Annotated in this window: 103 protein-coding genes, 1 rRNA gene and 1 riboswitch (1 of these 105 cut by a window edge); of the genes, 38 read left to right on the top strand and 66 right to left on the bottom strand. The window is 46.1% G+C overall.

Translation table 11 applies throughout. The annotated features are described in order from the left end of the window. The 3 genes from AC1RR2_RS07840 to mltA all read right to left on the bottom strand — a co-directional run. Positions 1-543: ribosomal RNA gene (locus AC1RR2_RS07840) — 16S ribosomal RNA — on the bottom strand; the annotation flags it as partial. Between the two features lie 627 nt (positions 544-1,170). Beyond that, positions 1,171-1,947, bottom strand: a complete 777-nt coding sequence (locus AC1RR2_RS07835; RefSeq protein WP_186892657.1) for an enoyl-CoA hydratase — start codon at positions 1,945-1,947, stop codon at positions 1,171-1,173. Positions 1,948-1,974: 27 nt separating this feature from the next. After that, positions 1,975-3,201: a murein transglycosylase A gene (gene mltA, locus AC1RR2_RS07830; protein WP_493221703.1), complete on the bottom strand. Its 1,227-nt coding sequence runs from the start codon at positions 3,199-3,201 to the stop codon at positions 1,975-1,977. Positions 3,202-3,213: 12 nt separating this feature from the next. On the opposite strand from mltA, the gene AC1RR2_RS07825 reads away from it, so the two are divergent. Then, a complete protein-coding gene (locus tag AC1RR2_RS07825) occupies positions 3,214-3,345 on the top strand; it encodes a hypothetical protein (RefSeq protein ID WP_493221702.1) in 132 nt (43 codons plus the stop codon). Positions 3,346-3,368: 23 nt separating this feature from the next. Here AC1RR2_RS07825 and apaG read toward each other — a convergent pair whose 3' ends face one another. After that, positions 3,369-3,743 (bottom strand): Co2+/Mg2+ efflux protein ApaG, encoded by a 375-nt coding sequence (gene apaG, locus AC1RR2_RS07820; RefSeq protein WP_493221701.1) that lies wholly within the window; start codon positions 3,741-3,743, stop codon positions 3,369-3,371. Between the two features lie 209 nt (positions 3,744-3,952). Between apaG and rpe the strand changes: the two genes are divergently transcribed. The 8 genes from rpe to trpC all read left to right on the top strand — a co-directional run bounded on the left by rpe (position 3,953) and on the right by trpC (position 13,361). Then, complete coding sequence (gene rpe / locus AC1RR2_RS07815; protein WP_493221700.1) at positions 3,953-4,621, top strand: ribulose-phosphate 3-epimerase; 669 nt, start codon at positions 3,953-3,955, stop codon at positions 4,619-4,621. A 523-nt stretch (positions 4,622-5,144) separates the two neighbouring features. Beyond that, positions 5,145-7,913, top strand: a complete 2,769-nt coding sequence (locus tag AC1RR2_RS07810) for a bifunctional diguanylate cyclase/phosphodiesterase (RefSeq protein ID WP_493221699.1) — start codon at positions 5,145-5,147, stop codon at positions 7,911-7,913. 70 nt (positions 7,914-7,983) lie between these two features. Continuing rightward, complete coding sequence (locus AC1RR2_RS07805) at positions 7,984-8,691, top strand: phosphoglycolate phosphatase (protein WP_493221698.1); 708 nt, start codon at positions 7,984-7,986, stop codon at positions 8,689-8,691. Positions 8,692-9,008: 317 nt separating this feature from the next. Continuing rightward, entirely contained in the window at positions 9,009-10,505 is a 1,497-nt protein-coding gene (trpE, locus tag AC1RR2_RS07800) for an anthranilate synthase component I (protein ID WP_493221697.1), read from the top strand. A gap of 2 nt (positions 10,506-10,507) precedes the next feature. Then, on the top strand, positions 10,508-10,915 hold the full coding sequence (locus tag AC1RR2_RS07795; protein ID WP_493221696.1) for a GxxExxY protein: 408 nt from the start codon (positions 10,508-10,510) through the stop codon (positions 10,913-10,915). A 43-nt stretch (positions 10,916-10,958) separates the two neighbouring features. Next, positions 10,959-11,525, top strand: a complete 567-nt coding sequence (locus AC1RR2_RS07790; RefSeq protein WP_493221695.1) for an anthranilate synthase component II — start codon at positions 10,959-10,961, stop codon at positions 11,523-11,525. A gap of 1 nt (position 11,526) precedes the next feature. After that, positions 11,527-12,558, top strand: coding sequence for an anthranilate phosphoribosyltransferase (gene trpD, locus AC1RR2_RS07785; protein ID WP_493221694.1), 1,032 nt, complete (start codon positions 11,527-11,529; stop codon positions 12,556-12,558). A 2-nt stretch (positions 12,559-12,560) separates the two neighbouring features. After that, the gene (gene trpC / locus AC1RR2_RS07780; protein WP_493221693.1) at positions 12,561-13,361 is read left to right on the top strand and encodes an indole-3-glycerol phosphate synthase TrpC; all 801 of its coding nucleotides are present in this window, start codon (positions 12,561-12,563) and stop codon (positions 13,359-13,361) included. Between the two features lie 506 nt (positions 13,362-13,867). Here trpC and AC1RR2_RS07775 read toward each other — a convergent pair. The 7 genes from AC1RR2_RS07775 to AC1RR2_RS07745 form a co-directional block, all read right to left on the bottom strand. Further along, the gene (locus AC1RR2_RS07775; RefSeq protein WP_493221692.1) at positions 13,868-15,211 is read right to left on the bottom strand and encodes a hypothetical protein; all 1,344 of its coding nucleotides are present in this window, start codon (positions 15,209-15,211) and stop codon (positions 13,868-13,870) included. A 98-nt stretch (positions 15,212-15,309) separates the two neighbouring features. Further along, positions 15,310-16,140 carry a methylenetetrahydrofolate reductase [NAD(P)H] gene (gene metF, locus AC1RR2_RS07770; protein ID WP_493221691.1) on the bottom strand — a complete coding sequence of 277 codons (831 nt, stop codon included), beginning with the start codon at positions 16,138-16,140 and terminating at the stop codon, positions 15,310-15,312. Further along, positions 16,127-16,480: a phage holin family protein gene (locus AC1RR2_RS07765; protein ID WP_493221690.1), complete on the bottom strand. Its 354-nt coding sequence runs from the start codon at positions 16,478-16,480 to the stop codon at positions 16,127-16,129. The genes metF and AC1RR2_RS07765 overlap by 14 nt, the downstream gene beginning before the upstream one ends. 217 nt (positions 16,481-16,697) lie before the next feature. Next, positions 16,698-18,104 carry an adenosylhomocysteinase gene (ahcY, locus tag AC1RR2_RS07760; RefSeq protein WP_493221689.1) on the bottom strand — a complete coding sequence of 469 codons (1,407 nt, stop codon included), beginning with the start codon at positions 18,102-18,104 and terminating at the stop codon, positions 16,698-16,700. Between the two features lie 39 nt (positions 18,105-18,143). Beyond that, a riboswitch (S-adenosyl-L-homocysteine riboswitch) is annotated at positions 18,144-18,276 on the bottom strand. An 87-nt stretch (positions 18,277-18,363) separates the two neighbouring features. Continuing rightward, the gene (locus tag AC1RR2_RS07755) at positions 18,364-18,906 is read right to left on the bottom strand and encodes an adenine phosphoribosyltransferase (RefSeq protein WP_493221688.1); all 543 of its coding nucleotides are present in this window, start codon (positions 18,904-18,906) and stop codon (positions 18,364-18,366) included. Positions 18,907-18,974: 68 nt separating this feature from the next. Then, positions 18,975-20,957 (bottom strand): cation:proton antiporter, encoded by a 1,983-nt coding sequence (locus AC1RR2_RS07750; RefSeq protein ID WP_493221687.1) that lies wholly within the window; start codon positions 20,955-20,957, stop codon positions 18,975-18,977. Positions 20,958-21,134: 177 nt separating this feature from the next. Next, a complete protein-coding gene (locus AC1RR2_RS07745; RefSeq protein WP_493221686.1) occupies positions 21,135-21,956 on the bottom strand; it encodes a BPSS1780 family membrane protein in 822 nt (273 codons plus the stop codon). Between the two features lie 271 nt (positions 21,957-22,227). Between AC1RR2_RS07745 and AC1RR2_RS07740 the strand changes: the two genes are divergently transcribed. The 8 genes from AC1RR2_RS07740 (at position 22,228) to AC1RR2_RS07705 (ending at position 29,099) form a co-directional block, all read left to right on the top strand. Beyond that, entirely contained in the window at positions 22,228-23,274 is a 1,047-nt protein-coding gene (locus AC1RR2_RS07740; protein ID WP_493221685.1) for a KpsF/GutQ family sugar-phosphate isomerase, read from the top strand. Further along, a complete protein-coding gene (locus tag AC1RR2_RS07735; protein ID WP_493221684.1) occupies positions 23,274-23,828 on the top strand; it encodes a KdsC family phosphatase in 555 nt (184 codons plus the stop codon). Before AC1RR2_RS07740 ends, AC1RR2_RS07735 begins: the two co-directional genes overlap by 1 nt. Next, a complete protein-coding gene (gene lptC / locus AC1RR2_RS07730) occupies positions 23,818-24,456 on the top strand; it encodes an LPS export ABC transporter periplasmic protein LptC (protein ID WP_493221683.1) in 639 nt (212 codons plus the stop codon). Before AC1RR2_RS07735 ends, lptC begins: the two co-directional genes overlap by 11 nt. A gap of 63 nt (positions 24,457-24,519) precedes the next feature. Continuing rightward, the gene (lptA, locus tag AC1RR2_RS07725) at positions 24,520-25,107 is read left to right on the top strand and encodes a lipopolysaccharide transport periplasmic protein LptA (protein ID WP_493221682.1); all 588 of its coding nucleotides are present in this window, start codon (positions 24,520-24,522) and stop codon (positions 25,105-25,107) included. Beyond that, the gene (lptB, locus tag AC1RR2_RS07720; RefSeq protein WP_493221681.1) at positions 25,104-25,850 is read left to right on the top strand and encodes an LPS export ABC transporter ATP-binding protein; all 747 of its coding nucleotides are present in this window, start codon (positions 25,104-25,106) and stop codon (positions 25,848-25,850) included. The genes lptA and lptB overlap by 4 nt, the downstream gene beginning before the upstream one ends. A 15-nt stretch (positions 25,851-25,865) precedes the next feature. Next, positions 25,866-27,353: an RNA polymerase factor sigma-54 gene (locus tag AC1RR2_RS07715; RefSeq protein ID WP_493221680.1), complete on the top strand. Its 1,488-nt coding sequence runs from the start codon at positions 25,866-25,868 to the stop codon at positions 27,351-27,353. 128 nt (positions 27,354-27,481) lie between these two features. Continuing rightward, positions 27,482-27,835: a ribosome hibernation-promoting factor, HPF/YfiA family gene (gene hpf, locus AC1RR2_RS07710; RefSeq protein WP_422998535.1), complete on the top strand. Its 354-nt coding sequence runs from the start codon at positions 27,482-27,484 to the stop codon at positions 27,833-27,835. A gap of 172 nt (positions 27,836-28,007) precedes the next feature. After that, a complete protein-coding gene (locus tag AC1RR2_RS07705; RefSeq protein WP_493221679.1) occupies positions 28,008-29,099 on the top strand; it encodes an enoyl-CoA hydratase/isomerase family protein in 1,092 nt (363 codons plus the stop codon). A 76-nt stretch (positions 29,100-29,175) separates the two neighbouring features. Here the strand turns inward: AC1RR2_RS07705 and AC1RR2_RS07700 are convergent, their stop codons facing one another. From AC1RR2_RS07700 to AC1RR2_RS07660, 9 genes are all read right to left on the bottom strand, one after another. After that, positions 29,176-29,868, bottom strand: coding sequence for a DUF4197 domain-containing protein (locus AC1RR2_RS07700; RefSeq protein ID WP_493221678.1), 693 nt, complete (start codon positions 29,866-29,868; stop codon positions 29,176-29,178). An 80-nt stretch (positions 29,869-29,948) separates the two neighbouring features. Then, a complete protein-coding gene (locus AC1RR2_RS07695; protein ID WP_493221677.1) occupies positions 29,949-31,100 on the bottom strand; it encodes a deoxyguanosinetriphosphate triphosphohydrolase in 1,152 nt (383 codons plus the stop codon). 27 nt (positions 31,101-31,127) lie between these two features. Then, entirely contained in the window at positions 31,128-32,825 is a 1,698-nt protein-coding gene (aroKB, locus tag AC1RR2_RS07690) for a bifunctional shikimate kinase/3-dehydroquinate synthase AroKB (protein ID WP_493221676.1), read from the bottom strand. Positions 32,826-32,871: 46 nt separating this feature from the next. Beyond that, positions 32,872-36,519 (bottom strand): beta strand repeat-containing protein, encoded by a 3,648-nt coding sequence (locus AC1RR2_RS07685; RefSeq protein WP_493221675.1) that lies wholly within the window; start codon positions 36,517-36,519, stop codon positions 32,872-32,874. Between the two features lie 74 nt (positions 36,520-36,593). Further along, positions 36,594-38,711 carry a type IV pilus secretin PilQ gene (locus AC1RR2_RS07680; RefSeq protein ID WP_493221674.1) on the bottom strand — a complete coding sequence of 706 codons (2,118 nt, stop codon included), beginning with the start codon at positions 38,709-38,711 and terminating at the stop codon, positions 36,594-36,596. Between the two features lie 32 nt (positions 38,712-38,743). After that, positions 38,744-39,277, bottom strand: a complete 534-nt coding sequence (locus tag AC1RR2_RS07675) for a pilus assembly protein PilP (protein ID WP_493221673.1) — start codon at positions 39,275-39,277, stop codon at positions 38,744-38,746. Further along, on the bottom strand, positions 39,274-39,945 hold the full coding sequence (locus AC1RR2_RS07670) for a type IV pilus inner membrane component PilO (RefSeq protein ID WP_493221672.1): 672 nt from the start codon (positions 39,943-39,945) through the stop codon (positions 39,274-39,276). Before AC1RR2_RS07670 ends, AC1RR2_RS07675 begins: the two co-directional genes overlap by 4 nt. Positions 39,946-39,956: 11 nt before the next feature. Then, positions 39,957-40,583: a PilN domain-containing protein gene (locus AC1RR2_RS07665; protein ID WP_493221671.1), complete on the bottom strand. Its 627-nt coding sequence runs from the start codon at positions 40,581-40,583 to the stop codon at positions 39,957-39,959. Beyond that, complete coding sequence (locus AC1RR2_RS07660) at positions 40,580-41,662, bottom strand: pilus assembly protein PilM (protein WP_493221670.1); 1,083 nt, start codon at positions 41,660-41,662, stop codon at positions 40,580-40,582. Before AC1RR2_RS07660 ends, AC1RR2_RS07665 begins: the two co-directional genes overlap by 4 nt. Positions 41,663-41,976: 314 nt before the next feature. Here AC1RR2_RS07660 and AC1RR2_RS07655 point away from each other — a divergent pair, with 314 nt between their 5' ends. After that, positions 41,977-44,289, top strand: coding sequence for a penicillin-binding protein 1A (locus AC1RR2_RS07655; protein WP_493221669.1), 2,313 nt, complete (start codon positions 41,977-41,979; stop codon positions 44,287-44,289). A gap of 92 nt (positions 44,290-44,381) precedes the next feature. On the opposite strand, the gene cyaY is transcribed toward AC1RR2_RS07655, so the two are convergent. Beyond that, positions 44,382-44,696 (bottom strand): iron donor protein CyaY, encoded by a 315-nt coding sequence (cyaY, locus tag AC1RR2_RS07650; protein WP_493221668.1) that lies wholly within the window; start codon positions 44,694-44,696, stop codon positions 44,382-44,384. Here cyaY and lptM point away from each other — a divergent pair. After that, positions 44,645-44,959: an LPS translocon maturation chaperone LptM gene (gene lptM / locus AC1RR2_RS07645; RefSeq protein WP_493221667.1), complete on the top strand. Its 315-nt coding sequence runs from the start codon at positions 44,645-44,647 to the stop codon at positions 44,957-44,959. The genes cyaY and lptM overlap by 52 nt on opposite strands. Before the next feature lie 5 nt (positions 44,960-44,964). On the opposite strand, the gene msrQ is transcribed toward lptM, so the two are convergent. The 5 genes from msrQ to AC1RR2_RS07620 form a co-directional block, all read right to left on the bottom strand. Next, on the bottom strand, positions 44,965-45,579 hold the full coding sequence (msrQ, locus tag AC1RR2_RS07640; RefSeq protein WP_493221666.1) for a protein-methionine-sulfoxide reductase heme-binding subunit MsrQ: 615 nt from the start codon (positions 45,577-45,579) through the stop codon (positions 44,965-44,967). 8 nt (positions 45,580-45,587) lie between these two features. Beyond that, positions 45,588-46,565 carry a protein-methionine-sulfoxide reductase catalytic subunit MsrP gene (gene msrP / locus AC1RR2_RS07635; RefSeq protein WP_493221665.1) on the bottom strand — a complete coding sequence of 326 codons (978 nt, stop codon included), beginning with the start codon at positions 46,563-46,565 and terminating at the stop codon, positions 45,588-45,590. Between the two features lie 190 nt (positions 46,566-46,755). Continuing rightward, complete coding sequence (ccsB, locus tag AC1RR2_RS07630) at positions 46,756-47,892, bottom strand: c-type cytochrome biogenesis protein CcsB (protein WP_493221664.1); 1,137 nt, start codon at positions 47,890-47,892, stop codon at positions 46,756-46,758. Between the two features lie 34 nt (positions 47,893-47,926). Further along, complete coding sequence (locus AC1RR2_RS07625) at positions 47,927-50,098, bottom strand: cytochrome c biogenesis protein ResB (protein WP_493221663.1); 2,172 nt, start codon at positions 50,096-50,098, stop codon at positions 47,927-47,929. Positions 50,099-50,203: 105 nt separating this feature from the next. Further along, complete coding sequence (locus AC1RR2_RS07620; protein ID WP_493221662.1) at positions 50,204-50,881, bottom strand: c-type cytochrome; 678 nt, start codon at positions 50,879-50,881, stop codon at positions 50,204-50,206. Between the two features lie 264 nt (positions 50,882-51,145). Here AC1RR2_RS07620 and yihA point away from each other — a divergent pair, with 264 nt between their 5' ends. The 4 genes from yihA to sbcB all read left to right on the top strand — a co-directional run bounded on the left by yihA (position 51,146) and on the right by sbcB (position 55,686). Beyond that, positions 51,146-51,847 carry a ribosome biogenesis GTP-binding protein YihA/YsxC gene (yihA, locus tag AC1RR2_RS07615; protein ID WP_493221661.1) on the top strand — a complete coding sequence of 234 codons (702 nt, stop codon included), beginning with the start codon at positions 51,146-51,148 and terminating at the stop codon, positions 51,845-51,847. Between the two features lie 164 nt (positions 51,848-52,011). Next, a complete protein-coding gene (gene hemB, locus AC1RR2_RS07610; protein WP_493221660.1) occupies positions 52,012-53,016 on the top strand; it encodes a porphobilinogen synthase in 1,005 nt (334 codons plus the stop codon). A 35-nt stretch (positions 53,017-53,051) separates the two neighbouring features. Then, positions 53,052-54,200, top strand: coding sequence for a magnesium transporter CorA family protein (locus AC1RR2_RS07605; protein WP_493221659.1), 1,149 nt, complete (start codon positions 53,052-53,054; stop codon positions 54,198-54,200). A gap of 46 nt (positions 54,201-54,246) precedes the next feature. Next, positions 54,247-55,686 (top strand): exodeoxyribonuclease I, encoded by a 1,440-nt coding sequence (gene sbcB / locus AC1RR2_RS07600; protein WP_493221658.1) that lies wholly within the window; start codon positions 54,247-54,249, stop codon positions 55,684-55,686. 77 nt (positions 55,687-55,763) lie between these two features. Here sbcB and dsbD read toward each other — a convergent pair whose 3' ends face one another. The 34 genes from dsbD to rpsL form a co-directional block, all read right to left on the bottom strand. Then, positions 55,764-57,485, bottom strand: coding sequence for a protein-disulfide reductase DsbD (dsbD, locus tag AC1RR2_RS07595; protein ID WP_493221708.1), 1,722 nt, complete (start codon positions 57,483-57,485; stop codon positions 55,764-55,766). A 296-nt stretch (positions 57,486-57,781) separates the two neighbouring features. After that, positions 57,782-58,180 (bottom strand): 50S ribosomal protein L17, encoded by a 399-nt coding sequence (gene rplQ / locus AC1RR2_RS07590; RefSeq protein ID WP_186892604.1) that lies wholly within the window; start codon positions 58,178-58,180, stop codon positions 57,782-57,784. Positions 58,181-58,310: 130 nt separating this feature from the next. Further along, on the bottom strand, positions 58,311-59,288 hold the full coding sequence (locus AC1RR2_RS07585; RefSeq protein WP_186892603.1) for a DNA-directed RNA polymerase subunit alpha: 978 nt from the start codon (positions 59,286-59,288) through the stop codon (positions 58,311-58,313). A 103-nt stretch (positions 59,289-59,391) separates the two neighbouring features. Continuing rightward, on the bottom strand, positions 59,392-60,015 hold the full coding sequence (gene rpsD, locus AC1RR2_RS07580; protein ID WP_493221657.1) for a 30S ribosomal protein S4: 624 nt from the start codon (positions 60,013-60,015) through the stop codon (positions 59,392-59,394). Positions 60,016-60,233: 218 nt separating this feature from the next. Beyond that, entirely contained in the window at positions 60,234-60,638 is a 405-nt protein-coding gene (gene rpsK / locus AC1RR2_RS07575; RefSeq protein WP_186892601.1) for a 30S ribosomal protein S11, read from the bottom strand. Positions 60,639-60,676: 38 nt separating this feature from the next. Further along, positions 60,677-61,042: a 30S ribosomal protein S13 gene (gene rpsM / locus AC1RR2_RS07570; protein ID WP_186892600.1), complete on the bottom strand. Its 366-nt coding sequence runs from the start codon at positions 61,040-61,042 to the stop codon at positions 60,677-60,679. A gap of 27 nt (positions 61,043-61,069) precedes the next feature. Then, on the bottom strand, positions 61,070-61,183 hold the full coding sequence (rpmJ, locus tag AC1RR2_RS07565) for a 50S ribosomal protein L36 (RefSeq protein ID WP_014004415.1): 114 nt from the start codon (positions 61,181-61,183) through the stop codon (positions 61,070-61,072). A gap of 32 nt (positions 61,184-61,215) precedes the next feature. Then, entirely contained in the window at positions 61,216-61,434 is a 219-nt protein-coding gene (infA, locus tag AC1RR2_RS07560; protein WP_005663428.1) for a translation initiation factor IF-1, read from the bottom strand. A gap of 25 nt (positions 61,435-61,459) precedes the next feature. Next, the gene (gene secY, locus AC1RR2_RS07555) at positions 61,460-62,797 is read right to left on the bottom strand and encodes a preprotein translocase subunit SecY (protein ID WP_493221656.1); all 1,338 of its coding nucleotides are present in this window, start codon (positions 62,795-62,797) and stop codon (positions 61,460-61,462) included. 23 nt (positions 62,798-62,820) lie between these two features. After that, a complete protein-coding gene (gene rplO, locus AC1RR2_RS07550) occupies positions 62,821-63,309 on the bottom strand; it encodes a 50S ribosomal protein L15 (protein WP_423055042.1) in 489 nt (162 codons plus the stop codon). Between the two features lie 28 nt (positions 63,310-63,337). Continuing rightward, entirely contained in the window at positions 63,338-63,517 is a 180-nt protein-coding gene (gene rpmD, locus AC1RR2_RS07545; protein ID WP_186892597.1) for a 50S ribosomal protein L30, read from the bottom strand. Between the two features lie 10 nt (positions 63,518-63,527). Next, the gene (gene rpsE, locus AC1RR2_RS07540; protein WP_186892596.1) at positions 63,528-64,046 is read right to left on the bottom strand and encodes a 30S ribosomal protein S5; all 519 of its coding nucleotides are present in this window, start codon (positions 64,044-64,046) and stop codon (positions 63,528-63,530) included. An 11-nt stretch (positions 64,047-64,057) separates the two neighbouring features. Then, a complete protein-coding gene (gene rplR, locus AC1RR2_RS07535; RefSeq protein WP_186892595.1) occupies positions 64,058-64,420 on the bottom strand; it encodes a 50S ribosomal protein L18 in 363 nt (120 codons plus the stop codon). Positions 64,421-64,433: 13 nt separating this feature from the next. Next, positions 64,434-64,967: a 50S ribosomal protein L6 gene (rplF, locus tag AC1RR2_RS07530; RefSeq protein ID WP_186921443.1), complete on the bottom strand. Its 534-nt coding sequence runs from the start codon at positions 64,965-64,967 to the stop codon at positions 64,434-64,436. 10 nt (positions 64,968-64,977) lie between these two features. Continuing rightward, positions 64,978-65,373, bottom strand: coding sequence for a 30S ribosomal protein S8 (rpsH, locus tag AC1RR2_RS07525; RefSeq protein ID WP_186892593.1), 396 nt, complete (start codon positions 65,371-65,373; stop codon positions 64,978-64,980). A gap of 14 nt (positions 65,374-65,387) precedes the next feature. Then, positions 65,388-65,693, bottom strand: coding sequence for a 30S ribosomal protein S14 (gene rpsN / locus AC1RR2_RS07520; protein WP_186892592.1), 306 nt, complete (start codon positions 65,691-65,693; stop codon positions 65,388-65,390). Positions 65,694-65,700: 7 nt separating this feature from the next. Continuing rightward, the gene (rplE, locus tag AC1RR2_RS07515) at positions 65,701-66,240 is read right to left on the bottom strand and encodes a 50S ribosomal protein L5 (RefSeq protein WP_186921439.1); all 540 of its coding nucleotides are present in this window, start codon (positions 66,238-66,240) and stop codon (positions 65,701-65,703) included. Between the two features lie 4 nt (positions 66,241-66,244). Then, on the bottom strand, positions 66,245-66,559 hold the full coding sequence (gene rplX, locus AC1RR2_RS07510) for a 50S ribosomal protein L24 (RefSeq protein WP_186892590.1): 315 nt from the start codon (positions 66,557-66,559) through the stop codon (positions 66,245-66,247). 9 nt (positions 66,560-66,568) lie between these two features. After that, the gene (gene rplN / locus AC1RR2_RS07505) at positions 66,569-66,937 is read right to left on the bottom strand and encodes a 50S ribosomal protein L14 (RefSeq protein ID WP_006464924.1); all 369 of its coding nucleotides are present in this window, start codon (positions 66,935-66,937) and stop codon (positions 66,569-66,571) included. 256 nt (positions 66,938-67,193) lie between these two features. Beyond that, entirely contained in the window at positions 67,194-67,466 is a 273-nt protein-coding gene (gene rpsQ, locus AC1RR2_RS07500; protein WP_186892589.1) for a 30S ribosomal protein S17, read from the bottom strand. Further along, on the bottom strand, positions 67,466-67,657 hold the full coding sequence (gene rpmC / locus AC1RR2_RS07495) for a 50S ribosomal protein L29 (protein WP_186892588.1): 192 nt from the start codon (positions 67,655-67,657) through the stop codon (positions 67,466-67,468). The genes rpsQ and rpmC overlap by 1 nt, the downstream gene beginning before the upstream one ends. 13 nt (positions 67,658-67,670) lie before the next feature. Then, entirely contained in the window at positions 67,671-68,090 is a 420-nt protein-coding gene (rplP, locus tag AC1RR2_RS07490) for a 50S ribosomal protein L16 (RefSeq protein WP_186892587.1), read from the bottom strand. A 2-nt stretch (positions 68,091-68,092) separates the two neighbouring features. Then, complete coding sequence (gene rpsC, locus AC1RR2_RS07485) at positions 68,093-68,932, bottom strand: 30S ribosomal protein S3 (RefSeq protein WP_186921435.1); 840 nt, start codon at positions 68,930-68,932, stop codon at positions 68,093-68,095. Positions 68,933-68,941: 9 nt separating this feature from the next. Further along, complete coding sequence (rplV, locus tag AC1RR2_RS07480) at positions 68,942-69,271, bottom strand: 50S ribosomal protein L22 (protein ID WP_186892585.1); 330 nt, start codon at positions 69,269-69,271, stop codon at positions 68,942-68,944. A 1-nt stretch (position 69,272) separates the two neighbouring features. After that, a complete protein-coding gene (gene rpsS, locus AC1RR2_RS07475; protein ID WP_186892584.1) occupies positions 69,273-69,548 on the bottom strand; it encodes a 30S ribosomal protein S19 in 276 nt (91 codons plus the stop codon). Between the two features lie 10 nt (positions 69,549-69,558). Beyond that, positions 69,559-70,386, bottom strand: a complete 828-nt coding sequence (gene rplB, locus AC1RR2_RS07470) for a 50S ribosomal protein L2 (RefSeq protein WP_186892583.1) — start codon at positions 70,384-70,386, stop codon at positions 69,559-69,561. A 2-nt stretch (positions 70,387-70,388) separates the two neighbouring features. Beyond that, complete coding sequence (gene rplW, locus AC1RR2_RS07465; protein ID WP_186892582.1) at positions 70,389-70,700, bottom strand: 50S ribosomal protein L23; 312 nt, start codon at positions 70,698-70,700, stop codon at positions 70,389-70,391. Then, positions 70,697-71,320, bottom strand: coding sequence for a 50S ribosomal protein L4 (rplD, locus tag AC1RR2_RS07460; RefSeq protein ID WP_186892581.1), 624 nt, complete (start codon positions 71,318-71,320; stop codon positions 70,697-70,699). Before rplD ends, rplW begins: the two co-directional genes overlap by 4 nt. Before the next feature lie 3 nt (positions 71,321-71,323). Continuing rightward, positions 71,324-71,980 (bottom strand): 50S ribosomal protein L3, encoded by a 657-nt coding sequence (gene rplC / locus AC1RR2_RS07455; RefSeq protein WP_186892580.1) that lies wholly within the window; start codon positions 71,978-71,980, stop codon positions 71,324-71,326. A gap of 356 nt (positions 71,981-72,336) precedes the next feature. Further along, complete coding sequence (gene rpsJ / locus AC1RR2_RS07450; RefSeq protein ID WP_186892579.1) at positions 72,337-72,654, bottom strand: 30S ribosomal protein S10; 318 nt, start codon at positions 72,652-72,654, stop codon at positions 72,337-72,339. A 186-nt stretch (positions 72,655-72,840) separates the two neighbouring features. After that, positions 72,841-74,034: an elongation factor Tu gene (gene tuf / locus AC1RR2_RS07445; protein ID WP_493220951.1), complete on the bottom strand. Its 1,194-nt coding sequence runs from the start codon at positions 74,032-74,034 to the stop codon at positions 72,841-72,843. A gap of 193 nt (positions 74,035-74,227) precedes the next feature. Next, entirely contained in the window at positions 74,228-76,333 is a 2,106-nt protein-coding gene (fusA, locus tag AC1RR2_RS07440) for an elongation factor G (RefSeq protein ID WP_493221655.1), read from the bottom strand. A gap of 126 nt (positions 76,334-76,459) precedes the next feature. After that, positions 76,460-76,930 carry a 30S ribosomal protein S7 gene (gene rpsG, locus AC1RR2_RS07435; protein WP_186892660.1) on the bottom strand — a complete coding sequence of 157 codons (471 nt, stop codon included), beginning with the start codon at positions 76,928-76,930 and terminating at the stop codon, positions 76,460-76,462. A 180-nt stretch (positions 76,931-77,110) separates the two neighbouring features. Next, positions 77,111-77,494 (bottom strand): 30S ribosomal protein S12, encoded by a 384-nt coding sequence (gene rpsL, locus AC1RR2_RS07430; RefSeq protein ID WP_186886132.1) that lies wholly within the window; start codon positions 77,492-77,494, stop codon positions 77,111-77,113. Between the two features lie 435 nt (positions 77,495-77,929). Here rpsL and AC1RR2_RS07425 point away from each other — a divergent pair, with 435 nt between their 5' ends. The 7 genes from AC1RR2_RS07425 to nhaA all read left to right on the top strand — a co-directional run bounded on the left by AC1RR2_RS07425 (position 77,930) and on the right by nhaA (position 85,902). Further along, positions 77,930-79,774, top strand: coding sequence for a phosphoethanolamine transferase (locus tag AC1RR2_RS07425; RefSeq protein ID WP_493221654.1), 1,845 nt, complete (start codon positions 77,930-77,932; stop codon positions 79,772-79,774). A 139-nt stretch (positions 79,775-79,913) separates the two neighbouring features. Further along, positions 79,914-81,038 carry an MlaE family ABC transporter permease gene (locus AC1RR2_RS07420; protein WP_493221653.1) on the top strand — a complete coding sequence of 375 codons (1,125 nt, stop codon included), beginning with the start codon at positions 79,914-79,916 and terminating at the stop codon, positions 81,036-81,038. Between the two features lie 11 nt (positions 81,039-81,049). Beyond that, a complete protein-coding gene (locus tag AC1RR2_RS07415) occupies positions 81,050-81,886 on the top strand; it encodes an ABC transporter ATP-binding protein (RefSeq protein WP_493221652.1) in 837 nt (278 codons plus the stop codon). After that, positions 81,876-82,820, top strand: a complete 945-nt coding sequence (locus tag AC1RR2_RS07410) for an MlaD family protein (RefSeq protein WP_493221651.1) — start codon at positions 81,876-81,878, stop codon at positions 82,818-82,820. Before AC1RR2_RS07415 ends, AC1RR2_RS07410 begins: the two co-directional genes overlap by 11 nt. A 51-nt stretch (positions 82,821-82,871) precedes the next feature. Further along, positions 82,872-83,504: an ABC-type transport auxiliary lipoprotein family protein gene (locus AC1RR2_RS07405; protein WP_493221650.1), complete on the top strand. Its 633-nt coding sequence runs from the start codon at positions 82,872-82,874 to the stop codon at positions 83,502-83,504. Between the two features lie 86 nt (positions 83,505-83,590). After that, positions 83,591-84,706, top strand: a complete 1,116-nt coding sequence (locus tag AC1RR2_RS07400; protein WP_493221649.1) for a VanZ family protein — start codon at positions 83,591-83,593, stop codon at positions 84,704-84,706. Positions 84,707-84,726: 20 nt separating this feature from the next. Continuing rightward, a complete protein-coding gene (nhaA, locus tag AC1RR2_RS07395) occupies positions 84,727-85,902 on the top strand; it encodes a Na+/H+ antiporter NhaA (RefSeq protein ID WP_493221648.1) in 1,176 nt (391 codons plus the stop codon). Between the two features lie 5 nt (positions 85,903-85,907). On the opposite strand, the gene AC1RR2_RS07390 is transcribed toward nhaA, so the two are convergent. After that, complete coding sequence (locus AC1RR2_RS07390; RefSeq protein ID WP_493221647.1) at positions 85,908-86,153, bottom strand: hypothetical protein; 246 nt, start codon at positions 86,151-86,153, stop codon at positions 85,908-85,910. Positions 86,154-86,330: 177 nt separating this feature from the next. On the opposite strand from AC1RR2_RS07390, the gene AC1RR2_RS07385 reads away from it, so the two are divergent. The 3 genes from AC1RR2_RS07385 (at position 86,331) to AC1RR2_RS07375 (ending at position 88,599) form a co-directional block, all read left to right on the top strand. Beyond that, complete coding sequence (locus AC1RR2_RS07385) at positions 86,331-86,648, top strand: (2Fe-2S) ferredoxin domain-containing protein (protein ID WP_493221646.1); 318 nt, start codon at positions 86,331-86,333, stop codon at positions 86,646-86,648. A gap of 41 nt (positions 86,649-86,689) precedes the next feature. Next, positions 86,690-87,322, top strand: a complete 633-nt coding sequence (locus AC1RR2_RS07380; RefSeq protein ID WP_493221645.1) for an alpha/beta hydrolase — start codon at positions 86,690-86,692, stop codon at positions 87,320-87,322. A 107-nt stretch (positions 87,323-87,429) separates the two neighbouring features. Next, complete coding sequence (locus AC1RR2_RS07375; RefSeq protein WP_493221644.1) at positions 87,430-88,599, top strand: D-alanyl-D-alanine carboxypeptidase family protein; 1,170 nt, start codon at positions 87,430-87,432, stop codon at positions 88,597-88,599. A gap of 89 nt (positions 88,600-88,688) precedes the next feature. Here the strand turns inward: AC1RR2_RS07375 and AC1RR2_RS07370 are convergent, their stop codons facing one another. From AC1RR2_RS07370 to AC1RR2_RS07355, 4 genes are all read right to left on the bottom strand, one after another. Then, positions 88,689-88,934, bottom strand: coding sequence for a hypothetical protein (locus tag AC1RR2_RS07370; protein WP_493221643.1), 246 nt, complete (start codon positions 88,932-88,934; stop codon positions 88,689-88,691). 67 nt (positions 88,935-89,001) lie between these two features. Further along, complete coding sequence (locus tag AC1RR2_RS07365) at positions 89,002-89,589, bottom strand: GDYXXLXY domain-containing protein (RefSeq protein ID WP_493221642.1); 588 nt, start codon at positions 89,587-89,589, stop codon at positions 89,002-89,004. Position 89,590: 1 nt separating this feature from the next. Then, a complete protein-coding gene (locus AC1RR2_RS07360) occupies positions 89,591-90,697 on the bottom strand; it encodes a DUF4401 domain-containing protein (RefSeq protein ID WP_493221641.1) in 1,107 nt (368 codons plus the stop codon). Beyond that, positions 90,694-91,686: a DUF2157 domain-containing protein gene (locus tag AC1RR2_RS07355; protein ID WP_493221640.1), complete on the bottom strand. Its 993-nt coding sequence runs from the start codon at positions 91,684-91,686 to the stop codon at positions 90,694-90,696. The genes AC1RR2_RS07360 and AC1RR2_RS07355 overlap by 4 nt, the downstream gene beginning before the upstream one ends. A 353-nt stretch (positions 91,687-92,039) precedes the next feature. On the opposite strand from AC1RR2_RS07355, the gene AC1RR2_RS07350 reads away from it, so the two are divergent. The 5 genes from AC1RR2_RS07350 to AC1RR2_RS07330 all read left to right on the top strand — a co-directional run bounded on the left by AC1RR2_RS07350 (position 92,040) and on the right by AC1RR2_RS07330 (position 94,812). Further along, on the top strand, positions 92,040-92,315 hold the full coding sequence (locus AC1RR2_RS07350) for an HP0495 family protein (RefSeq protein ID WP_493221639.1): 276 nt from the start codon (positions 92,040-92,042) through the stop codon (positions 92,313-92,315). A gap of 85 nt (positions 92,316-92,400) precedes the next feature. Next, complete coding sequence (locus AC1RR2_RS07345; protein ID WP_493221638.1) at positions 92,401-92,628, top strand: hypothetical protein; 228 nt, start codon at positions 92,401-92,403, stop codon at positions 92,626-92,628. Then, positions 92,625-93,302, top strand: coding sequence for a lipoyl(octanoyl) transferase LipB (lipB, locus tag AC1RR2_RS07340; protein ID WP_493221637.1), 678 nt, complete (start codon positions 92,625-92,627; stop codon positions 93,300-93,302). Before AC1RR2_RS07345 ends, lipB begins: the two co-directional genes overlap by 4 nt. Positions 93,303-93,333: 31 nt before the next feature. After that, complete coding sequence (gene lipA / locus AC1RR2_RS07335) at positions 93,334-94,320, top strand: lipoyl synthase (RefSeq protein ID WP_493221636.1); 987 nt, start codon at positions 93,334-93,336, stop codon at positions 94,318-94,320. A 174-nt stretch (positions 94,321-94,494) separates the two neighbouring features. Then, positions 94,495-94,812: a hypothetical protein gene (locus AC1RR2_RS07330; RefSeq protein WP_493221635.1), complete on the top strand. Its 318-nt coding sequence runs from the start codon at positions 94,495-94,497 to the stop codon at positions 94,810-94,812. A gap of 327 nt (positions 94,813-95,139) precedes the next feature. On the opposite strand, the gene AC1RR2_RS07325 is transcribed toward AC1RR2_RS07330, so the two are convergent. After that, positions 95,140-96,473, bottom strand: partial view of a PAS domain S-box protein gene (locus AC1RR2_RS07325; protein WP_493221634.1) — the 3' portion only. 1,183 nt of this gene lie beyond the right edge of the window; the window shows 1,334 of its 2,517 coding nt (coding positions 1,184-2,517); its start codon lies beyond the right edge, outside the window; it ends in the stop codon at positions 95,140-95,142.

The following is a 96,473-nucleotide window of genomic DNA, read 5'->3' as shown; positions in this document are numbered from 1 at the left end:
GCTTGCACCCTACGTATTACCGCGGCTGCTGGCACGTAGTTAGCCGGTGCTTATTCTTCAGGTACCGTCATTAGCAAGCCGTATTAAGACTCACCGTTTCTTCCCTGACAAAAGAGCTTTACAACCCGAAGGCCTTCTTCACTCACGCGGCATTGCTGGATCAGGCTTGCGCCCATTGTCCAAAATTCCCCACTGCTGCCTCCCGTAGGAGTCTGGACCGTGTCTCAGTTCCAGTGTGGCTGGTCGTTCTCTCAAACCAGCTACTGATCGTCGCCTTGGTGAGCCTTTACCTCACCAACTAGCTAATCAGATATCGGCCACTCCATGAGCATGAGGTCTTGCGATCCCCCACTTTCAACCTTAGTTCGTATGCGGTATTAGCGTAACTTTCGCTACGTTATCCCCCACTCTAGGGTATGTTCCGATATATTACTCACCCGTTCGCCACTCGCCACCAGACCGAAGTCCGTGCTGCCGTTCGACTTGCATGTGTAAGGCATGCCGCCAGCGTTCAATCTGAGCCAGGATCAAACTCTTCAGTTTAATCTCTGTTACTTGTTTCCATTTCTGGAATCTGTTCTTTCGAACAGGTCGCTCACTCAAAATACTGACAGTTGTTTCAATAATTACTCATCAAAACGTCTTATCTTTACTTTTTGTGAACATTTGATATTTTTTAAGTTTCCTAACTACCGAAGTAGCTAGTCGCTTCATTATCAAGTGCCCACATTTATTGACTGTTAATTGTTAAAGATCTTCTTAATTCTTTTCCACTTAAACTCACCCGGAGGATTTTGTTTTTGCTACGAAGCGTTGTGTTCGTCAGCAGCAGAGAAACGAGATTATGCAGCACTTCTAACTTTCCGTCAACCCCCTGTTTTTACTACCGTTTAAATTTTAGTTTCTTCAACTTCAATTTAAACATCAGGAAATCATCGAACAACTGCTTGCATACCTTCTTATTTCAACCCCGCATTTCTGGGGGAGGCGAACTATAGCAAGCCTTACTTCTTTTTGGCAAGACTTATTTGGATAAACAGGATAAATCATATAAATCCCTCAGCTTTACCCGCCAGCTATAGAGTAAAAAACTTAACCACAAAAGAAAAGCGCCCCACAAGTGGGGCGCTTTTTAGAATATAACTTAATAGTTACAGCGGAGCCAACTAATCACTTATTCTGGAAATTGGCTGGTCGCTTTTCCAAAAATGCGCGCATCCCTTCGCGCTGATCATGCGTACCGAAGCTCGCATGGAATAAACGACGTTCATAATGAACACCTTCTGTTAAGCCAGATTCAAATGAACGGTTCACGGCATCTTTAATCATCATCACAACTGGCAAAGACATGGAAGCAATGGTCGTTGCAGCAGCTAAAGTCTCTTCCATTAATTTATCCAAAGGCACAACACGTGATACTAAGCCCGCACGTTCTGCTTCATTCGCATCCATCAAACGCGCAGTTAAACACAAGTCCATTGCCTTAGATTTGGAAATTGCACGAGGCAAGCGCTGAGTGCCACCGCAACCAGGCAGAGTGGCTAGCTTAATTTCTGGCTGTCCAAATTTTGCATTATCAGCAGCAATAATGAAATCACACATCATCGTCAATTCACAACCGCCGCCGAGAGCGTAACCCGCCACTGCCGCGATTACCGGTTTTCTCACGCGCAAAATATGCTCCCAGTTTTTAGTGACATAATTGCCGTTGTAAGCATCCATATAGTTATAGTCGACCATCGCCGCAATATCAGCACCTGCCGCAAAAGCTTTTTCACTACCAGTAATTACCATGCAGCCAATGTTCTCATCTTGATCGAAGGCGAATAAAGCATGCCCCAACTCATCCATCAATTGATCATTTAAGGCGTTCAAAGCTTTTGGTCGATTTAAAGTGATCACGCCAACTTTGTCTTTAGTCTCTACAAGTATGTTCTGGTATTCCATTTTGTTTACTCCAATAAATAAATGCGTTTAATTATTCTTGACTTCAAAAGCCTTAGGCAGCAATAACCACATTGCTCCGCGCTGCTTCATGCGGCCTGCCAATTCACCTGGTTCACGACCAAAGCCCCAGAAGAAATCGGCACGCACCGCTCCACGAATTGCACCGCCGGTATCTTGTGCCATCATTAATCTTTGCAGTGGATTACTGCTAAGTGGCATTGTAGTCGACAAAAATACCGGAGCGCCCAATGGCAATTGCGTTGGATCAACCGCAATCGATCTTTGAGGCACTAAGGGCACGCCCAAAGCGCCTTTCGGCCCTATGCTGGGGTCCAGCAATTTTTCCTCTTTAAAAAACACAACACTAGGATTGGCATTTAATAATTCTTCCTGACGAGCAGGATTTTTAGCAATCCAAGCTTTAATACCCTGCGCTGAGGCTTGGTCTAAAGTTAACTCTCCCTTATCGACCAGATAACGCCCAATAGATTTATACGGATGTCCGTTTTGGTCTGCATAGGCGACACGCACTGTTTCACCGGTATCATTTAACTGTACGCGACCAGAACCTTGTATCTGCAAGAAAAAAGCATCCACAGGATCATCAACCCAGACCAATTCTTTCCCGGCGAGGAAAGGCAAGATTTCCGCACGTGAAGCATAGGGAACAACTTTATTACCGACCAAACGTCCACGCAAACGCATATTCTTTAAATCGGGATAAACACTACCAAGATCAATCGTCAGCAAATCATTCGGCACCGCGTACAAAGCAGTCTGAAATACGCCCCCCTTGCTACGCGATCCTTTCAACAAAGGCTCATAATAACCAGTAACCATTCCCTCCGTTCCACCATCAAGATGCTTTACTTGATAAGGAGAGAAATTCATTTCAAAGAAGCCACGAATCGAAGTAACATCTTTCGCGTCCACATTCTTGAGCGAACTGCAAACTTCTTTCCATTCCGCCTTATTCTTCAGCGCGGAACAGGAATTAACGAATGCAGGCCAAGCCTCCCGTAAATCATCGTTGCCCCAACCTGGCATATCGGCGTAGGAACTTAATTTGTATGCCTGCGTGTAATTCGTGATCGGTGCCAACTTAGGCGGCACTGTCGGCGGCACTGTCGCCGTCACAGGCGGCGTTACCGGTTTTGGTTCCATAGGAAGTTGCTTCGGAGGCGTCGTACAAGCCGCCAAAGTCAAAATCAGCGATGCTGCTAAAATGCGTTTTTGTTCGAACAAAGAATTCATAAAGGATTAATTATGTGGTTATTGGCTGTCGAAGCTTTAGGTGCCTTTTGCTTATTTGCTTTTATCGTTTGGTGGACGATGTTCTCAGGGAAAAAACCATCGAATAAAAAAACGAAGAAAACTAGCGAAGCAGATAAAAACTAAGGCAAACCCGGGCAGCCTCAGGTTTAATGCAAAGTACGCGGCAAAGACAAAACGAATTCAGGAATTAGCGCATCAAATTTATGACCGTCTTCTGCAACACAGAAATAGGTCCCCTGCATCGTACCGTGCGGTGTTTCTAATGAGCTGCCGCTGGTGTACTCAAATGCCTCACCCGGTTTAAGTAAAGGCTGATGCCCCACTACCCCCAAACCCTGCACTTCATGCACTTTATTATTCGCGTCAGTAATGATCCAATGACGCGAAATCAATTGTGCCGGAATATCACCGGTATTTTTAATCGTGATCGTATAAGCGAATACAAAATGCGACTTATCCGGATTCGATTGTTCCTCTAGATACTGCGTCACGACCGACACTTTAAATTCATACTTAGTCATAAAACCTCGCCCAAATAATTAGCACATGCAAGAAAACAGGCAAATCACTCGCTAATTGTTTACTTATGTGTTTCCAGAAACCGCTCAAAACGAGCATCTTACAAGAGCACAGCAATCTGCGCAGGAGTAAAATAGCGGATTCAAGACATTTCGTCTGTCAAATCTATCATTTTGCATACTTATTTTGCACACTTAGCCGAGATTTCAATATGACAAGTTACCGTATCGCCCCCAGTATTCTCTCCGCGGACTTCGCTCGCCTTGGCGAGGAAGTTCGTAATGTCGTTGCCGCCGGTGCGGACATGATCCATTTTGACGTCATGGACAATCACTATGTGCCAAATTTGACGATAGGCCCTTTGGTCTGCGAAGCGATTCGCCCGCATGTGCAAGTGCCAATTGATGTGCATCTGATGGTAAAGCCTGTCGATCGCATCATTCCTGATTTTGCCAAAGCCGGTGCAAATATCATCAGCTTTCACCCAGAAGGCTCTGAACACATCGATCGCAGCCTGCAATTAATTCGCGATCACGGCTGCAAAGCAGGTCTGGTGTTTAATCCTGCAACGCCTTTGCATGTATTGGAACATGTGATGGATAAGCTCGATCTGATTCTTTTAATGTCGGTCAATCCTGGCTTTGGTGGGCAGTCTTTCATTCCGCACACTTTGAAAAAAATCGCTGCTGTACGCAAAATGATCGACGAATCTGGCCGCGATATTATGTTGCAAGTGGATGGTGGCGTGAAAGCAGACAATATTCGTGAAATCGCTGCGGCGGGTGCGGATACTTTTGTGGCCGGTTCTGCGATTTTTGGTAAGCCTGATTATAAGGCCGTGATTGATGCGATGCGGGCTGAGTTGGCTTTGGTGAGATAAATCGAAACAAAAATCAATCAGACAAGCAAAGGGGCAAATTGCAATCAGAAAAATTAAGCACTCCCGCCAAGCTCATACTCATTTCATAGTCGCTCCCAAGATGTATGACTTCTCTCGGCGCGAAATTTTAAGCCAGACTTACCGAATAATTTGAAAATTACACAAAGAAATACACTAGCAAAAGAAGAGAGTTGAGTGCACAAAAATTATTTTGTAAATGTATTTGACGTTCTCACACGTCAACTTCTTTGACATAGATCGTCTACATCACACGACCTATGTCAAAGAAGCAAAATCTAGTCTTTTTCAGTGCAATCATTCGGATTCAATTTGGCGCATCGCAGTAAACGCCAACATCCCATCTTACTGCCCCTTAGTACAATATGCCGGAGGAGAATGATTCCTTAAAATACATATGCTTACTCGAGGATTTCATCGTCGAATCGCGCCGTCGTCATTAAAAAGCAAGTGCTTGGGGATTTCTTTTTGAGCACAAATCAGGTAAACGCATGGGGTCGTTCCAGTGAAATTTTTGAAACAAACTTACTTAAATCGCACATATCCCATTCGTCTGCGCTTGCTGATGCTCGTCGCCTTGCCCTTATGCGCTCTGATCGTCGCACTCACTTACGATACCTATCAGCAATACAATAATAGTCTCGAGCAATCTTATCGAAGCGCAGCGATCATCCGCGCCATGTCTGGCGCGCAAACTGAAAAATTTCTAGCACAAAGCAAAGCAACGCTCAGCCAATTCGCACAAAGAAGCAAGGTAAAGGCACTCGATGCCACACAGTGCGATCCGGTGTTATCCGAATTTTTACGCTTACAAACAGCGTATCTCAACGTTTTCACGATAGACCTGAACGGGAAAGTTTTATGTAGCGGTTTACCTATAGCTTCTGACCAACTGATCAAAGTAGACCCACAACACTATTTGGATGACGTCAAACACAGCGGTCAATTCACGATAGGCAAACTACAAATTGATCTTATTTCAAAGCGTTGGACGTCGACTCTCGCGCTGCCGATTGTCGACGAGCATGCACAAATGATCGGTATAGTCGGTATGTCGATCGACTTGGTCAACTACCAACCTTTAATTTCCCCAAAAGACTTGCCAGCAAAAACTATTATCGGCATCTTCAATGGCGAGGGAAATATAGTCGCGCGCTCCGAAAATGCGGAACAAAGAGTAGGCAGGAAGGCCAATTCTTATTCCGTGCAACAGATTCTAGAAAAAAAAGAGGGGACCATCAGGGCAAATGACTACCAGAACATAGGCAGAATATTTAGCTTCGCACCGATTGCTAACTCCGACTGGATAATCTTCATAGGCCTACATGAAGAGGAAGTATTTGGACCCTTAAAACGTTTTGCACTGATACGCTTAGCATTCGGAGCATTCATTGTGTTAGTGGTCGTGCTTATTGCCATTCGGCTAGCGAAACGTATTGCGCAACCTGTTGAAAATATTTCCAAGACGATGGCACTTGTCGCGGCGGGCGCAACACAAGAACGAGCAACGATAGAAGGCCCCAAAGAGATCGCGCATATTGCTTTGCGACTTAATCATATGCTCGATGCGAGACAATTAGCCGAAGTCGCTTTGCGCCACAGTGAGGCTCGCTTTCATACGGCATTTGATACTAGCCCTGATGCGATTGCGATTACTAGTTTGGCCGATGGCAGATATGTCGAAGTCAATCCTGCTTTCTCAACGTTAACGGGCTGGAGCGCACAACAAGTAGTAGGAAAAACAGCACTAGAATTAAATGTCTGGCAATTCCCGGCTGAGCGTGAAAAATTCGTGAAGTCGCTATTGCAAGACGGTCAATGCGCCAATTTAGAAGCACAATTTCTCAACATGGATGGTCGTAGCTGGACCGGCTTAGTCTCCGCTCATTTGATGGAGGTAGAAAGAACAACTTGCATCTTATCCATCATCAAAGATATTACCGCGATTAAAGTCGCCGCGGACCAAATTCACAGTCTGTCGTTCTTAGATGGATTAACACACTTACCAAACCGCCGCCTATTGATGGATAGAACCACGCAAGCCATCACTGCTTGCGCGCGCCACCATCATTGTGGTGCGATTATGTACATCGATCTGGATGACTTCAAATCCATCAATGAAACGATTAGCTATGAACAAGGAGATGCATTTTTGATTGAAGTCGCGCAGCGCCTCAAATCCTGTGTGCGGGAAGCGGATACAGTAGCAAGAATCGGAGCGGATGAATTCGTCCTAGTATTGGAGCACCTAAGCACCAATTTGACTGAATCTGCGGCACAAGCTGAATTAATAGGCGACAAAATTCTTGAGACAGTACAAGAAAATTTCATGCTCGCGGGTAGCCCACAAAGTCGTAGCTGCAGCATAGGTGTGACTTTATTTTGTGAGCAGTTTGTCGATGCGCAAGAAGCTTTAAAACGTGCGGAACTTGCCATGCACAGAGCCAAATCGGCAGGGCGCAATACGATGTGTTTCTTTGACCCACAGATGCAAGCCGAAGTGAGTGCGCGAACCAAATTAGAGCGAGACTTAAAAACAGCCATTGCACAACACCAGATACTTCTGCATTACCAACCACAAGTTGCCAACGATGGTAGCATGGTCGGTGTAGAAGCATTAGTCAGATGGCACGAACCAGAGCGCGGCTTGATTTCGCCAGCGGCATTTATTCCTTTCGCGGAAGAATCTGGATTAATCCTGCCGTTAGGTCAGCGCGTGATAGAAATCGCCTGCACACAATTAGCAACATGGGCAAATCAAGCCAAATTTTCGCATTTAAGTATTGCAGTCAATGTCAGCGCTAAACAATTTCATCAAGCCGATTTTGTGTCACAGGTACAGCACGTACTACAACAAAGCAAAGCCAATCCACACAAACTCAAACTGGAAATTACCGAAAGCATGCTGGTTACCGATATAGAACAAGTCATTGCCAAAATGAACGAACTAAAAACGATCGGTGTGGGTTTCTCTATGGATGATTTTGGCACTGGCTATTCCTCTCTTTCCTATCTCAAGCGCTTACCTTTGGATCAGCTCAAGATTGATCAAAGCTTTGTACGTGATATTTTGGTCGATGCCAATGATGCTGCCATTGCCAAAATGGTCATCGCTCTTGCAGAAAGTATGGGCTTAGTGGTAATCGCGGAGGGCGTAGAAACCCAAGCACAGCGTGAGAAACTACAAGCTCTGGGATGCAGTCATTTCCAAGGCTATTTATTCAGCAAACCCTTGCCTATCGATCAGCTCGAAAAAAATTATTTGAAGATCTAAGCTAAAATCTTGACTTATTAAATTTTGCCCGAGCAACCCCGACTTGGAGTTTTCTCCTCAAATCGCTTCAATGAATAAGTTTCAAGATATTCGCGCTGCCATCATCGACCTAGACGGCACCATGCTCGACACCGCACCCGATTTTTTAGTCGCCATCAATCGCATGCGTGCAGAATTTTCATTGCCAGAATTAGACATCGTCACGATCACCAATTTCGTCGGCAAAGGCTCAGAAAATCTCATCCTGCGCGTGCTATCAAACGATTTCGAACCAGATCAAGTTGAACAACATTTTGAAAAAGCAATGGCGAGCTACCAACAGCATTATCTGGCAATCAATGGGGACTACAGCACTTTCTATCCGAATGTCATCGAAGGCTTACAGGAACTCAAGGCGCAGGGATTACGTCTGGCCTGTGTGACGAACAAGCCCATCTCTTTCACCACGCCGCTGCTGGCTAAAAAAGGCTTGAGCGATTTTTTTGAAATCGTGTACGGTGGTGATTCTTTGGCGAGAAAAAAGCCCGATCCTTTACCACTGTTACAAGTTTGCCTCGATTTTCACCTAGCACCAGCGCAAGTGGTTGCGATCGGCGATTCTTCGAATGACGCCAAAGCAGCACGCGCTGCAGGTTGTCCAGTGCTAACCGTACCGTATGGCTACAATCACGGCGAGGCTGTACAAACTATTGAAAGTGATGGTATAGTCGAAACCTTACTGAGCGCTGCACAATTTTTACTCAGTAGAAAAAACCTAATAATTTCATCAAGCTTCTAACAAAATTAGAATGTTCCTCGATAAGAAACGTCCATCAACTACTCCAGGCACTTTTGAGGCCTGGCTATGGCGACGCTGGCAATTTAACTGACCAGCGTGGGCGCTTTCGTCTGTGTGTCTGAGTTTTATCCAAACCCTGATTCGCGCCAACGACGTTTTTTCATCTCTCGTCATCTTTGACAAGATTCTGTAAGTTTTCGCTGTACCGTTTCGACCTTTTGATTTCATATTCTAGAGCTAGCCTCGTCTGCATTGCTGACGTCTGGCACTGATCGAATGTGATCTCGTCGGTCAAACACATTTAACGCACAAACATCATGACTGAACTCGAATTTAAATCCTTGGCCGCACAAGGCTACAATCGTATCCCGATGATCGCAGAAGCCTTTGCAGATCTGGAGACACCACTCACGCTCTACCTGAAACTGGCGCAAGCCACCAATGGCGGCAAAAATAGCTTTTTGCTGGAATCGGTCAAAGGCGGCGAACGCTTCGGTCGTTATTCCTTCATCGGCTTACCAGCTTCAACCGTGGTGCGCTCCACTGGCTTTCACACCGAAGTCATCAGAAACGCACAAGTGATAGAAACGCATGAAGGCAATCCTTTGGATTTCATCGCCGAATATCAGTCGCGTTTCCGCGTTGCATTGCGCCCTGGCTTACCGCGTTTTTGCGGAGGTCTGGCTGGCTACTTCGGTTACGACGCTGTACGTTATGTGGAAAAGCGTTTAGAAAAAACTGCGCCCAAAGATGATCTCGGTTTGCCTGATATCCAGCTCCTGCTGACCGAAGAACTTGCGGTGATTGATAATGTCTCTGGCAAATTGTATTTGATCGTCTATGCCGATCCGACTCATGCTGAAGCTTGGAGTAAAGCGCGTCAACGCTTGAAAGATTTACGTGCAATGTTACGCCGCAGCGTCGACGTGCCTGTCACCTCCGCCTCGGTGCGCACCGAAGCGATCCGTGATTTCGCCAAAGAAGATTATTTGAAAGCCGTGCTGAAAGCCAAGAAATACATCATGGCGGGCGATTTGATGCAAGTACAAATCGGTCAGCGCATCAAGAAACCTTATGTCGATTCACCGCTGTCTTTGTATCGCGCACTGCGCTCGATAAATCCTTCCCCCTACATGTATTTCTACAACTTCGGTGACATGCACATCATCGGTGCCTCACCAGAAATTTTAGTGCGCAACGAACAACTCAGCGATGGTAATAAAAAAGTCACGATACGTCCTTTAGCAGGAACACGTCCACGCGGAGCAACACCAGAGCGCGATGAAGAACTCGCAGTGGAATTATTAGCTGATCCAAAAGAGATCGCTGAACACGTGATGTTGATCGATTTAGCGCGCAACGATATCGGCCGTATCGCCCAAACTGGCAGCGTTAAGCTCACCGAAAAAATGGTAATTGAAAAGTATTCGCACGTTCAACACATCGTCTCCAATGTGGAAGGTTTATTGCAGCCGAATATGTCGAATCTGGATGTACTCAAAGCCACCTTCCCTGCAGGGACTTTATCAGGTGCCCCAAAAGTGCGCGCGATGGAATTGATTGATGAACTCGAACCTGTCAAACGCGGCATCTACGGCGGTGCTTGCGGGTACTTGTCGTTTGGTGGCGAAATGGATTTGGCGATTGCGATCCGCACCGGTGTGCTTAAAGATGGAATGCTCTACGTACAAGCCGCAGCTGGCGTGGTTGCCGATTCTGTGCCTGAAATGGAATGGCAAGAAACTGAGAACAAAGCCCGCGCCATGTTGCGTGCCGCTGAACAAGTACAAGATGGGTTGGATGGGGAGATTTGATTGTGAATTTTAAAACCTCTCAACACAGAGACACAGAGGAACAGAGAAAAGCTTTGAGTGAACAAGTGATAGGTGCAGCAATTGAAGTACACCGAACACTCGGCCCAGGCTTGCTTGAAAGTGCCTATGAAAACTGTCTTTGTCATGAGCTGTTTTTGAGAGGTCTAAAATTCCAACGCCAACTTGCTTTAAATGTCGTATACAAAGGAATCAATATTGAGAACGCGTATCGGTTAGATATTGTGGTTGAAAACAACTTAATCTTGGAACTGAAAGCGATCGAAACACTAACGCCACTTCATCACGCTCAACTATTGACCTATTTACGACTATCCGGAATTCCAACCGGACTACTTATTAATTTTATGGTGCCTGTATTAAAAAATGGCATCAAACGAGTTTCTCTGTGAATCTCCATTTCTCTGTGTCTCTGTGTTGAGAGGTTTAAATAAAATGCTACTAATGATAGACAACTACGATTCCTTCACTTACAACCTCGTGCAATATTTTGCTGAGTTGGATGAGGAAGTTCGCACTTATCGTAATGATGAAATTACGCTGGAAGAGATCGAGGTGATGAAGCCTGATCGCATTTGTATTTCGCCTGGGCCTTGCACCCCTTTGGAAGCGGGCATTTCTGTGCCTGTTCTCAAACGCTTTGCTGGTGAAATTCCTATTCTCGGTGTTTGCCTTGGCCACCAAAGTATCGCTGAAGCCTTTGGCGGCAAAGTCATTCGCGCTAAAGAAGTCATGCATGGTAAGACTTCGCCAATTGCACACACAGGCGTTGGCGTGTTCAGCGATTTGCCTAGCCCTTACACCGTCACACGATATCACTCACTGGCGATTGAGCGTTCTAGTTTGCCCGATTGTTTGGAAGTCACCGCATGGACTGAAGATGGTGAAATCATGGGCGTGCGTCACAAAACTTTTGATTTGCAGGGTGTGCAATTCCACCCTGAATCAATTTTATCGGAACACGGTCATGCATTGTTGAAGAATTTTTTATTGGGGAAATAAGATGACGATCTCACAGCAAGAAGCTTTAACCCGCCTCATCGAACATCGCGAAATTTTCCACGATGAGATGTTGTCGCTGTTCCGCAAAATCATGGGTGGCGAAATGTCACCGATCATGATCGCAGCACTCACCATGGGCCTGCGCGTCAAGAAAGAAAGCATAGGTGAAATCACCGCCGCAGCACAAGTGATGCGCGAGTTTTCGACTAAAGTACCAATGGCGAATACCAAGAATTTGATTGATATCGTTGGCACCGGGGGCGATGGCGCACACACCTTTAATATTTCTACCGCATCGATGTTCGTCACCGCTGCTGCAGGCGCACGCGTTGCAAAGCATGGCGGTCGCAGCGTGTCGTCTTCATCCGGTAGTGCTGACGTACTCGAATCGCTGGGGGTGAATATCAACTTACAACCAGAACAAATCGCGCAATCCATCGCGCAAACTAATATCGGTTTTATGTTCGCGCCAAATCATCACGCGGCGATGAAACATGCTGCGCCTGTACGACGCGAGCTCGGTGTGCGTACGATTTTCAATATTCTGGGTCCGCTGACGAATCCGGCTGGGGCACCGAATATTTTGATGGGTGTGTTTCATCCTGATCTGGTCGGCATTCAAGTACGCGTCTTGCAACGCTTAGGCGCACAACATGCGATCGTCGTCTGGGGTCGCGACAATATGGATGAAGTGTCGCTCGGCGCGCCCACCATGGTCGGCGAATTAGTGAATGGTGAAATCCGCGAATACGATATTCATCCAGAAGATTTTGGTCTGCAAATGGTTTCAAATCGTAGCTTGAAAGTATCGGGCGCAGAGGAATCGAAAGCACGCATTCTCGATGTCTTAAACAATGTACCAGGACCAGCAACCGATATCGTCAGCCTGAATGCAGGCGCGGCTTTGTATGGCGCGGGCATTGCTGATTCGATAGCCGATGGCGTGAAAAAAGCACAAGCCGCTATCGCCTCTGGTGCGGCTTTGCATAAGCTGCATCAACTTATCGAAGTAACGCATCAGTTAGGTAAATAAACATGTCAGACATACTCAATAAAATTCTCGAAGTCAAAACCGAAGAAGTCGCACGCGACAAGAAAGTACAGAGTTACACCAGCTTGCGTGCCGACGTTGAAAGTAACAAAGAAGCACAGCAAAATTTACGCGGATTTGAGGCCAGCCTGCGCAATAAAATTGCGCTAGGCAAAGCGGCAGTTATCGCGGAAATCAAGAAAGCCTCACCGTCGAAAGGCGTGATACGTGAAAATTTTCTGCCCGCGGAGATTGCCGCAAGTTACGCACACCATGGCGCTGCTTGTTTATCTGTATTAACCGACGAAGTGTTTTTCCAAGGCGCGCCTATCTATTTGCAACAGGCACGAGCAGCATGCGCTTTGCCAGTATTACGCAAAGACTTCATGATAGATCCTTATCAAGTGTACCAAGCGAGAAGTTGGGGCGCAGATTGCATTTTGTTGATCGTCGCCGCTCTTGATCACGGCTTAATGGCAGAACTCGAAGCCTGCGCACATGAACTCGGTATGGGCGTATTGGTTGAAGTACACAACGGTGAAGAGTTAGACGCCGCTTTAAAACTGAAAACGGATCTGCTCGGTATCAATAATCGCAATCTGCGCACTTTTGATGTCACACTCGATACGACATTGGGCTTGCTGCCACGTATTCCCGGTGGCAAACTCGTCATCACAGAATCAGGCATTATGAATAAAACAGACGTGCAGCGCATGCGTGATGCGAATGTGCATAGTTTCTTGGTGGGCGAGGCGTTTATGCGCGCGCCGGAGCCGGGCGTAGAGTTAGAGAAACTGTTTTTCTGATTTGCGCTAACAACGCTCAATTTATTTTAGCTGCATTGCCACGCAAAAAACCAAGGCTAGGGTCGTAATGCCGTTCAGATCAGCGAACAAGGTGCTTAGTTATACTTCAAAACCCCTCAACGCCAAGACGCAGAATCGCCGAAGAGCGCAGAGAAAAGCGACTATCTTACTGGTTTTCTCCGCGTGTCTCTGCGCCTCAGCGTCTCGGCGTTGAGGGGTTTTCATTTTTGTCTAAAGCTACAAAGTCAATTCGGATAAAATCTCGCATTTTCTCGCAGAGATGTTCTCATTTTCCCCCTAACTGAACGGCATTACGGCTAGGGTCGTGTTTATTACATGCGCGGTTTCATTTTATATTCGCACAAGCTCAATATAAGTTACGCCAAATATTTTTTCAAATCACTCTAATTATTAGCACCCGATTGGAAGACTCAATGCAAACCCTGGTGCAATAGCTGCATTTCAAATCAAGCGAATCGCGATTGACAAACAAAACACAAGTTAAGCTACCTTTTACTAGCTTGCGCCGCCTTTTGTGCCTCGCGTGATATGCGTACTAATTCAGCACGCGACAATGGATATTGATCAAGCTCAAGCCGATATTGCCTTAATTCACCCTCGCTCAGCATTTTTTTGCCCAGATCAAATCGATTTAGATGTTCACGACAGGCTAGCAGCATGCCCTCTTGGGACTTTAATTGGAGCTCACTTTTCTTCGCCCGATCTCGCCACATAGCGTTTATAGCTAGAATTTCTTCTTGCATGGCTTGGGTCTTGGTTTTATCCCAACCAAGATTTTCGCCCATTTTTCTGGCGATTCCGAAATCAATTATGGATCCATCTTGACGCAGTAATTGCTGCGTTATTTCCTCACACATCTGACGTCGATTGCCGTCGGCGAGGAGGACTCCCTTACATGCATTTACAATTAGTGAATAATGTAGCAATGGTGACTTAGCCCACAACTGCCAAGGCAAGTTTTGCATTCGTGCTTGCGCCAATGAATCTTCTTTTGGGACAAGCTGCTCAGGTAGATAAGAAGAAACATCAATATAGGAGTCGAATCGTTTTGCCTTCGAAAGTTTGTAAAGCGCATTAGCAATCATGCTTTGATTTTCTGCAGCACTAGCTTGACTTAGCTCCTGCAAAACGTGCATCCAAGCAATACCATTTTCTGGATCACGACTTGCCCACTGCGTAGCATTAATCTGGGTACAAAAACCTCCTTGCGCGGCTAACGGCTTGCAAGCGTTATACGCCATCGCATACAATTTTGGATCAGGTGAATACACCGCCATCTTAGCAATTGCATCAATCCTCGATTTCGCAGCGTTTTCTACCACCATCGACAATTGTGCTTCACAGTCTTCATTGCTCTCACAATTTGGATGTGTGTCTAAGAACCGATCGCGCGCCTTACTTTGTTGCATCTCAGCCTGCAACACCAATGCACTCGCTTTTTGCCGGGCATCACCCGTTTGCAAAATCTGCGTAAGCGCTTGTTCAATGGCAGGATCTGCTTGCCGCAAATGTCGTTCCAAGATTGACTCCATGGCTTTCGCGAGTCGAGCTTGATCAGATGTCTTAATGATGTCGCTGCAAATATCTGGTTCATCGTGAGTGCGCGTTTTTTCAGATTCTGAATCACTAGATTTCTGCGCGAGCGACGCGCTTGCGACAGACTTCGAATTCGAATCAGAATTTAACCGTGCAAACCATCCATAGGTATCGTCAACAGCGCTAGTCGAAGCATCGCGATGGCGGATATCGCTGCCCCACCACAAACTCAGTATTAAGAAAAGCATTACGAACAAGAGCCAAAGTTTTTTGTAGCGCCAAGGTGATTTCATACTGAGCGGATTCCGATTTAGCCAAACAAAAAAGCCACGGCAAAGCGATCTTCACCGTGGCATCTAGCTTACACTGTTTTGCTTATTCTATTGACTAACTAGTTCACCAATCTTTTCCAAATCGCCGTCGTCGCAGCAGCCTGATTCAAAGAGTAGAAATGCAAACCCGGTGCACCGCCAGCCAGCAAGCGTTCACACATTTGCGTCACGACATCCAAACCAAAAGCTTTGATCGATGCGCTATCGTCACCGTAGCTTGCCAACTTCAAGCGCACCCAACGAGGGATCTCTGCGCCGCACATTTCTGAGAAGCGCATGAGTTGACTGCTATTCGTAATCGGCATGATGCCTGCGACGATAGGCACATTCACACCTGCCTTTTGCGCATTCTCTACAAATTGAAAATACGCATCGGCATTGTAGAAATACTGCGTAATCGCAGCATTCGCACCAGCTTGTATCTTACGCACGAAGTTCTGCAAATCGTCTTGTGGTGACTTTGCTTGCGGATGCATTTCTGGATAGGCGGCAACTTCGATATGGAACCAGTCGCCTGTTTCGGCGCGAATAAATTCGACGAGTTCATTCGCATAACGGAACTCACCGCCCATACCATAGCCGCTGGGCAGATCGCCACGCAATGCGACTAAGCGATGGATGTCTTGCGCTTGATAGGTTTTGAGAATTTGACGAATCGAATCACGGGTACCGCCAACACAAGACAGATGCGGCGCGGCATCAAAACCTTCTTTACGGATTTCGACAACCGTATCCAAAGTCCCCTGTTGCGTGGTACCACCGGCACCAAAAGTCACCGAAAAATACTTAGGATTAAGCTCTGCCAATTTGGCACGTGTTACCCGTAATTTTTCGGTTCCTTCTTCCGTCTTAGGCGGAAAGAATTCAATACTAAAATTATGTGGTTTCATTGTTTGAGAGAAGTAAGGTGGAGAGTGTCCATGAGATCACGCTATACAACAAGGCTCCAAAAACCGCTGACCAAAATCCGGCAACATGGAAGCCATCAAACATACTGGCGACCGCCCAAAACATTAGTCCATTAATCACAAAAATAAACAAACCCAGACTTAAGACGGTCACAGGTAAAGTGAGGATTAATAAGATGGGACGGATTACGGTATTCACGAAACCCAAAACCACAGCGACTAACAAAGCAGTAGTGAAACTATCGATGGTGATCGAGCTGAGTAAATAAGGTAGCGCTAATAGCGCCAGTGCGTTGATTAACCAGGTAGCGAGTAAGCGCATGGGATCTCCTTTTGTTTTACTCCCTTCTCCCGCAAGCGGGAGAAGGGTTGGGGATGAGGGTGTTGAACGATCAATATCCAGTATTCATTTGCATCTACTACGAGTACAACAAATTTCTAAATCACTTTTCTATCTACTGAACCGCCCTCACCCCAACCCTCTCCCGCATGCGGGAGAGGGGGCTTTGAAACCCAAATTGAATTTGGGCCATCCTTTATTAATAGCGATAATGTTCCGGCTTATACGGGCCTTCTTTTTTCACACCGATATAATTCGCTTGCTCATCCGTCAAAACGCTCAGTTGCGCATTGAGTTTTTTCAATTGCAAACGCGCGACTTTTTCGTCGAGATGTTTCGGCAAGGTGTAAACACCCACTGGATATTGTGCCGTATTGCAGAACAATTCGATTTGCGCAATCGTTTGATTGGCGAAAGAAGAACTCATCACATACGATGGATGACCAGTGCCACAACCGAGGTTGACCAGACGTCCTTCGGCCAACAAGATGATGCGACGGCCACTTGGGAAAATCACGTGATCCACTTGTGGTTTAATATTTTCCCACTTGTATTGTTTGAGAGCCGCAACGTCGATTTCATTATCGAAGTGACCGATGTTACAAACGATCGCTTGATCCTTCATCTTCAACATGTGTTCATGTGAAATCACATGATAGTTACCCGTCGTCGTCACGAAGATATCGCCGTGTTCACAAGCATAGTCCATAGTCACAACGCGATAGCCTTCCATCGCTGCTTGCAATGCGCAGATAGGATCGATTTCTGTCACCCAGACTTGTGCAGACAATGCACGCATCGCTTGCGCGGAACCTTTACCTACATCACCGTAACCAGCGATGACAGCGACTTTACCAGCGATCATGACGTCAGTTGCGCGCTTGATACCATCAACTAAAGATTCGCGGCAGCCATACAAATTATCGAACTTAGATTTGGTGACAGAGTCATTGACATTGATCGCTGGGAAAGCGAGCTTGCCTTCTTTATGCATTTGGTACAAACGATGCACGCCAGTTGTCGTTTCTTCTGTCACACCTTTGATGGCCGCTAAGCGCTTAGAGTACCAAGTCGCGTCAACTGCTAAGTGTTTTTTGATGGAATTAAACAGACAGGTTTCTTCTTCTGAACCTGGGTTGTTCAACACCGAGATATCGGACTCAGCGCGTGTTCCGAGGTGCAGCAACAAAGTTGCATCGCCACCGTCATCCAAAATCATGTTGGAGTAACCACCATCGGTCCAATCGAAAATGCGATGCGTGAATTCCCAATACTCATCCAAGTTTTCGCCTTTAAATGCGAACACTGGTGTGCCGCCAGCAGCAATTGCCGCAGCAGCATGATCTTGTGTTGAATAGATATTGCAGGATGCCCAACGTACTTGCGCGCCGAGTGCATTCAGAGTTTCGATCAGCACCGCAGTCTGAATCGTCATGTGTAACGAACCAGTAATGCGTGCGCCTTTCAAAGGCTGGCTAGCAGCGAATTCTTCACGAATTGCCATCAAGCCGGGCATTTCTGTTTCTGCGATTTGAATTTCTTTACGACCCCAGTCAGCCAAGCTTAAGTCAGCGACGTAGAAATCTTGTGTGGTTTGAGATGTCATGATGGTGGCGTTCTCACGCCCTCCTTTCTAGTGAAAAAAGTAACGTGAGCGCAGTTGCTGTGAGTGTGATTGCTAATATTTCCTAGCTATCCACTCGTCTAATCCAAGCCTGGCAGTTGGTTTCATATCGAGGTATGACATCCGAAAAACTGTCGCAGCGCTCCTTGGAGAGATCGGAGTATAACTCAATTCAAGTTAGCTAGTTAAGCCCCTGAAAAATATTTGCTTAAATTTTATGCAATTCAAAACAAGCGCGAACTCAGTGTCCGGCAAAATCGCATACTTTAAAAACCGGCAAACCGCTCTCCTCTATCAGTCTTGAGCCCCCAAGTTCAGGCAAATCCACAATCACCGCACCTTCAACCACAGTTGCACCCAGGCGCTCTAAGAGCTTTTTACCTGCCATCATCGTGCCCCCCGTTGCGATCAAATCATCTATCAATAACACTCGATCACCGCTTTTACATGCATCAGTATGCAACTCAACGGTGGCACTACCGTACTCTAGTTCGTATTGTTCTGAGACCGTGGTAAAAGGTAATTTACCTTTTTTTCGAATCGGGACAAAACCTAAATTCAATTCATAGGCCACCACCGAACCGAGAATAAAACCACGCGCATCTAAACCAGCAATCAGATCAAGCTTGGCATCTGCATAGCGCGCCAAGAAAATATCAATCAAAACACGAAACACTTTAGGATCTTGCAGCAAAGGCGTGATGTCGCGGAACTGTATTCCCGGCTGCGGCCAATCAGGCACGGTGCGTATGTGTTCTTTAATATAGGTATTCACATTGATCATGGCGACACTCTTTCTAATATTTTTCTATGTTGTTTGCTACTGAATTCACCTTATTCAGTTCGTGCTCTTCACTTCAGCAATCGTTGTTCAGCGCGAGCTACGCCTTCAGCAGTGCCTCGCAAAACCACCACATCCGCCACTTGTAGAAGCAGATCAGCAGTCGGTTCCAAGCGATTCTTACCGCGTCGAATTGTCGTGACGTCGACTTCAAATTCACTCAGATTTAAATCATCGATCGCTTTACCTAAGGCTTTCAATCTTTCAGTGAGCACGACCGTATGCAATCGAATTTGCATATTTTCAGCATCGTCCGCAGCGTCACTTGCGCCACGGAAGAATCCCCGCAGCGATTCGTAACGCGCATACCGAGCTGCCTGCACCGTATGTACCACGCGGCGCAGGGGCACACCGAGTAATACCATGGCGTGTGACGCCAACATCAAACTACCTTCCATAGAATCCGGCACGACTTCGGTCGCTCCAGCGGCGCGTAATTTTTCTAAATCGGTATCATCATGGCTGCGCACCACCACTGGCAAACTAGGATTTAATTCATGCACTAAATGAAGAATCTTTAAGGCCGAAGGGGTATTGGTATAGGTAATCACCAAGGCTGCCGCGCGGTTAATACCGGCCGCCGTCAAACTCTCGCGCCGCGCGGCATCACCGTAGGAAACATTAGCACCAGCGGTTTGCGCTTCACTGATACGATCCGGGTCCAAATCGAGTGCATGATAATCAATTTTTTCTTCGGTCAACAAATGCGCCAGACTCTGTCCACTACGCCCGAATCCAGCAATGATCACATGCTTTTTGATCGTCATCGTTCTGGCGGCAATTTGCGTCAAAGCGAGTGATTGCATCATCCATTCATTCGAGGACAATTTCAAAACTATCCAATCGGATTTAGCCAAAATAAAAGGTGAAATCAACATCGACAACACCATAGACGCCAGGATTAATTGCAGTAATAAGGGATCAATCAAGTTTAATCCGCCAGCCTGATTCAACAAGACAAAACCGAATTCACCTGCCTGAGCCAGTCCTAGACCAGTACGCAAAGCAACACTGCTTGGACATTTAAACAGTCGAGCTAAAGCAAAGATTAAACCGAATTTAAGTAAGACTGGGCCTGTCAACAAAATCAAAATCAGCCAACCATATTCCACAATCAACTCTAGATTCAAAAGCATGCCGACCGTGATGAAAAACAGGCCTAATAAAACATCACGAAAAGATTTAATGTCCTCTTCAACCTGATGTTTATATTCTGTTTCTGAAATCAACATACCTGCGACAAAGGCACCGAGAGCCAGGGATAAACCAGCCTTTTCAGTTAACCAGGCAGCACCTAAAGTAAACAACAACAAGTTCAACATGAATAATTCCTGCGAGCGGCGTCGGACAACAATCGCAAACCACTTGCGCACAACTTTCTGGCCAACGAAGAACAACAGGAACAGCACCAGTACCGCTTTACCTCCCGCCATTGCCAGGCTCATCGATAAATTCTCAGCATTGGATGCCAGTGCTGGCACTAAAATTAATAAGGGAACAACCGCCAAATCCTGGAACAACAAGACACTAATAATTTGACGCCCATGTGGACTCTCCAACTCCAATTTTTCCGTCAACATTTTGGAAACAATCGCGGTGGAAGACATAGATAGGGCACCGCCTATGGCGAAAGCCGCTTCCCAGGTCATATCAAAATACTGTGGCAAAATGATAGCGGCCCCCATACACAAAGCCATCGCCAGAACAATGGTAAATATAACTTGCGCCATGCCCAAACCAAATACAGCGCGGCGCATAGAAATAAGTTTGGCCAGTGAGAACTCAAGGCCGATAGAAAACATCAAAAACACTACGCCAAATTCAGCTAACAAATGTGTCGTCGAACTCTCTTGCGCCCATCCCAAAGCATGCGGTCCAATTACAATACCGACCGCCAGATAGCCTAGCATGGGCGGCAAATTCAACATGCGTAAAGCAACCACGCCGAGTACAGCGCTGCTGAGCAAAAGTAAAGTGGTATCGAGAGCATTCATGTGTTCTATTATTACTGATTATGCTGGCTCGTAGGGATAGAGAATTCAAGTAAATCTGTAAAAAGCCGACCACACCACTTCCGATCGATGGTGGCTCACAAAGAACTGCTAGTCGTGACGAAAAAAAACGCAGAGCAATTTCACTCTGCGTTCTTTCCGTCATAAATCGTGGTGAATTTATTTCAAGAAAATATCACGGTAAGCCGCATACATAGCGCCAATCAAAACCGGACCAAGTACCAACCAGCCCAAGCCTAAAGGAATCGTAGCGATAATCGCAAATACGATATACAAGACAAAAAACACTAAAAATGCGACCCAATTTTTCAAGCTAGCTTTCAAACTCGTCATTAAGGCATCAATAGGGGCGACATTGTGAAACACCACCAAGGCGGGTGCGAACCAGATCGCCATTGCCATAGGAATTGAAATAATGATTGCGACCAAAGCGAAGCCCAAGATGGCAGTAATGCCTAATCCCAACAAACCAGCACCGCCGCTCATCCCAGCACCAGTTAACGCTCCTGTCGCTATCGCGCCGCCAAATAACAAAGCAGCAAAGATACCTGCAACAACCGTAATCAATAAAATCGCGATCATCCAAAACAAGCCCAATAATGCCAAGGGCCCAAACTTGTCTTTAAACCCCGCAAAGAGGAAATCAAACGTTACCGTTCGTCCTTCTTTTTGCGCTTGGCATGCCAACATCAAGCCACCAAAAAATACAGGCATTAACAAATTCGACGCCAGACTTCCAAGCACAGGTACAAATGCCAGTACCATCATTATCAAAAATAACACGACCACCATACCGATCCAGACACCGGCATTGGCCTTAAACTGATCAAAACCATAGCCATACCAAGCGGTCGCGCGTCCCGCATCAATGGAATTGCCATCTTGATTAAATTGAGCACCATCCGAAGTGACTTGGGACGCTATGACTTGCGCCGCTGGATCGGAAGAACTACTGTTAGGATCTACTGAATATGGATTCATAGTATGACTTTCACAAAATAAACTGCTGACTAGACTTAAGAATAAGCTTGAAAAAAACTTCGAACCAAGACAAGGATAAATACGAAAAATCCTATGCGCAAAAGTATCCTTGATTACATTTTAATTTACAAGCTTGGCAATTCTTTCTACCCGTGCAAATTCAAAATCGAACATTTACCCAACACATTGATCTTGAATTTGTTCGATTTGAGAAAATCATTTTAATTCTGGCAGAGTTCTTGCTTGTTCGTATTTGGTTTATACTCTGAGTATGAGCACACTAATTTCTTCCTCCCCGACTCCATTCTCTGGCGCATCTGAGACAACTTCAGAGCAGACTACTAGCCATGCTTTGCAACTAGCGTGCGAGACACTGCAAATCGAAGCAGATGCCATTTTAAATCTCAAGCAACGATTAGCAGGCAGCGACGCGCATAGTTTTTGTGCCGCGCTGTCTATGCTATTACATTGCAATGGCCGGGTTGTCGTGTCCGGAATAGGTAAGTCAGGACATATTGCACGAAAAATTGCAGCGACATTTGCCTCAACCGGAACCCCATCATTCTTTGTCCATCCTGCCGAAGCGGCACATGGCGATCTTGGCATGGTGACAGCGCAGGATGTTTTTATTGCGATATCTTATTCTGGTGAAGCCGGCGAACTGATAGCTATCCTGCCGATATTAAAGCGGCTAGGCGTCAAGCTCATCGCGTTCACAGGCAATCCTGAGTCTACCTTGGCCAAATTGGCGGATATCCACTTAAGTGTGCATGTAGAAAAAGAAGCCTGCCCTTTGAATCTAGCTCCGACCGCCAGTACCACGGTGACCTTAGCTTTAGGCGATGCCTTAGCGGTAGCGGTATTAGACGCACGTGGTTTTAAAGAAGAGGATTTTGCACGCTCACATCCGGGCGGCGCACTAGGTCGACGATTGCTCACGCACGTCAGAGACATCATGCGAACTGGTGCGGCGATTCCACAAGTCACGCCCGATACTAAACTCACCAGCGCCTTGCTCGAAATTACACAAAAAGGTATGGCGATGACGGCGATCGTTGATGGCGACAATCGCATTGTTGGCGTATTCACCGATGGCGATCTGCGCCGAATGATGGAAAAACAAAGTAATTTTTCCGATCTTAGTATCGCTGATGTGATGGCAAAGAATCCACGTACCGTTCGCCCAGAGCAATTAGCGGTTGAAGCAGTCGAAGTGATGGAGACGCATCGTATCAATCAACTACTAGTTGCAGATGCCGAAGGTAAATTGGTAGGCGCTTTGCATATTCACGACTTAACCCGTGCCAAGGTGATTTAATGAGCGAAATCACTTTCGCCGCAGCGAAAATAAAAGCCGCCCAAGTGCGCTTGATGATATTTGACGTTGACGGCATTTTGACCGATGGCAGTTTACATTTTGCACCTCAGGGCGAGATGATAAAGACCTTCAATGTATTAGATGGCCAAGGCATTAAATTGTTACAGCAAGCGGGTATTGCAACCGCGATTATCAGTGCCCGACAATCCGCCATAGTCTCAAAGCGCGCCTCGGATCTGGGTATTAGCCACGTGATGCAAGGCATACATGATAAGAAATCGGCCTTTGTGCAATTGACGCATGATTTAGGGTTTGCGCACGAACATTGCGGCTTCATTGGCGACGATGTAATTGATCTGCCAATTCTATTGCGCGTAGGCTTCGCTGCCAGTGTGCCGAATGGGCATCAGGAAGTGCGAACGCGAGTTGACTATGTGACTCAGGCCAGCGGCGGACGCGGTGCTGCACGCGAAGTCTGTGATTTCATTTTGAAAGCGCAAAACAAGTATGAAGCAGCATTAGCACCATTTTTGGATGTAAAGAATGACGGCTGATCGTATCCGTATATGGCTTGGCGTCGCACTACTTGGGCTATTAATGCTAGGTAGTTTTTGGGCTTATGAAGTCATGCGCAGAAATAGCGAAGAGCGCGCCAACGGCACCAAAGTGCGTAGCGAACCGGATTATTTCGTAGAAGATTTTAATTTTGTCAGACTATCGCAATCGGGAAAGACGAATTATCGCGTCACAGGTGAAAAGTTGACTCACTTTCCGCAAGAAGATGAATTCGAAATTCTGCAACCGCGTATTGTGAGTATCGATGAAGACAAAACACCGATGTTAATTCGCGCGGACCGCGCCATCGTGAAACAGAAAGTCAAAGAATCCGCTAACGCGACACCTGAAGACCAGATTCACATGATGGACAATGTGGTCATAGAAAGAGCAAAAAGCGCGCGCACCGCCGCGATCATCATGGAAACGAGTTCTTTAATTCTTTATCCTGATAGTGAAAAAATGAAAACGGATGCGCGCGTCAAAATGACCACCATAAGAGCAACGATCAGCGCGTATGGTATGGAAGCAAATAACACTGACCAAAAAGTCCATTTCTTAAAGAATGTACATATTGAAATAGAGAATAAGATTGAAAATAAGGTAGTAAGCAAGGTGGGGAAATAACTGTGCTTTTGTATAGTTAGCCCACGCTGAATTACTATGAAATTAATGGTAAAGGATCAAAACATGCATCTTGCAATCAAGTCCACCGCGCGTTTTTTAAGCTTGGCTGGTAGCGCACTTTTACTCACGACTACACTGGTTCAGTCTGCGAATGCAGAAAAAGCGGACAGCCAAAAAAAGACCTTAATTAACGCCGAACATACTGTCTACGACGGCAAGACTGGCACCAAAACACTGGCAGGCAATGTCGAACTGACTCGTGGCACTTTATTAATTAAAGCAGAGAATGCGATAGAGACTGAAACAGCGGATGGTGGCATGGTAATTTTAACTGGCCGACCAGGCAATCAAGTGTTTTTCCGTCAAAAACGTGATGGTGGAACGGATTTATGGATTGAAGGTGCAGCGGATAGAGTTGAATACGATAAGAAAACTGAAGTCGTAAAATTTATTACGAAAGCCAACGTTCGCTATCTGAGTCAACAAAAAATGACGCAAGAGCAAAATGGCGAATTTTTGTCGTATGACAGTATTAACGATGTGTTTACCGCGACTAACTCCGCTTCAGGAAAACGTATACCTGGCGGGGGGCGCGTGACTATTACCTCCGAACCTAAGCAAGCAAAAACCGAAGTTAAAAAAGAAAAATGACTACCAGCACTCTCGTAATCCAAGGCCTGCAAAAACGCTATGGCATGCGCCAGGTAGTTCGTGACGTCTCGCTACAAGTTAAAAGTGGTGAAGTAGTTGGCTTATTGGGGCCGAACGGCGCTGGTAAAACTACCTCCTTCTACATGATCGTTGGCCTGGTGCCGTCCGATGCCGGCAAGATTGATGTCGACGGCACAGATATTTCTCATTTGCCGATTCATCAAAGAGCCCGCTTAGGTCTCTCTTATTTACCACAAGAAGCATCGGTCTTTCGTAAGCTATCGGTGGAAGACAATGTGCGTGCGGTACTCGAGTTGCAACATGACGCCGCCGGTAAGGCGCTGTCAAAAAAAGAAATCGAGCAGCGCTTAAATACGCTGTTAGAGGAATTGCAAATTGACGGCCTGCGTGAAAGCCCGGCACGCGCTTTATCCGGTGGTGAACGACGCCGCGTAGAGATTGCACGTGCACTCGCCACCAATCCACGCTTTGTATTGCTCGACGAACCTTTCGCTGGCGTTGACCCAATTGCAGTGATTGAAATTCAGCGCATCGTGCGTTTTTTAAAAGAACGCGACATCGGCGTGTTGATCACTGATCACAATGTACGTGAAACTTTGGGCATTTGTGATCACGCCTATATCATTAATCAAGGCTCAGTGTTAGCAAGTGGGCGCCCCGATGAAATCATCACCAATGAGACTGTACGACGAGTCTACTTGGGTGAACATTTCCGCATGTAAGCGATTGGTACAAGCATGAAGCAGAGCTTACAGCTACGCACCTCACAACATTTGGCTTTAACGCCACAATTGCAGCAATCAATACGATTGCTGCAATTATCTACCTTGGAATTACACCAAGAATTAGAAGTGTTGTTGACGGAAAATCCTTTATTAGAGCGCGTTGATGACGCGCTCGATAATGCCGTGCGCTTACTGGCTGATGGCTGCATCAATAATGCAACACAGCAAAACGAAAACGAATTCCAAACCGCAGAAAAAACGTCCGACAATAGCAGTAGTGCCGAAGCTGTCACGGAACAGGTCGCCGATGGCGAAGCAGCACCTGCCAACAATGATGACTGGAGCTTCGACGATGCGCCTGGCAGCAGCACTAAATCCAACAACGATGAAGAAGACGGTCGCCCGCAACTAGAAGCCGCGCAAACCACTTTAAGAGAACATTTGCTAGAACAAATGCGTCTAAATATCAGAGAGCCGCGTGACCGCGCACTGATAGAATTAATCATTGATGCCATCGACGAAAATGGTTATTTGTGCGAGAGCCTAGATGAAATCCATGAAAGTCTACCCATAGATCTTTGCGTGGAAATAGAGGAACTACAGTTCGCTTTAAGCATGTTGCAAAGCTTCGAGCCTGAAGGTGTAGGCGCACGCAATACGGCTGAATGTTTAGCACTGCAAATCAAACGTTTCCCCAAGATTCCCTTTGTAACACGCCGCCTCGCACTGCAAATCGTCGAGCAATATTTACCCCTATTTGCCCAGCGCGATTTCACTAAACTACGCAAATTCTTGCAATGCGATGATGAAGATTTACGTGAGGCGCAAGTCGTAATCCGCCAATGCAACCCTAAACCTGGCTTGGCTTTCGCGATTGCAAAATCGGACTACGTAGTACCTGATGTTGTGGTTAAGAAAATTGGCGATGAATGGCAAGTCATGCTCAACCGCGACGTGATGCCACGACTGCGCATTAATCAGATGTACGCTGGTTTAATGAAACAACAACGGGGTGACCCTAGCCTTAATCCGCAACTACAAGAAGCGCGCTGGCTGATCAAAAATATGCGCCAACGATTCGACACTATTTTGCGTGTGGCGCAAGCCATAGTGGAAAGGCAATATAATTTTTTCACGCATGGCGCCGTCGCAATGAGACCCCTTGTTTTGCGCGAAATAGCTGATACACTAGGATTACACGAGAGCACTATTTCACGTGTAACAACTCAGAAATTTATGCTGACTCCGCACGGCATGTTTGAGTTGAAGTATTTTTTCGGTAGTCACGTCGCAACGGAAACCGGTGGAGAAGCATCTTCCACAGCGATACGGGCACTGATCAAACAATTAATAGGAGAAGAAGACCAGAAAAAACCCCTCTCGGATAGCAAGATCGCCGACATATTGGGAGAACAAGGCATGGTCATCGCGCGCCGTACTGTTGCAAAGTACCGCGAGGCTCTGAAAATTCCCCCAGTCAGTCTAAGAAAATCTTTATAAACCAGTTCTTGAAATATTGTTTTCTATCGTTATATATGATTTAGCTCAAAACAAATTTCTGCCAATGAGCGATCGTATTGACTGGCAATATAGAAGCAAATAAAGCAATATCACCATAGGAGCGTAGTATGAATCTCACCATCAGTGGACACCACGTCGAAGTTACTCCTGCAATTCGTGAATATGTACAAAGCAAGCTAGAGCGGGTAAGACGACACTTCGATCAAGTCATTGATATCGCCGTCATCCTGACGGTTGATAAGCTCCGGGAAAAGGACAAACGCCACAAAGCCGACATTAATTTACATCTCAGCGGTAAAGATATTCATGTAGAAAGTTTGGCACACGATTTGTATGCTGCCATCGACACCTTAATTGACAAACTCGATCGCCAGGTCATCAAACACAAGGATAAAATTCAAGACCATCAACATGATGCGATCAAACATATTCCTGATCCTGCTTCTACACAACTAGATTAATTCAGAATACCGACTCATCATTTTGATGATCCTAGGACGCTTTTTAGCGTCCTTTTTTGTGTCTGTAAATTTGAAGAGTTCGAGAATATTCACTTTATAAAGTGCCAGTTTTTCTCATCTATTGCTTTGTCCCGTAAGGTAAAATTCAATATCGCTATTTTTGATAAACAAAATGAACTCACACGTCATCACCGAAATTCGCAATCATGTTGGCATTATTACTTTAGATCGCCCCAAGGCATTAAACTCCCTGTCTTTAGACATGGTGCGTGCGCTTACTGCCACTTTACGCAATTGGCATAACGATCCCGATATTCATGCTGTATTCATTCACAGCAGCAGCGAAAAAGCTTTTTGTGCCGGGGGTGATATTCGTTTTTTCTACGATGTTGGCACCTTAACGCCTATGGGTGACAGTGCGCTATTAGAAGACTTCTTCACAGAAGAATATGCGCTCAATCATCTAATTCATTTCTACCCAAAACCTTACATCGCTTTGATGAATGGCGTAGTCATGGGCGGCGGTATGGGCATCGCCCAATCAGGCGTAGCCAGTCGTTTGCGCATCGTCACCGAACGTACCAAAATGGCGATGCCCGAAGTAAATATTGGCTTATTTCCGGACGTAGGCGGCGGTTACTTTCTAAATCAAACACCGGGAGAAATTGGCACTTATTTAGGCCTTACCGGAGAAATAATTCAAGCAAGCGATGCGATCTATGCCAACTTAGCGGACGTCTATATTCCGACCACACAAATTCCAGCGTTGATGGACTTAATTGCACACAACACGGACGCAGATTTACGCATTGCGATTAGACGATTTGCAGCACAATTTGAACATGACATTGCACCAAGCGATTGTCAGTTGGCACAACATCGAAGGGAAATCGATCGACATTTTGCTGGCAATAATTTACAAGATATCTGTGCCTCACTTGCGAACGAGAAAATGGAATTCGCGACAAAAACACTTAGCACTATGCGCAAACGTTCGCCGCTTTTAATGGCGGTCACCTTAGAGCAATTACGTCGCTGCAAATTAAAGTCCGTCGCCGATTGTTTACGTCTGGAGCGCACGATGGTACGCCATTGTTTCAAGCATGGCGAGGTGTTAGAAGGTGTGCGCGCCTTGGTCGTCGATAAAGACAATATGCCGAAATGGTTACCTGCTACTGTTGCTGAAGTCAATCAAGAAATGATTGATCAATTCTTTGCAGAAGTATGGCCAAGCTATGCCCATCCCTTGGCGCACTTGCCGTAAGACCAAGCTTATTTTTGGCATAAAAAAAGCCGAAGATGCATGAGCATCTTTCGGCTTTTTTCAATTGCGTGACAGACTATTTCAGCAAACCAAATACTTTACCTATGATCTTACTACCGGCTGCCAAAGGATCTTGGCGTATCGCTTTTTCTTCTTCAGCAATCATCGTATAGAGTGCATCAACTGCACGGTTACTGACATAAGATTCTACCGTCGCTTCTTTCTCTGGCACAGCACCCAGTTTTTGTGCTTTGCCCATAACAGCATTGTACTTGGTCGATAATCCAACCTTATCGGTAACACCTTTGACCAAAGGTAGAAATTTGGCGTTTAAAGACGCAGAGGTTTTTTCACGAAAAAAATTCGTAACCGATGTGTCGCCACCGCTCAAGATATTTTTCGCATCGGTAACCGACATACTTTTCACGGCATCCATCAGCAAGGGCTTTGCCATAGGCACTGCTGATTCTGCTGCACGATTCATGGCGACGACTAACTCATCTAATTGCTTACTTTGCCCACTCAATTTCAATAAAGGACGTGCCTTTTCTAGCATCGATGGCAGCGGGATTTTTACTTTGTCGTTCCCTAAAAAGCCGTCCGCAGCACCGAGCTTTTTTAAGGCGGCATTGGCACCTGTTTCTAACGCTGCCTTTAAACCAGCATTCGCATCTTGGTTGCTAAGCTTACTCAAATCTGCAGCCTGTGCGTGTAAGGCTGCGCACGCCACGACGATCACACTGGCACTATGTTTTATCCATGTTTTCATTTTGTGTCCTTACGATTGAGCAACTTGCAATTTAGAATTTTCTCAAAAACTTCTTACTATACTTAGGCAGACGCCAGACCTTAAACTTCTTCTATCAAGAACAAACGCTTATGTTCACGAATCGCAAAACGATCTGTCATGCCCGCAATATAGTCGGCAATGCGCCGTGCTTGCAGCAATTTCGTCTGTTCACTATGCCTACCTGACTGGACCTGATAGTCAGGCGGAACTAAATTCGTCTGTGCCATCATCACTGCAAATAGTTCTCGCACAGTATTCTTGGCTTTATGGCTCATACGATTCACCAAATAATGCCGATATAGATGCTCGTATAAAAACTGTTTCAATGATTTGGCATCTTGGTAGATAGCATCTGAAAACGCCATCATCGCGGGAAGCGCACGCACATCATCAATCGACTTCGGTGCCGCTTCGCGAATGCGTTGCTGCGCGGTCTGAGTCAAGTCGCTAATTAACATATTAATCATGCGCCGTATCGTCTCTGAAATCGCACGCCGACCGCCTATGCCGGGATAAGTATCATCAACTTCACGACGAAAGCGGGCGTAACAATCGACTTCCATCAATTGTGCTTCAGTTAACAAACCAGAGCGCAGGCCATCATCAATATCGTGATTATTGTAGGCAATTTCGTCAGCCAGATTCGTGAGCTGTGCCTCCAGACTCGGTTGCGTCTTATGAATGAAGCGTAGACCCAATTCCCCCAACTCCCTGGCATTATTTAATGAGCAGTGCTTCAGTATGCCTTCGCGCGCTTCGAACGTTAAATTCAAGCCTTCAAAACTGGCATAGCGCTCTTCTAAAGTATCGACGACTCGCAGGCTCTGTAGATTATGTTCAAAGCCACCATAATCCTTCATACAGGCATTCAAAGCATCCTGTCCAGCGTGACCAAAGGGTGTGTGGCCTAAATCATGCGCTAAAGAAATCGCTTCCACCAAATCCTCATTCAAACGTAGATTTCTGGCGATCGAACGTGCGATTTGGGCGACTTCAATACTATGTGTGAGACGAGTACGAAACAGATCACCCTCGTGATTGACGAAAACCTGGGTTTTATATTCTAGACGACGAAATGCCGCACTATGAATAATGCGGTCTCTATCGCGTTGAAATTCGGAGCGAGAACCAGGACTAGGCTCCGCGAAACGCCGTCCCTTAGTTTGCGCAGATTGTGCAGCGTAAGGGGCTAGATGCGTATCGGTGAACATACTGTCCTCGGTTATTTTATGCAGACATCAGGTGGGCAAAATACAGGCGTTAAGTGTCGCCAACAGGGTGGCTTGTGGGACTTGGGTGATGATACTCTGACCCAGTGGTTTAAGCAGAATGAATTTGATTTGACCGCCTTCATTTTTCTTATCTACTTCCATCAGATCTAGCCAGACCTGCTCGCCCAAATCAGGCGCAACAGTGGGTAATCCAGCAGCTTCGACTACTTTACTAATTCGTACTTTGCTCACATAGTCAATATAACCAAGCCGATAGGACAAGTCGGCCGCCATCACCATCCCGCATCCGACTGCCTCACCGTGCAGCCATTTGCCATAACCAAGGCCAGACTCAATCGCATGTCCGAAAGTATGACCAAAGTTCAAGATAGCGCGTAAGCCACCTTCTCTCTCATCCTGGCGCACAACATTGGCTTTGATTTCGCAGGAGCGCAATACCGCATATGCCAATGCTGCCGGATCTTTGGCGCGTAATTTTTCAATGTTGGTTTCTATCCAATCGAAGAATGCGAGATCGATAATCGCACCATGCTTGATCACCTCAGCTAAACCGGCCGACAATTCGCGATCGGGTAAGGTATTTAAACTGGAAATATCTGCAATCACAGCTTGCGGCTGATAGAAGGCGCCTATCATATTTTTACCGAGCGGATGATTAATGCCGGTCTTGCCACCAACCGAAGAATCAACCTGCGCTAGCAAAGTAGTCGGGATCTGAACAAAGGGAATGCCGCGCATATAGGCAGACGCGGCGAAACCAGTCATATCGCCGATTACGCCACCGCCCAAGGCCAATAGAGTCGTTTTGCGATCACACTTTTTCGCCAACAATGCATCAAACACTAACATCAGACTTTCCCAGGTTTTATGCTCTTCTCCGTCCGAAAGTACGATCGCTTCGACTTGTTTGCCGAGCTGGTTTAATTGAATTTGCAAAGATTCAAGGTAAAGCGGTGCGACCACGGTATTGGTCACAATCACGACACGTTGTCCTTTGATTCGTTCTTGCAACAAGCTGGCATTCGCTAGGAGGCTTTGACCAATAGTAATTGGATAGGCACGCTCACCTAATTCGACGTTCAAGGTATGTGCTTGCGCTGATTCAAATTCCATATTTGACTTTGATTTAGCTATAGGATTGATTTGCCTTGCGACCTGTTGCGCTAGGCCATCAGCGGTAACCGATGCGACTGACTCGGCAGGCATTTTTTCGATGATCGTCTGCACCAGGGTTTGCAATTGGGGTTGCCCAGTTTCGATGATGATATGAGCCACCTCACGATACAAAGGATCACGCTGATGCTCAAGCTCTTCCAGTTTTTTGCGGGGATCTGCGGTACGCAATAAAGGCCGTTTTTTATCGTGCCGGGTTCTGTGCAAAATACTGCTGATACCGGCCTTCAAGTAAACCACCGTTCCACGTGTATGGAGAATGGCACGACTTTGTGGATTAAGAATCGCACCGCCGCCAGTGGCCAGCACGATGCCATCTTGTTGGCACAGGTCACGAATCACATCAGCTTCACGCTGACGAAAACTAGCCTCGCCTTCAATCTCAAAAATCACTGAGATAGCGACACCAGTACGTGCCTCTATCTCATGATCAGAATCCACAAATCGCTTATTAAGTTTTTTTGCTAGGGCTCTGCCAACTGTTGTTTTGCCAGAGCCCATCAGACCTACTAAAAAAATATTATTTTTCACTAAAGTTCACTAAATACCTAATTCAGTTCCTGCAATAACTGTTCAATTAATTTCCACAACCGTCGGTTCCGCCAACACCTTTTGAGTTATCACGAATCACCACTGTGCTTGTAGCACTTGATCCCACACTATCTAATGCTGTCACCGTCACAGTGTATGTCGATCCGCGCTGATAGACACTACTGAGGTCTACAGGGTGAATGCAGCGATTACCTTGAGAACCAACACTTACCGTAATTAGCGCACCGGATATAGTTACGTCTGATTTCACCAAGTCACTAGTAAACACTCTATATGGCCCAGTTCCGCCTTTGATTTGTAAGCTAAATGCAGCGGAATTATCCTCGCCAATTTCTAAAGTCGATGGAGAAATTCGCAAAGAAGAACTTGCAGCGTTCGCACTGATAGTCACTTTTTTGACTTGGCCTTGCGCGTCAGTGATAGAGACGATGGTCGATCCAACATTTAACAAAGTTGCCGTAAATGTTCCACCTGAAGCCGCCACTGTTGTCGGTCCGACAGTTGCAATACTTGGGTTGTTATTCGCTACAGTATACGGCGCAGTTCCTCCAGATATCGTGTAACTCAGTACATCTCCAACTGAACCAGTAGAGTCCCCAGGGAGTATGTCAATCGGAACTATCGCGGTCGGAGACACATTAATCGCTATCGAAACTGGTGTTCCAAGAGAGTCACGCACAACTACCGTCGCAGATCCTGTAGTTCCACCGGTGATAGTAAAACTAGAAGCAAAACTTCCCGAAGGGACGATAGCGACCTTTGTATCGCTCGATGTGATCGTATAAGGCCCACTGCCACCTCCAGCCACATAAGTTGCCGTCACGCCAGTTCCTATCGTAATACTTGTAGGTGCCGTAGTGAACAGAGGCACTGCTGTACCGACATTCACGTTGATAGAAACTGTCGCACCTCTCGCATCGCGAATAGAAATAGTAGCTGTACCAACCAAATTACCTGTTACGGTAAAAGTCGTCAAACCAGGAACGATAGAGGCGACTAAAACATTGCTTGAAGTAACGACATAAGGGCCTGTTCCACCACCAATTGAGTAAGTCACCCCAGAACCGCCAGTACCAATCGAAATATTGGCTGGCGCTGTAGTGTATAAAGGAATTGCTGCCGCACCACTCACGTTGACGTTCACTACTACGCTGACGCCTAAGGAGTCACGAACCGTTACTGTCGCAATACCAGGAGCAACCGACGTAATACTAAAATTCGAAGCGAAAGTGCCACTCGGTGTTGCAGTTACCACAGAAGTATCACTCGATGTAACGGTGTAAGGCCCAGTACCACCACCAGCAACATAACTAGCCCCAGCCCCAGTACCCAAAGTAAGGCTTGAAGGTGCAGTGGTATAAAGTGGCGTTGCGATTCCGACTGAGACACTCACAATGACAACAGCGCCTTTCGCATCACGCACCGATATGGTAGCAACCCCAACCGCATTACCTGTTGCATTAAAGCCGGAGGCATTCAAACTTGCACTCACTACACTTGTATTGCTAGATGTCACTGTATATGGAGCCGATCCACCTCCAATGGTATAGTTTGCTCCCGCACCACCAACTCCGATTGCTACGCTTGACGGCGCAGAGGTGAACAATGGAACCGCTGAAGGCCCAGTAACAGTCGCGCTAAGGCTAACCAGCGCCCCAACTGAATCACGTACAGCGACTGTCGCAGATCCAGCTGCTACACCAGTAATAGTAAAGCTAGAGGTAAATGTTGAATTTGGTGTTACTGTCAAAACTGCGTTATCACTTGACGTTACCGTATACGGGGCGGTACCTCCACCTGCTGTAAATGTGGTCACAGTACCCGGTGTGGTTGTGACACTTGAAGGTGCTGTTGTAAACAGCGGCACACCAGCGCCTGTGCCGACAGTAACATTCACATTTAAAGTTGCACCTAAAGAATCACGAATCACCAGGACACCTGAACCTGTCGCCATACCCGTCACGGTGAACGAATTGGCACCAAAAGTGACACTGGCTACTCCTGTGTTGCTCGAGGTTACCGTATAAGGCGCAGTACCGCCGCCCAATGTATAAGGAATAGGTGCCCCGACTCCGATGGTGATATTTGCTGGAGCGGTTGTGTATAAAGGTGATGTGACACCGCCACTGACGGTAACATTAACTGTAATCTGCACGCCTACAGCGTCTTGCACCACCACCGATGCACTGCCAATAGAGATACCTTTAATACTAAAATTTGATCCACTATTCGTCACCTGTACAGCACCTGCATTACTCGAAGTCACAGTATAGGGAGCTGTGCCTCCACCAACCGTATAGTTTGCAGTGATGCCAGTGGCGACTGTGACTGCCGATGGCGCAGTTGAAAACAAGGGAACTACGACACCTGAGCCAACATTAACATTAATCGTAACAGTGGCGCCCAGCGAATCACTTAATATTACCCTTGCGGATCCAACTGCTACACCATTGATGGTTAATGTCGAACCAGATACCGATGCGGTCAATACCGCTGCGTTTGAACTACTTACAGAGTAAGGTGCTCGTCCACCGCCGATGCCAAAATTAGGTGCAGTGCCGGGTGCAACTACTAAATCGCCACCTGCGGTTGTGAATAAGGCCGTTGGCACACCAGTACCGACAGTAACATTAATCGTGAGGCTATTAGCACTAGAGTCAGTCACAACCACTTGTGCTTTGCCGGTTCCTACACCTGTAATTGTCAAATCATTACCGACCATAATTACAGAGGCGACTGAGGTGTTGCTACTTGCGGCGGAATATATGGTGGTGCCGCCGCCAACTTTATAACTACTCGATCCATTCAGTGCGACATTAATGTCAGAGGCAGCGGTTGAAAACAATCTATCGTTGCTACCAACTACCGCTTCAATTTTAACTTCTCGTCCAAATGTATCTTTCACGGTAATAAGTGCTTTACCGCCACTGCGACCGCTAATAATGAATTCGTTTTTGTTTGAAATCCCCACTGTCGCGACACTTTGATCACTACTTGAAATGGAATACACTTGGCTACCGCCACCAATTGAATATACGGCAGAACTCGCACCTATTTTCACCACTACTGAAGCCGGCGCTGTTGTGTACAGTTCGATTCCTGAGCCAACCGTAATTTCGGATTTTTTCAATCCACCAAGCGAATCTGCCATTGATATCGTGGCGGTCCCTGGCGCGATACCTGTGATGAAGAATTGTGAACCATTTTGCGTGACCGTGACAACCGCTGTATTGCTGCTAACTACTGAATAAATTCTACTACCGCCCCCCATAGCATAGGTAGTGGAATTGGAACCAACCGCTACGGTAATCTTTTCTGGCGCATTTGTAAAAAAATCAACCCCTGTACCTAAGGTCACTTGAATAATCACTTTAGCACCTGCAGCGTCATTAACCGTAACGGTTGCCGAGCCTGCTCCTGCGCCAGTAATTGTCAGTATCTTTCCGTTCACGCTAACAGTTGCGGCGCTAGAACTACTAGTAGCAATATACGCTGGGATACCGCCACCTATAGAGTAAGTTTGTACTTCCCCTGGTGCAATCGTGATTTTCTCCGCAGCAGTAGTAAATAAAACAGCACCACTAGTATTGCCGGGCGATCCGCCGCCACCTCCGCAGGCCGACAAAATAGTTAAAATTGTCAGTACAAGAACTGCGCGAATATACTTCATCATGGAACACCTATTAAATATTAATTGATACAAGGGACATTCTTACCTAATTCAGCAAGTAAATATAGCCCTATGGATTACTGATTTGCAAAACTACCGGTTAATTGAACTTTTGGTGTGATGAAAATCAATAGCTCAGTTTTATTATTTGTCTTACCGCTGGACTTAAACAAATTACCAAACAAAGGTATATCACCTAAAAATGGTATTTTGGTCACATCATTGCGCTCCTCTTGAGTATAAATACCGCCAAGGACTACGGTGCCACCGTTCTCCACCAGCACGTTCGTTTTAACTTGTTTAGTATTAATCACAGGACCACCGCGTGTTTCCTCACCACGACTATCCTTGTGCACATCGACACTCAAAATAATTGTTCCATCGGGCGTAATTTGTGGAGTCACGTCTAAGCTCAATGTTGCTTTTCTAAAGAAAATGGCAGTACCACCGCTTAAAGTGGCAATTTGGTAAGGAATTTCTTGACCCTGTTCGATGTGTGCAGGAGTTTGATCTGCAGTCACGACACGTGGACTGGAAATGATCTTTCCATCACCATCGGCTTCCAAGGCAGACAATTCCAAATTGAGGAAACGATTCGCAGCGGCAGAAAACAGACTAACCGCAAAACTACCCGCATCGAGACCGCCAATACCAGCCGCCGGAAGGTTGATGAATTGAGTATTGGGAACAAAACTTTTCTCAGTAATTTTTGCTTGTCCAGTTTGCTCACCAACGCCTAAATAATTACCCGTAATTGCGGCTCTTTGATTACCGGACATCTGAAAACCAACATCGCCACCTTTTAAGCCTCGCATATCAGCGAAGCCTAATTTTGCCCCGAGATTTTTACTGAACTTATTATCTGCTTCGACGATACGGGCTTCGATCACAACCTGCTTCGTTGCGACATCGATCTTTTGTATCAATTTGCGAATTTCTTCTAATTTCGAAGATACATCGGTGACAAACAACTGATTTGTTCTTGGTTCAGGTGACACACTTCCACGCTTCGATACCATGCGATTTGTTGGAGTCTCACCCAAAAACAATTTCACTAGGTTCTCTGCTTTTTGATACTTCAACTGAAAAGCTTCGGTCTTCAATGGTTCGAGTTCAGCAATTTGTGCCTTACGCTCCAGCTCCAGTTTTTCTTTAGTCTGCAATTCTTCTTTCGGCCCGATCAAAATTACATTGCCATTTTTGCGCATATCCAGATCTTTGATCTGCATGACGATTTCTAAGGCTTGATCCCACGGCGTATCGATTAGGCGTAAAGTCAGGTTACCAACTACAGAGTCGGTCGCTATGATATTGACCCCACCTTGCTCCGCAATAATTTGCAACGCGGCTCGCACATCGACATCTTGGAAATTCATACCAAATCGTTCGCCCTTATACCCTTGAGTTCCTTGGGTCAATTTATTCGGGTCTTCTTTAATCGGTTTAACTTCGATGACCAATTGTGTATCACTCTGATATACGCTGTGCTCCCACAAACCTTTAGGTTCGATTGTCATTCGCACATTTTCGCCTTTACGTTCTGTGCTTACTTTTTGTATAGGCGAACCATAGTCAGATACGTCCAAATTGCGTTTCAAAATTTCTGGCAAACTTACATTGAACAGATCGACCACAATCTTCTGTCCTTGCAATTTCGGATCGACAGCAATCTGATTACTAGGCAAATCAATAATAACGCGCCCCTCGCCGGCTACGCCGCGCCGAAAATCGATGTCACGAATACTTTGCTTAATATTAGTTTGCACTGCCTTATCAACGACAGCCAAACCGACAGAATTGACTGGTGTCGCTAATCCACCAGAACCGTCTATCGTTACAATCAATGAATTGCCCTCTACCAAAGTCGCATAATTCAATGACCTGTTTAAATTAAATACCAGCCTTGATCGTCCAGGAACCTCAATTAAATTTAAGTTGCGTACCTCACCCAAACCTATGTCGATAGCCGATTTACCAGTTGCATTAGTTGTATTAGCGAAGTCAAGAGAAATGCGAGCCGGATTTGCGATCGAAAATGCAATCGGATTCTTCTCAATCGGCTTTCTCAAGTTAATTTTGACAATGACATTAGCACCTTGCTGATTCGCTGTAATGGAATCTATCGAATTGTCATTTTGAGCAAAAACAGATTGGCTAGCCAAAACCAAACCCATAAAAAGAAACTTAATGCGCATGGCGCCCCTTGTGCTTTTATTAATTAATGCTATCATTTTTTCGCCTCTTGCAATTCTAAGCTTGCTTTTCGTTCAGTCCATTCACCGGTCGCATCTTGTACAGTCTCAACAATATCAATTTTCGAGTCGGTAATGCTCACTATCTTGCCAAAGTTTTGTCCGATATAACCACCTAAAACTGCGGGAAAAACCGCCTTCCCAACTTGTATCAAAGCCTGGAATGCTTTGCGATTATCGAAAGTTCCCACCATTCTCATAGCTTCTAGTGGGTAACCCTCCAATGCTTCCTTCGGTCTTTCAAAGTCTGGTTTTAAGCCATTGTCATTGGCCGCCTTTATTCGGGCGAAGACAACCATCAATTTACTCGCGTCAAACGGATCGATCAGATTGCCATGTGCATAAGAAACCGGAACAAATAATTTTGGCTCCGCAACTGGCTTTACGCGCACTTGTGTTTCTTTTTTGACCTGATCCATCCAGACTTTTAGATCGCCTACGCCATTATCACCACAGGCGCTTAGACAGATTAGTATCACAAGAGAACATAGCGTTTTTAATAAGCTCATTTCTTCGCTCCTTTCTCTTTTTCTTTCTTTTTCATCTCCTGCTGACTTGCGACTTCATCTGGATCCAAATAGCGGTAAGTCTTTGCAATCCCATCTAGGACTATGCCTGGTTTCTTCGCGTCCTTGCTGACAGAAAAAGTTAGGTTATTTAAAGTAATAATTCGCGGCAATTTTGCTATATCACTAACAAATTGACCTAAGTCGTGGTAATTAGATACCATCTGGATGTCAATGGGTAACTCTGCATAGTAATCTTTAACGACAACGGTACCTGGCTTAAACAAATCAAAACTAAGCCCACGCCCATTAGCGGCGGAGTTAATATCATCCAATAAAGCGCCCATCTCTGCGCTACTAGGTAACTGCTTCTCCATGCGCAATACATACTGATCCACAAGTTTCTTCTGCTCTTTTAAAGCCTCTAAACTGATAGACTGTTGCACTTTCGATTTGTAGGTGTCTTTTAATTTTTGCTCTTCTTGCTGACCACGATCAATCTCTTCAATTTGTGGATCCCAATAGAAGTACCATCCGGCGATCAATACCACTAATAACAAAGCAGCAGCAGCCATCATCCGGGGCACCACTGGCCACAAGCCAGGATGCAAGCCATTGAGATCACGGAACTGTGCCTCAATTGACTCTATCGATTCCTTAAAATTTGCCATATTTATCTCAATTACGGTTTCTTAGTGGCTTGGCCATTAGGCTTGGGCAATGTTGCACCGCTCGCTGCAGCAGCTTCGAGTTCCCGTGGGCGACGAATACCTACATTCATATCAAATTCGATAACGCGCTTGGCATCCCTATCTTTTCCGATAATCGTGGCCTTATTTTGAATAATTTCCGGTTTCGACATCCATTGCGACGCATTCAGTTCATTCATAAAAATTCCAACGACTGCATGCGACTGCGCATATCCCTTGATCGAGATACGCTGACCATCTTGCTTAATCAAAGTTAAATAAAGCCCTTCAGGTGACAGTTTGACCAGCTCATTCATCATGAAAACCGGTTGATTTCTATCGCTTTGCAAATCCTCGACCGCTTCTTGACGTGCTTTCAGTGCATCGATTTCCTGCTTTAAGGTTGCAACTTCTTTAATTTTGTCGTCGAGCTCAAGATTTTCTTTCGTAATGAAAGCATTCCGCTCATTTTGAGCCGACACTTGAGCTTGGAAATAGAGTCCGCCTAAAATCAGGACAGCAGCACCGATCAATGCCGCGACGGCCATCAATGTATAAAATCTATTTTTGAGTTCTTTTCGCTTCTCCTCCCGATGTGGGAGCAAATTAATTTTAATCATGAAGCAAACCTCCGCATTGCCAATCCGCATGCGACCAGATATGAGGGCGCATCGTTACGCAAAGATTTTTCATTGATATTGGATCCTAAGTCCATGCCTTTAAACGGGCTGATTACAGCGGTAGATAATTTGGTCCGTTCGGCAACTATATCCACTAAACCAGGAAGCATAGAGCAGCCACCACCTAGGAAAATTTGATCAATGCGAGTGTAGGGTGTGGAAGTAAAGAAAAACTGTATCGCGCGGGTGACTTCTAATGCCGCATTTTCCAGGAAAGGCTCCAACAATTCCATTTCATAACTATCTGGCAGATCGCCTTGACGCTTCTTAGCTTCTGCTTCGTCGAAAGAAAGTCCATAGTTTCGGACGATATCTTGGGTCAACTGGTTTCCACCGAATTGCTGATCACGTTCGTAAACCACTTCACCGTTTAAAAGTATTGAGATGTAGGTTACCTTGGAACCGATTTGAAAGAGTGCGTAAATTTGATCTTGTCCACCATTCGCTTGTTGCTCGATCAATCGCTCCACTGCAGAACGCGCTGCGTAGGACTCAATATCCATGACCTTAGCTTGCAAGCCTGAAGCTTGAGCAGCTGCAACACGGTCTTCGATTTTTTCTTTGCGTGAAGCTGCCAAGAGAACATCAACATCACCTTCTGAGTTCGCACTTGGACCTATTACACAAAAATCGATGGCTACCTCATCCATGGCGAAAGGAATGTACTGACTGGCTTCTGATTCAACCTGCAACTCTAAAGCCTGCTCATTCATGTTACCAGGAAGCATCATTTTCTTTGTAATAACAGAAGAGGCAGGCATTGCCAATGCAACATTTTTAGTACTCGTCCCAGCGCGTTTAAGCACTTTCAAAATGGCTTCGGATACTTGCTCAAGATTCTCAATGTTTCCATCGACTACTGCACCTTTGGGCAAAGGTTCTGTTGCGCAACGTTCTAATTTGTAAGCCTTCTCGCCGGAACGGGAGAGCTCGACCAGTTTGATGTCAGACGTACTGATATCCAGACCCACCAAGGGCGGATTCTTCTTTCCGAGCAATGATGCGAGATCTAAAGTCAAGGATATCCCCTCAAAGAAATAATATTTTATTTACAATCGTACCAGTAATTTCAAAGATAAATTGCAAATAAAAAACAATTTAATTCATCTCAAAACTCATTTTTTCTTTTAAAAACCGCTATTTAGCAGACACTCATACTAGCTTACGTTAAATCCTAGCAACAAGGGGAGTGTAATGTAAAGCATTTTCAAGATTGAAAGCATGTTTTACGTTGTCAATTCTCCACTCGGGCCCGAAAAAGCCCTAAATGCAATTTTTATAGTTTGCCGCACAACGCTATAATGCGCGTCTGTATTCCAAATCGAAAAGTGCTATGTCATCGACTCCACCTCCAGAGACCGTAAACCTTACAGCAAGCGAAGAGAAGAAACCAAGAAGCCGGGCAATGCGTGTCTTTTTGCAAATCTTACTGATTATTGTCGGCCTGGGATTAACTGGATTACTCGTTCTGGTTTTCGCATTGACCATGGCCTATCCCAATTTGCCTGAAATTGATGCGATCACCAGCTACCGCCCTAAAATGCCACTGCGCGTTTTTTCGGCTGACAACATGTTAATTGCCGAATTTGGAGAAGAACGCCGTAATGTCGTGCACTTCGCAGAGATTCCCGACGTAATGAAAAAGGCGGTGTTGGCGATTGAAGATGATCGTTTTTACGAGCATGGTGGTGTTGACTATATTGGTATCACCCGTGCCGCACTGAATAATGTTACCAGCGGAAATAAACAGGGTGCATCAACGATCACACAACAAGTAGCGCGCAATTTTTTCCTGTCAACTGAACAGACCGTTAAACGCAAAGTGTATGAAATCTTGCTGGCGTGGAAGATAGAACAAAATCTAACCAAGAATCAGATCCTTGAAGTCTATATGAATCAGATTTATTTGGGGCAACGTGCTTATGGCTTTTCGTCTGCGGCTCAAATCTACTTTGGTAAGAGTTTGAAGGACGTTACCGCCGCAGAGGCGGCGATGTTGGCTGGACTGCCGAAAGCGCCATCGGCTTACAATCCCGTTGCCAATCCCAAACGGGCGACCGTCCGTCAGCAATATATTTTGCAAAGAATGAAACAACTTGGCTATATCACCGAAGCGCAGTATGAAGCGGCAAAGGTAGAAAAACTGCATATCAAGACTAATAGCGCCGAGTTTGGGATTCATGCTGAATACATCGCTGAAATGGCGAGACAGTTGGTGTACGAGCAATTCAAAGAAGAGACCTATACGCGCGGGTTGAATGTCTACACCACAATTACTAAAGAAGAACAAGAAACCGCTTACGCTTCCCTGCGCAAAGGCGTTATGGATTACGAACGCCGTCATGGCTATCGTGGCCCGGAAGCCATCGTCGAACTTCCAAGAAATAAAGATGCTGCCGATGAAGTGATAGAAAAAGAGTTGGCAGATCATCCTGACAGCGATGATATTCTGGCGGCAATGGTATTAGATGCAAACCCGACCATGGTACGTGCCGTGTTAGCGAACGGTGAGGAAATACAGATTACAGGCGCAGGCCTGAGTTTCGCGGCTTCCGGCTTGAAACCCAACGCGCCCGCTAATAAGCGCATACAGCGCGGTGCCGTCATTCGAGTCATGTTAGATGCGAAAAATTGGTCCATCATACAAATGCCAGAGGTCCAGTCTGCTTTCGTCGCCGCTGACACGCATGATGGCGCGATTCGCGCCTTGGTGGGCGGCTTTGACTACAACTTAAACAAATTCAATCATGTGACCCAAGCCTGGCGTCAACCCGGCTCTAGCTTTAAACCTTTCATCTACTCATCCTCTTTAGAAAAAGGTTTGTCGCCACTGACCATCATCAACGATGCCCCGATTAGTTTTGACGCGGGACAAACAGGTGGACAGGCATGGGAACCAAAAAACTATGATGGCAAATACGAAGGCCCAATGACCATGCGTAAGGGTCTGACTAAATCAAAAAATATGATTTCTATTCGTATTTTACAAAAAGTAGGTGCGAAGTATGGGCAGGAATACACCAGCCGTTTTGGCTTTCTGCCAGAAAAAAACCCACCTTACCTGACCCTGGCCTTGGGCGCCGGCGCAGTAACTCCGCTTCAAATGGCAGGGGCTTATGCGGTTTTTGCCAATGGTGGCTATAAAATCAATCCTTATCTGATCAGCAAAATTACCGATACGACAGGCAAAGTACTTGCTCAGGCGAAGCCGGATACGGCGGCAGACGAAAATAACCGCGTCATTGATGAACGTAACGCCTTCCTGATGGATAGTATGCTGCGTGATGTGGTGCGCTTCGGTACTGCTACCAAGGCCTTAGTACTAAAACGGCCAGACATTGCAGGCAAAACAGGCACGACAAATGATTCGATTGACGCCTGGTTCGCTGGCTATCAGGCTAAGATTGTTGGCGTTGCCTGGATAGGCTATGACCAGCCACGCAATTTAGGCAACCGGGAAACCGGTGGCGGTCTGGCACTTCCGATATGGATAGGCTACATGCAACGTGCGCTACGTGATATTCCAATTATGGAGCGCCCTGTACCAAACGGTATTATCCAGGCGGAAGGCGACTATTTCTATATGGAGAACCCGCCCGGATCAGCGCTGCGCAATTTGAATTCGGAAGAAGTCATCGTGGAATAGAAACTAAAGCGAACTGGATAACTGAAAGCAAAAAGGCGAGATATTCTCTCGCCTTTTTTATTGTTCAGCCTCGACACTCTGGAGAACTGGAATCACAACTTACTTTGCGCTTCTGCGCTGCTGCGTAGAGTCGCGAATAGTTCAGAACTATCACGGGTGTTGCGCCAAAATACACCGTCATATTTGTAGTGAAAACCACCGGCACGTGCGGCTACCCACATCTCCTGCATAGGCGCCTGACTATTCACAATAATTTTAGAACCATTCTCGACAAACTCGATTTCCAATACATTGCCACTGCGCTTGCAATCAACATCCCAAACATCGCTTTCAAAGGCCTGTTCAAACATGTCTTGTGCTTGTTGCAGACAAGTATCCGCCAGTGATAAAAATTCTGATTCCGTCATGTTACACTCCTGCTTTCATTGATATTCTACTTCTGCCATTTCTTCAAGCAGCATTCTATACGGGTTCTTCAATTTTGAATAAACGCACTCATACAAACATAAAAGTCCTGTTACTGTCAGGACTGATATTTTCTAGTAATCTTCTCTTGAGCGCATGCGGTCAAAAAGGTCCTTTGTATATGCCGGAGAAAAAAACGGCTGCGCCAGTCACCGTCGCTACGCCGGCAAACACAATGAATACAGCCGATAGCTCAAAAAAATAATCGCGCTATTTTTTGAGCGCTGGTTGAAGACGCCAATACAAGCGCATACCAAGTAAGGCGCTTACCAAAACCGCAAAGAGCAAAGGTTGCAGCAACAAATTTTTGCCCGCTTTCATCCAAAAATAGTGCAGCACGCCAAGCGGCACAATCACATAGACCAATCTATGTAGTAATTGCCATTGCTTGCCACCAAGACGCCTAATCATGGCGTTATTGCTAGTGATCGCCAATGGCAGCAGTAACACAAAAGCTATGAATCCCACCGTAATAAATGGACGCTTTATGAGGTCGCGCCACATATCACCAAGATCAAAAAAATGATCAAACCACAGGAAGGTGAGGAAATGTAGGGACGCATAGAAAAAGCTAAACAAACCCAGCATGCGCCGCAGCCGTATCAACCAATGCCATTGCAATAATTTGCGCAATGGCGTCAAAGACAAAGTTATACACAAAAAATACAGAGTCCAGTCACCCGTATTACGCGTAATGAACTCCAATGGATTAGCGCCCAAATCTTCGCGATACACCGCAAAAACAAGGCGAAAAAAAGGTAGTCCGGCCAATATAAAGACGACAATTTTAAGCAGTTGCAACTGACGATTAATTAAAGACTTCATGCCTGACCTTAATAAAATTTTCTCAAATCCATGCCAGCATACAAGCTGGCAACTTCGCTATAGCCATTAAACATCAAGGTCTTGCGCTTACGCGTTAAGAAGCCATCTTCCCCAATACGACGCTCAGATCCTTGCGACCAACGCGGATGATCGACTTCAGGATTCACATTCGAATAAAAGCCATATTCATCGGGGGCAGATACGTTCCAGGAAGTACGTGGCTGGTCTTTGGTTAAGCGAATTTTGACAATAGATTTTGCCGACTTAAACCCATATTTCCAAGGCACGGTCAAACGTACAGGCGCACCATTTTGGTTTGGCAAAACTTCGCCGTACATGCCCAAGGTGAGTAATGTCAGCGGATGCATCGCTTCATCCATGCGCAGTCCTTCGGTATAAGGCCATTGCAAAACGGGGCGATTCACGCCAGGCATCTGACGTTTATCAGCAAGCGAAATGAACTCTACATAACGAGCATTACTGGTAGGCTCCACTTTCTTCAACAAATTCGATAAGGAATAACCTATCCAAGGTATCACCATAGACCAACCTTCGACACATCGCAGCCTATACACACGTTCCTCAAGAGGTGCCAACTTCAACAAACTATCAAGATCGAACGTAATCGCCTTTTTGACTTCTCCCTCTATTGTCACGGTCCATGGACGTGTTTTTAAACTGCCCGCGGTTTCTGCAGGATCCGACTTATCCGTTCCAAATTCATAAAAATTATTATAGGTCGTCGCGTCTTTGTAAGCAGTTTTCTTATCAAGACTGACATAAGCAGGATTGCTTACTGCCACCAATTTAGCCCCCGAACTTTGCGCAAAGGCTTGGCGTTGCGCCATTTCCAATAAGGATGCACTGGCTATCGAACCAAGGGCTATTTGACGGATAAAGTCACGACGCGAATCGAACATTTCACGCGGGGTAATCTCTGAGGCTGCTGGTGGATGATCACCAAATACTTGGAACGGCGTGCGCATATTGACTCCTGGTTAGTGAAACTGGCGAGAACTGAATTGCTCTAGTTTGTCATAAGTCGCGACTGCGCGTTGGAACCTTACAAAATAGAAAAAGTTTCCGCTGCTTCATAATTTCTCGGGACAAAAAAGCGGCATTGATAATCGCTATCAATGCCGCTTTTTCAGAATTCAAAACTAGCTTGGTTTTACTTTACAGCGCACCGTAAGAATGCAAACCAGACAGGAACATATTCACACCTAAGAAAGCAAACGTTGTAACCAGCAAACCAATCACAGCCCACCAGGCGGCGACTTGTCCCCGTAAGCCTTTCATCAGACGCATGTGCAACCAAGCGGCGTAATTGAGCCAGACGATTAGTGCCCAGGTTTCTTTCGGATCCCATGACCAATAACCGCCCCACGCTTCGGCCGCCCACAAAGCACCTAGGATAGTCGCAATCGTGAAAAAGGCGAAACCAACCGCAATCGCTTTGTACATCACATCATCTAATACTTCCAAACTTGGTAACCTGTCGTTCAACATGCCTTTTGCTTTGAACAAATAAGCGATTCCGACCATTGCTGCTAAGGAAAAAGTACCATAGCCTATGAAGTTGGCAGGCACATGAATCTTCATCCACCAACTTTGCAGTGCGGGCACAAGAGGTTGAATGTCTGCCGCATCACGACTGACCGTGTACCACAATAAGAAAGCAACTGCGGCGGAGATCACTAACATGACAAACGCACCTAACTGTCGGGTGCCATAACTGCCTTCATAGTACAGATAAAATAAAGCGGTAATCATGGAAAACAGAATGAATACTTCGTACAAATTAGATACAGGAATATGTCCAACGTCTGCACCAATTAAATACGACTCATACCACCGTACCAACAAGCCCGTAAAACCCATCACTACAGCTGCCCAACATAAAGCTGAGCCAACCGAAGAACCAAAGTCAGAACGCGCAATTAAGCCCCCCCAGTAAAATAGCGTCGATAGGAAAAAGAAAGTACTCATCCACAAAATCGCCGATTGACTAGAGAACAAATACTTTAGAAAGAATCGCTTGTTCGCGGCATCCAAAGATCCACCGTACTGAGAAATAGCAAATAATGACAACAGCGCGAGAACTATCATTAACAGGCGCATTGGCTTCCAATTCCAGCCCAACCATGCAAAAGTCGGCGCGCTAAACAGCAAGATCGCTTTTTCGTAGCCATCCATGTAGCTGCCATAGCGGCTCATCGCATACATAGAGCCCATAGAAAGCAGTACCGCATATAACCAGTCGAAAATCGACAGACGCTTAAAATAACTTTGGTGAGTTAGACTCGTTTCCATTGCAGTTTCCATAATAATAAATTCCTGTCACACTTTAAGCTGGGGTCTCAAACTGAGTTTTGACTGTGGCATCGGGCTTCAACGCAGACACACCCAATTGCACCTTTAACTGTTCAAATTCTTTTTCAAAATCCAATGTTTTACGTTGGGAGCTCAATGCCATCAACACGGTAGCTTGCTGACCATCATGTTTAATCCATAACCACAAACGTCGCTCGCGGATATAGAACATCGAAAACACGCCTATGACTAAAAATAAGCATCCAAGATACACGACATTTTGCCCTGGTGCCCGCGTCACTTGAAACACCGATGCCTTAATCTCTTCGAAGCCAGTCATTTCTAAATAAACTGGCGCGCCATAGAAGAAAGCGTCGGACATGGCCGAGGTCGCCAACTGCAAAAATACGGCTCTTTTTTCATCCAATTCCAAGGTCGGCAAACCATCTTTTTGGCGAGCCAATTGCCACAAATCCCACATACTGCCGTTCAAGATTTTCATAAATACATCGGCGGCTTTGCCTTGCTCTGCACTTGGGATGTTTTCTAAGAATCCGGCAATCGCGGTGTATCCGGCCAACTTAGGCGCGACACCCTCCCCGGCAAAAATACTCAAACCTTTTTTAGCAGATGCTGCCAGTTGCACTTGCATATTTTGTCCACTGCTTGCAGGCAAAGCACGTTTGGCATACACCTCTGCGGCTCGGGCACGCAAGTCAGGATCGGCCAACGCCGCTCGCAATCGCATCCATTCTTCCATACTGTCATTGTCATCTGCCGGGATTCTCAAATAACGGAAAGCCTCATTCGGAGAATCACGGGTGCCCGCTAAAAATACCCAACGTCCTTCCAATTGCACAGGCACCATATAGTTATGGAATTCCCGCGCCTGACCATTCTTGTCACGCAATTTGTATTGCATACTAGGGCCGACATTTTTAAGATCCTTATTATTCGCATTTTTGCCAGCGGATCCAGAATGTTTATCGAGATCAGAACGCAGTTTTTGGGCGAAATTTTCGTTAGGATTGACCGCTCGTAAATCCTGCCCATCACGTACCATGTTCTCAACATTGAATGGACGGAAACCGGTCCACTCTATCGTAAATTCACCACGGTCAGCCGTCTGTTGTGCCGTCAATAAAGTTGCACCGCCTATGGTCGCATCCAAATCAAATGTAGTATTAACACTGCCCTGCATAGGATGTGCTTTGATCTTCAAACGGCTACCACCATCATCGAAACTAGATTGAAATACCGCGATGCCTTTATAGACCAAAGGGTGATTCACTTTGATCGTCGCTGGGAAACTTTTGCCCGTTTCATGATCCTTAATCACTACCTCGCTGGCGAATAATTTCGGCATACCTGTGGAGTAGAAATCGATATTAAATTTTTTCAATTCAATCGTGAATGGCAGGTCTTGTAGAAGTACGCCTTTGGAGCGTGGGATCACCGCCGTATTACCGCTCATACCTTCTGGAATTGCGATATTGCCTCGGAAAGTTGGATTCGACAACGAGAGTTTGTGCTGTTCTGGGATCTGCGAGATGAGTACGCCACTGCCCTCAAAAGGCACTTTGCCACCAAACCAAGTTTGAAAACGAATTGCTAAATCTGAATCTAACAGCCCGCCGATGCAAATCACCACGATGGCAGCGTGAGCGAAAATATAGCCCCATTTGTTGCCCGCACCTTGCTTTGCAGCGATCAATGTGGCCTGATCTTTTTGTACTACTTTGGCTTGATATCCGAGTCGTTTAATCTGCCCAGAAAGTTGCCTGACCACTTCATCAGTTGAATAAGTACTATGCCATTCCGCTTTGTGATGAAAATTGCGTAAGGATTGTTCACGGACATTTTCACGCCAACTGCGCATATCCTTTAGCATTTTTGGCGCGTTGCGGATCAAACACAAACTGGTCGAAAGGACCAAGAAACCCATAATGGTGAGAAACCACCATGCCGAATATAAAGAATACAAACTCAAATGCTGAAATACTTCAAACCAGAACGGACCAAATTGATTCACATAATTGGGTAAAGGCTCATTCTGTTTAAGCACGGTACCAATAATGGAAGAAATCGCAATAATCGTCAGCAAACTAATTGCAAAACGCATAGACGACAACAGCTCTACCGTATTAGCCAACCAGACGCGCTGTGTCTTGATTTCTATTCCAGATGTATTTGATTCAATTTCCATACAATTCCAAAAGCAAAAAGGGGATGGCCTGCGCCACCCCCTCCGTTAATCTTCTTATTGACTATGAATTATCGACTGCGAATTCTTAACTGAAAAAGGCAGAAATTATTTCAAGCCAGCAATGTAATCAGACACCGCTTTAATCTCATCATCCGACATACGTTTTGCCAATGTCACCATTTGTGGACTGTTTTTACGCACACCCGTGCGGAATGCCGTTAACTGCGCAATCGTGTAATCCTGATGTTGACCTGCAATGCGTGGGAATTGTGCAGGGATGCCAGCGCCGTTCGGGCTATGACAGCCAGCACAAGCTGCCACATTTTTCTCGGCGATACCAGCGCGATAGATTGTCTGACCCAAATTCACAATGTCCTTATTTTTTGCTGCACCCGCTTTTGGTTTTTGTGTTGCCAAGAAAGCTGCAACATTTTTCATATCTTCCGCAGTCATCAATTTAGCAAACGTTGTCATGACGGCATTATTACGTGCTGGCGTCGTGAAATCGGTTAATTGCTTTACCAGATAAGCTTCGTGCTGACCGGATAACTTTGGATTCACACTGATCGTTGAATTACCTGCTGCACCATGACAAGAAACGCAAGCAACGATTCCGCGTGCGGCGTCGCCATTGGTGTAAAGTGCATCGCCTTTAGCAGGATCTGCTTTTGCTGGCTTAGCTGCGTGTGCAGTTTCATTCGCGGAGGCAACAGAAACAAGAGAAGATGCCGCTAAAGCAAGAATGCTGAGGGACTTAGAAAATGATAAAAATGCACGATTCATTCAAACACCTTGAGACTAAAAATTGGAAATCGGTTCTTTGGAAGCGCTAGGGGAAGCCAAAAGCATACGGAACCTACAATGTGTCATGAAGCCCACGTAGCTAACCCCTTATTGTACAATAGCTTTAGTGGAAATGTTGAGCTATTCCAAGTCAATTGACGCTAGGAAACCTCACTTTTCAGGGGGAAACATAGCCGTTTTGCCCCGATTTTCGCATTTTTTGCATACTTTTTATGCCCTATTCCTTTTGATTGGCCCCCATCTATGTCTATCCTATGGCAAGCTCGGTTCTTTACTACCGTCAACCATTTACGCAATTTGCCGACTTTACAGGTGCCGGAAGTGGCATTTGCCGGCCGCTCAAATGCAGGTAAGTCCACCGCCATCAATATTTTGTGCAACCAGAAGAAACTCTGTTTCGCCTCCAAAACACCAGGTCGAACTCAGCACATTAATTTTTTCTCTATCGGCGGAGCTCATGTAGGACAACATCGTAAAGATGAAACACGCCAAGATGAAATCCGTGCCTTGTTGGTTGACTTACCTGGCTATGGTTATGCTGAAGTTCCCGGTGCAGCAAAAAATCATTGGAATATTTTGCTCGGCAACTATGTGCAGACACGCGACCAATTGTCAGCCTTGATTCTAATTATGGATTCGCGTCGTCCGTTTACTGATCTAGATAAACAAATGTTAGAGTGGTTCGCACCTACTGGTCGCCCGGTTCACTGCTTACTCACTAAAGCAGATAAATTGAATCGCAATGACGCCACCAATGCTTTACGTTTGGCGCAAAATATTCTTGCTAGCTACACCGATAAAGATGGGGTCCCGTATCCCTACACTGCACAATTATTTTCAGCATTAAACCGCACAGGGATAGAAGAAGCCGATGCAAAAATTCGTGAATTGACCGGGCTAGATCAAGCGCCAGAACTCACCGACGCCACATCTGATTTCGAATAAAAAAAAGACCCCGACACTTTGTGGTATCGGGGCAAAAAAAACGCCAATCGAATGGGAACAAATGGCGCCCCGCTTAGGGAGGACCAGCGGTAAGCGTAATGCCTGCTACTAAGAGTTAAATTCGTAAGAAAAGTTTCATCAACCTCGATAATTTTTTTATTGCCATGTCCAATACACTCACCGCACAATTTCCTCACATCCGCATGCGCCGCATGCGCCGCGATGCTTTCTCTCGCAATCTCATGCGCGAAAATCATGTCACTGCGTCCGACTTAATTTATCCGGTATTTCTGATTGAGGGAGAAAACAAAGTCGAAGTGGTCGCTTCCATGCCGGGTGTGGCACGCTTGTCTTTGGATAAATTACTAGACGTCGCTGATGATTGCGTGCAGCTAGGAATTCCGGTGTTGGCACTTTTCCCTTCTATCGATAATGCGTTAAAGACAGAAGACGGCGTTGAGGCAACCAATCCTGAAGGCTTAATTCCACGTGCCATTCGCGCTTTGAAAGCGCGTTGTCCAGAGCTAGGCATTTTGACCGATATCGCGTTAGATCCTTACACTAGTCACGGTCAAGATGGCTTGATCAATGAAGACGGCTACGTGCTCAATGATGAGACGACCGCAATGTTGGTAAGACAAGCCTTGACGCATGCAGAGGCCGGTGCTGACGTGGTAGCGCCTAGCGACATGATGGACGGACGCATCGGTGCGATTCGCGCGGCATTGGAAAGTAATGGATTTATTCACACGCGCATCATGGCCTATTCAGCTAAATACGCGTCGGCTTTTTATGGCCCTTTCCGTGATGCTGTTGGCTCAGCGGGCAATTTGGGCAAGAGTAATAAAGCGAATTACCAAATGGATCCAGCTAACAGCAATGAAGCCTTGCGCGAAGTTGCTTTAGATTTGGCTGAAGGCGCAGACATGGTGATGGTCAAACCTGGTATGCCCTACCTCGACATCGTGCGCCGCGTCAAAGATGAATTCAAAGTGCCCACCTTCGCTTATCAAGTCAGTGGTGAATATGCGATGATCAAAGCAGCCGCGCAAAATGGCTGGCTCGATCATGACAAGACGATGATGGAAGCGATACTTGCATTCAAACGTGCCGGCGCGGATGGCATATTGACTTACTTCGCGCGCGACATTGCGCGTTTGTTAAAATAAATCAGCGTACAATTGAATGGCTTAGTTTGTAAAACATGGATATTTTTTTCATCAGCGAAACCCAGGTCACACTCAATGCACAAGCTGACGCCCATGACCACGGTCTGATTGGCGATGGTGAAAACGATCAAGTTGATGAAGCATCAGGTTTCCTATGGATCGATTGCACGCACGAGGAAGTTGCTTGTGAAACCGATGCTTGGCGCGATCAGATTGAAAGATTAACCAACATACGTGTCTATGATTTACATCTAAAAGATATCTGCAATCTAAGCCATCCATCCTACTTTGATGCCACGCAAGATTACGAATTAGTCGTCTTTCAAAAATTGGCCTTAAATGGTGAAAATGGCGAGACGAATCCCACCGTCGACATAAACAAAAAGAAAATCCCGGCTGCTTTGCATCGACTGCAAACGCAACCGGTCTCTTTTCTTTTAGTCGGTAATACTTTAATCACGATCCGTGCTGCACAAAGCCGCACCATAGAAGGAATGCGCGCACGCCTGCTCAGCTACAAACCAAAAGACAGCAATAATCTTAGCAGTCGCTTGCCATCATCGCCCGAAGATTTAATGCTGCGCTTACTCAATCTGATGGTCGATCAGTACCTCGATTTGCGCCAACCCTTGACCAATCAATTAGATCGCTGGCAGCACGCTTTATTAGACCCTCGCAAGCCCTTTAATAACTGGGTTGCCCTGCTCGATTCACGCGTTGAATTACGCAAGCTCGAACATCTTTGCGAAGAGCAGTACGACGCCATACAAGAATTGCGCGATCATTTTGTAGATACCTATGATGCCAAAGGTGGCGAGCTAAGTCGCGCGAAAGATTTGCTACTTGTCCGCACCAATGATGTAATGGAACATATCAATCGCGTCTTAAATCACACGCGCAGATTAGAAGCGTCTTTAGAATCTTCGGTGCAAATTCATTTCGCCGCGGTCGCCCACAAAACCAGTGAAACCATGCGACTCTTGACCGTTATTACTGCACTATTCATGCCCCTAACCTTGATCACCGGCATCTTCGGAATGAACTTCGCGAAAATGCCATGGATTAATAACGACACCGGATTTAAGTGGACCATAGGCTTGATGGGACTATCAGTCTTATTGTTCCTGATTGTCTTAGGGGTGCAAAGCTACATCGGCAATCGCAGTCAACGCGCGGATCGCTGATTTTTTCAAGTTCAAGCTTTATTCAATCTCACCTAAATCTACTGGCATGCATACACATAGTTTTCTCTGGCACGATTACGAAACCTTTGGCGCACAAGCCAGACGCGATAGACCAGCCCAATTTGCAGCCATTCGTACTGATGCAGACTTGAATGAAATCGGCGAGCCTATTAATATTTTTTGCAAACCTGCAAATGATTTTTTACCCGATCCGCAATCTTGCCTGATCACGCACATCACACCGCAGCAATGTCTGGAACAGGGCATCCCTGAACATGAATTTGCAGCACAAGTTGAACGCGCATTGGCGACCACGGGCACCATAGGCGTGGGCTATAACACCATCCGTTTTGATGATGAAATTACGCGCTTTATGTTCTGGCGCAATCTGATTGATCCCTATGCGCGTGAGTGGCAAAATCAATGCGGACGTTGGGATATTATGGACATGGTGCGCACCACGTATGCGCTGCGTCCTGAAGGTATTTGCTGGCCTTTAAATGATGAGGGAAAACCCAGCTTTCGTCTAGAGCATTTGACGGCAGCAAATGGCATTTCGCATACCGCGGCGCATGATGCATTATCCGACGTACGCGCCACGGTAGCCTTAGCAAAACTGATCAAAGACAAGCAACCTAAACTCTTTGAGTTTTGTTTTGCCCTACATAAGAAAGATAGGGTTGCGACTGAGATCGGATTGCCCTTGCTCGGAAAACCGTTTCTACACGTCTCCGGTATGTTCAGCACAGAGCGAGGTTGCCTTGCAGTGATGTGGCCTTTAGCGATACACCCGACGAATAAAAATGAAGTGATCGCTTGGGACTTGCAATTTGATCCTAGCGAATTACAGCATTTGGATATCGCCACGATACAGCAACGCATGTTCAGTAAAACGGCGGATTTACCGGAGGGCGTATCACGTTTGCCGGTGAAGAGCATACATCTGAACAAATCGCCTATCGTGATTGGCAATCTAAAAACGCTAAGCAGTGAAATGGCGATGCGCTGGAACATCGATATGCAGCAAGTGATGGCACATGCTGAGACTGCACAAAACATGCAGACGAGTCTCAACTCGAAATTATGGGAGCAAGTCTATGCGCGCCCTGGTTTTGAAGCAGTCGATGTCGATGAAGATTTATATGGCGGCTTCATCAGCGGTGCAGATAGAAAAGTATTGAATGATTTGCGCCAGATGAATCCACAGCAATTGGCAAACGCGCATCCGCATTTTAACGATCAACGCTTAAGCGAATTATTGTTCCGTTACCGCGCGCGCAACTTCCCTGAATCACTCAACGCTGACGAGCTGGCAAATTGGGAAGAACATCGCGTAGCACGACTATTAGATGGCCAAGCGAATGCGCGCACTGTCGATATGTATTTCAATGAGATTGATCAATTATCTGAATCTGCTGATGAAGGTGCCGAAGAAATTCTTGGTGCACTTTATGATTATGCCGAGTTGGTTGTGCCGGTTCGGTAAAGTCTATAAAAAAACTGGCAAGGTCCGAAACCACGCCAGCTTTTTTTAGCGTCGATCAATCTCAAACGATTATCGCATCATTTTAATTTCTGCAACGAGCTCAAAAATTTGTCTGCGTTTTGGTAACCAATCACGCGCGTATCTGAAATTTCTTTTCCATCAGATCCAAAGAAAATTATTCCTGGCGGGCCGAATAAGCCGAAGCGTTTCAATAGCGCTTTATCGTCCGCATTATTTGCAGTGACATCTACTTGCAACAACAAAATCTGGTCCAATTGCGCTTTCACTTTGGGTTCGACGAAGGTCAGTTTCTCCATTTCCTTACACGATACGCACCAGTCTGCATAAAAATCTAACATCGCAATCTTATCTTTGGACTGCGCCAATACGGCATCCAATTCCGCAGACGATTTGATACGTTGAAACTGCACATGCTGCACCTTACCAATAAGGTGCGCGATCGGCGCTAATGCATCACGACCACCTGTCACAACACCAAGCAATTGTGTGCCGCCCGCCAAGACACAAAGGATGGCAACCAATTTGGAAAACAGTTTGCCTTGATAGAATGCCAACTGATAAATCCCGTATCCCAACAGCAAAATTGCCCATGCACTCATCTGCACCACAGGTGGAAAAACAGGTGACACCATCCAGATCGCCATCGCCAACATCAATACACCGAAGAAGCGCTTGATCTGCTCCATCCAAACTCCGGCACGTGGCAATAAACTACCTGCAGATATGCCAACCAGCAGTAAAGGAACACCCATACCTATCGCCAGAGAAAATAAAGCGGTTCCACCTACCACCACATTCTTGGTTTGACTGATGTAGACCAAAGCACCAGCCAAAGGCGCGGCAACACAAGGACCCACGATCAATGCAGAGATCGCTCCCATCAAAAACACACCTGCCATTTTTCCATTACGCTGACCTTCAGAAAAATAGGTCAGACGCGTTTGTATCGCTGCTGGCATTTGCAATTGATAGACACCGAACATTGAAAGTGACAAAGCGATCATCAAAAGCGCAAACGCCGACAACACCCAAGGGTTTTGCAAAGCCGCCGATAAGCCTTCGCCCAATAGGCCGGCAGCGACTCCCAAACTGGTGTACACCAATGCCATTCCTAGCACATAACTCAAAGACAGAAAGAAGCCGCGACTACGCTTTACTGCAGCACCTTCACCAACAATAATAAATGAGAGGATAGGTACCATAGGCAACACGCAAGGCGTTAGAGATAAACCCAGACCTAGCACTAAAAATAAAGGAATGATCAAACTCAAACGCCCACTTTTCAAAGCGTCAGCGATACTCGATTGCTCGCCGCTATCTTGTGTAGTCTGTGGTGTTGCAACGGATGTCGCACCTACATTACTCGCCACGTCAGCCAATGTCACGGGTAAAGTCAGTTCCATAGGCGGATAACATAGACCCGCTTCTGCACAGCCTTGCAACTCCAATTTCAGTTGAAAATCAGCCGCAGCCTTTACAGGAATCAGCACCACTAGTTCGTGATGGTAAGTTTCCACGTCCTTCTGAAAAGTTTCATCGAATTTGATTTTGCCGGCGGGGAGTTGAAACGTACCCAACTCCGCAACTTGCGCCGCAAACTTTAAACGTTCACGATAGAGATAGTAGCCATCCGCGATGGTGTAAGTAATGCGCACCTGATCGGCACTTGTCATCTGTGCCTTGACCTGAAACGCCTTTTCCGGCTCAAGGAAGTCTTCCGCCTTGGCTATTGATGTGCATAGCAGCAGAATACTCAAAAACCCTGCCAGCAGCCTCATAATGGAATTAACAGGGAAGAATGCAAGCAAATTATCACGCATCAATTGCCAACCGGGGAAAGAGTTCATAATTTTCATTGGAATTCTAAACATTTGCCTTCAGATTCAGCGAATTAGATATGGTTCATTTTACCGAAAACAAACAGACCGACGGCGCGATTCGCTATCTTAACGGAATACTGAAGTCGACGTCAGCGAAGTGAATTTAGACCCGCTACGTAGTCCGATAGAAATAAAAAAAGCCGTTCATTTTACTGAACGGCTTCTTATTCCAGAACTGCTAATGACAACTTAGCTTATTCGTCAACTGTTGGTGCATCTGCAGCATCAGAGACTTCTGGACGATCCAACAATTCTACATAGGCCATAGGTGCATTGTCGCCAACGCGGAAACCCATTTTCAAAATACGCAGGTAACCACCGTTGCGATTTGCAAAACGTGGACCCAATTCAGCGAACAATTTTTGAACGATTTCACGATCGCGCAAACGATTGAATGCCAAACGTTTGTTTGCCAATGTGTCTGTTTTACCCAAAGTTAAGATTGGCTCTACAACGCGGCGCAATTCTTTTGCTTTTGGCAAAGTTGTTTTGATTGCTTCGTGGCGCAACAGGGAAACTGTCATATTGCGCAACATTGCTAAACGGTGTGATGATGTACGATTCAGCTTACGTAAGCCGTGACGATGACGCATGGTACTTCCTTTCGATTGTTTAAAAATTCCAGTTCTTCTATCGTCAAACCATTTGACGCGGACCGGTAATGTTCTTACTACGCACTACAAATAAAACGTCGGGTCAAACTAGTCGACCCGACATCAAAAATTACTTCTCTAAACCAGCTGGTGGCCAGTTTTCTAACTTCATGCCCAAAGACAAACCACGGGAAGCCAATACTTCTTTGATTTCGTTCAAAGATTTGCGACCCAAGTTTGGTGTCTTCAACAATTCGTTTTCGCTACGTTGGATCAAATCACCAATATAGTAAATATTTTCTGCTTTCAGGCAATTTGCTGAACGTACTGTCAATTCCAAGTCATCGACTGGACGCAACAAGACTGGATCAACCGCAGGTGCACGTGATGGCGCTTCTGCAGCTGCTTCTGTGCCTTCCAATGCAGCGAATACATGCAACTGATCAACCAAAACGCGAGCAGATTGACGAATCGCTTCTTCTGGGGTGATCACACCGTTTGTTTCGATGTTGATGATCAACTTGTCCAAATCTGTACGTTGTTCAACGCGAGCAGATTCAACAGAGTAAGAAACACGACGTACTGGAGAGAAAGATGCATCCAAAATGATACGACCGATAGTTTTGTTCGCATCTTCAGACAAACGACGTACGTTACCGGGAACGTAGCCACGACCTTTTTCAACCTTGATTTGCATATCCAATTTGCCGCCCGCGGTCAAATTAGCAATCACGTGATCTGGATTAATCAGTTCTACGTTATGTGGCAAATCGATGTCAGAAGCCAATACTGCGCCTTCGCCTTCTTTTTTCAAAGTCAAAGTCACTTCATCACGTTCATGCAACTTGAAGACAACGCCTTTCAAGTTCAACAAAATATCAACGACGTCTTCTTGCACGCCATCGAGAGTTGAGTATTCATGAACAACACCAGCGATAGTCACTTCTGTCGGCGCATAACCAACCATAGAAGACAACAAGACGCGGCGTAATGAGTTACCGAGTGTATGACCGAAACCACGTTCAAATGGCTCCATCACTACTTTTGCTGAGCCAGGGCCCAACATTTCAACATCGATAATACGAGGCTTAAACAGATTGTTTTGCATTATTTGTCCTTTTCAATACCCTCGGCTCGTTACACCGATAAGGCTGATGGCAAAAAGAAAAAAGCCTGCCCATAAGAAAATGGGCAGGCGGTGAAACTTAATATTAACGTGAGTACAATTCAACGATCAAAGATTCGTTGACATCGTGAGCGATATCGCTACGATCAGGCATAGACTTGAAAGTACCTTCCATTTTCTTGGAGTCTACAGACACCCAAGATGGCATACCGATTTGTTCAGCCAAGGCCAAAGCTTCAACGATACGAACTTGTTTTTTGGATTTTTCACGAACAGCAACAACGTCACCAGCTTTAACTTGGTAAGAAGCGATATTAACCACACCGCCGTTGACTGTGAATGCTTTGTGGCTGACCAACTGACGTGCTTCTGCACGTGTGGAGCCGAAACCCATACGGTATGCAACGTTGTCCAAACGAGATTCCAACAATTTCAACAGAGTTTCGCCTGTGTTGCCTTTTTGACGATCAGCTTCTGCGAAATAGCGACGGAATTGACGCTCTAACACGCCGTACATACGCTTAACTTTTTGTTTTTCACGCAATTGATTACCGAAGTCAGATGTACGTGCGCCAGACTTCGCGCCGTGTTGACCTGGTTTTACATCTAATTTGCATTTGGAATCCAAAGAGCGACGTGCGCTTTTCAGGAACAGATCCGTGCCTTCGCGGCGGGATAATTTTGCTTTAGGTCCGATATAACGTGCCACAATAATTTCCTTTAAAAATGACGTAAGTGCCGTTTGACAACCTACGCTAGTCTGATCTACCTGCAATCAGACAGTGGTCTTATTAAATAAAAATCGAATAAGAAAAAATAAAATCGTATCAAAAATACGAAAGACAAAACCCACCAAATGAATTGGCGGGCTGCATTCTAACATGATTGCTAGAATTATCCAAAGCTTAGCCTAAGCTAAGCAATGAATTAGATACGACGACGCTTTGGAGGGCGGCAGCCGTTATGTGGTACTGGCGTAACGTCTTGGATCAAGGAGATCTTGATACCCAAATTATTCAAAGCACGCACAGAAGATTCACGGCCTGGACCTGGACCTTTGATGCGAACTTCGAGGTTTTTGATACCGCACTCAACCGCAACTTTACCTGCTGCTTCCGCTGCAACCTGAGCTGCGAAAGGAGTAGATTTACGTGAGCCTTTAAAACCTTGACCACCAGCTGTTGCCCAAGACAATGCATTGCCTTGACGATCAGTGATCGTGATGATGGTGTTGTTGAAAGATGCGTGAACGTGTGCGATACCTTCAGCAACATTTTTCTTAACTTTTTTACGAGCGCGTGCTGCCGCTGCGTTATTTTGTGCTTTTGCCATAATTGGTTCCTTGAATCCAGTTGATCAACTACGCTGGATTATTTTTTCAATGATTGCGCTGCTTTACGTGGGCCCTTACGTGTACGTGCATTCGTACGTGTACGTTGACCACGAACAGGCAAACCTTTGCGATGACGCAGACCGCGGTAGCAGCCTAAGTCCATCAAACGCTTGATGTTCATCGAGATTTCACGACGAAGATCACCTTCAACAACGTATTTTGCAATACTGTCGCGAAGCTTTTCTAACTCGTTGTCGTCCAGATCTTTGACCTTTTTAGTTGTCAATACACCCGTTGCTGCACAGATATCTGCTGCGCGTGGGCCGCCAATACCATAGATTGCTTGTAAGCCAATTACGGTATGCTGATGATTTGGGATATTAACCCCTGCTATACGTGCCATTCGTTATTCCTCGTTCAATAACGTTAATTAACCTTGGCGCTGTTTATGGCGTGGTTCTGTGCAAATTACACGAACAACACCTTTGCGCTTGATGATCTTGCAGTTGCGGCAAATCCGCTTAACTGATGCGAGAACTTTCATTTTTGCCCTCTTCCCTTCTAGTTCAATTTAATTTACTTGGTCCGGAACACAATGCGTGCTCGGCTCAAATCATAAGGCGTCAATTCTACTGTCACCTTATCACCAGGAAGAATGCGGATATAGTTCATACGCATTTTTCCTGAAATATGGCCAAGCACAACATGCCCATTTTCCAACTTAACTCGAAATGTTGCATTCGGAAGATTCTCTAGAATCTCTCCCTGCATCTGTATAACGTCGTCTTTTGCCATTCGATCTGCTGTTCCTTTGGTGTGCTTACCGTGAAGGTATGCCGCCCTTGAAATTTGCTTTACGAAGAAGCGATTCGTATTGCTGTGACATTACGTAATTCTGCACTTGAGCCATAAAGTCCATGGTCACTACCACAATAATCAACAGCGATGTGCCGCCGAAATAGAATGGTACTTTCCAATGAGCGATCAGCAATTCCGGTAACAAGCAAACTAATGCAATGTAGACCGCCCCAATCAAAGTCAAACGCATCAAAATCTTGTCGATATAACGCGATGTTTGATCACCTGGACGAATCCCTGGGACAAAAGCACCACTCTTCTTCAAATTATCCGCTGTCTCTTTGCTGTTAAATACCAACGCAGTGTAGAAGAAGCAGAAGAAGATAATCGTTACAGCGTACAACAATGCATGGACAGGTTCACCGGTAGTCAGAGAACTTGCTAAATCTTGCAAGAACCGAACAAAGCCAGAATCCTGATCTTGCGCTCCCTTTGCGAACATGCCAGTAATCGTGGCAGGCAGCATAATAATAGAAGACGCGAAAATCGGAGGAATTACACCTGCCATATTTAACTTCAGTGGTAAATGACTGCTTTGACCACCATAAACTTTATTGCCTACCTGACGCTTCGCATAGTTGACCAGAATCTTACGTTGACCGCGCTCTACGAACACAACCAGATAAGTCACTGCAGCAACCATCACGCAAATAATCAATGCTGAAAACGCTTGCATAGAGCCGGTACGAACTAATTCGAACAAACCCGCTAATGCACCCGGCAAGCCAGCGACGATACCTGCAAAGATGATGATAGAAATACCGTTACCTAAACCGCGCTCAGTGATTTGCTCACCTAACCACATCAGGAACATCGTGCCAGTTACCAAGGTAACGACAGTGGTAAATCTAAACGCCATTCCAGGATCTAACACCAAACCTGCTTGCGTTTCCAAACCAAAAGCAATGAAGAAAGCTTGCACCACACCGAGTACCAAAGTACCGTAACGTGTGTATTGGGTAATCTTACGACGACCCGACTCGCCTTCTTTCTTCAGTGCTTCCAGTTGCGGGGACACGACAGACATCAACTGCATAATAATAGAGGCAGAAATGTAAGGCGTAATTCCCAGCGCCAAAATTGTGAAGCGAGACAAAGCACCACCGGAGAACATGTTAAACATTCCCAAAATACCATTTTGGTTTTGCTTAAACAAATCTTCTAATACCTTTGGATCAATTCCAGGAACAGGTATATGTGCGCCTATCCTATATACAACCAGTGCTGCTAGTAAAAACCAGAGTCTTCCCCAAGGAAAACCACTGGCAGCACTTTTAGCTTGTTGAGGAGATGTTGCCAATGTTTGCTCCTGTTATGACTTAATTAAGCAGATGCTTTAGCTTTAGCAGGTAATTTCTTAACCACTGGTGCAATCACTAATTCAGTCACTGTTCCGCCAGCAGCTTCAATTGCAGCTTTAGCACCTTTGCTGACGATTAAGCCATTCAAAGTTACTTTTTTAGTGATCTCGCCTGACAAAATCACGCGAACAACACGTGCCAATTCAGAAACGACACCAGCTTGCTTCAATGCCAAAACATCGATCTCTGTGACTGGTAAATTTTCCAGGTCAGACAAACGAACTTCTGCTTTGTAAGGTGTCGCCAAAGATTTGAAACCACGCTTAGGCAAACGGCGTTGCAAAGGCATTTGACCGCCTTCAAAACCGACTTTATGAAAGCCGCCTGTACGAGATTTTTGACCTTTATGACCACGACCCGCTGTTTTACCGATACCAGAACCGATACCGCGACCAACACGACGTTTGTAGTGTTTAGCGCCATCAGCTGGTTGGATTGTATTTAATTCCATAATTTGCTCCGATCGCAACCCCTAGGGCTTACGATACAACCTTCACAAGATACGAGACTTTATTGATCATACCGCGCACTGCTGGTGTGTCTTGCAATTCAGAAACTGAATTTACGCGACGCAGACCCAAGCCGCGCACAGTAGCACGATGTGACTCGCGCGTACCGATCAAACCCTTGACCAATTGTACTTTAACTGTAGTTGTCATTTCGCTCACCTTAGCCCAAAATTTCTTCAACGGACTTACCGCGCTTTGCAGCGATATCGGAAGGCGTACTCATTTTCGACAAACCGTTCAAAGTTGCACGAACCATGTTGTATGGATTAGTAGAGCCATTTGACTTAGCCACTACATTCACCACGCCCAACACTTCGAAAATCGCGCGCATTGGACCACCAGCAATAACGCCAGTACCTTCTTTAGCAGGCATCATCATTACTGATGAGGCGCCGTGCTTACCAGTCACTGCATGTTGCAATGTACCGTTTTTCAAAGTTACTTTAATCATTTTGCGGCGGGCTTCTTCCATCGCTTTTTGTACGGCTACTGGAACTTCTTTCGATTTTCCTTTACCCATACCGATGCGACCGTCACCATCACCAACGACTGTCAGTGCTGCGAAACCCATGATACGACCACCCTTAACCACTTTGGTTACACGGTTGATCGCGATCATTTTTTCGCGCATGCCATCATCCGGCTTGTCGGCTGCTGTTTTTGCTTGCATTTTTGCCATGACAATATTCCTTAGAACTTCAAGCCGGCTTCACGCGCGGCTTCTGCCAACGCCTTCACACGACCGTGGTAACGAAAACCGGAGCGATCAAACGCGACTTCGGTAACTCCTGCTTTCAATGCTTTTTCCGCAACGCGCTTACCAATCAAAGTGGCTGCCGCAGCATTACCACCGTGCTTAGATGCCGCTGCCAATTCTGCACGCACTTCAGCTTCCACTGTAGAAGCAGATGCCAATACTTTGGAATCTGCATCAATGATGCTAGCGTAGATATGCAGGTTCGTACGGTGCACAGATAAACGTGTGACCTTGAGCTCTGCGATCTTGGCACGGGTTTGAGTCGCGCGGCGCAGACGTGATTGTTTCTTATCCATCGTCTAACCCCTATTACTTCTTCTTGGTTTCTTTAATCACAACCACTTCGTCCGCGTAGCGGACACCCTTGCCTTTATATGGCTCTGGGCTGCGGTATGCACGAACTTCTGCTGCGACCTGACCAACTTGCTGCTTATTCACACCTTTGATGAGAATTTCAGTTGGAGTTGGTGTTGCACATGTCACGCCAGCTGGCATGTCATGAACGACAGGATGAGAAAAACCCAAGGAGAGATTCAACTTGTCGCCTTGCGCTTGCGCTTTATAACCAACGCCGACGAGGTTCAACTTCTTCTCAAAACCTTTAGTAACACCGTTAACCATGTTATTGACCAAGGCACGTAAAGTACCAGTCATAGCATTAGCTTCACGGCTGTCGTTTGCCGGTTTGAAATTCAGGACACCACTTTCGTTCGCGATTGTCACTAAGCCATTTAAACTTTGTGTCAATACGCCCATTGGACCTTTTACTGTAATCGCCGCTGCTGAGATTGCAACTTCTGCACCTGCTGGCAACGCGATTGGCATTTTACCTACTCGAGACATCTTGCACTCCTTAGGCGACGTAGCAAATAACTTCGCCACCGACACCGGTTGCGCGCGCTTTGCGGTCAGTCATAACGCCCTTAGGTGTGGACACAATGGCCACGCCCAAACCGTTCATCACACTTGGGATCTCGTCTTTACCTTTGTAAATACGGAGACCTGGACGTGATACACGTTCCAAGCGTTCGATAACAGGACGTCCTGCATAATATTTCAAACCGATTTTCAATTCAGATTTACCAGCAGCGTCAACTACTGCGAAATCCTCAATGTAGCCTTCGTCCTTCAGTACGTTTGCAATTGCAACTTTTACCTTAGAGGACGGCATCGCGACGGCAGTCTTTTGAACAACTTGCGCGTTACGGATGCGGGTCAGCATATCGGCGATAGGATCGCTCATACTCATTGCTTATTCTCCTATTACCAGCTAGCTTTAGTCATACCCGGGATTTCACCACGCATGGCGAATTCACGGACTTTAATACGGCCCAAACCGAACTTACGGAATGTGCCACGTGGACGACCTGTCAAAGCGCAGCGATTGCGCTGACGAGTCGGATTAGAATTACGTGGCAATGCCTGCAACTTCAAACGAGCTAAATATTGCTCTTCTGGAGTTTTTGATTGGTCATCAATGATGGCCTTCAATTCGGCGCGTTTGCCAGCGAATTTCTTCACCAAATCTGCACGCTTTTGCTCACGATTAATCAGTGCCAATTTTGCCATGGCGACCTCAGTTTCTGAACGGAAATTTAAATGCGGCGAGAAGCGCTTTTGCTTCTTCGTCGGTCTTAGCTGTCGTAGTAATACTGATATTCATACCACGCAACGCGTCAATCTTGTCGTACTCGATCTCAGGGAAAATGATCTGTTCCTTAACACCGATATTGTAGTTACCACGACCGTCAAATGCGCGGCCAGATACGCCACGGAAGTCACGAACGCGTGGCAAAGCCACAGTCACGAAACGATCCAAGAATTCGTACATATGATTACCACGCAGGGTGACCATACAACCGATTGGATAGCCTTCGCGGATTTTAAAACCAGCGATCGCTTTACGTGCCTTAGTTACGACAGGTTTTTGACCTGCAATCTTCGTCAAATCGCCGACTGCGTGCTCGATAATTTTCTTATCAGCGATCGCTTCGGACAAACCCATATTCAGGGTGATCTTCAAGATGCGAGGAACTTCCATTGGTGATTTGTAAGAGAATTTCTCAGTCAAATCAGCAACGATTTTATCTTTATATAATGCTTGTAGACGGGCCATGACTTTATGCCTTCACAACTTCGCCAGTAGATTTATAAACGCGGACTTTTTTGCCATCCACATCTTTAAAACCTACACGGTCTGCTTTACCAGATGCAGCATTAAATAACGCAACATTGGAAACATGAATCGGCATCAATTTATCAACGATGCCACCAACTGCTCCAGTCATTGGGTTAGGCTTAGTCGCTTTTTTAGCAACATTAACACCTGCAACAACAACGTAATTCGCATCAACGCATTGCTGCACTTGACCACGTTTACCTTTGTCTTTACCCGTCAAGACGATGACTTCGTCGTTTTTACGAATCTTATTCATCACGACTCCTTACAGCACTTCTGGAGCAAGCGAAACGATCTTCATGAAACGCTCAGTACGCAATTCGCGCGTTACTGGGCCGAAAATACGAGTTCCGATAGGCTCAAGCTTTGCATTTAACAACACTGCAGCATTGCCGTCGAACTTAACCAAAGAGCCGTCTTGACGACGAACGCCTTTAGCAGTGCGAACCACAACTGCATTGTAAATTTCACCTTTTTTTACGCGACCGCGTGGAGCAGCAGACTTGACTGTTACCTTGATAACATCACCGATCCCTGCATAACGACGCTTAGAGCCACCCAATACCTTAATGCACAAAACTTCACGCGCACCAGTATTGTCAGCCACTTCTAGCCGGCTTTCTGTTTGAATCATATTGTTCTCTTTCCCAACTTAATCCACACAATCCGCACATTGCAAATCTGTAGTCAGTCTTGGTCCCGCCAGCCAACTCTTTTATTGTCAGACGCCTTAGAAGCACAAATAACAATGCACGAGTCAACCGATTAGGTGGACGATTTTTTAACCACTCTCAAATTACTAGCCTGAGAGACATTTAAGCTGTCATTTGCAAGCTTTGCAAATGACAGCCCATCATTATTACATCAAAAAACGATTACTGCAACAACTATTATAAAACTGGCGCAACTTGTACAACGCGAGTCAATGTCCAGGCTTTAGTTTTAGAGATTGGACGACCTTCTTGAATCTCGACTGTGTCACCGGCTTTTGCTTGGTTCGCTTCATCGTGTGCATGATATTTCGCAGTACGCACAATGATCTTACCGTACAAAGGATGCTTAACGTGACGCTCAACTAATACTGTCACTGTCTTATCCATCTTGTCGGAGACAACTTTGCCAATCAATGTGCGCTTCAGTGCAACTTTAACTTGATCGTTCATTATTTGGCATCCTTCTGATTCATGACTGTTTTAACTCTGGCGATGTCACGACGAACTTTTTTGAGTTGCGAAGTGTTATTCAATTGTTGCGTAGCGATTTGCATACGCAAGCTGAATTGTGCCTTCAACAAATCATTCAATTCTTTCGTCAAAGCTGCGGAGTCTTTGCCTTGGAGTTCAGATACTTTCATTTACAACTCCCTATTAAGTGCCGACTTGACGTACGACAAACGTTGTCAACAATGGTAATTTAGCAGCTGCTAAGCGGAAAGCTTCTCGTGCCAGCGCTTCATCAACGCCATCCATTTCGTACAACATTTTGCCTGGTTGAATCTCGGCTACGTAGTACTCTGGATTACCTTTACCATTACCCATACGAACTTCAGCTGGTTTCTGAGAAATTGGCTTATCTGGGAAAATACGGATCCAGATACGGCCACCACGTTTGATATGACGAGTCATAGCGCGACGTGCCGCTTCAATTTGACGTGCAGTAATACGGCCACGTGCAATTGACTTCAAACCAAATTCACCGAAAGAAACTGCTGTGCCACGGTCATGGGAAATACCCTTGTTGCGGCCTTTTTGTTCCTTACGATATTTTCTGCGTGCTGGTTGCAGCATGATTATTCTCCTGCTTTCTCAGCTGGTGCCGCCGCGCCGTCAGCTGCTTTCGTGCGAACACGTTTAGCCGCTGGAGCTGCTGCTGTACCAGTTGGAGTTTGACCTTCAGGGCGCTTTGCACGTGGACGGCTATTTGGCTTGCCATCTTCGCGACGTGGGCCACGACGTTTTTTGTCGTCTTCTGGTGTGGATTCGATTACAGGAGCATCGCCATTAGCTAAACGATCACCTTTGTAAACCCAAACTTTAACGCCAATAATACCGTATGTCGTAGATGCTTCACTTGTACCGTAATCGATATCAGCGCGCAAAGTATGCAGAGGCACACGACCTTCGCGATACCATTCTTTACGAGCAATTTCGATACCATTCAAACGACCACTAGACATGATCTTGATACCCTTAGCACCCAGACGCATTGCGTTTTGCATCGCACGTTTCATCGCGCGGCGGAACATAATACGTTTTTCGAGCTGCTGAGAGATAGAATCAGCGATCAATTGAGCATCGATTTCTGGCTTACGAATTTCTTCGATATTTACGTGCACTGGCACGCCCATGATCTTTGCCAAATCCGCTTTCAAGGATTCGATATCTTCGCCTTTTTTACCAATCACAACACCTGGACGGGAGCTGTAAATAGTAATACGTGCATTTTTTGCCGGACGCTCAATAGTGATACGACCTACTGATGCATTTTTCAATTTCTTTTTAAGGTACTCACGTACTTTGATATCTTCGTTGAGCATAGTGGCAAAATTTGCATTGCCAGCATACCAGCGTGAAGACCAATTACGTGTTACCGCTAAACGGAAACCGGTTGGATGTATCTTCTGTCCCATCGTGACTCCTTAGTTACCAACAGTCACATAAATGTGACAGGATTGTTTAGAGATACGATCACCACGACCTTTTGCGCGCGCTGTAAAGCGTTTGAGAATTGGTCCTTTTTCGACATAAATCGTCGTAACTTTCAATTCATCGATATCGGCACCATCATTGTGCTCGGCATTAGCGATTGCTGATTCCAAGACTTTCTTAATGATAGTCGCGCCTTTTTTCGGACTGAAGGCTAAGATGTTTAATGCTTGATCGACTTTCTTACCACGGATCAAGTCTGCTACCAAGCGACCTTTTTGCTCGGACAGACGTACACCCTTCAATATTGCTTTGGTTTCCATATTATCTCTTCGCTTTCTTATCCGCGATATGACCTTTAAATGTGCGAGTCAATGCGAATTCGCCCAATTTATGGCCTACCATGTTTTCAGAAACGTACACTGGTACGTGCTGCTTACCATTGTGTACTGCGATAGTCAGACCGATGAAATCAGGCATGATTGTCGAACGACGTGACCAAGTTTTAATTGGCTTTTTGTCTTTATTTGCTTGCGCAGCTTCGACTTTCTTTACCAAATGGGCGTCGCAAAACGGCCCTTTTTTAGCTGAACGTGTCATGTGTTACCCCTTATTTCTTGCCACGGCGTGAAACGATCATGGAAGTCGTACGCTTGTTGCGACGTGTCTTCTTACCCTTAGTTTGCTGACCCCATGGAGAAACTGGATGACGTCCTGCTGCTGTCTTACCTTCACCACCACCGTGTGGGTGATCAATAGGATTCATGACAACACCGCGAACTGTCGGGCGTACACCGCGCCAACGCATCGCACCAGCTTTACCAATTTTACGGAGGTTATGCTCACCGTTACCGACTTCACCGATAGTTGCACGGCATTCGATATGGATACGACGAACTTCACCAGAGCGCAAACGCACTTGAGCGTATGTGCCTTCGCGAGCCATCAACACCACACCAGCACCAGCAGTACGAGCGATCTGCGCACCCTTGCCCGGCAACATTTCTACGCAATGCATAGTTGTACCGACTGGGATATTGCGGATTGGCAAGCAGTTACCAGATTTGATTGGCGCTTGTGAGCCATTCATCACCTGATCACCAGCAGCCATACCTTTGGATGCAATGATGTATGCACGTTCACCGTCCGCGTAGCACAACAAAGCAATGTGCGCTGTACGGTTAGGATCGTATTCAATGCGTTCAACTTTCGCAGGAATACCATCTTTAGAACGCTTAAAATCGACTAAACGATAGTGCTGCTTATGACCACCGCCGATATGACGTGTAGTGATATGACCATTGTTGTTACGGCCAGCAGTTTTATTTTTCTTTTCCAACAAAGCAGCAAACGGACGGCCTTTATGCAAGCCTTCAGTTACCACTTTAACCATACCACGACGGCCTGGTGAGGTTGGCTTCATCTTAACGAGTGCCATGCTTATGCCCCCTCGGTAAAGTTAATTTCTTGACCTGGCTTCAAGCATACAAAAGCGCGTTTTGTATGATTGCGACGGCCATTAAATTTACCAGTACGTTTTTGTTTGCCCAAGCGGTTAGCTACTTGCACAGATTCAACCTGAACCTTAAACAGCAACTCAACAGCAGCCTTGATTTCTGGCTTAGTTGCATCTGGCATCACCAGGAAAACAACTTGCTCGTTTTTCTCTGCAACCATGGTTGCTTTTTCAGAGATCACCGGAGCCAGCAACACCTTCATCAGGCGTTCTTCACTATGCTTGATTACGCTCATGCCAGCATCTCCTCAATCTTTGTCAAGGCCGCTTTAGTGATCAACACTTTCTTGTAGAACACCAAAGAAACTGGATCAGCATAACGTGGCTCAACAACCAAAACGTTAACCAGATTGCGAGCAGCCAACATCAAGTTTTCGTTGAAGTCTTCAGTAATAATCAATACTGAATCCAAGCAACCCATTGTCTTCAATTTTTCAGACAACAACTTAGTTTTTGGCGCATCAACAGTCAAACTGTCAACAACATTCAAACGACCTTCACGAGCCAACTGAGACAAGATCGAGCAGATACCTGCGCGATACATCTTCTTGTTAACTTTGTGAGAGAAGTTCTCATCAGGAGAGTTAGGGAAAGCGCGACCGCCTCCACGCCACAATGGGGAAGATGACATACCAGCACGAGCACGACCCGTACCTTTTTGACGCCATGGCTTCTTAGTTGTGTGGTGAACTTCGTCACGACCCAATTGTTTGCGGTTACCACTGCGAGCATTCGCTTGGTAAGCAACAACAACTTGATGAATCAAAGCTTCATTGTAATCACGACCAAAAATAGTATCTGGCGCAGCAACATTAGAAGCAGATTGACCGTCTGCATTTAGGAGCTTCAGTTCCATAAATTAAGCCCCCTTCTTTGCTTTAACTTTAACAGCTGGTGATACAATCACCTGACCGTTTTTCGCACCAGGAATAGCACCTTTCACCAACAACAATTGGCGATCAGCATCTACACGGGCGATAACAAGATTTTGCACTGTACGCGTAACGTCACCCAAGTGACCAGTCATGCGTTTACCTGGGAAAACGCGACCAGGATCCTGCGCCATACCGATAGAACCAGGAACATTATGTGAACGTGAGTTACCGTGAGTAGCACGACCAGATGCGAAGTGGTGACGTTTAATAGTACCGGCATAGCCTTTACCAATTGTCACGCCTTGCACGTCCACTTTTTGACCAGCTTCGAACAAGCCAACAGGCACAACATCGCCTGCTTTCAGTTCAGCAGCTTTAGCAGCGTCAACACGGAATTCTTTTAAGACAGTACCAGCTTCCACACCCGCTTTTGCGAGGTGACCTGCAGCCGCTTTAGTTACACGGGATGCACGGCGCTGACCGAATGTTACCTGAACAGCGGAGTAACCGTCTGTTTCAGGAGTTTTGATTTGCGTCACGCGGTTGTTTGAGACATCTAATACTGTGACTGGAATTGAATCACCATCATCAGTAAAAATGCGCATCATACCAACCTTGCGACCAACTAGGCCCAAGCTCATTGTTTTCTCCATTCTCACCTACGATTGGGTGAGGCTGATGTTTAGAAACTTACTTTTAAGACTTAAAAATAGACAGGCAATAGCCTATCAAAATCTAAGCCTTCGATTGTAACCCGAAAAATTTCCACTTACAAGAAAAATTTATTTGAAAATAGAAAAATTTATGGTATGTCAGTTTTCCCTGAACGCTTAAAAGATCTTATGACAGCTCAAATCATTTTTAGCAAACAGAAAGCTAGCTTGAGAAATTCAATTATGGGGATGCAGAACAAGGCGCTTCCCACAGCAATACTCAGGTATTGCGAGGACAAGCAACGCAGTGCTGCGCCCCAGAATTGGATTTATCGAGCTAGCAATTATTGCAATTTGATTTCTACGTCGACACCAGCTGGCAAGTCGAGTTTCATCAAAGCATCAACTGTTTTATCCGTTGGATCAACGATGTCCATCAAACGCTGGTGCGTGCGGATTTCGAATTGATCGCGTGAAGTTTTGTTGACGTGTGGGGAACGCAATACGTCGAAACGTTGAATACGTGTTGGCAAAGGAACTGGACCTTTAACAACAGCGCCGGTACGCTTAGCTGTTTCTACGATTTCCAAAGCTGATTGATCGATCAATTTGTAATCGAAAGCTTTCAAGCGAATACGGATTTTTTGATTTGCTGTAGACATGATATTTCCTATAAAGAACGAGCCACGATGCATTAATTGTGGCATTTTTAACAAAGAGCGATTACTAAAAAGTACGGCTGTCGAGCTTAAAAAGCGCGACAGCCGACTAGTGTACACCAAATTTCGAATTATTCTAAACTTTATCGATGAAACAGGTGAGCATCACCGATAGCTTTTAAGGATTAATTAACCAGCGATAATTTTTGCAACAACACCCGCACCAACAGTACGACCACCTTCACGAATCGCGAAACGGAGACCTTCTTCCATCGCGATCGGGTTGATCAACTTAACTGTGATAGAAACGTTATCGCCTGGCATCACCATTTCTTTATCCTTCGGCAACTCGATTGAACCAGTTACGTCCGTTGTACGGAAGTAGAACTGTGGACGATAGTTGTTGAAGAATGGTGTATGACGACCACCTTCATCTTTAGACAAAACGTAGATCTCGCCTGTGAAATGATCATGCGGCTTGATTGAACCTGGTTTCGCCAACACTTGACCACGTTGAATATCTTCACGCTTAGTACCGCGCAACAAGACACCCACGTTGTCACCAGCTTGACCTTGATCCAGCAATTTGCGGAACATTTCAACGCCAGTACATGTTGTTTTGACTGTATCTTTAATACCAACGATTTCGATTTCTTCGCCGACTTTGATGATACCGCGTTCGATACGACCCGTTACCACTGTACCGCGACCAGAGATGGAGAACACGTCTTCCACTGGCAACAAGAATGCGCCGTCAACAGCACGTTCTGGTGTTGGGATATAAGAATCCAAAGCATCAGCCAATTTCATGATCGCTTCTTCGCCCAATGGACCCTTGTCGCCTTCGAGCGCCATTTTTGCGGAACCTTGGATGATAGGCAAATCGTCACCTGGGAATTCGTATTTAGACAATAATTCACGAACTTCCATTTCAACCAATTCCAACAACTCAGCGTCATCAACCATGTCGCATTTGTTCAAGAATACGATGATGTATGGAACACCAACTTGACGTGCCAACAAGATGTGCTCACGTGTCTGTGGCATTGGACCGTCAGCTGCGGAGCAAACCAGAATAGCGCCGTCCATCTGAGCAGCACCAGTAATCATGTTTTTAACATAGTCAGCATGGCCTGGGCAATCAACGTGAGCATAGTGACGGCCTGCTGTTTCGTATTCTACGTGCGCAGTATTAATCGTAATACCACGTGCTTTTTCTTCTGGAGCTGCATCGATCTGGTCGTATGCTTTAGCTTCGCCGCCAAATTTCTTAGACAATACTGTCGCAATCGCTGCTGTCAATGTCGTTTTACCGTGATCCACGTGACCAATTGTACCGACGTTAACGTGCGGCTTGGTGCGTTCGAACTTACCTTTTGCCATTTTATTCTTCCTTCAAAAAGAACGATTAGATTATTATCCCGCCCGAATAATTTCGGAGGGGGTTTCCGATTTTAATACTAAGAAATTTCAAGAAAAACCAAAAGCGAACCACAGAGGCGCAGAGAGCGCAGAGGAAAACAGAGTCTTTCTCTGCGTCCTCCGCGCCTCGGCGGTTCAAGCTTTGTAATTCCTATTACTTCGCTTTTGATGTAACGATTGCGTCGATAACATTCTTCGGCGCTTCAGAGTAGTGCTTGAATTCCATAGAATAAGTCGCACGACCTTGAGTTGCTGAACGCAAAGAAGTTGAGTAACCAAACATCTCAGACAATGGCACTTCAGCTTTAATGATCTTACCGCCACCACCAGCAATCTCATCCATACCTTGAACCATACCGCGACGTGAGGACAAATCGCCCATCACTGTACCAGCGTAGTCTTCTGGTGTTTCCACTTCAACCGCCATCATTGGCTCCAAGATAACTGGACTTGCTTTACGGCAGCCATCTTTAAATGCCATAGAACCCGCCATACGGAACGCGTTTTCGTTGGAGTCGACGTCATGGTATGAACCGAAGAACAATGTCACTTTAACGTCAACCACTGGGTAACCAGCCAATACACCAGAAGTCAAAGTTTCACGTACACCTTTTTCAACTGCAGGAATGTATTCGCGTGGAACTGTACCACCTTTGATGGCGTCAACGAATTCGAAACCTTTACCTGGTTCTTGCGGCTCGATCTTCAATACAACGTGACCGTATTGACCACGACCACCTGATTGCTTAACGAACTTACCTTCGATCTCTTCGCATGTTTTGCGAATTGTTTCGCGGTACGCTACTTGAGGCTTACCAACCGTTGCTTCCACGTTGAATTCACGCTTCATACGGTCAACGATAATATCCAGATGCAATTCACCCATACCAGCGATAATTGTCTGACCAGATTCTTCGTCAGTACGCACGCGGAAAGATGGATCTTCAGCTGCCAAACGATTCAACGCCAAGCCCATCTTCTCTTGGTCAGCCTTAGTTTTTGGCTCAACGGCTTGAGAAATAACTGGCTCTGGGAATATCATGCGCTCTAAGACAACGATCGCTTTTTCGTCGCACAAGGTATCACCTGTTGTTGTGTCTTTCAGACCCACAACCGCAGCGATATCACCCGCCATCATTTCTTTGATTTCTTCACGTTGATTCGCATGCATCTGAACCAAACGACCGATACGTTCTTTCTTCTCTTTTACAGAGTTGTAAACGCTGTCGCCAGAATTCAAAGTACCTGAGTAGCAACGGATAAAGCACAATTGACCAACGAACGGATCCGTAGCAATCTTAAATGCCAAAGCGGAGAACTTCTCATTGTCTTTTGCTTCACGAACCACTGGCTCATCATCTTCATTCAAACCAGGAACTGGTGGAATGTCTAATGGGGATGGCAAGTATTCAATAACTGCATCCAACATCGCCTGAACACCTTTGTTCTTAAATGCCGTACCGCACATCATAGGAACGATTTCAGAAGCGATCGTACGTTGACGCAAAGCTGCTTTAATTTCAGCTTCAGACAAATCGCCTTCTTCAAGGTATTTGTTCATCAATTCTTCACTGGCTTCAGCAGCTGCTTCCACCATGTTTTCACGCCATTTTTTGGATTCTTCTACCAAATGCGCAGGAATATCCTGGTATTCAAATTTCATACCTTGAGATGCCACATCCCAGATGATCGCTTTCATCTTTACCAAATCGATCACACCTTCGAATAAATCTTCAGCGCCGATAGGTACTTGCAAAGGCACTGGATTTGCTTTCAAACGTGCACGCATTTGATCGTACACTTTGAAGAAGTTCGCGCCAGTACGATCCATCTTGTTGACGAATGCCAAACGTGGGACTTTATACTTGTTAGCTTGACGCCAAACTGTTTCAGATTGTGGCTGAACACCGCCGACTGCACAGTAAACCATGCAAGCACCATCCAAAACACGCATAGAGCGCTCAACTTCAATCGTGAAGTCAACGTGGCCTGGGGTATCAATAATGTTGATATGGTGCGGCTGGAAATTATTCGCCATACCACTCCAGAAGCAAGTTGTCGCAGCGGAAGTAATAGTAATACCGCGCTCTTGCTCTTGCTCCATCCAGTCCATGGTAGCCGCGCCATCATGCACTTCACCGATTTTGTGATTTACACCGGTATAGAACAAAACACGCTCGGTTGTCGTGGTTTTACCAGCATCAATGTGAGCCGAAATACCGATATTACGGTAGCGCTCAATGGGGGTCTTACGGGCCATAGCTATTCCTAAATCTTTTAATGGACAAAACCGAGCGCAATTTTCGAGAAGAAATTACGCCCGGCCTGATTCAATATTCTTACCAAAACCATTGCCACGACAGCACAATGGTCTCTCACTTTACTATTAGAAGCGGAAGTGGGAGAAGGCTTTGTTGGCTTCAGCCATACGATGCACTTCATCACGTTTCTTCATTGCACCGCCGCGACCTTCTGCGGCTTCCAACAATTCACCAGCCAAACGTTGTGGCATGGATTTTTCGCTACGCTTGTTCGCTGCTTCACGCAACCAACGCATAGACAGAGCCAAACGACGAACTGGACGAACTTCAACTGGAACTTGATAGTTAGCACCACCAACACGGCGAGATTTAACTTCAACCAATGGCTTAGCATTGTTGATTGCAGTTGCGAACACTTCCAATGGATCTTTACCAGATTTAGTTTGGATGTGATCAAACGCGCCATAGATAATGCCTTCAGCAACAGACTTCTTGCCAGACAACATCAACACGTTAACAAACTTAGAGACTTCAACATTACCGAATTTTGGATCCGGCAAAATATCCCGTTTCGGGACTTCACGACGACGTGGCATTTCAATTCCTTTCAATCTTCAGTTGAGCGGTCGATAACAAATTTATCAACGCTCGCGGTAAGCCATCATAGCCACCACTTACTCGGCTCATTCGAGACCGACACCTATCCGAATTACGGAGATTTTACAGAGGTTAATTTACAAGCAAGTTACAAAATAAAATTCTAGTGAACTAGAAAATTATTTCTTAACAGCCTTAGCGCGCTTAGAACCATATTTGGAACGAGCTTGCTTACGGTCTTTAACGCCTTGAGTATCCAAAGCACCGCGAACCATATGGTAACGCACACCCGGCAAATCCTTTACACGACCACCGCGCAACAAAACTACGCTATGTTCTTGCAAGTTATGGCCTTCACCACCGATATACGAAATAACTTCGAAACCGTTGGTCAAGCGTACTTTGGCAACTTTACGCAAAGCCGAGTTAGGCTTTTTTGGAGTTGTCGTATAAACACGGGTACATACGCCGCGTTTTTGCGGGCTGTTTTCCAGCGCCGGAGATTTGCTCTTAACCACTGCAGAAACACGTGGTTGGCGAATCAGTTGATTGATGGTTGGCATCGTTTTTAATCCAACAAAATACAACGTTAAACACACGCCCGGAAACGGTTGCCCGGGCACTTAAAATCTATATATTCACTCGCAAACTAAGTTTGCCAGCCCTCGAACATTCATGCTCATACACATGCTTTAATGAAATTGGCAGTGCGTAAGAATAAACCATATAAAATCGAGAACTCGCGAGTGTACACCTTTATTTCAAGCAAAGTCAATGAAAAACAATGAAAACAACAACTTAGCATTGTGTGATAACGGGGGGAGCGTTGGTAAGCCATGCACAGATTTATGCATTTACTGATGGCAGTTTCTACCAATGAAGACTATCAAAGCTAAAATACCCCTCCATTACATACCTGTGGGTTTTGTGGTGATTTATTTAAAGCTACCGACCTGCAGCCTAATATAGGCACACTTATCTTAAGGCACCTTACTTTAATGCACTACCTGCTACGTTTCTCTAGACCCTACCTGCTTGGCAGTTACTTTCTCGTTAGTTGTTTAGCATTTTTTAGCGTCTTTTTGGGCAAGTCGATTGAACAAGGCAGTCGCATTTTGATCTACCAAGTTTTGTCGTGGCTGGTGTTATGGGCAATCTTTAAAAAACCGCGCTGGTTTCATTTTGTCTTACTACCTGCTTTCTTGGCGATTCCAATTGAAATTTATTTGCGTTTATATTACGGGCAAGGAATTTCTACCCATCATTTGGGAATTATTACAGAAACTAGTCCGAAAGAAGCGCTGGAATTTCTCGGAAGCAAGGTTTGGTTGCTATTACTCATCGCGGCATTCATCCTGCTCTGGTGGTGGACACTGTTGCAAGCCGCAAAACATGAAACCAGCCTGACCTGGCATCACAGTTCACGCTGGATCGCTTTAGCGGCATTATCAGCTTGCCTTTTATGCTGGACTTACGGCGCTCAAGTGGGCGTTAGCAGCGCCTCCGGAACAGAAAGTGTTGCCAGTGCCACCACCGAAAAGCTAGAAACCGATAGCAAGGCATTTTGGAAACTGCGCTCATGGACAGAGCTAGAAACTTATATACAGCAACAGCCGCCATTGCCTAAATGGGCAGAAGCCCTATACGACGAGGAAAGTTTCTCTCGTAGTTGGCCGTTAGGGATTTTTTTACGCGGAATAGACTTTTATAAAGAACGTAACTACTTATCGACTCTTAGCGACAAGAATCGGGAATTCCTATTTCACGCGCAGCAAGCACCTGGCAACGACTTTCAACAAACGATCGTGGTCGTCATCGGCGAATCTGCACGTTACGACCGCTGGAGTCTCAACGGCTACCCGCGCGAAACCAACCCCTATTTGAGCCAAGAAAGCAATTTAATTAATTTTAGCGACATGATCACCGCGGTGGCGGCAACTCGCTTATCGGTTCCTATTATTACGACACGCAAACCCGCAGTGCAAAGCCTGAAAGCCGGGTTTTCTGAGAAATCATTCTTAAGCGCCTATAAGGAAGCGGGATTCAAAACCTTTTGGCTATCGAATCAAATGAGTTTCGGGCAGTTTGACACCCCCACCTCGGTGATCGCAAAGGAAGCCGACGTGACGCAATTTTTGAATCTGGGTGGTTTTACCAATAAGTCTAGTTACGATCAGATTTTACTAACGCCACTGCAAAACGCCTTAGACGACTCAGCACCGAATAAGTTAATTGTTCTGCATACGCTAGGCAACCATTGGAACTACAGTCATCGCTATCCTCCGGCCTATGATCAATGGAAACCCTCCTTATTTGGCATCACTAATCCCGTCTATACCGACCTCAAAAACAAAGAGGCCATTAATAACAGTTATGACAATTCTATCCTTTATACCGATTGGATCTTGGCACGCATGATTCAACAATTAAAAGTCTTGCCGCATATGAGCGCACTCTGGTACGTCTCGGATCACGGACAAACTTTATACGACGGTAGTTGCAATTTGGCCTTTCATGGTCACAACACACAATTTGAATTTCATATTCCCGCCTTCGTCTGGTATTCCGATCAATATGCGAAGCAGCACCCTGACAAGATTCAAGCATTGAAGACACATCAAAATGCCAAACTCTCGACAGAAAATGTATTTCACTCGGTGCTGGACATGGTCGACATCCGCTATCCCGACGAAAAACTGGATCGCAGCGTCTTTAGTCCAAAATGGAAATACCACACGCGCTATGTCGATAGCTATGGCTGGAGCAATTACGACGATGCCTATGTAAAAGGCGATTGCCGCGAGATTATTGATAATAAAACGCCACTAGTGCAGGAGAAGTGACTCAAAAGTAGCGGCTCCTTGATACTAAATAGGTTTAACACCAAATGGCGTTTCACTTAATGCACCAGACTTGACTAAGCGCCTCCATCACTATTAACTAAAATTGCCGTACGGGCAATTTGTGCCTTACACTTGCATAATGCGCCGCGACACTATCCCCACCTTGCTCATATCCGGTAACGACGAGCCCACTGTCCAAGTACATGGCGCGTGGCTGACCGACACGCTAGCCGAACCCACGATCATGCGAGAGCTAAGCCTACAACTTACAAGTCTACAAGGTGGACCCGCTTTCGAGTGGGATTTAAAAGGACTAAGCGCACTCGATCACATAGGCGCTCAACTATTGTGGCAAACCTGGGGCAAGCGTTTTCCAGAAAAACTCATGCTGCAAGATCAACATCGCGGCTTATTTGAACGACTGGCAGATCTGCAAAAAATTGCCATGCCAACGCCACAAAAAGTAAGACGAACACCGTTCGGTCGATTGGGAACTCTGGCACTCAACTTTGCGTTGCACCTGATCGCCATCACCGAACTGATAGGGCAGTTGATCATCGACCTCGGTCGTTTCGTACGCCATCCCGGCAAAGGTCCGTGGAAGGAAATCTCAGCGAATATCTATCGTACGGGCTTTCAAGCGCTGGCGATTACGGCTTTAGTTGGCTTATTGATAGGCGTGGTTTTATCCTATTTATCAGGGCAACAATTGCGTAATTACGGCGGCGATTTATTTATCGTTAACTTACTTGGTATCAGTATCATTCGCGAATTGGGCCCTATGCTGGCTGCCATCTTAATTGCAGGCAGATCTGGCTCGGCGATAACGGCACAGCTTGGTGTCATGAAGGTAACAGAAGAGCTAGATGCGATGCGAGTGATGGGCATCCCTATCGGATTTCGACTTATCATGCCAAAAGTCATTGCACTCGCCTTCACCATGCCCATGATCGTGATCTGGACTGACATCATGGCGCTCATCGGCGGTGCGATCTCAGCACAGGTGATACTCGATATGTCACCGGGATTCTTTTTTCATAAACTACCCGATGCGGTCAGTCTGGCAAATTATTGGATAGGTCTCGGTAAAGGTGTCGTGTTTGGCATCTTGATTGCATTGATTTCCTGCCATTATGGTCTGAGAATTAAACCAAATACAGAGAGCCTGGGGCAAGGCACGACTAGCTCCGTGGTGGTTTCAATTACCAGCGTGATTATTGCCGATGCCATTTTTGCGGTCCTATTTAGTAATGTCGCCTATTAGACCCGACCAAGATGATGACCTCGCCTACGCCTCCCAACGCTACCGACAACATCATTGATATTGCCCGTTTACGTACTCAATTCGGACGTACCGTGATTCATCAAGATTTGAATCTGCAAATCCAACGTGGCGAAATTTTTTCTATCGTTGGCGGTTCAGGCTCGGGTAAGACGGTTTTAATGCGCCAAATGCTGGGCTTAGAAGGACCCAAACGTGGCATCATCAAAGTGTTTGGCGAAGATATCCATGGGCCAGAAAAGCAGCACCTACCACATCTGCGCCGTCGCTCTGGCATGTTGTTTCAACATGGCGCTCTATATTCTGCGTTGAACGTGATTGAAAATGTCGCCCAGCCCATACGCGAATTGGGTGTTTTGCCAGAATCACTGATCATGGATATCGCTTATCTCAAATTGCACATGTCTGGTATCGGTTTTGAACACGCCAAAAAAATGCCCTCTGATTTGTCCGGCGGCATGATTAAGCGCGTTGCTCTGGCGCGCGCGATTGCGCTTGATCCAGAATTACTGTTTTTGGATGAGCCCACGGCGGGCTTAGATCCCGATAGTTCAGATAGTTTTGTCAGCCTGATTCAATCATTGCATCAATCCCTACGATTAACGGTCGTCATGGTCACGCACGATCTCGATACCCTGTTCGCGCTGTCGTCTCGCATAGGCGTGATCGCTGACAAGAAAATGATCGCCGTCGGCAGCGCGCACGAAGTGGTGCAAGTAGCGCATCCATTTATTCAAACTTATTTCCGTGGCGGACGTGGCATACGCGCGATGGATGTACTAAAACCAAATACCACCGATTCAAATACCGGAGTTCATTATGGAAAGTAAATCTCACGCGCTGATCGCAGGCGTGTTTGCGATAGGTTTAGCGATACTGGCAGGTTTGCTAGCGCTGTGGTTAGGCAAAGATGAAATCCAACGCACGCCTTACACCATCGCGACTCCCTTGAAGGTATCAGGTTTAAATATTCAGGCGGCAGTCCGCTACAAAGGTATCAAGGTTGGCAAAGTCACTGATATTGATTTTGATACTAAGGTACCGGGACAATTACTTTTAAATTTGGACATAGTCTCGGACACACCAATTACGCAATCTACTTACGCCACCTTAGGCTACCAAGGTGTTACTGGCATTGCGTATATAGAGCTAGACGATGACGGCAGCAAACCCGCTGCGATCGTGAAAGACGCCCGACTTGGCGCACTGATACCGCTGCGCCCAGGGCTATTGCAAGAAGTCGAAAAACATGGTCTGGCAATCTTGGGACAGACCGAGGAATTAAGTAAGCGCTTAAATACCTTATTAGACCCAAACAATCAAAAGTCTCTAATTAATACCGTCAATCAAATCGGCCGTACCGCCACCGCGTGGGAAGCCCTGCCTTCTAAACTTGATCCAGTCTTAACAGCCCTGCCCCAAACCCTACTACAGGCCAAGGACAGCGCACTGGCTTTCAAGCAGTTTTCTGACAATGCAAAAGCAACTAGCACGAACATAAATAATTTAATCAGCAAGCTACAAGCTGAAGATGGCAGTATCAATCGCCTTAGCAAAAATGTCGAAGACCTAAGCACCAGCTTGCAATACGAAACTTTGCCAGCGATTAATGGTTTGATACAAGATGCACGTGGTACTTTGCGCGGTATTAGTCGAACTACCGATAATTTTAACGAGCGCCCACAGAGCTTAATATTGGGTGCAAAGCCTGTCGCACCGGGTCCGGGCGAGGCTGGCTTTAATAATACGGACAAAAATAGATAAGCGAACTCATAACAAAAATTACTACCTTTTATTAATCAGGATGATCCCATAATGATTCGATCTACATTATCAGGTCCACGTCAATTCAGTCCCTATCTGACTGTCCTCATCGGCGCGCCACTATTACTGTTATTGCTACTAAGCGCGTGCGCCAGTACCGAGACACGACATAGCTACGACTTTGGCAGCAAGCACATCGCACCAAGCAGTAATCAGCTTGCCGCTTTGAAAATCAACCTGGCAGAGATTCAGGTGCCTGTCAGCTTGGAAGGCTCCGCCATGTTATACCGCCTGCTGTACGATAATCCACAAGAACTCCGCCCTTACGCCAATAGTCGTTGGAGCATGCCACCGGCGCAATTAATCAAACAAAAAATTATCGCGCGTATCAATCAGGAAGGTGGTGCTGTCAGTGCTAGTACCGATGGCGTTGCTGGCTTGCCCTTACTTAAGATCGATTTAGAGGAATTTTCCCAGCACTTCTCAACGCCAGGAAGTAGCCAGGTTCAACTACGCTGGCGCGCCAGCATAATCAATAATAAACGCCTGTTAGCCCAAAAAGTCTTTAGCGCACAATTAGGCAGTAGCAGTGCCGATGCAGCAGGCGGCGCTCGCGCCATGCCGCTGGCAAGTGATCAAGCTATTACGGAACTAATTATCTGGTTGCAGACTCAATTGAAATAGCCGAAATAGAATTCAACGTCTTGTAGATGGCAATTCATCTGATTGATACAAACAGAACAAACTGAACAAACCGAACAAATCGCACAGTGCTTGCTAAAGACCTTACTGCTTCTCCCTTATCGCGCGCCAGTCTGATTGCTTATGCAGTCTTAATCGTGTACGCCAGCCTGTACCCGTTTTCGGGGTGGCAATTTGAGAACATCGCCGCGTTTAGCGCGCAGATTTTACAGTGGCCACGCTACTGGTCGCAATTCGATGCGGTGGTCAATGCGATTGGTTACATGCCGTTGGGTGTCTTGATCGTATTCTCACTTTACCCAAGAATCTCACGTAGCTGGTCGGTTTTGATCGCTTGCGTCAGTGGTTGCGCAATGAGTTTACTGATGGAAAGCGTGCAGTTTTTTCTGCCTACGCGTGTCACGTCCTTATTAGATTTAATCACCAATGCTGGCGGCTGCACACTCGGTGCCATCCTAGGCGGATTGCTGCTACCTATCATCTTAGAAAATGGCAGACTACAACAACTCCGAGCGCGCTGGTTACACACAGATTCTTCACGCGAGCTGGTCGTTGTCGGCTTATGGCCACTAGCGCAAATTTTTCCCCATGCCTTCTTATTCGGTCATGGTCAAATTCTGCCCATCATTTCTTTGTGGTGTGAAGAATACTTAGATGTCAGTATTGATCTGGGTGCGGTATTAAGAAACGACATTGAACTAAGTCCGGAAATATATCTGCTGTCGGAAACAATAATCACAGCATGCGGCTGCAGCGGTGCCATTTTGATTTGTCTCTCATTACTGAATCGTCATGCACCGAAATTTGCACTCGCGTGTTTCTTGTTGACTTCAAGCTTAGCAATCAGGGCACTTTCCAGTGCCTTGATGTTTCAACCTGAGAACGCATTCTTATGGCTAACGCCCGGCGCGCAAGGCGGCATTTTAATCAGCGCAATTATGCTCTATGGCTTCTCATTCGCTCCCCATCACGCGCAACGACGTTTGGCGATTTTATTGCTGAGTCTAGGTTTATTGATGGTAAATCTCATCCCCAGCAATCCTTATTTCTTGCACACTCTGCAAACCATGGTGCAAGGGAAAATGCTGAATTTTTATGGCGCAGCGCAATTTTTATCGGTGGTCTGGCCGTTTATCGCGTTGTGGTATTTGCTGCAGTCGAAACCGAACATCGCAAACCAGTAATCACTTAGTTCAAAATTTCTATGACAAATACCCGTCTGACTCTCAGCCAAAGTTTTCAGGCTTTTATACATTCAGAAAAAGCCAGTGGCGTCTTCCTAATACTTTGTACGGTCTTATCTCTTACGCTCAGCAACTCTTCGATGAGCAGCAATTATCTGCAAATCTGGCAAACCCACATCGCTGGTCTCAGTCTGGAGCTGTGGATCAATGATGCCCTGATGGCGATATTTTTTCTGCTGATAGGACTGGAATTGGAGCGCGAGCTATACAGTGGCGAGTTGTCAAACTTTAAAAATGCTTTACTACCTATCACCGCCGCCTTAGGTGGCACTATCGTGCCCGCGTTGATCCATTACGCGATCAACCACGGTACAGCGACACAAGCGGGTATCGGCATCCCAATGGCGACCGACATCGCTTTCGCGCTCGGGGCCATGGCCTTACTCGGCTCGCGCGTCCCCAATGCACTGAAAGTATTCGTCGTCGCTTTCGCGGTGATTGATGATCTGTGCGCCATCATCATCATTGCGCTGTTTTATACCGCGCAAGTCAAACTGCACTATTTAGCAGGCGCGATGGCGATCTGGCTGGGCTTAATTGTTTTAAATCGTCGCTTTCGGGTAATGGCTTTATTTCCCTATTTGATGGGCGGCGTGGCGATGTGGCTATGCATGTTATTGTCCGGTGTGCACGCAACCATCGCCGGTGTCATGTTGGCATTTGCGATTCCTTATTCCGCTAAAGCGGAAGATCAGGCCTCCCCTTCACATAAACTAGAGCATAGCCTGCACAAGCCTGTGGCTTTTCTTATTTTGCCGATATTTGCACTGGCGAATACCGCTATCGTGATCCCGCCAGATTGGATGAATAGCTTTAGCAGCAATAATAGTTTAGGCATCATTGCTGGGCTCGCATTGGGCAAACCCCTAGGTGTTACCTTATTCTGCTTGGCAGCGGTCACTTTGGGCCTCTGTCGCCTGCCGCCGGAGCTCAGTTGGCGTCATATCAGTGGTGCTGGCATTTTGGGCGGTATAGGATTTACGATGTCGATCTTCATCACGAATCTGGCTTTTAGTGGACAACTTGATGTGATCAACGCGGCAAAAATGGCGATCTTAGCGGCCTCATTATTGGCAGGCGTCGCCGGATTCTTGTTTCTATATGGCGCTAAGCCAGTCTCCACCGAGTCGACGTAAGCGGACTATTTTCCCTCAGCTACCGCATCCAGTGCTTGCTTTTGCGCTGCTGCGGCGGTTTCCGCGTCTTTTGCCACTTGCTTGGCTTTTTCCAATTGCTGACGCTGGTCTTCGATGACCTGTACCGTTGGTTTGGAGGCCATATTGGCGGCACTCGCAGCACTAGCTGATGCAGCCGACTGATTGGATTTACCGCAAGCGACTAACATCAGCGCACAGCTCAGGCACAGCAAGTATTTATGGTTTAGCATCTGTACTTCCTTTCCGATTGTTACCCATCTGGCGCTATAGACCATTTCCAAGCAATCGACTGAGTGAAACACTTAGTGGATCATTTACAAGAATTTTCCCAGCTACCAGAGAAAACACGCCAATCGTTGTATCATAGCGCCTTCAGTTCCTTCCTTATAGTTTTTTCGAAACTTCCCATGTCTGACAATCTCTATTTCAAAAAACACGTGTTCTTCTGCATGAATGAACGCGACGACGGTCGCCCATGTTGTGCCGAGCGTGGAGCACAGGCGGCGCAAGAACATGCGAAACGCCGCATTAGGCAATTAGACCAAAATGGTGCTGGCAAAATTCGTATCAACAAAGCTGGCTGCCTTGATCGTTGCGAACAAGGTCCGGTGCTAGTAGTCTACCCACAAGGCACTTGGTATACCTATGTCGATCAAAGCGATATTGATGAAATTATCGAAGTCGACTTGATAGGCGGTGGCGTGGTTGAGCGCTTAAAGGTCTAAAAAAAGAGTTTAATAACAAAAGTATACGAAGCTGAATCTTCATGAATATCCATACCGAGCAGTTCTTAATTCCTGGCAATGCAGGTCAGATCGAATGCGCCGTCAATCATCCCGACCCAGAACTGTTTAACAGTCCCACAGGCTTAGCCTTAGTCGCACATCCACATCCCCTATTTGGTGGCACGATGGAGAATAAAGTAGCACAGACTTTAGCGCGCACTTTTGTTTCGCTCGGTTACGTGACTGTGCGCATGAATTTTCGTGGTGTCGGCAAATCCGAAGGCGTACATGATGCGGGCATAGGGGAAACCGATGATATGGAGACGTTGTTGCAACACATGCGCCAACGTTATCCCGATCTACCACTGGTATTAAGTGGATTTTCCTTCGGTACTTTTGTGCAATCGCGTTTGCAGCAGCGCTTAACAGCGGCAGGCATTCCTGTTCAACGTTTAGTCTTAGTTGGCGCGGCTGCGGGCAAATGGGCAATGCCCGATATTCCTGCCGACACAATCTTAATCCATGGTGAGCTGGACGATACCATTCCTTTGCAAGCCGTGTTTGAATGGCTCAGACCGCAAGACATACCTGTCGTAGTGATCCCCGGTGCGGATCATTTCTTTCATCGTCGTTTGCCACATATTAAAAAGATCATCAGTGATCTATGGCATTGAACTTATAACAGCAAATTGATAGCAGCAAATTAGCCATATCTCGTTTTCCGTTTTTTATTTTTTGCATTCACGTTTCACTTTACGCCTTATTTTAAGCATTAAACATAATGAAAAAATCACTTTCTTCACTGTTAGCATCCGTTCTGTTTGCTACCCTTAGCTTGACCCAAATGTCAGTCGCCTATGCTCAAAATCTGCCTAAACCGCTGATCGAAGCGAAGTCCTGGATACTTCTAGATGCAACCAGCAATCAAGTTATCAATTCAGACAACGCGACTTTGCAAATCGAACCAGCTTCACTGACAAAAATCATGACCGCCTATCTGGTGTTCAATGCACTCAAAGAAAAGCGCCTCGATTTAAATCAACAAATCACGGTGTCCACGCGCGCCTGGAAAGTCGATGCCAGCAGCTCCAAAATGTTTATTGACCCTGCAACACCAGTCAGCATCGGTGACTTGCTTTACGGATTGATCGTACAATCGGGCAACGATGCTTCGGTAGCACTAGCAGAAGCGGTTGCTGGCAGTGAAGACGCGTTTGTCGTGCAAATGAATCGTGAAGCCGCACGTCTTGGTATGAAATCGACTCGTTATGCCAATTCGCATGGCTTGCCTAGCCCGGATAATTTTTCTACCGCTTACGACTTAGCGATTTTGGCATCACGCATGATTGCCGATCATCCTGAGTACTACAAGACTTATTATTCAACCAAAAGCTTCACCTACAACAAAATCACACAAGCCAATCGCAATCGTCTGTTGTGGCTCGATCCTACTGTTGATGGTATGAAAACCGGCCACACCGAAGCGGCTGGTTATTGCCTGATTTCCTCGGCGATTCGCCCCAATGGCACAGGTCAACGTCGTTTGATTTCTGTCGTGACTGGTACTAAGAGCGATCAAATCCGTGCACAGGAAAGTTTAAAATTATTGAACTGGGGTTACCTGAACTTTGACACCGTCAAGCTGTACGATAAAGGCGTCGCCATTGCCACACCAGATGTCTGGAAAGGCAATCAAGGACAAATCAAAATCGGCTTTAACCAAGACCTGTATGTAACCTTACCAAAAGGCAGCGCTGCCCGTTTGAAACCTGCTTTGGAACGCAAAGACCCACTGGTGGCACCGATTGCTGCAAATAGCAAAGTGGGCACTATGAAGATGATGTTGGATGGTAAGCCGGTCGCAGAGTTTCCTGTTCTGGCATTAGAAGAAGTACGTCAGGCTAGCATTTTTGGGCGAGCTTGGGATTCGATACGTTTATTGTTTAAATAGGCGATTGAGCTAGTCTTTAAAAATCAGTTCCAAGAAAAATGCCCGCACTGAATAAATTCGGAGCGGGCATTTTTTTCACGATGACGGCCTTATTTTGCAGCTTCCTGATCCACAACTGATTTCGCTAATTTAGGCAGAAACGCCACGATTGCCAGCCAAGACACGAACTGCAAACCTGCGCGCAAAGCCGCAAAACACAAAGCAAACACCAACATTTGCGACACCGTTTCCAAACCACCGATACCCGCAGCCTGTACCAATAAAAAGGCCGCATAGCCTGAAATAAAAGTTACCGGAAACATAAACCACCACTGCTTTTGCAAATTCTTAGGCATTATTTTTCCTTTGTATGATCCAACCCATGATAGTTCAATACATCTCCATGCATCATACTAGGAAACGCTACTCAGCAGCAGATACGGCATCAGTTGATTTGTTTTTTAACTGCGCATAATCAGGCCCATGCAGAGCAGTCAAAATCATATCGCCATTGGCTGCGACACGAAACGCGCCATAACGTGCTTTCTCATAGGTTTGTGCCTGACCCTCTTCAAAAAAGTAGCCATTGGTCGCAAATTTCACCTGATCATTGCGTATCCGATAACGCAACAAAACCTCACCTGATTTCGCGACCTCAGCAGCGCGCGCAATACGCTGAAAATGTCCGACACCATGCTCATCCAAAATCGCCAGCAAATGGCCATCAAGTGGATAATTGGGTACAACGCCTTCCTTCACTGAAGAACGTAGTCCCCAGCGTGAATTAGGAAAAGCATCATTCGTGATCTTGAAGCGCAGCGCCATGTAATCACCCTGCATTAAGGAACGCGGATCGACGGGTGCTAATTCCAGCAAAACCAATTTACCCTCCGTCAGCAATTGTTCGCGCTGCAGAATAGTCCAATTGACCACAGCGAGCACGAGTAAGCCAGCCGTCAGCGCCATGACGGTTCGTGTCTTAGTACTCAAATTAAAAATTGTCTGCCACATATTAAATGCTCTCCTCTGCCACCAGTTCTGTCTGCGGAAACAAGTACTGCAACAACCAGCGAGTCGCCAATAACAGGAGCGCCAGACCCAACAGCACCATAGATTTGTATAGCAGCGTCGCCTGCAATTGATAATAGTAGTGCGATAAAAAACTGAGTAAAGCGAATAGACCCAAGCCCAACAAAATACGATTTGAAAAACTAAACGCAATGAGTATCAAGAGCAAAGCACCACTCAAACCGGGAGCGAGATAATTGAAACCACATAAGATCAAAGCAGCGGACAAGGCAGCAATAGCGCGCGCAGAACTTAATGCAATCTGCTCACGACCTAGCACTAAAACAACAGCAAACATCAGCGCGATATTCACCAAGCTAGTGCCGATCAGCCAGCTATGCTTAATCCACTCCAACGCCTCTCCACGCCAATAGAATGGCTGAAAAAAACGACTACCTTCAGAACACAAAAGCGCAATTGCGAAAGCATAAGCAATCGGTCGCCACAACGCCGCTTCTCGTAACAATCTAGGCGACCACCACAAAGTCAGCGATGCTAGCGCTAACACGCCATGCATTAGTCCATAAAACCCAGCGCGTTGCAGCAAAAAGTAAGCAGCACAGATTGCCGCCAGACTTGTCAAAAAGCGATGAATAAAATTCGGCATGAATATCGTCAACATCAACTCCAAAACCAAGATGACGGCATACAAAACAAGGCTATCTTCACGAAACGCTTTAAACACGCCAAATACGAAAAATCCTTGTCCCGCCAAGCTAACAGCCAATGAAAATTGTTCTACAAAGTCCTGTGCCTTAACAGAGCGAAACAACACGTAAGCCACAGTGCATAAAGCGATCCCAATACAAATACTGGCGACTGCGCTGTCCATCACGAAGGAAAAACCGATACCAACAAAGGCCATCAAAAATAGGGCGCCCAACCAGCCTGCAAAACCTAACATGACGCGGATATACCAAGCTTGGCTGACACTACTTTGATCAGCACTCAGCGCGGGTAAATCACCTTGCACCAATTGTTGTTGCAACAGACGCTGCCACAAATGTTCGCGCCGCTCGGGCGCATCACCGAAATTTAACAGCGTATTCATGCTTGCATCTCCTTCGCGACTTTTTTCAAGCAGATACCACCCCAAGCCGAAGAAGCGATGATGAGTAAGCCGACCAATAGAAATCCACCGGCCTCACTATGATGCAATACCATACGTCCAACCAAAGCATTGGCGCTGACGATCAGACTCAACACGCTAGCTGCCAGTACAAACAAGTCTTTAAGGTATTTTCGATACACAAGAAAGCCGACTAACAGCCAAACCAGATAAACAGAAAACGCCGCTAACAAACGAAGGTACCCGCCAGATTTCAAACGATAGCTGTCTTCGAATATGCCATTCAGCACCAACGTGGTAATCAATACACCGCTCGCAGTTGCCAGCAATCGCACTGACCAACGTTCACGCAAATGCTGAACGCCACGCCAAGCAGCAAATTCCCACACCACTAAAGCAGCGGTATTTAAGACAAACAAGCACCATATTTGCGTATTGGTGCTAAAGAGCATGCCCCAGAATCCACCGAAAACTTGGAAATACAGCAGCACCGCCAAATTCATTAGCACCAGCCAAAATAGATACAGCGCGCCTAACTGCGCCAACACCACCCAAGCCAGCGTTGCCATCGCCCACGCGCTAAATAACTCATAAGTATCGGCGCCGGTTTGATAGGTTTGCCCGACCAGCGCCAACAAAGCACCGACAAATAAACTCGCCAACAGTAAGCTCGCCTTCCCCGCCACACTACTCAGACTAAAACGCCAACAGGCGAACAGGCTTAAGAGAACCGCCGCCTCGGCTATGGCAAATTTGGCAAAACGCCCCATGGCCTGCCAGTTGTAAGCAAGGAAGAAGATCAATGCCGCACCCAGCGCGATCACGCCACACCATAACAACATCTGATCGATAAAACGCCGCCACTGTCTTGTCGTCGGAAAAAATCCAGACAACGCTAATGCATCCGATTCACTACCGTGTGCAACATGGCCTTGTGCGATCCAGTCTAGTACTTCGATTTGCTTCCCCATCTCATCTCCCTGCTTAGATACGTAGCACCATAATCCATGCAACAATAGTAACACTCCAATCCAAGCCTGCGTCCACCAACCATTAGAAAGTGGCAAGATCCACGGCGTTCGGTGGCGCAATATGCGACTTCGCTATGTCAAAGTCACAAGTGTTTTACATCTGCTCGCACAAACAAGGCTTGCAGTCCGCAGCATAGGCGTTCAAACTATTGGTTTTGGTGGAAATGCCCCCATTTAGGCATCAGAAGCAGGCAAAAATAGCAATAGTTAGCAATACTTACGCATTTCTCACATAAGCGTGTTCATAAGCCTGACCTCTTCCCAACCACCTTACCTTTTCAAGAAGTTTTATCATGCAAGAAATCAAACCCGAAGATAGTCTTATTGAATATCCTTGTGACTTCCCTATCAAAGTGATGGGTGTCATGCAGGATTCTTTTGCTCAAACCATCGTCGAAGTCGTGATGATCCACGATCCGACTTTTCATGCAGGCAAAATGGAAATGCGGCCGTCGAGCAAAGGCAATTATCTAGCATTGACGGTCACCATACGTGCTGTTCATCGTGAACAACTCGACAATCTGTATCGTGATTTATCGGCGCATCCTATGGTAAAGATGGTGCTATAAGCGCATTTTGCTTGACCGCTATCAGAATAATTAGAAATTAGCTCGCTCTACCTACCACGACATCACGTAGAAATACTTCATCGCCATGCAAGCATTACAGTCCATCGTAGACAAACAAAAAGTCGGTGCCCGCTTTGTCATTTCGGCGCCGATGCTGGGCTTAGATCCGGTGGCATTTGATCGTCTTGCGCAGTCATGGATCGCTACAGGCGGACCAGGCTTTGTATTAGATGGCATTCCATTTCGCAAAGTCGTGGATGGTCAATTTTTCATCCAAAGAGTCACCGTCAAACGTTTGGCAGAGACACAATGACTGATGTAGAGATGGAAAAAAGCGCCGAGGCGCTACAGATTTTGATCCGCCAACGCGGACAAGAAGAATATTCCAGCAGTTTCGCGGCCATGCGCGCATTTACCGATGCCCGCACTGCCGATACGCCCGATGAATTATGGATAGTCGAACATCCACCAGTATTTACACTAGGCCTGGGAGCCGATCAATCGCATGTACTGGCTCCCCACGATATTCCCGTCATTCAAACTGATCGCGGTGGTGAAGTGACTTTTCATGGTCCCGGCCAAGTCGTGATTTATCTCTTGATCGATCTCAAACGTCGTCACACTAAAGGGCGTTTATTCGCTCGCGAATTCGTGCATCAAATCGAACAAGCGGTGATCGACACCTTGGCGGCGTATAATATCGCCGGTGAACGCATTGCCGGAGCGCCCGGAATTTACCTGAAACAAGGTGAATGGCAAGGCGCAAAAATTGCCGCACTAGGATTAAAAGTGCGCGCCAATGGCTGTACTTATCACGGCGTATCGCTGAATGTGGCAATGGATTTACAGCCATTTTCTTGGATTAACCCCTGTGGCTACGAGGGACTCACCACCATCGACATGCGAACGCTGCAAGTACAAGTAGCACTGGAACATGTACAAACCGCCTTAGCACAACGTTTACAATACTTATTGACCGTCGCCTAATTGAGCCATTAACTGAGCAATGAACTAAGCTATGACTACCGAAAATACCCCACTCGCCGCCGACAATACCAACTACGATCCAACCGAAAAACAAAAGGGTGCGAGCAAGACTTCCCGTATTCCTATCAAAATCGTACCAGCTGAGCGTCTGCCTAAGCCCGATTGGATACGCGTCAAAGCCGGTTCACCAACCACCCGCTTCTACGAAATCAAAGATATTTTGCGCGCCAATAAATTGGTCACTGTGTGCGAAGAAGCCAGCTGCCCCAACATCGGTGAATGCTTTGGCAAAGGCACAGCGACCTTCATGATCATGGGAGACAAGTGCACACGCCGCTGCCCATTCTGCGACGTCGGTCACGGCCGCCCAGATCCACTCGATGTGAACGAACCACTTAATCTGGCAAAAACGATTGCCGAATTACGCTTAAGTTATGTCGTCATCACTTCGGTTGATCGTGATGATTTACGGGATGGCGGCGCAGCACACTTCGCCGAATGCATCACCAAAATTCGCGAACTGTCACCGATGACGCGCATAGAAATTTTGACGCCAGATTTCCGCGGTCGCATGGATAGAGCTTTAGAAATCCTGAACATGGCACCGCCCGATGTGATGAATCACAATCTAGAAACCGCACCACGTCTTTACAAGGAAGCTCGCCCAGGTTCGGATTATGAATATTCATTAAACTTGCTCAAGCGTTTTAAAGAACAACATCCCAACGTACCCACCAAATCCGGCATCATGGTCGGCTTGGGTGAAACCGATGAAGAAATCCTGCAAGTCATGCGCGACATGCGCGCGCACAATGTCGACATGCTCACCATCGGCCAATACTTAGCACCAAGTGGTCACCATTTACCGGTACGCCGTTACGTCCATCCAGATGTATTCAAAATGTTTGAAGAAGAAGCCTACAAAATGGGCTTTGCGCATGCGGCAGTTGGTGCGATGGTGAGGTCATCGTACCATGCTGATCAGCAGGCGCATGGGGTGGGGACGGATGTGAAGTAATCATCTAAGACTACACAATCACAACGGCATACGGCTTATGACCTTATGCCGTTTTTGTTTGAGTACGTCAATTTGGCGATAGCAGCTTGACGTCACCGCGAATGCGAGCGAATGAAAGGAACGCCTGCTCTCAATCAATAAGTAAAATAGGGATAAACTAACTTCGAGTACACCATGAAAAACGATGTTTGGATTTGCGATAACTGCCATCAAAGCAATGACCTTAATTCAAATCAATGCGTGGATTGCACGCACCCAAAACCTGCAAAGCACGAACAAATCGAAGCCCAGGCAATTACAGAAGGAGACACCTCAAAAAAACTTATCGACGCGTCTGAACTTATTCTCGTTTTATCTATATTAGTGTTTTTGGCGCTATTTGATTACTTGCCAGTTTTTATTTTGCATTTATTTGGGATAAGTATCATTTTCTTTGGCTTCGTTTTGGTAAATCGCCGATGGCGACAGTTCTTCGGTCAAAGAAAAATTTAAGCCTTGCTATATTTATTTCATTTGTTTTTTGGCATTTAAATTCCACGGTATTGCCCGCACAAGAAAACTCGTATACGGAATTCACCATACATGACCACAGAACAGGATTAGACTTGGTATCCTGTTAGTCGAAATTATTCAAGAGATAGACAACATCAATCTGAAGACCGAGCAGCTTAGGACGAAAAAACGAATTTGCAAAGTGTGCATGCAACACTCAAGACCAAGATCATAGATTCCCACCCCTGAACAAGTAGGAAACGAAACGATTCAACACGACGTTCGAACCGAGCCAGTGACTTCAACACTTCAACACCACAACCACCATCAAGATTCCTTCATAACGACTTTGCTCGCCATACCATTTTCTTCTGCATGATGTAAGGCGACATCGAGCGCGTCCATGAATTCTCTGACCATAATCGGTTTTGTTAAGTAGCGGAAGAAGCCGGCTTCTATGCCTTTTTCTATATCTCTCGGGATCGCATTTGCGGACAATGCCATGATAGGAATATCGGCGGTCTCTGGATCATCACGCAGAATTTTCAGCGCGCCAAAACCACTGATGCCGGGCAAATTAATGTCCATTAAAATGACGTCGGGTTTATAAGCGCGCGCCAATTGTATGCCTTTGTGTCCATCAATCGCCGTTAATAATTTTAAATCACTACGCCGCGCGACCAGTTGTTCAACTAGCGCCAGGTTGGCGGGATTGTCTTCAACGTAAAGCAAGGTACGTTGTGGCGAGGATGCGTCTCGCGCCGCATATTCGGGCTCTTCCACCAATGTTTCGCTGACAGGACTAAGCGCTAATGTAGGTAAGCTGGAAATAGCCAGATCAAACCAAAATTCACTACCGACACCAACTGCACTTTCGACGCCCAACACCCCTCCCATCAGCTCGACTAATTTTTTGGTGACCACCAGGCCGATACCGGTACCCTCTTCAGTACTCGCTTCCTGCCCCAGGCGATTAAATGGTTGGAACAACTGCCCTAGCTTGTCGGGCGTCAATCCAGATCCAGTATCCATCACACTGACGCGTACCCGATTCTCATCGCGCACTGCGCACTTCACGATCACGGCACCACCAATGCGGTTGTACTTGATCGAATTTGACAGCAGATTGATCAATACTTGTTTAACCCGGGTTCTGTCAGCATGGACATAAAATAGGTGCTCAAAACCGGGGAACGTCATCTGTATGCCACGTTGACTCGCTTGCGGCGCAATCATGGCCTGACAATCTTGCAGAACTTCAGTCAGAGAAATGGCTTCGTTCGAGAGCGTGACTTTGCCAGACTCTATCATCGCCAAATCCAAAATCTCGTTGATCAAACGGAGCAAATACCATCCAGCTTGCAATATCTGATCAATCGACAATTTTTGTGCATCTGAAGGTGGCGGTGAATCCGATGCCATCAACTGCGCAAATCCCAATACCGCGTTCAGCGGTGTGCGTAGTTCATGACTCATGCTGGACAAGAATTCTGATTTCGCCAGATTAGCTTTTTCAGCAGCCGCTTTGGCACCTTCCAGTTCTATATTATTTTCTTGCAGTTTATGTTCGAATTGTTTGCGGTCCGTGACGTCACGTGCCGCAGCAAACACACCTTGCAAATTGCGATCGCGGTCGTGGAAAGTAGAGGCATTAAAAGACA

The organism is Undibacterium sp. GW821-FHT11H02, from assembly GCF_058808015.1.
Note: the sequence above shows the minus strand (reverse complement) of the source record. Positions and strands in the feature narration are given on the sequence as shown.

Bases quoted from the DNA above. Each gene is read 5' to 3' on its own strand.
- lptB (WP_493221681.1), top strand. From the start codon at position 25,104: ATGACTACCAGCACTCTCGTAATCCAAGGCCTGCAAAAACGCTATGGC.
- ahcY (WP_493221689.1), bottom strand. From the start codon at position 18,104: ATGACATCTCAAACCACACAAGATTTCTACGTCGCTGACTTAAGCTTG.
- AC1RR2_RS07385 (WP_493221646.1), top strand. From the start codon at position 86,331: ATGTCTGACAATCTCTATTTCAAAAAACACGTGTTCTTCTGCATGAAT.
- AC1RR2_RS07415 (WP_493221652.1), top strand. From the start codon at position 81,050: ATGATGACCTCGCCTACGCCTCCCAACGCTACCGACAACATCATTGAT.
- AC1RR2_RS07365 (WP_493221642.1), bottom strand. From the start codon at position 89,589: ATGTGGCAGACAATTTTTAATTTGAGTACTAAGACACGAACCGTCATG.
- AC1RR2_RS07370 (WP_493221643.1), bottom strand. From the start codon at position 88,934: ATGCCTAAGAATTTGCAAAAGCAGTGGTGGTTTATGTTTCCGGTAACT.
- AC1RR2_RS07410 (WP_493221651.1), top strand. From the start codon at position 81,876: ATGGAAAGTAAATCTCACGCGCTGATCGCAGGCGTGTTTGCGATAGGT.
- lipB (WP_493221637.1), top strand. From the start codon at position 92,625: ATGACTGATGTAGAGATGGAAAAAAGCGCCGAGGCGCTACAGATTTTG.
- rplQ (WP_186892604.1), bottom strand. From the start codon at position 58,180: ATGCGTCATCGTCACGGCTTACGTAAGCTGAATCGTACATCATCACAC.
- AC1RR2_RS07745 (WP_493221686.1), bottom strand. From the start codon at position 21,956: ATGAATCCATATTCAGTAGATCCTAACAGTAGTTCTTCCGATCCAGCG.
- AC1RR2_RS07755 (WP_493221688.1), bottom strand. From the start codon at position 18,906: ATGATCAATGTGAATACCTATATTAAAGAACACATACGCACCGTGCCT.
- sbcB (WP_493221658.1), top strand. From the start codon at position 54,247: ATGCATACACATAGTTTTCTCTGGCACGATTACGAAACCTTTGGCGCA.
- msrP (WP_493221665.1), bottom strand. From the start codon at position 46,565: ATGCGCACGCCGTTCCAAGTATTTGGTGATCATCCACCAGCAGCCTCA.
- rplO (WP_423055042.1), bottom strand. From the start codon at position 63,309: ATGGAATTAAATACAATCCAACCAGCTGATGGCGCTAAACACTACAAA.
- rplX (WP_186892590.1), bottom strand. From the start codon at position 66,559: ATGAATAAGATTCGTAAAAACGACGAAGTCATCGTCTTGACGGGTAAA.
- rplE (WP_186921439.1), bottom strand. From the start codon at position 66,240: ATGGCCCGTCTACAAGCATTATATAAAGATAAAATCGTTGCTGATTTG.
- AC1RR2_RS07405 (WP_493221650.1), top strand. From the start codon at position 82,872: ATGATTCGATCTACATTATCAGGTCCACGTCAATTCAGTCCCTATCTG.
- rplN (WP_006464924.1), bottom strand. From the start codon at position 66,937: ATGATTCAAACAGAAAGCCGGCTAGAAGTGGCTGACAATACTGGTGCG.
- yihA (WP_493221661.1), top strand. From the start codon at position 51,146: ATGTCTATCCTATGGCAAGCTCGGTTCTTTACTACCGTCAACCATTTA.
- hemB (WP_493221660.1), top strand. From the start codon at position 52,012: ATGTCCAATACACTCACCGCACAATTTCCTCACATCCGCATGCGCCGC.
- AC1RR2_RS07350 (WP_493221639.1), top strand. From the start codon at position 92,040: ATGCAAGAAATCAAACCCGAAGATAGTCTTATTGAATATCCTTGTGAC.
- rpmD (WP_186892597.1), bottom strand. From the start codon at position 63,517: ATGACAACTACAGTTAAAGTACAATTGGTCAAGGGTTTGATCGGTACG.
- AC1RR2_RS07805 (WP_493221698.1), top strand. From the start codon at position 7,984: ATGAATAAGTTTCAAGATATTCGCGCTGCCATCATCGACCTAGACGGC.
- rplC (WP_186892580.1), bottom strand. From the start codon at position 71,980: ATGAGCTTGGGCCTAGTTGGTCGCAAGGTTGGTATGATGCGCATTTTT.
- AC1RR2_RS07695 (WP_493221677.1), bottom strand. From the start codon at position 31,100: ATGTTCACCGATACGCATCTAGCCCCTTACGCTGCACAATCTGCGCAA.
- AC1RR2_RS07605 (WP_493221659.1), top strand. From the start codon at position 53,052: ATGGATATTTTTTTCATCAGCGAAACCCAGGTCACACTCAATGCACAA.
- fusA (WP_493221655.1), bottom strand. From the start codon at position 76,333: ATGGCCCGTAAGACCCCCATTGAGCGCTACCGTAATATCGGTATTTCG.
- AC1RR2_RS07375 (WP_493221644.1), top strand. From the start codon at position 87,430: ATGAAAAAATCACTTTCTTCACTGTTAGCATCCGTTCTGTTTGCTACC.
- rplV (WP_186892585.1), bottom strand. From the start codon at position 69,271: ATGGAAACCAAAGCAATATTGAAGGGTGTACGTCTGTCCGAGCAAAAA.
- AC1RR2_RS07330 (WP_493221635.1), top strand. From the start codon at position 94,495: ATGAAAAACGATGTTTGGATTTGCGATAACTGCCATCAAAGCAATGAC.
- AC1RR2_RS07425 (WP_493221654.1), top strand. From the start codon at position 77,930: ATGCACTACCTGCTACGTTTCTCTAGACCCTACCTGCTTGGCAGTTAC.
- rplD (WP_186892581.1), bottom strand. From the start codon at position 71,320: ATGGAACTGAAGCTCCTAAATGCAGACGGTCAATCTGCTTCTAATGTT.
- rplR (WP_186892595.1), bottom strand. From the start codon at position 64,420: ATGGATAAGAAACAATCACGTCTGCGCCGCGCGACTCAAACCCGTGCC.
- rpsK (WP_186892601.1), bottom strand. From the start codon at position 60,638: ATGGCAAAAGCACAAAATAACGCAGCGGCAGCACGCGCTCGTAAAAAA.
- lipA (WP_493221636.1), top strand. From the start codon at position 93,334: ATGACTACCGAAAATACCCCACTCGCCGCCGACAATACCAACTACGAT.
- AC1RR2_RS07360 (WP_493221641.1), bottom strand. From the start codon at position 90,697: ATGAATACGCTGTTAAATTTCGGTGATGCGCCCGAGCGGCGCGAACAT.
- ccsB (WP_493221664.1), bottom strand. From the start codon at position 47,892: ATGGAAACGAGTCTAACTCACCAAAGTTATTTTAAGCGTCTGTCGATT.
- AC1RR2_RS07740 (WP_493221685.1), top strand. From the start codon at position 22,228: ATGAGCACACTAATTTCTTCCTCCCCGACTCCATTCTCTGGCGCATCT.
- rplP (WP_186892587.1), bottom strand. From the start codon at position 68,090: ATGCTGCAACCAGCACGCAGAAAATATCGTAAGGAACAAAAAGGCCGC.
- apaG (WP_493221701.1), bottom strand. From the start codon at position 3,743: ATGACTAAGTATGAATTTAAAGTGTCGGTCGTGACGCAGTATCTAGAG.
- AC1RR2_RS07765 (WP_493221690.1), bottom strand. From the start codon at position 16,480: ATGCGCTTACTCGCTACCTGGTTAATCAACGCACTGGCGCTATTAGCG.
- rpsQ (WP_186892589.1), bottom strand. From the start codon at position 67,466: ATGAACGATCAAGTTAAAGTTGCACTGAAGCGCACATTGATTGGCAAA.
- AC1RR2_RS07355 (WP_493221640.1), bottom strand. From the start codon at position 91,686: ATGGGGAAGCAAATCGAAGTACTAGACTGGATCGCACAAGGCCATGTT.
- rplF (WP_186921443.1), bottom strand. From the start codon at position 64,967: ATGTCTCGAGTAGGTAAAATGCCAATCGCGTTGCCAGCAGGTGCAGAA.
- trpC (WP_493221693.1), top strand. From the start codon at position 12,561: ATGTCAGACATACTCAATAAAATTCTCGAAGTCAAAACCGAAGAAGTC.
- AC1RR2_RS07705 (WP_493221679.1), top strand. From the start codon at position 28,008: ATGAACTCACACGTCATCACCGAAATTCGCAATCATGTTGGCATTATT.
- AC1RR2_RS07700 (WP_493221678.1), bottom strand. From the start codon at position 29,868: ATGAAAACATGGATAAAACATAGTGCCAGTGTGATCGTCGTGGCGTGC.
- AC1RR2_RS07585 (WP_186892603.1), bottom strand. From the start codon at position 59,288: ATGCAAAACAATCTGTTTAAGCCTCGTATTATCGATGTTGAAATGTTG.
- rpe (WP_493221700.1), top strand. From the start codon at position 3,953: ATGACAAGTTACCGTATCGCCCCCAGTATTCTCTCCGCGGACTTCGCT.
- tuf (WP_493220951.1), bottom strand. From the start codon at position 74,034: ATGGCAAAAGGTAAGTTCGAACGCACCAAGCCGCACGTTAACGTCGGT.
- cyaY (WP_493221668.1), bottom strand. From the start codon at position 44,696: ATGACGGAATCAGAATTTTTATCACTGGCGGATACTTGTCTGCAACAA.
- AC1RR2_RS07625 (WP_493221663.1), bottom strand. From the start codon at position 50,098: ATGGAAATTGAATCAAATACATCTGGAATAGAAATCAAGACACAGCGC.
- lptA (WP_493221682.1), top strand. From the start codon at position 24,520: ATGCATCTTGCAATCAAGTCCACCGCGCGTTTTTTAAGCTTGGCTGGT.
- AC1RR2_RS07390 (WP_493221647.1), bottom strand. From the start codon at position 86,153: ATGCTAAACCATAAATACTTGCTGTGCCTGAGCTGTGCGCTGATGTTA.
- AC1RR2_RS07680 (WP_493221674.1), bottom strand. From the start codon at position 38,711: ATGCGCATTAAGTTTCTTTTTATGGGTTTGGTTTTGGCTAGCCAATCT.
- AC1RR2_RS07670 (WP_493221672.1), bottom strand. From the start codon at position 39,945: ATGGCAAATTTTAAGGAATCGATAGAGTCAATTGAGGCACAGTTCCGT.
- rpsC (WP_186921435.1), bottom strand. From the start codon at position 68,932: ATGGGACAGAAGATACATCCAACCGGTTTCCGTTTAGCGGTAACACGT.
- lptC (WP_493221683.1), top strand. From the start codon at position 23,818: ATGACGGCTGATCGTATCCGTATATGGCTTGGCGTCGCACTACTTGGG.
- rplB (WP_186892583.1), bottom strand. From the start codon at position 70,386: ATGGCACTCGTTAAGATGAAGCCAACCTCACCAGGCCGTCGTGGTATG.
- AC1RR2_RS07825 (WP_493221702.1), top strand. From the start codon at position 3,214: ATGTGGTTATTGGCTGTCGAAGCTTTAGGTGCCTTTTGCTTATTTGCT.
- rpmC (WP_186892588.1), bottom strand. From the start codon at position 67,657: ATGAAAGTATCTGAACTCCAAGGCAAAGACTCCGCAGCTTTGACGAAA.
- AC1RR2_RS07675 (WP_493221673.1), bottom strand. From the start codon at position 39,277: ATGAGCTTATTAAAAACGCTATGTTCTCTTGTGATACTAATCTGTCTA.
- rpsG (WP_186892660.1), bottom strand. From the start codon at position 76,930: ATGCCACGTCGTCGTGAAGTCCCGAAACGGGATATTTTGCCGGATCCA.
- AC1RR2_RS07420 (WP_493221653.1), top strand. From the start codon at position 79,914: ATGCGCCGCGACACTATCCCCACCTTGCTCATATCCGGTAACGACGAG.
- AC1RR2_RS07835 (WP_186892657.1), bottom strand. From the start codon at position 1,947: ATGGAATACCAGAACATACTTGTAGAGACTAAAGACAAAGTTGGCGTG.
- mltA (WP_493221703.1), bottom strand. From the start codon at position 3,201: ATGAATTCTTTGTTCGAACAAAAACGCATTTTAGCAGCATCGCTGATT.
- AC1RR2_RS07750 (WP_493221687.1), bottom strand. From the start codon at position 20,957: ATGAATGCTCTCGATACCACTTTACTTTTGCTCAGCAGCGCTGTACTC.
- AC1RR2_RS07620 (WP_493221662.1), bottom strand. From the start codon at position 50,881: ATGAATCGTGCATTTTTATCATTTTCTAAGTCCCTCAGCATTCTTGCT.
- rpsH (WP_186892593.1), bottom strand. From the start codon at position 65,373: ATGAGTATGAGCGATCCTATCGCCGATATGCTGACCCGCATCCGTAAC.
- trpD (WP_493221694.1), top strand. From the start codon at position 11,527: ATGACGATCTCACAGCAAGAAGCTTTAACCCGCCTCATCGAACATCGC.
- AC1RR2_RS07735 (WP_493221684.1), top strand. From the start codon at position 23,274: ATGAGCGAAATCACTTTCGCCGCAGCGAAAATAAAAGCCGCCCAAGTG.
- hpf (WP_422998535.1), top strand. From the start codon at position 27,482: ATGAATCTCACCATCAGTGGACACCACGTCGAAGTTACTCCTGCAATT.
- AC1RR2_RS07380 (WP_493221645.1), top strand. From the start codon at position 86,690: ATGAATATCCATACCGAGCAGTTCTTAATTCCTGGCAATGCAGGTCAG.
- AC1RR2_RS07685 (WP_493221675.1), bottom strand. From the start codon at position 36,519: ATGATGAAGTATATTCGCGCAGTTCTTGTACTGACAATTTTAACTATT.
- AC1RR2_RS07775 (WP_493221692.1), bottom strand. From the start codon at position 15,211: ATGAAATCACCTTGGCGCTACAAAAAACTTTGGCTCTTGTTCGTAATG.
- nhaA (WP_493221648.1), top strand. From the start codon at position 84,727: ATGACAAATACCCGTCTGACTCTCAGCCAAAGTTTTCAGGCTTTTATA.
- rpsL (WP_186886132.1), bottom strand. From the start codon at position 77,494: ATGCCAACCATCAATCAACTGATTCGCCAACCACGTGTTTCTGCAGTG.
- msrQ (WP_493221666.1), bottom strand. From the start codon at position 45,579: ATGAAGTCTTTAATTAATCGTCAGTTGCAACTGCTTAAAATTGTCGTC.
- rplW (WP_186892582.1), bottom strand. From the start codon at position 70,700: ATGAGCGTAATCAAGCATAGTGAAGAACGCCTGATGAAGGTGTTGCTG.
- AC1RR2_RS07665 (WP_493221671.1), bottom strand. From the start codon at position 40,583: ATGATTAAAATTAATTTGCTCCCACATCGGGAGGAGAAGCGAAAAGAA.
- rpsJ (WP_186892579.1), bottom strand. From the start codon at position 72,654: ATGTCTACAGCAAATCAAAAAATCCGTATTCGCTTGAAAGCTTTCGAT.
- AC1RR2_RS07790 (WP_493221695.1), top strand. From the start codon at position 10,959: ATGCTACTAATGATAGACAACTACGATTCCTTCACTTACAACCTCGTG.
- rpmJ (WP_014004415.1), bottom strand. From the start codon at position 61,183: ATGAAAGTTCTCGCATCAGTTAAGCGGATTTGCCGCAACTGCAAGATC.
- AC1RR2_RS07655 (WP_493221669.1), top strand. From the start codon at position 41,977: ATGTCATCGACTCCACCTCCAGAGACCGTAAACCTTACAGCAAGCGAA.
- rpsS (WP_186892584.1), bottom strand. From the start codon at position 69,548: ATGACACGTTCAGCTAAAAAAGGGCCGTTTTGCGACGCCCATTTGGTA.
- rpsM (WP_186892600.1), bottom strand. From the start codon at position 61,042: ATGGCACGTATAGCAGGGGTTAATATCCCAAATCATCAGCATACCGTA.
- AC1RR2_RS07345 (WP_493221638.1), top strand. From the start codon at position 92,401: ATGCAAGCATTACAGTCCATCGTAGACAAACAAAAAGTCGGTGCCCGC.
- infA (WP_005663428.1), bottom strand. From the start codon at position 61,434: ATGGCAAAAGACGACGTTATACAGATGCAGGGAGAGATTCTAGAGAAT.
- trpE (WP_493221697.1), top strand. From the start codon at position 9,009: ATGACTGAACTCGAATTTAAATCCTTGGCCGCACAAGGCTACAATCGT.
- dsbD (WP_493221708.1), bottom strand. From the start codon at position 57,485: ATGAGGCTGCTGGCAGGGTTTTTGAGTATTCTGCTGCTATGCACATCA.
- AC1RR2_RS07715 (WP_493221680.1), top strand. From the start codon at position 25,866: ATGAAGCAGAGCTTACAGCTACGCACCTCACAACATTTGGCTTTAACG.
- rpsN (WP_186892592.1), bottom strand. From the start codon at position 65,693: ATGGCAAAATTGGCACTGATTAATCGTGAGCAAAAGCGTGCAGATTTG.
- rpsE (WP_186892596.1), bottom strand. From the start codon at position 64,046: ATGGCAAAAATGCAAGCAAAAACAGCAGCCGACAAGCCGGATGATGGC.
- metF (WP_493221691.1), bottom strand. From the start codon at position 16,140: ATGAAACCACATAATTTTAGTATTGAATTCTTTCCGCCTAAGACGGAA.